Origin of the sequence: Kitasatospora sp. NPDC101235 (assembly GCF_044767505.1) — a bacterium.
Lineage (GTDB): Bacteria > Actinomycetota > Actinomycetes > Streptomycetales > Streptomycetaceae > Kitasatospora.
Genome location: NZ_JBIWNZ010000028.1, coordinates 1 through 110,685, shown reverse-complemented (window position 1 = coordinate 110,685; position 110,685 = coordinate 1). Strand labels below are relative to the sequence as shown.

The window sequence follows — 110,685 nt, the reverse complement described above, 5'->3', positions numbered from 1 at the left end:
AAAGTCGTCAAGGGGCTCGGCCTGCCGTTCACCGAACAGTTCCTCGCCCAGGAGTACCGGCACGTCGTCCTCGGACAGGACCTGCGCGACCTGGACTCCTACCTCGCGGCCCCCCGCAACGGACGCGGCACGCCGCTCGGTCCCGGTCGACGCAAGCTGCTCTGGGAGGCCGTCGAACTCTTCGAACAGACCCTGCGCGACCGCGGCGAGAGCACCCACCTGCGCATCTGCGCACGGGCGGCCGACCTGCTCGGCACACACGGCCCGACCCACCGGCACGTCGTCGTCGACGAGGCCCAGGACCTGCACCCGGCACAGTGGCGGGTGCTGCGCGCCGCCGTCGCACCGGGCCCCGACGACCTGTTCCTCACCGGCGATCCGCATCAGCGGATCTACGACTCGCGCGTCACCCTCGGCTCCCTTGGTATCCGGACGACCGGCCGCAGCTTCCGTCTCCGCGTCAACTACCGGTCCACCGAGGAGATCCTGGCCTGGTCGGCGCGGCTGCTGGCGCCGGTGAGCATCGAAGCGCTGGAGGGCGGGGGCAGTGATTCGCTGGTGGGGTACCGCTCGCTCCTGCACGGTTCCAAGCCGGAGACACACGGATTCGCGACCCGACAGGAGGAAGTGGCCGTACTCGTGGAACGGGTCCAGCAGTGGATCGCCGACGGCATCGCACCCGGAGAGATCGGCGTCTGCGCCCGGTTCAACCTGGCCCTGGACAAGGCGGAGGAGAAATTGACGGCGGCCCGGGTGCCGGTTGTGCGCACCAGGGGACAGGCTCCAGCTGGTACCTCCGGTGTGCGGTTGGCAACGATGCACGCGATGAAGGGCCTGGAGTTCAGGGCAGTCGCCGTTCTCGGCGCTTCGGCCGAGGCAGTGCCCTTCGCCAGGGAGGTCACCCCGGTGGACACCGACCCGCTGCAACACGAGTCCGACCTGCTGCGCGAGCGCTGCCTCCTGTTCGTCGCCTGCACCCGGGCACGAGAAGCACTGCGGGTGACGTGGAGCGGGTCGCCGAGCGAATTCCTCCGTTCGTCGCAGACGAATTGACGCCGGTCACAGGTCACAGCCACGTGCGTGCCCGAATCTTGTCGCCCCACCGCCTGTGGGATGGGGGCCGTATCCTCCATAGCCGATCAGCGCTCGCGCCCCCGGGCCTTCAGCGGCACGTCAGGCAGCTCCGGAGCGGGCAGCCGGTCGCCGGCGTAGCCGTGGACCTCGCCGAAGCGGTCGCCGGCCATCCAGTCGGCGCGGGCCCGGGCGATGTCCTCGGTGGTGCGGCCGATGAAGTTCCACCACAACATCACCCGGATTCGCCGGTCACGAGCACTCATGCATGACGTCGATCTCGACCGCTGGCCTGGAATACCTGACCTGCACTCGGCTCCGAGTCCTGAACTCACTCACCAGGGCACGAAGCCGCAGTTCGGCAGGACCACCATGATGCCGCAAATGGTCAACGAGTCCGCTCGCTTCTTCCGCGAAGTCCCACGACGACGTCGTCAGCCCAAACGCTCCAATGTGAGGCGCGGCAGCCAGGTGGACGACAAGCCGCGTGTTCGGCGAGGGGCCGAGTCCGGATCGCGCTGCAAGACGGCGATCTACCATAGCTGGAGGGCATCCACACATTCCGTCCATCCGATCGATCGGGGGCAGGGACGGCTGCCCGTCACAGACATGCGCGACCGCACGCCCCGCCCCTCGGACCATCCTCAGTGAGACTGCTCGCTCGTCCTCCACGAACACCCGCAGAACGTCCTGCCCGGTTCCTATACGCCTCCGGCCAAGCGCCTTGCCCTCCAACTCTGCACGGGTTCCGAAAAGATCAGCAAGACGCTCTGCTAGCCGTGGCGAGTCACACTCGATCTCCCACGCCGGGGGCTCCTGCGGCCCGCGGTCAGCAAGCGGCTCACGAATCACAAGTTGGCCTGCGAGATCTCGAAATGGATGCACCTGGTAAGCGGACATGCAGACCTCCCGTACGTCCCGTTGGGAGACCGATGGTCCGATCAATGCGTGATTTGGCCTGGCCGCCTTATCGAGGTGAGGACGGAGGCAGCCCACGCTGTGCGAGCCGTGGACCGCCTCCGAGCACAGACCGTCACGCGGCCGGCGCGAGGTCTTCGAGCTCCGTCTGCGGCACCCACGGATCCGGCGCGTCCAGCCAATGGATCTCCACGCGGTCATCCCCATTGAACGGGTGCACCCCGCGCTTGCCCTTCCGGACGACGACGCGCCTCACCGCCAGGCGGATCAGCTCCCTGCGAAGGCCCAGGTCCGCCTCGTCCCATGCCCGGCGGAGACGCTCATCCTCCAGCAGGAAGGAAACGTCCAGTTGCTTCGGGCTCGCTTCGGCCACCCTCGCCTTCGCACTGTCCAAGGCGACTCGGGCCTCATGCTGAAGCCGGGGAAGGTGCGTGTCGAAGGGCGGGTCAAAGAAGCCGGACGCCTGCTGCGCAACCAGACGCTGAACGCCAGCCTCCGCAGTCTTCAGCGCCGCCAGCGCATCCGCGAGCTCGGTCGCCATCTCCGGTGACTGCCGCAGGCCCGTCCACCGCTGCGCCGCGACGACGAGCAGCGGGTCCTCGGGCCGGGTGGCCTTCAGCCTCGTGAACCACGCCTCCGTGACGTAGTCCTCAAGGGCCGTGCGCAGCACGGACAGCGGCTCGGCGCAGGCGAGCGCGTCCTTGCCCCGCCAGCACACATGGCTCAGCCCCCTGACCGAGGCCGTGCGCCGGCAGCCGCAGCACATCACGCTGTCCGTAAGCAGGTGCGGCGTCTCCCGGGTCGAGACGCACACCGCGGGGTCCAGAAGGCGGTTCCCGTTCGCGTTCTGCCGCGCACGGACCAACAGCTCGTGGGGTATCGGCTCGGCTCCGTCCACGAACACCCGGACACGGTTGCCCTGCTGGTCGCGGTACGCCTCGAACCGCCCGCTGCCGTCCTTCCGGCACGGGGCGACCTGCCAACCCTCGTAGACCGGGTTGTGGATGATCCGGCCCACGACACTCGGGTACCAGAGGCCTCCTCCCGGGCCGGCGATCGGGGCTGGCCCGGAGTTCATGCCCTTCGCGATCGACCGGTGGCTGAACCCCAGCGCGGCGGACTCGACGACGTGCAGAACGTAGCGCCAGTCGGAGTTGTGGCGGAGCTTTTTGGAGGCGTCCACCTCCAGGCCGTACGGCGGGGCCTGCGTCCACTGGCCGCGCGACCGCATCGACGCCTTGGTCGTCTTGATGTTGTACGAGAGCCGGTTGGAGAACTCGCGGGCCTGCTCGGCCCGGTCGATGATCCATCGCCGGTCGCGCTCGTTCGAGCTGTCCAGACCGTCGTAGTCGAAGATCACCCGGGCCTTGCCGAGGATCGGCCCGATGTCATCGATGCCCTTGCGAGTGAATCGGTCCAGGTAGGCGCACCACAGCGCCGGCACCTCACCGTCGAGAACTGCCGCCAGGGCCTTGTCGAACTCCGGACGTTCGACATCGCTCCAGGCGGACAGGTTGTCGACCCAGACTTTGCGGACCCGGTAGCCCTCGCGGGCCGCCCAGGACCGTCCGGAGTCCTCCTGGGCCTGGATGGAGGTGAGGTCGCGGGGGTCCTCGTTGCGGACGATCCGGGACTTCCGGAGGTAGAGGTCGACGTAGGACAGTTCGGGCATTGGTGCTCTCCGAAGAAGGCGGACCATCCTGCCACGGATTTCCGGTTGGCAGGGTGTCCCGCCGCCCTTCGCCGGAGGTTTCATCAACTTCGGCTACTGGAAGGGGATCGACCTCGCCGCCCCGACGCCCGAGGACCGGGTGCGCAGCCAGGAGCAGATGTACCGGCGGGTGTTGCGGGCCTTCCCCGAGCCCCGGGAGCGGTTGCGGCTGGCCGAGGTCGGCTGCGGGCGGGGGCTGGGCGCGGCGCTGGCGCTGCGGGAGTTCCGCTTCGCGGCGGTGACGGGGGTGGACATCCACCCGGACCAGATCGAGCGGGCCCGTGCCGTCAACGCGAGAGCCCTGGCCACGTACCCCGATTGGCTGGCGTACACCCTCGGGTCGGCGGACGAACTCCCGTTCTCCGACGGCTACCTGGACGGCGTCTTCTCCGTCGAGGCGGCCCAGCACTTCCGCGAGCTGACGGGCTTCGCCCGCGAGTCCGCCCGCGTCCTGCGCCCAGGGGGCCGCCTGGTCGTGACCACCTTCTTCACCGCGCCCGGCTCCGACGCCGCCGAACGCCTCAAGATCATGCTCGCCAGCTTCGCCGACGGCCTCGACGTCGCCCACCCCCTCGACGACTTCACCGCCGGCCTCACCCGCTTCGGCTTCACCGACGTCGGCACCGAGTCCATCGGCGCCGACGTCTGGCCCGGCCTCGACCGCTACCTCGCCGACACCGTCCCACCCGCCCACTGGACCCGCCACTTCCTCACCGCCTGGCGCGACGGCCTGGTCGACTACCACGTCGTCACCGCCACCCGCATCTGACAGCGCCACACGCCCGAGCCTGCCCGCACCAGCGGCGGACAGGCCTCCGACTTCAACCGCCCACCGCGGGCCACCGCCGCCCCGCGCGAAATGTGACTGACCATCACATCACGTGCATGTCAAGGGCTTTGAGCAGACTTGCTTGCGATCAGTTGTGCGGGGCGGCCAGACTGCCAGCAGGACTGTCTGTCCGTCTCGGAGGGGGCCGAGTGAAGCAACTGATGCCGACCGATCCGATCGCGGTCGGTCCGTACCGACCGATCGCGGAACTGGGCCGGGGTGGGATGGGCCGGGTGCTCCTGAGTACCGCTCCGGACGGACGGCTGGTCGCACTGAAGCAGGTGCACCAGCGGTTCTTGGAGGACGACGGCTTCCGGGCCCGCTTCCGCCGTGAGGTGGAGGCCGCCCGGAGCGTCACCGGCGCCTATACCTCGACGGTCGTCGACGCCGACCCGGACGCACCCGAGCCCTGGCTGACCTCGGACTTCATCCCGGGGCTCTCCCTTCACGAAGCCGTGGAGACGGTCGGCGCCCTGCCCGCGCCGTCCGTGCTGTCACTGGCCACCGGACTCGCCACGGCGCTGGCCGACGTCCACCACGCCGGACTGGTGCACCGGGACATCAAACCGTCGAACGTCCTGCTCGCCGAGGACGGTCCCAGGCTCATCGACTTCGGCATCGCCCGCGCGGCCGACAGTGAGGACGGGACCACCCTCACCCACACGGGGCTGCTCGTCGGTTCCCCGGCCTTCATGTCCCCCGAACAGGCCCAGGGGCTTCCGGCCGGCCCGCCCAGTGACGTGTTCTCGCTGGGTACCGTCCTGCTGATGGCCTACACCGGCGCGTGCCCGTTCATCGGGCCGTCCATTCCGCAGACGCTGTACAACATCGTCTACACCGACCCGGATCTCGGGAGGCTTCCCGAGGAGATCCAGCGCATCGCCGCTCCTTGCCTGGCCAAGGATCCCGGGCTACGGCCGAGCGCCGACAGCCTGCTCGACTCCCTCGCCCGGCTCGCCGCTCCCGTCCACCGGCCCTGGCCAGCCGCGGTCCACGAGCTGATCGGACACCAGCGGACCGAGGTCGCCCGGTTGCGCGCGGAGGCGAAACGCGCGGAGGCGGCACGCACGGAGCCGAACCGTCCGGTCCCCAGTGTGCCTGCTGCCCGGAAGCCCGTCCCCCGGACGTGGTCGGGCACCGCCCGGTGGGGGCTCCTGGTGGCCGGCGCCGTCACCGCCGCCCTGGCGGTCACCGCCGGCGTGCTCGTTCCGCAACTGTTCGACCGTGGCACCCGCGAGGCCGGCAAGCCGGTCCCGGTCGTCACCCAGCCCCCGCTGCGGCAGACGACGCCCAGCCCGACCGTGTCCCTGCCCAGCCCGACTGTGGCGACGCCCAGGTCCACGCCCCCGCCCGTGGTCGTTCCCGCCCCCACGGTGGTCCCCGAGCGCACTCCCACCCCGACGGCGGACCCCGAACGCGCCACCAGGACACCGGCCCCGCCTGCCGACACGAAGCCGAGCACCCAGCCCGCCCTGATCGCCGCCTGCTACGAAGGGAACGTCGTCAAGCCGACGAAGCTGCTGCTCGCCTGCGGTGACGGCAAGCTCTCGCTGTTGGACCTGACCTGGTCCGGCTGGGGAACGCCCACCGCCACCGCGACCGGCACCAAGGAGGAGGTGCCGTGCGTCCCCAACTGCGCCCAGGGCCGACCGGTCCACGCCCCGGCCAAGGTCACCGTCACCGGTCTGGTGGGCGGCCGGTACACCTGGATGCAGATCGATTCCCCGCGTTCCCCGCACAGCTTCGCGTCCTACCGGCTGGGACCGAACGGACCCGTGTCACTGGACTGACCGAAGGGGCGGTCAGGCTCCCCAGGCCGTGAACCCGGCCCAGCGCCGCGGCGACGCGAACGGCTGCCCGTCGGCGGCCGGCGCGGCATAGCGGCGGGCCAGGCCGGCCAGCCCGGGGCGGCCGGTCGTGTACTGCGCGAGCTCCGCCCCGGTGAGGCCGCGCAGCCACGACCGCGCTTCGCGCAGCGCCCGCACCGGATCGCTCCCGTCGGCACCGGCGGGTGCGCACAACTCGTGGAATCGCGTCATCAGCACTGCCGTGGCGAGGTCGTCCACCTGCCACAGGCTGGTCACCGCACAGGCCGCCCCGGCCTGGAGAAACCCGGCCGGGAGCCCGACGAACTCGTCGGGCATCCGCACGATCTCGAAGTGGCCGGACTGGCAGGCACTGACCACCACGAGCCGGCAGCGGCGCAGTTGCCGGCGGGCCAGGACCTCCACGTCCAGCCGCCCGTCGGCCAGCGCCAGCGAGGCACCCCGGCTGCCGAGGTCCGCGCTGCCGTGGCAGCTCAGGTGCAGCACGGTCGCCTCCGCGACCTGGTCGAGCAGCCACCCCACGGTGGCGTCGGCCCCGATCGCCCGGCGGGTTTCTCCCAGCGGCTCGAAAACGCGGAGGACCTCGTCGAGTTCGGCCCGGCTGCCCGGCAGCGAGCCGTCCGGATCGCCGACCGCCACCAGCCGGCGAGCTGTCTCCGGAGGACGCGCGGCTCTGGCTCCGCAGGCCGCGTGGACGGCCGCCGACGGGGAGACGTAGAGGGTGCCGACGTCGTCCAGCACACCGGCCCGGCCGGGGCCGACCGGCACCGCGTGCAGCGGGACCATACCGAGCAGCCCGGTCGGGATCACCACGGCCTCGCGGCTCGGGTCCTCCGCCAGGAGCCGGGCGACCGGGAGCAGCAGCGGTTCCAGCAGGCCGAGGCGGTCCAGGGCGGCCGGCAGGTCCTTGCGCCGTCTGAGGGCTCCGGCGTGCTGGGTCAGGAGCACCCCGGGTGCGTGCCCGTCCTCCTGGCCCAGGATCAGGAGGCTGAGGACGGTGGCGCCGGAGACCTCGGGTACGACGGTGCCCAGCACCCGGGGCCGCGCGTCCGCCTGCGGCAGCTTCCCGCCCGCGCCCGGTGGGGGCGGCGGGGTGAGGTCCGGCCTCCGCGGGATCGTCAGGACGCAGCTGCCCCACGGCGCGTACACCAGGTAGGCCAGCGGTCTGCCGGCCGCGGCGCGGACGATGTCCTCCAGTCCGCTGGTGGACAGGAAGCGTTCCATACCGGGGATCCGCCGGATCTCCGCGATGACCGTGCGCAGCTCGCGTTCCGCATCGGCCTGTTCGGCCGTTCCCGGGTCGAGCCCGTGGGATGTCGCGGCGGCCGGTTCGGCGGCGGAGCGCCGGTAGCGGGACTGTGCCTGCCGGTACCGCCGGGCGAGCGCGGGATCGATCCGCTCCAGGGCCGCCAGCTCCACCGCGCCGCGTCCGGTCGAGACCGACAGCTCGCGGGCCAGTCCGCGCTCGATCGCTTCGACGGCCTGCTCCGGACGGCCCGCCCGGGTCAGCAGGTACGCCGCGAAGCGGGTGAGCGGTGGCCAGCGCGTGAGCACGTCCTGGCGGCCGGGGGCGGTGACCTGGGCGTCGTAGAGCGCGTCGAGCGCGGTGAGCAGGCCGGCCGCGAGGTCGGCCGCCTCCGTCCACCGCTCGGCGTCGGTGAGGGCGGTGAGCACCTCGGTGCCGATGCCGAGGTGCAGGCTCGGCGAGACCGTCGGCGGCGCGGCGAGCAGGGCCTCCCGGCGCAGCCGAAGACCTTCTGCGCTGCCCGGTTCGTCGAGCCGGTCATGGCAGCGCGCGAGCAGCCACTTGACGCGCGCGGAGTCGACCGGGCCGGGTCGCGCGGCCGACAGGTCGAGTGCCGCGGTCACCGCCGCCCGGGCGCCGAGGGCGTCGGCGGGTTCCCGCGACAGCAGAAGGTCCGCGAGGTTGCACTGCAGCTGCGCCCACAGCCGCGGGTGGTCGTCGGGGCGCAGGTGGGCGAGTGCGCTCCGGTAGCGCTGCTCCGCCTGGAGCAGGTCCTCCGGCCGTCCGCGGCGGAAGAGCAACATGCCGAGGTTGAGCATGGAGTAGGCCCAGTCGACCGCGTTGCGTTCCGGTGAGCGGGCTCGCAGGCCGAGAAGGAGGCGGTCGATTCCGAGGTCGAGGTCTTCCGGGCCGCCGCCGGGCCGCGAGGCGAGCAGCAAGCCGTAGTTGGTCTGGATCACCGCCCAGGTGTCCGGGTGCAGGTCGTGGTCCAGTTCGGCGGCGCGCGCCAGGAGGCCGCGGGCGGTGAGCCAGTTCTCCATGAGGTCGCCGTCCTGACGCCGCTCATGTCCGGAGGCGAGGTTGTTCGCCACCTGGGCCCAGGGCAGGCTGCCCTCGGGAAGCCGGCCGAGGGCGTGTTCCAGCAGGGCGATCGCCTCGGACGGGTCGGTGTCGAGCCCGTCGTGCACGACGTCCAGCAGCCGGGAGCCGAGCAGGGCGGCGAGTTCGGTCTCCAGTGCGGCATCGCCGGTCTGGCGGGCGAGGGCGAGCGCCTCCCGCGCGGCCGGCACGCCCTCGGCCCCTGTGGTCTCCCGCGCCCTGCGGTCCAGCACCGCCAGCCGTTCCCGCAGCCCGTGGCCGAGGCGTTCCAGTTCCCCGAAGTAGCGGCGGATCACCTCGTCCTGCGGCGGGTCGCTCCGGCACAGGCCGTCCAGCAGGCGCTGGCGCGCGCCGAGCAGGGTTTCCATGGGCGTGCCCGCCATCGAGTGCAGTTCCTCTCTCGCGGCGTCACGGACCTTCGTGGAGGTGGTCAACTCGGGGTTGTTCCTGACGAGTTCGGCGAACGCGTCAGGAAGGGTCGCCATCACGGCGTGCAGCAGGTACCGCGCCCGCGCCGCCTCGCGCTCCGCCCGGGCGAATTCGAGGAAGATCTCGTAGTTGGCGACCGTCGGCGGGCCCTCCGGGAGGAGTTCACGGCGTGCGGTCTCCGGGTCGTCGAGGTCCCGGTCGACATCGCGGGCCAGCACGACCGGAAGCGCCCTGCGTGGCAGGGGGATCGTCTGCCCGGTGATGGTTCCGCCCTCGAACGCCCCGGCCCGTCCGGCCTCCGCCAGGATGCGGGTGGCGGAGTCCCCGGCGCCGGTCTGGAGGTCCTCGACGGACGCCGCGAACAGCACCTGGACGATCGCGTCGGGGCGCAGCACCAGCACCGGCGCGTCGATGTGCGCTCGCGCCCCGCAGCCCGGGCAGGCCACCCAGGACACGCCTGGGCCGTCGGCCTCCAGCACGTCCGCCCGCTCGCGGGCGTCGATGATGTGCCAGACCGGCTCCTGACACCCCCGGCCGCACTCCGGGCAGTTCCACGCGTACGGGGCCCTCGCCGATACCGTCACAGCCGAACCTCCGTTTGCCGGCGGCTACTTTCCGCCGGTGATCTGGGACAGCAGCGCCGTCAGGACCTTCCCCAGGGTGGAATCCCGAAGCGCCCGCTTCCGGATGGTGAAGCTCCATCGGCCGCTCGACTCGCGCTTGACGAGCACATCGGTCTGCAACAGCGTGAGGGCCAGCACGGCAACCCCGAGCATGACGCCGTCGAAGCGCTCGGCCGGCTCCCGCGCGTACTCGACGGCCTCGCCGACCGTCCCGGCCAGCGCCTCGTCCCGATCCGCCGCGTACGCCAGCACAAGCCGCGCCAGTTCCCCGTCGGACGTGGGCGGCTCCTCCGGCCGCCCGTACACCGCCAGGTCCTCAGTCGACACGGCCTCCCGTAGTTCCTCACCTCGAGAGGGAAGCTCCCCGGCCGCGGCGAGAAGCCCGCGATCCTCAACCACAGCGGCCAGTGCTCTGACTGCTTCCTCCTCGGAGAGCAGCCGGATCTGCCATTGAAGGTCACGTTGAGTCGACATGTCCCAAGTCTTGCGCGCTCGCCAGACGTTCGCGGCACAAACAGCCGAAATCGGGTCGCCCGTCATCACGCCAGTTCCCTGTCGCAAGAGAACTTTCGAGTTCGGATCGCAGCGGATGCTGACCGACGCGGAGGTGTGGAAGACGCGTTGGAGCTGGCGATGGTAGCTGACTGGCCGGTGGAGGTTGCCACTGACCTTGCCGGACTCCCTCGCTTCATGTCATGCATGCCGCGAGCCCTTGGCATCAATCATCTAGCCGTGTTCGAAGGGCACTTGGGACCAGCCACCAGTCGAGCCCAGCGCCCGGCAGCGACACCGTGCGTGAGGATGACGACATCGGTCGGCGCTTCGGGGGAGCTGACGGGGTGAACTCCGCGAACCCGACTCGGCCGGAGCCTCGGGCACGAAGGTCCGCTCGACGTCCGGCCGGCACTCCACCACCGACCCCCGCCACCAGCCCGTTCGTCCTCGGCGACGGCTTCCACCCGGCGGGAGTGCGATGTCGTGTTTCCGCCAGCGCCGGTGGTCCCGTCGCGAGAAGGTCGGCGACGGCTCGTGTTCCCCATCACGGGTCCGTCCGCTCGGAACTCTGCGAAAGGCGCAGCGCATGCACATCGTCCCCGGGCTCAAGGTCCTGTACTTCGGAACTCCGGTGGTGCTGATCAGCTCGCTCAACGAGGACGGTACGGCGAATCTCGCGCCGATCTCCTCGGCGTGGTGGCTGGGCCAGTCGTGCATGCTCGGTCTCGGCAACAACGCCCACACCACCGCGAACCTGCTGCGGGAGGGCGAGTGCGTGCTCAACCTGCCCTCGTCGGCGATGGTCGGTGCCGTTGACCGGATCGCGCTCACCACCGGGAAGCCGGCCGTGCCGGACTACAAGGTGGAGCAGGGCTACCGGTACGAGCCGGACAAGTTCTCGACCGCGCAGCTGACCGAGCAGGCATCGGACCTGGTCCGAGCCCCACGGGTCGCGGAATGTCCGGTCCAGCTGGAGTGCCGCGTCGTCTCGGCCCATCCCTTCGGTGGCTCACACGCCACCGCCTTCGAGGTCGAGGTTCTTCGCGCCCATGTCGAGGAGGGGCTGGTCATCCCGGGGACCCACTACGTGGACCCGCTCGGCTGGGACCCGCTGATCATGAAGTTCTGCGAGTTCTTCGGCGGTGGGCACAACGTTCACCCGTCGAGGCTCGCCGAGGGTTGGAACATGCCGCACCCGCGCCCGTCGGCGGCCGTCTGAGCGTTGTCCGCCCGTAGAATGCGAAGCTTGAACGGCCGTGGGCCCGGCCGGGCCCGCGCGGCCCGGCGATGATGTGAGGGAGCACCCGTGCCCAGCCAGCGGTCCATCAACGAGGCGGAAAGGCTCGTGCAGGCGAAGCTCGGCGGCATCCCCGTCCGCCGGGAGCGGATGGCTGCGGTGGCCAACATCTACCGGGCCGCCTCCGCCGTGCGGCAGCACCTGGAGAACTCCGTACTGCGCGGCTCGGACCTGACCTGGACCGCCTTCGTGGTGCTGTGGGTGGTGTGGGTCTGGGGCGAGTCCGAGACGCGGCACGTCGCCGAGGAGGCGGGGATCTCCAAGGGCACGCTGACCGGGGTGTCCCGCACGCTGGAGTCACGCGGCCTGCTGCGGCGCGCCGATCACCCCACCGACGGGCGGCTGGTGCTGCTCGCACTCACGGAGGACGGCGAGGAGTTCATGCGCCGGGTGTTCCCCGCGTTCAACGACGAGGAGTCCTTCGTCACCGCGCAGCTGAGCGACGCGGAGTGCGTCAGCCTCGCCGACGGGCTGCGGCGCGTGGTGCTCCAGGTCGAGGAGGCGGGTGAGGACCGGCGCCGGTCGCTCCTGAACGGCGAGGAGCCCGCCCCGCGCCGCAGCGGCCGGCGCGCCCGCCGCTGACGCGGCGAGGCCGGGCCGGCCGGCGCGCGGCACGTCCGCTCAGACCGCGCCGCGGGCGGCCCGCACCAGTGCGTCGAAGAGGCGCTGCTGGGCCGGGTCCTCGTGGGCGGTGTCCTCCGGGTGCCACTGCACGGCCGCGAACCAGCCGTCGTGCCCGGTGAGTTCGACGGCCTCGACCGCCCCGTCGGCGGCCCGGGCGGTGACGGCCAGGCCCTCCCCCAGCCGGTCCACGTGCTGGTGGTGGTAGCAGGACGCCTGGACCTCCTCGGCACCGGTGATCCGGGCCAGGGGGGAGCCCGGCGTGAGCGAGACGCGGTGCCGACGGTGGCGGTGCTCGCGCCCGGGGCCGCCCATGTCCTGGTGCAGGGTGCCGCCCAGGACGGTGTTGACCACCTGGAGTCCGCGGCAGACGGCCAGCAGCGGCACCCCGCCCGCGAGGGCCTGCCGGGCGAGTTCCAGGTCGAACGCGTCCTGCTCGTCGTCCACGTCGTAGACGGCCTCATGGGCGTCGGACGCTCCGTAGCGGTGGGGCGCGAGGTCGCCGCCGCCGGGGAGCAGCAGCGCGTCGAACCGGGAGAGCCGGGCGGCGACCTCGGCGGGATCGGCGGCGCCGCCGGGAGCGTGCGGGTGCAGGGTGATGGGCTCGCCGCCGGCCCACCAGACGGCCTCGATCAGGGCCCGGGCGTTGACCTCCGCGGCGTAGCGCAGTGCGGAGGTGGTGGCGGCGAAGCGGGCGGGGATCGCGATGAGCGGTCGGTGGGTCACAGCTGGATCCAGGTGGTCTTCAGTTCGGTGTACTTCTCCAGGGCGTGGGCGGACTTGTCGCGTCCGTTGCCGGACTGCTTCATACCGCCGAAGGGCACGGTGAGGTCGCCCTCCTCGTAGCAGTTGACCCAGACCGTACCGGCCCTGAGGGCGCGGGAGACCTTGTGGGCGGTGGACAGGTCGGACGTCCACAGTCCGGCCGCGAGGCCGTACTCGGTGGCGTTGGCGAGGGCGACGGCCTGGTCGAGGTCGTCGAAGGTGAGGACGGACAGCACCGGGCCGAAGACCTCCTCGCGGGCCAGCCGGCTGTCCGGGGCGACCTGGTCGAAGACGGTCGGTTCGAGGTAGGCGCCGCCGGTGCCGGCCAGGGTGCGCGCGCCGCCGGCGCGCAGGCGGGCGCCGTCGTCGAGGGCGGTGCGGACGTGGCCGAGGACCCGGTCGAGGTGGTTCTCGCCGACCAGGGCGCCCATCTCGGTGGCGGGGTCGAGGGGATCGCCCACGCGCAGGGCGCGGGCGCGCGCCACGACGACCTCGGTGACCCGTTCGGCGACGGAGGTGTGGACCAGGAGCCGGGAGGGCGCGGTACACATCTCGCCCTGGTTGAAGAAGATGCCCCAGGCGGCGGTGGCCGCGGCCTGCTCCAGGTCGGGGGCGTCGGGCAGGATGATGTTGGGCGACTTGCCGCCCAGCTCCAGCCAGACCCGCTTGAGGTTGGAGTCGGCGGAGTAGCGCAGGAAGTGGCGGCCGACGGCGGTGGAGCCGGTGAAGGCGAGGACGTCCACGTCGGGGTGGAGGCCGAGGGCCCGGCCGGCGACCGGTCCGTCGCCGGCCACGACGTTGAGCACGCCCGGCGGCAGTCCGGCCGCCAGACCGATCCGCCCGAGCAGCAGCGCCGACAGCGGTGAGTTCTCCGAGGGCTTGAGCACGACGGTGCAGCCGGCGGCCAGCGCCGGGGCGATCTTCCAGCCGGCCAGGGTGAGGGGGAAGTTCCAGGGGACGACCGCGCCGACGACGCCGGCGGGCTCCCGGGTGACGAGGGCAAGGGCGTCGGGCGCGGTGTGCGGGGACTCGTCGGTGAGCTTGTCGGCGAGCCCGCCGTACCAGCGGAAGGTGTTGACGACGGCCCGCAGTTCGATGTCGTGGGCCTCGGCGACCGGTTTGCCCATCTCCAGGCTGACGGTGAGCGCCAGCTCCGTCCGCCGCTCCTCCAGGAGGTCGGCGAACCGCAGCAGGACGCGGCCCCGCTCGGCGGGGGACAGCCGCGGCCAGGGCCCGTGGTCGAAGGCGCGGCGCGCGGCGGCGACGGCCGCGTCGACCTCGGCCGCGCCGGCGTCGGCGACCTGGGCCAGCACCCGGCCGTCGCGGGGCGACACCACGGAGAACGTGCCGCCGCCACCGGCCTCGTCGGTGCCGTCGATCAGGTGGGTGCCGACCGGCTTCAGCGTCTCGGCCCGGCGGAGCCAGTCGTCGTGGGTGGCGAGGGTCAAGGGGTCCTCCAGACCACGTGGGTGAAGTGGAAGCGGGTGACGCGCGCCCGGTCTCCGGGCGCGCGCCGGACGAGTCAGCCGGTGCGTCGGCGCCGGATGCGGTGGTTGGCCACCCCTAGCGCCATGACGACGGGCACCGACAGGACGAGCCACAGGGCCGTGCTCGCCTCGCCGCCGATCAGGGTGGTGAAGTTGGCCAGGATGAGCCAGATGGCGCCCGCGATGCCGAGCGCACCCATCACGGGGGCGATCACCGTGTTCCACATCCGGGTGTCCACCCGCCGGCGGCGGAAGAACACCACGACCGACACCGAGGTCAGCAGGTAGAGCAGCATCATCGCCAGGACGGCGAGCCCGCTGAACCAGGAGAACAGGGTGAGTACCGGGTCCTTGCCGGCCAGGGCGAAGGGCACGACCAGGAGCGCGGCGATGACGGTCTGCGCGCGGCCGGCGATCGCCGGGGCGTGCCGGCCGTTCAACCGGCACAGCCGCGCGGGCAGTTGGCCGTCACGGGAGAGGCAGAACAGATAACGGCTGGCGGAGTTGTGGAAGGTCAGGACGCCGGCGAACAGCGAGGTGGCCAGGAGGATCGGCAGGACACTGCCCAGCCAGCCGCCGAACAGGTCGGTGACGGGGGCGAAGACGAACCCGGCGGAGTCGCCGCTCTCCAGGGCCTTGCCCGCCGCCGCCGGTGCCTTCGAGGCGCCGTAGGCCGAGATCAGCATCCACGAGGTGAGGGCGAAGAAGCCGGTGACCACGGTCACCGAGAGGTACGTGGCCCTCGGCACGGTCTTCTTGGGGTCCTTGGCCTCCTCGCCGTAGATGGCGGTGGCCTCGAAGCCGAACATCGACGCCAGGGCGAACATCACGGCGACGCCCGGTGCGCCTTGCAGGGCCGCCGACGGGGAGAAGCTGTCGGCGACGCCGAGCCCTTCGGGCCCGCCGCCCTTGAAGAGGGTGACCAGGCCGAAGAGCAGCAGGATGCTGAACTCGGCGATCACGAAGGCGGCCAGGACCCGGGCGCCCATCTCGATCCCCAGGGCGCCGAGGGCCTGCACCACGGCCATGGTGACCAGGGTGTAGACCCACCACGGGAGGTGGAGCGGCGTGTGGTCGGCGACGAGTCCGCTGACGATCGAGCCGTACAGGCCGTACATCCCGGCCTGGATGACGCAGTAGGCGAACAGGGCGACGGCCGCGCTGCCCGCCCCGAGGGCCCGGCCGAGGCCGGTGCCGATGTACGTGTAGAAGGCGCCGGCGTCCACGACGTGCCGGCCCATGACGATGAACCCGACGGAGAAGAGCAGGATCACGGCCCCGGCCACCACGTAGGCCGCGGGGGTGCCGGAGCCGTTGCCGATGGCGACCGATATCGGGGCGGCGCCCGCGATGCCGGTCAGCGGGGCCTGGCCGGAGAGTACGAAGAAGAGGATGCCCAGGACGCCCAGGGCGTTGGGCTTGAGTGTGGCTGCAGTGGGGGCGTTCCGTCCGGTTTGTTCGGAGGGAGCCGTCTTGCTGTCCACTCGGATCACCTGCCAGAAGATGTGGGGGGTCGTTTCAGGTCAAACGAGTTGCCTCATCGTGGGGTGCAACTATCCGTTTGACAAGGGGTTGGGAGGCAGGAATCCCGGGCAGCGCCCTGGTCAGTGCCCGTCCCGCTCCTCGGCCAGCCCTGCCAGGAGGCCCCTGAGCTCCGTCAGCGCCTCGTCGGTGGTCGCACGCTCGCCGAACACCAGCTGGTGCAGCACCAGGCCCTCCAGCGCGGCGAAGACCAGCCGGGACATGCCGGGGCTCACCGGCCCGGGCAGGATGCGGTCCAGCTCGCGTCGGCTGGCCTCGAAGTACTCCTCGTAGAGGCCGCGCAGCTGCGCCAGCAGCTCGGGCCTGCGGCGGGCCTCCAGCAGCAACTCGTACTGGAACGCCTGCAGTTCGGGGCCGGCCTCGACCATCTCCGCGAGACCGGTGGCGAAGTCGGCCGGGCCGCCCGTACCGGCGCCGAGGGTGCTGGTGCTCAGGGAGGAGCGGATGGCGTGGGTGACGGCCTCCTCGATCAGCGCGTCACGCGAACCGAAGTGGTGCACCACGAGCCCGTGGGTGACTCCGGCCTCCTCGGCGACGGCCCGGTAGGTGAGCTTGCGCAGACCGCCCCGGGCCACCACGCGCACGGCGGCGTCCAGCAGGGCCGTCCGGCCCGTCCCGTAGTTCGTCACGCGCTTGCGGGGGCGGCGAGCGGGGGCGGGCTTGACGGGGTCGGTCATGTGATCGACCCTACCGGGGCCCACCGGTCAGCGCTTCGGCGGCCTGATGCCGCGGAACTCCCAGTCGCCGCCCAGGGCGGTGGACAGCACCTCCTCCGACTCCGTGGGCTGCGCCCCCACGTCGGTGCGCACCGGGGTCGGCCCGGTGACGACGTGGTTGGTGAGCCGGCCGAGGCCCTCCACCTCCACCTCCACGACGTCCCCGGGCCGGACGGGCCGGGAGTTGGCCGGGGTGCCGGACAGCAGCACGTCGCCGGGGTACAGGGTGATGGTGCGGGCGATGTCCGCGACGAGGTAGTGCATGTCCCAGGTCATCTCGTCGGTGGAGCCGTCCTGGACGACCTCTCCGTTGACGTAGGTCCGCAGCCGCTTGCCGTGGAAGTCCCAGTCGGTGACCAGTCCGGGGCCGAGCGGGCACAGGGTGTCGGAGCCCTTGACCCGGAGCATGGAGCCGGCGTCGGTGTCCCGGAAGTCGTGGAGGCCGTAGTCGTTGGCCACGGTGTAGCCGGCGATGTACTCCCCCGCCTCGGCCGGGGAGACGTTGCGCGCGGTCCGGCCGATGACGATGGCGACCTCGCCCTCGTAGTTGAGCCACTTGCAGCCCTCGGGGCGGACGATCGCGCCCTTGTGGGAGTTGAGCGCCGAGGTCGGCTTGTGGAAGTACGTGGGGGTGTCGGGCAGACCGATTTGGAACTCCTCCACCCGGCTGCGGTGGTTGAGGTGGACGGCGATCACCTTCGAGGGGACGACGGGCGGCAGGTGGTGGGCGTCCTCGATCGCGACGCGCCGGCCGTCTCCGGCGACCAGTTCGTCGCCGTCGCGCACGGTCTGGACGGCGGCGCCGTCGAGGAGGATGCGGCGGTACTCGGGCATGGCGGGGCCTTTCTAGACCAGGCTGTGGGGGTTGCGGGGACCGGCGGGGGCGGGCAGGCCTGCGCCCGTCCAGCCGTTCTCGGGGCGGTCGAACCAGAGGTGGACCTGGCCGGTGCCGATCGAGTTCTCGTACTCGCCGTACTGGCGCGCCTTCGCGGTGCACGCCTGCTCACCGAGGGCGCCGGCCATCATCAGGTAGTGGAAGAACCGGGCTTCGGGCTTGTGACGCCAGAACTCGTCCATGGTGTCGAGGACCCGGTCGTGGCGGCCCTCCTTGAACCAGGCTATCCGCTCCTCGTCGGCCGCCCGCGCCTCGGGGGTGAAGATGTGCGCCGGGTCGCCGGACTCGTGGTCGCGCAGCTCGCGCAGCGGCCAGAAGGTGTGGGACAGGGCTCCGGAGGCGATCAGCAGCACCCGTCGGCCCGGGGTGGCGGCGATGCCGTCGGCCAGGGCGCGGCCCAGGCGCAGGTGGTCCTCCATGTCGCCGGTCTGGCAGACGCCGATGGTCACCCAGCGCTTGTCCGGCAGGCCCTCGCCGAGGAACTTCCACAGGTTGATCGTGGCGTAGTAGATCGGCAGGTACGCGTCGTCGATCGCGGTGATCCAGGTGCCGTGCCGGTCGGCGAACGAGGCGATGTTGCGGGCGAGTTCGGGATCACCGGGGAAGTCGTAGGGCATCCGGCACATGCCGCGCGGCAGTTCCTCGGAGGTGAACAGGCCGGCCCGGCGCTGCTGGGCGGTGACCACGAACTCGACGGTGGTCGCCCAGTGGGAGTCCAGGACGACGACGGTGTCGTAGTCGTCGCGCCGGAAGACGTCCTCGCGCAGCTGCCGCAGGCCGGTGACGAGGGTGATCTCCCGGCCCTCGTTCAGCTGGAGCCTGGTCTCCTCGGGCAGCACGATGGTGGGGACGTGGGCGAGCAGGCCGGCTCCGACGATCTCACCCATGGTCCTTCCATCCCTTCGGCGAGGTGACGGTGTTCTTGAGGTCGCAGTAGAAGTCGAAGCTCCAGGTGCCGCCCTCGCGGCCGACGCCCGAGTGGCGGGAACCGCCGAACGGGGCCTGGAGGTCCCGGACGAAGAAGCAGTTGACCCAGACGGTGCCCGCCACCAGCTGCCCGGTGACGCGCCGGGCGCGCTCCGGGTCACCGGTGGCCACGGTGGCCGCCAGGCCGAAGCGGGTGTCGTTGGCCAGCCGTACGGCCTCGTCCTCGTCGCCGAAGGTCTGCAGGGTCAGGACGGGCCCGAAGACCTCCTCCTGGACGATCTCCGAGTCCTGGGCGACGCCGGTGAGCAGGGTCGGCGCGTAGTACTGGCCGTCCCGGCGGTGGCCGCCGATCACGGCGCGGGCACCGGCCGCGACGGCCCGCTGCACGAAGCCGTCGATCTTCTCCAGCTGGCGGGGGTGGATGTTCGGGCCGAGGTCGGTCGCCTCGTCGCGCGGGTCACCCTGCTTCAGGAGCGCGGCCTTCTCGACGAAGCGGCGGGTGAACTCCTCGGCGACGCTCTCCTCGACCAGCAGCCGGGTGGCGGCCAGGCAGACCTGCCCGGCGTTGTCGTACTGCTCCACCGCGAGGTCGACGGCGAGGTCGAGGTCGGCGTCGGCGAACACCAGCAGCGGGGACTTGCCGCCGAGTTCGAGGCTGAGCGGGGTGAGGTTGGCGGCGGCCGACGCGGCGATGTGCTTGGCGGTCGGCACCGACCCGGTGAAGCTGATCCGGCGCACGTCGGGGTGCGAGGTCAGCGCGTCGCCGATCTCCGAGCCGAGGCCCTGCACCACGTTGAGGACGCCGGCGGGCAGCCCGGCCTCGGCGGCGATCTCGGCGAGCAACGAGGCCGTCAGCGGCGACCACTCGGCGGGCTTGAGGACGACGGTGTTGCCGGCCGCCAGCGCCGGGGCGACCTTCCAGGTGGCCAGCATCAGCGGCGCGTTCCACGGGGTGATCAGCACGCACGGGCCGGCCGGGTCCCAGCTGACGTGGTTGCTGTGGCCTCGGGTGTCGAAGTCCGCGTGGTCGAGCTTGAGCAGCCAGTCGGCGAAGAACCGGAAGTTGTGCGCGACCCGGGGCATGACGCCGCGCCGGTGCGAGCGCAGCAGGGCGCCGTTGTCGGCGGTCTCCACGACGGCCAGGTCCTCCAGCCGCCGCTCGACGCCGTCGGCGACGGCGTGCAGCAGGCGGGCGCGCTCCTCGCGGGAGGTGGCGGCCCAGGCGGGGAAGGCGGCCTTGGCGGCGGCGACCGCCGCCTCGGCCTCCGCGGCGGTGCCCCGGGCGATCTCGCCGAGGACGCTGCCGTCGATCGGCGAGTGGTCGGTGAAGGTCGCGGCGGAGGCGACGCGCTCGCCGCCGATCCAGTGCCGGGTGTCGACCGCGACGCCGGCGACGGTGGTGAGGTGTTCGCTCATGTCGTCAGATTCCTTGCTCGCAACGGACGTTCACTCGGCGACGGTGGTGTTGGAGGCCAGCAGCCGGCCGCCGTCCCACACCACGCCGACCTGCCGGTAGTAGGCGGCGATCGGCTCGCGGACCTCCAGCCGGGCCAGCTCCTCGGTGGGCGCCTCGAACAGCTCCAGTTCGGCGTCGCCCACCCACGGCTGTCCGGCCTCGAAGGAGGCGGCACCGGACTCGACCAGCTCGTCCAGGGCGAGGCCCTTGCCCTTCTCGATGGAGGGCAGCCAGCGGTGGTGGGCCATCGGGTGGCCGTTGACGAAGCCGTTGGTCTCGGACGGCTCGCGCAGGGTGACGACGGCCTGGGCCAGGCGCCGGTCCGCGGCGGCGAGGGTCGCGCCGAACCGGGCACCGGGCTCGATGCGCGGGGCGGGTCCGTACGGGTGCGGCCGGGTCTGGTGGATGGAGCCGAGCTTCTTCGGGTAGCCCTGGTGCAGTCCCCGGGCGATGGCGAAGTCCTTGTCGACCCAGATGTGGACGCAGCGCGAGTAGGTCTGTCCCCGGTACTTGCAGCGGACGACGGCGAACGCCTCCTTGTACTGGGCGAGCACCGGGTCGAGCAGTTCCCGCCCGGAGGCGGAGCAGGACTGCCAGTCGGCCCAGATCAGCGCGACGGCGCCCGGGTCCTCGTCGGCGAGTTCCAGCGGCTCGGGCAGCAGCTCGCGCACCCGGGCGGGGTCGGTGCGGTACTCGATGGTGAGCAGGTCGCCGGAGTAGCGCCACGGCGGCGAGGGGATCAGCGACGACGCGCCTGTCGCCGTCTTGGGGTGGAAGTATCCACGGACACTGGCCACTTGGGATTCCTTACGCGGTGGGAGCGGGTTGCTGGAGCAGTTCGGCGCGGTAGCGGGCGGCGGCGGCCGCGGCGCGCTGGCCGCCGAGGGCGACGACGCCGACCAGGCGGCCGTCCCGGTGGTAGCCGACCAGGACGTCCCCGTCGAGGCCGCCGTCCAGGACGCGAACGTCGTCCTTGCCGAGGGCGGGTGCGCCGAAGGAATGGAGCCGGAAGTCGTGCTGGTCGCTCCAGAAGGTCGGCAGCGGCGCGAACGGCGCGAGAGCGTGGTCGGCGCCGGTGAGGTGCGCGGTGAGCACCTTGGCGGCGTGCTTGGCCGTGTCGGTGGGGATGGACCAGTGCTCGACGCGGCGCGGGACACCGTCGTACCGGGCGTTGGGGAAGCGGGCGACGTCGCCGACGGCGATCACGTCCGGACGTCCACCGGCCCGCAGGTGCTCGTCCGTGAGCACGCCGTCGGAGAGGTCCAGTCCGTTGCCTTCGAGCCACTCGGTGTTGGCCACGGAGCCGACCGACTCCACCACCACGTCCGCGGCCAGCACCCGGCCGTCGGCCAGGGCCACCCCGGTGACCCGGTCCTCGCCCCGGAAGGCGGTCACCCCGGCGCCGAGGGCGAAGCGGACGCCCCGGTCCCGATGGCGGGCGAGCAGCGCCCCGGCGAGCAGTTCGCCCAGCGGGCCGACCATGGGCAGCGGCAGCGGGTCGACCACGGTGACCTCGGCGGCGCCGAGGGCCACGGCGGTGGCGGCCACCTCGCAGCCGATGAAGCCGGCTCCCACCACGACCACGCGCGCACCCGGCCGGGTCAGCACCTCGCGCAGCCCCCGGGCGTCGGCCAGCGTACGGACGGTGTGCCGTCCGGCGACGGGACCGGGGCAGCGCAGTCGCCGGGGGCGCATGCCGGTGGCCACCACGAGACCGCGGTAGGGCAGGGTCTCGCCGTCGTCGAGTTCGACGACCTGCCGGTCGAGAGCGGCACGGACGATCGTGGCGCCCAGGCGCCACCGCACGTCGGCGACACTGGCCCGGGGCCGGAAGGCGAGCGAATCGAAGGTCGCCTTGCCCGCCAGGACCTCCTTGGACAGCGGAGGCCGGTTGTAGGGCATGTGGGGCTCGTCCCCGACGAGGGTGATCGGCCCGTCCCAGCCCGCGGCGCGCAGCTGTTCGGCGGCGCGCAGCCCGGCCATGGAGGCGCCGGCCACGACGATGGGTGCGGTCACGGCTCAGTCCTCGATCCGGATGGCCTGGAGCGGGCAGACGTCGGCGGCCTCCTCGACGTCGCCGCGCAGGGCCTCGTCGGGGTGCGCGACGTACGCCAGGCGTCCGTCGTCGTCGAAGCGGAAGACGTCGGGGGCGGCGAAGACGCACTGGCCGTGGTCCTGGCACTTGTTCATGTCGACGACGACCTTCATGGCCGGTCCTCCTGATGGTGGGGGAGCGTCGGGGAAAGGGAGGGAGAGGGGGCGTGGGGCCGCGGGGGCCGGATCACGGCCGAGGGGACGGTGGACGCCGCAGAAGGGCGACGGCCTCCGCTAGGGGGGCGGTGGGCATCGACCGCCAAAACGTTTGATGCCAAATAACATAGGAAGCAGCCCGGCCCCTGGTCAATAGCTATCCGGATGGATAAATTTCTGGGACAGACCCCTTGCGGGAGAGGGACCGGCGTCCCTACCGTTTGCCACCAGCGAGCGAGCGGTGTCCTGCCCCACCCCGCAGTCCGAAGCCGCCGCGCCCCCTCCCCACGCCCCACTCCCCCACTGCCGCGCGCCCTGGCCCCCCTGTGCCGCGAGCACGGGGAGGCGCCCCACTTCCCCCAGAGGAGACACCGGTGAGCGCATCCGACATCCCGCCCGTCCGCCACCACATGGAGCGACTGGCCGCCCAGGGCATCGACGTGGTCCGGGTGACCTATCCCGACCTCATCGGCACCGAACGGGCCCGGGACGTCCTGCTGGACCACCTGCCCTCGGCCTGCGGCCACGGGCTCGCCTTCTGCCGCGCCGTCTACCACACCAGCCCCCAGGGCGACGTGGTCCCCGTCTCCGGCGGCCTGGACGCCGGCCTGCCCGACATCTGCGTGCGCCCCGACCTCGACACCCTGACCGCCCTGCCCTGGGAACCCGGAGTCGCCACCTGCCTCGGCGACGTCACCGACCCGGCCACCGGACGGCCCGCCCCGGAATCCCCGCGCGACCTGCTGCGCACGGTCGTCGACCGGTGCCGACAGTACGGCCTGCACCCGGTCGTGGGGCCGGAGTTGGAGTACTTCCTGTGCGACGCGGCCCCCGAGACCCCCCGGGGCTGGCGCCGCTACAGCGAGGCCGCGGGCGTGGTCTACACGGCGGGGCTGCGCGCGGACGGCGACAACCACCTGCTGCGCAGCCTGCGCCTGCTGCGCGACCTCGGCATCGGCGTCACCAACGGCAACCACGAGTTCGACGGCTCTCAGTTCGAGATCAACCTGAACCACTCCGGCGCCATGGAGGCCGCGGACCGCGCCTTCCGCTTCAAGTCCGCGGTCAAGGAACTCGCCCGCAAGGAAGGCCGGTTGGCCACCTTCATGGCCAAGCCCTTCCAAGGCGCCGGCGGATCCGGCTTCCACCTCCACCTGTCCTGCGTGGACGACGAGGGCGGCAACGTCTTCGCGGACCCGGCCGCGCCGTACGGGCTGAGCGCCGTCGCGCGCCACGCGGTGGCCGGCGTCCTCGCCCACGCCCCGGCACTCGCCGCGCTGGCCAACCCGACGATCAACTCCTACAAGCGCTTCGGCCCCGACACCCTCGCCCCCTGGCTGATCGACTGGGGGCTGGACAACCGCAGCGCCATGGTCCGCATCCCGCCGGAGCGCGGCTCCGGCAGCCGCTTCGAACTGCGACTGGGGGACGCGAGCGCCAACCCCTACCTGCTGATCGCGGGAACCATCGCGGCGGCGCTCCTGGGCGTCATCGCCGGCGAAGAACCCGCCGCGCCGCTGGAGGGCTACGGCTACGACCGCACCAAGTCCGCGGTCCTGCCGATGTCCCTGCCCGAAGCCCTCGACGCGCTGGAAGCGGACACGGCCCTGACCGACGTCCTCGGCCCGGACTTCACCGCCGCCTACCTCTCGTACAAGCGCGACGAGGTCGACCGCTTCCAACGGCACGTCACCGACTGGGAGTTCACCGAGTACGCGTACCACCTGTAAGACCGAGGAGACCAACCATGACCACCGTGCCGTCCGCGCCGACCGTTTCCGGCGCCATCGACGAACCGATGCCCCTCGACCAGGTGAACCTGGCCGATCTCGACAACTTCACCGACGGCGTCACACCGTGGCGCATGTTCCACACCCTCCGCCACGAGGACCCGGTCCACTGGCAGCCGGAGGAGGCGCCCAACTCCGGCTTCTGGGCGGTCACCCGGCACGCCGACATCGCCCGCGTCGACCGGGACGCAGAGACCTTCACCTCGGCGAGGTTCGTGAACCTGGAGGAGGTCGACGACGACCAGATCAAGAAGCGCGCCTCCATCCTGGAGCTGGACGGAGTCCGCCACCGCGCCCTGCGCAGCCTCCTCCAGCGCCAGTTCGGCGCGAACGTCATCAACAGCTACGCCGACTTCCTGCGCGGCCTGACCGCCACCACGCTGGACGCCGCCCTGGCCAAGGGCCGCTTCGACTTCGTCAGCGAGGTCTCCGCCGACTTCCCGATCAACGTGCTCGCCCGCCTCCTGGACGTGCCCCCGGAGGACAACCAGCAGCTCATCGACTGGGGCAACCGGATCATCGGCAACACCGACCCCGACTACGCCGACGTCCTGCTGCACAGCGAGGAGAGCGAGAAGTACCGCGACCTGCCCTTCCGCTCGCCCGCCTCGCTGGAGGTCTTCGCGTACGGCCGCGAGCTCGCCCGGCAGCGGCGCGGCGGCGCCGGCACCGACCTGATCTCCAAGCTGGTCAACGAGACCCCACGCGACGGGGTGCCGCTCTCGCCGCAGGACTTCGACAACTACTTCCTGCTCCTGGTCGTCGCCGGCAACGAGACCACCCGCCACACCATCAGCCACTCCATGCTGGCGCTCCTCCAGCACCCCGAGCAGCTCGCCCGCCTCCAGGAGGACCCCTCCCTCATCCCCGCCGCAGTGGAGGAGTTCCTGCGCTGGGCGTCTCCCGTCTACCACTTCCGCCGCACGGCCACGCGCGACGTCGAACTCGGCGGAAAGCGGATCAGGGAGGGCGACAAGGTCGTCATGTGGTTCGCCTCCGGCAACCGTGACGAGGAGGTCTTCGGCAATCCCTACGACTTCGACGTGACCCGCCGGGACAACGACCACGTCACCTTCGGCAAGGGCAGCCCCCACCTGTGCCTGGGCAACCTGCTCGCGCGCACCGAGATCCGCATCATGTTCGAGGAGCTCATCCCGCGGCTGGCGGGCATCAGGCTCGTCGGAGACGTCCCGCGGGTGCGCTCCAACTTCGTGAACGGCATCAAGAAGCTCCCCGTCGAGGTCACCCTCGCCTGACGCCCACTCCCCCGGTACGGCCCGGCGCCCCGCCCCGGGCCGTACCCGACCGCGGGCGCCCTCAGGCCCGGAGGAACTCCAGCACCGCCAGCACCCGCCGGTGGGTCTCCTCGGCCAGCGGCAGGTCCAGCTTCATCAGGATGTTGCCGATGTGCTTGCTCACCGCCGCCTCCGACACCACCAGCTCGCGGCAGATCGCCGCGTTCGACCGCCCCTGCGCCATCAGCGCCAGCACCTCCCGCTCGCGCGGGGTGAGTCTGTCCAGCGGGCTGCGGCGGCGGCGCAGCAGTTGCCGCACCACCTCCGGGTCCACCACCGTGCCCCCGGCGGCCACCGCGCCGAGCGCCGCCACGAACTCCTCGATCTGTCCGATCCGGTCCTTCAGCAGGTAGCCGACCCCGGAGCCGTCCCCCGCCTCCAGCAGCCGGGCCGCGTACGAGTGCTGCACGTACTGGCTGAGCACCAGGACGGGCAGTCCGGGGAAGCGTTCACGCAGCGCGAGGGCCGCCCGCAGCCCCTCGTCGCTCTGGCCCGGCGGCATCCGGACGTCCGTGACCACGAGGTCCGGCCGGTGTTCCCCGACCGCCGTCCGCAGCGCCTCGGCGTCCCCGACGGCCGCCACCACCTGATGCCCGAACCGGGCCAGCAGGCCGACCAGACCCTCGCGCAGCAGGACACCGTCCTCGGCCACCACCACCCGCAGGCCGTCCGGCGTCGGTCCCATCGTCGTCACGCTGCTCCTCGGTCGATCGGGGCGCAGGGGATCTCCACCCGCACCAGGGTCGGTCCGCCGGGCGGACTGCTGACGGTCAGTGTGCCGTGCACCACCGCGACCCGGTCGGCCAGTCCGGTCAGTCCGGTGCCGCGCGCCGGGTCGGCGCCACCGCAGCCGTCGTCCGCCACCTCGATCGTCAACCGGCCGTCCGCGTACCGCCCTTCGACCGTCGCGCTGCTCGCGCCGCTGTGTTTGGCGAGGTTGGCGAGCGCCTCGGTGACGGCGAAGTAGCCGGCCGACTCGACCGGGGCCGGCAGCCGGCCGGGCAGCTCGAAGCGGGTGGCGACCGGGACCGGCGAGCGGTCGGCGGCGTCCGCGCAGGCCTCCGGCAGACCGTGGTCGGTGAGCACCTGCGGATGGATGCCGTTGATCAACTCCCGGAGTTCGGCCAGGACTTCGCCTGCCTCCCGGTGCGCCTCGGCCAGCCGGGCGGCCAGCGGCCCGTGCACCGGAGCGTCCAGCCGGGCCAGCCCGAGCGCCATGGTCAGCGCCACCAGCCGCTGCTGGGCACCGTCGTGCAGATCACGCTCGATCCGGCGCCGCTCCGCCTCGAAGGCATCCACCAACCGGGCCCGGGAGCGCACCAGTTCGCCGATCCGCTGCTCCTGCCCGCCGGGCGCCAGCACCAGCCGGACCAGCGCCGCCCGGGCGGCGGCCAGGAGGGCCAGCGGGTAGGCCAGCAGCGGGAGCAGCAGCAGTCCGGCCAACCCGAGCAGGGCGGCCAGCGGCGGCGAGTGCACCACGAGCACCTTGAGCACGTTCACCTGCTCGCCGTCCCGCAGCAGCAGCGGCAGCGCCGCGATCAGGTAGCCGGGCACGGCGAGGGCGCAGCCCGCCACCGCCAGGTCGATCGGCCAGAGCACGAAGGCGGCCAGCAGCGCGAAGCCCAGCTCCCGCCAGGTCGCCTGCTCGCGGTAGCGCAGCCGCAACCAGGCGGCCAGACCCGGGTTCGAGGGGACGAGGTGCGGGTCCGGCACCCGTCCGCCGTCCAGGAAGCGGACCAGCCGCCGCTCCCAGGCCGCGACCGGCACCCCGGCCAGGGCCAGCGCGGCCGCCAGTGGCAGCCCGACCAGCACCACCGCCAGGACCCCGGCGACCAGCCCCGACAGCAGCAGCCCGAAACAGAGCAGCAGCCCGCTCAGGCCGGTGGCCAGCAGGTACCCGGCCGCCCGCCAGGGGGCGTCCGAGCGCAGGAACCCGGCCCGGGCCGGCGGGGCCCAGAGGCTCCTCGCGCCCGGTCCGTCCGCTCCGGCCGTCCCGGCCTTCCCGCCCCCGCTCACCGCGCCCCCTCCGTCACAGCCATGCGCCCTCCGTCAGAGGAATGCCCCGTCAGAGGAATCCCGTCCGCACACCCTAGGCACCGGGCGGACGCCCCGGCGGTAGGGCCTGGCCTACCTTTGCCCCGCCCCCGCCCCCGGACCGGGAGCCCGCACCGGGGATCTCCCCTACGGGTAGGGCCGCCCCTACCCACCGGAGTAGGCCCCGGTCTGCTGACCGTCCCCGCCCCCGGCCGGTTCGCTGGGCGTCATGAGAATGCTCCGGATCGCCCTCACCTCGCTGACCACGCGCTGGCCCTCCCTGCTCGGCGCCTTCCTCGCCCTCGCGCTCGGCGTCGCGATGACCGCCGTGATGCTGCTCGGCCTGGCCGCCGCGCTCGACGCGCCGCCCGGCGGAGGGGAGTTGGTCTCGCTGGTCGCCGCGCTCGGCACCGCCGGCGGGGTGAGCGCGTTCGTGTCGGCGTTCGTCGTGGCCTCCACGTACTCCTACGCCGTCGTCCGGCGCCGCCGCGAGTTCGGCCTGCTCAGGCTGGCCGGGGCGACCCGGGCGCAGGTCCGGCGCACGGTGCTCGCCGAGGCGCTGCTGCTCGGCGCGGCCGCCTCCGCCGCCGGCTGTCTGCTCGGCCGGCTCGGGGCGCCCGCGCTCGTCCGGTGGCTGTCCGGGGTCGGCATGGCCCCGCCCGGCTTCGCACCGAGCGACTCGGCCTGGCCGCTGCACGCCGCGTTCTGGACCGGTCTGCTGGTCGCCCTGGGCGGGGTCGCGGTGGCCGCCCGCCGGGCGGGCAGGGTCGGCCCGCTGGACGCCCTGCGCGCGGCCGACCTCGACACCGGGGTGCTGACCCGCGGCCGGCTGCTGCTGGGGCTCGGCCTGTTCCTCACCGCCATCGCGCTGGCCGGCGCCGCGCTCGTCACGGGCCCCGCCGACCTGCTGCACCGCAAGACCTACACCACCCAGCCGATGCGGCTGATCTGCGCGGCCGGCCTGCTCTCCCCGCTCCTCGCGCCGCCGCTGGTCCGGGTGCTCGGCCTGCTGCTGCCCGCCCGGCTCACCGGGTACGCGGGCCGGCTGGTGCCCGCCGGCGCCGCCGCCGCGCTGCGCCGCACGGGCGCGGTGGCCGCGCCGGTGCTGGTGGCGGTGGCGCTGACCGGCTCCCTGGCCGGCGCGCTGGACACGGTGAGCGCCGCCCGGACCGCCGAGGCCCGCGCCCGGACCGCCGCCGACCTGGTCGTCCGCCCCGCCGGACCGGCGGAGCCGCTGGTCACCGCCCTGCGGACCGTCCCCGGCGTGACCGCCGTCTCGGCGACCGCGCCCACGCCGCTGGCCCTCGTCGAGCCGGACGGCGTCACCGTCCGGTCCGAGGCCCGCGCCGCCGACCCGGCCGGCCTGGCCGCCCTCGCCCGGCTCCCCCTGCTCGCCGGCTCCCCGGCCGACCTCGACGACAACTCCCTGGTCCTGCCCGCCGAGTGGCACCGCACGGTCGGCGAGCCCGTCCCGGTGGTCCGGGCCGACGGCAGCCGAACCGTCCTGCGGACCGTCGCCGTGCTGCGCGACGGCCTCGGCGACAACGGGCTGTACGTCACCGCCGCCAACGCCCCGGGCGCCCGGGTGGACCGGATCGAGGTCCGGCTCGCCCCGGGCACCGACGGCACGGCCGCCCTCGACCGCGCCCGCGCCGCCCTCCGCCCGTACGGCGCGACGGTGCTCGACCGGGCCGGCTGGCTCGCCGCCGCCTCCCCCTCGACCGGCCGGATCGCCTGGCTCCGGACCGTCCTGGTGCTCGCCCTGGCACTCGTCTACACCGCGATCGCGCTCGCCAACACGCTGCTCACCACCACCGGGGACCGCCGCCGCGAACTCGCCCTGCTCCGGCTGGCCGGCGCCACCCGGGGCCAGGTGGTCCGTCTGGTGACGGCCGAGGCGGTGCTGGTGACGGCGGTCGGCGTGGTGCTCGGCTGCGCCGTGTCCGCCGTTCAACTCGGCGCCATGCACGCCGCGCTGGGCGTCATCGGCGCGCCCGGGCCGTGGGCGCTGCCATGGCGCCCGGTCGGGCTGGTGGCGGCCGGGGCGCTGGTCCTGGCGGCCCTGTGCGCCGCCCCGGCCGCCGCCTGGGTGCTCCGCCACCGCCCGGTCACGGCCGCCGCCCGCTGAGCGGGCCGGCTCTCCGGCCGGTTCGACCCGCCGAGGCCTCGACCGTTCGCACCGGCTCGGCCCCCGCGCCACCGGCCGCCCCGGCCAGCGCCTCCAGCCGCCGCAGGCTGGCCCGGCGCTGGAGCGCACCGAGGCCGACCGTCGCCGCTCCGAGCCCCAGCCAGCCGAGCGGGCCGGCCGCCATCACGACCCCCGTGAGCAGCAGTGGGCCCACCGACTTCTGCACCGACTGGGACATCCCGGCGACCCCCAGGTACGAGGCCCGGGCGCCCGGCGGGGCCAGCACGACCGCCAGTTCCCAGGAGCTCACCGAGCGCAGCAGCTCCGCCAGGGTGACCAGCATGGCCGCGGCCAGCAGTGCGACCGAGGCCACGACCGGCCCGGCGCCGGTGGCGAGCGCGATCAGCAGGCAGCCGCCCAGCACCGTCACCCCGTACCAGCGCACCGCTGCGGCCGCCCCGAGCGCCCCCTCCGCCCGGGCCGAGACCCGCAGTTGCAGCAGCACCACGAGCACCGTGTTGAGCACCAGGAAGACCGGGACGACCGCGTGCGGCGCGCCGGTGTGGTGGACCAGCCAGAGCGGCAGCCCGACGTTGAGGATCGAGTCGTCCAGGTTCAGCGGCATGTCCAGCAGGACGAACCGCAGGTAGCCGCGGTCCCGCCAGGGACTCGGCACGGCGGATGGCGGCGCGGCGGGCTCCTCCCCGGCCTTCGCCGCGACCAGGCCGCGCCCGGACGGCTCCCGGGTGCGCCAGACCAGCACGGCGGCGAGCACGTAGGACAGCCCGTTGGCGAGGATCAGCGCCCGGTAGGCGGCCGTGGTCCCCACCGCGAGCCCGATCGCCGCAACGCCCGCACCGAGCGCGTACCCGGCGTTGGCCACACTGCGGAACAGCGCCTGGTAGGTCGCCCGCCGCTCGCCCGCCACCCGGGTCGCGAACAGCATCTCCAGTGTCTTGGCGGCCCGCTCGGCCAGGCAGATCAGGGCCACCACGGGCAGCAGCGCGGCGAAGTCGTCGACCATCAGCAGCAGCACCATCGCGCCCAGCCGCAGCAGGTGGCAGCCGATCAGCAGCCACCGCACCGGCACCCGCTCGGCCGCCCGCCCGGCCAGCGGGGACCCGGCGATCCCCGCCACCGCCCCCACCCCGAGCAGCAGCCCCAGCCGGCGCGCGTCCATCCCACACACGTAGGTGAAGTAGAGCACAGAGGCCGCCGCCCACACCCCGGTGCCGGTCCGGTCGACGCACTGTGCCAGCAGCATGATCCGCGCGTCCCGCCCGCCCGGCGGCCGCCGCAGCTGCGCCATCAGTCCGTTCCCCCGCATGGCAGGCCCCCGTCGCATGAGTGGTGTGAGTCGGTCGAGTCGCATGATCGCAATCAATCTCGACATCAAGATACTTCATGTCAAGAGACTCACGGAACCCCCGAAACGCCGGTAGCGCCCGGCCCCACGAAGGGCCGGGCGCTACCGGTGCGACGACGAGCGGGAGTCCCCGCCCGGCTCACCTCGGCGGAACGGCGGACTCGATCAGCGCCACCGTCGCCGCGTCCACCAGCTCCGGCGTGAACACCTCGGTCAACGCGCCCAGCCTCAGCCGGCGGACCGGCCCCCCTCGAAGATCCACGCCTGGGCAACGGGTTCGGCGGGCCGGAGGCAACGGCACCGCCCCTTGCCCGACCGCCTCGGACGGCGGGACGCTGGTGGCGTGACCCGAAGGGTTCGGCGCTGCCCGTGGTGCCGGACGGCACTGCCGAAGGACGCGCCCGCCCGGCAGACGTTCTGCGGGCCGGTCTGCCGCAAGCGGGCCTGGCGCCGCCGCCAGCGCCGGGGCCTGCTGATCAGCAGGGGCACCGCGGTCATCTTCAGCGACACCGTGTTCGGCGCGGGCCGGTGCGAGAGGCCGCCTCGCGGGTTTGAGCCCGGTGCCGCGACTGACGAACCTGGCGAAAAGTCGTGTCCTACCGCCCCCGCTACGTCCTACTTCTCCTCCGGCTCCCAGGCGCGGAGCAGGTCGAGCAGCCCCGCGTCCCCGTCAACGCGCAGGGATTCGGCCTGGATGCGGTCGTACAGGTAGAGGACCAACTCGCTGGCCGTGCCGTGGACGGCGGCGCCGGCCGCGTCCGCGTCCTCGCCGGTCGCGGCGGTGGGCGCGGGGATGCGGGTGATGCGTGCGCCGTCGCCGTCGACCGTCAGGCGCCAGGAGCGGCCCTCGGTGGCGTGGAAGTCGAAGGCCGTGGGCTTGTGCGGCCAGGCACTGGGCGTCGCGCAGACGGTGAACAGGAACTCCTCCACACCGTCGAGTGCCACCTCGACCGGCAGCGGCTGTGGGGCGCCCCCGGCGAGCTGGGCGTCGTACGTGTGCACCGCGCTCTCCTGGACCCGGTGCCGGGCGGTACCGCCGGCGGTCTGCGGTGACTGCGACGCAGGCCACCACGTCCAGCAACCGCTGTCCGGTCCCGCCTCGCGCAGGGCGCTCAGCAGAAGCTGCGTCGACGCGGCCAGCCAGGCCAGCAGGGCCTCACGTTCCCCCGACACTTCCAGCGCGGCGCGCGCGGCGGCGGCCTCGGCCGGGGGAGCGTCGGCGGGCCCCGCGCCGACGATGGCGGCCCAGAAACGGTCTCCCCCACCCAGGTGCTTCACCAGATCGAACAGCGTCCACCCGGGGCAGGTCGGCACCTGCGCGTCGAGACTGGGCGCGGCGGCGACCGCGGCGCGGAAGGCGGTCGACCGTTCGTCGATCAGTCGCAGCAGGTCAGGGAACTCAAGATTCTTTTCCACGCCGGATGTCTACCACCGTGCTCCGGTGATCGGACAGCGATTTTCACAGTCGCCGCCGGTTGGCCATTGCGGACGTCCTCGCCTCCCACCGCTCGGGTGACAAGCTGCGCTGCCGTCGTAGGCCCGCGCGGCGAACAGGTCGGCGGCCCGGCGGACCACCTCGGTCTCGTCGAAGTTCCTCGGACGTCCCATGCCCCCGGACGGTACGCCGTTGGGGAACGACCAGTAGAACACTCATTCCCGAATTCCCCGCGACCCGCGGCCGGGACGGCGGCACAGCCCTCGACGCACGGCGGGCGGTGCGCCACACTCTCCCCAGCAGCACCCGCGCTCCCAACGCACCGGCACGACACGACGACCACCGCACTACGGAGAGCCGATCGGTGACCACTCACCAACTGCTGGAGATCGCCTTCTCGTCCGGACGGGCCGGGTCCGGACCGGCCACCTGGGGCCAACGGGCCATCTGGGACGCCGTACGACAGCTTCCGCCGGCCGACGCGCCGCGCTACAACATCGCCACCGCGGCGCCGCTGGACCCGGGGCTGCCACTGCCCGTCCTGCTCACCGCAGTGGGGCAGCTGCTGCACCTGCACGACTCGCTGCACACCCGGCTGCTGCCGGACGGCAACGGCGGCCTCCGCCAAGTCGTCGACGGCGAAGGCACCTTGGGCATCCACCTCCAGCCCGCGGGGGAGCACGAGGACCCGGCCGAGCTCGGCGCCCGGCAGCACGAGGAGCTGGCCGCGCAGGCCTTCGACACCGCTGCCCAGTGGCCGGTCCGGATCGGCGCCGTGACGGCGGGCGGTCTGGTCCGGCACATCAGCCTGGTGCTCTCGCACACCGCGGTGGACGGCTCCGGGATGAGCCGACTGGTCGCCGACCTGTCCGCACTGTGCCTCGGCAGCTCCCCCGAGGAGCTGGCCGAGCTGCGCGTGCCAGCCCAACAGCCCCTGGAGGAAGCGGAGTTCCAGGCCTCCGAACGGGGTCTGCGGCGCGACGAGGGGGCCCGCAAGCAGTTCGTGCGCAAGCTCCGGCTGGGCCCGCCCCGGCTCTTCCCACCGGCCGCCGGGCAGCCCGCCGCCCGGTTCCCGAACGCGGTGCTGCGCTCCCCCGCCCTGCCCCGGGCCGTCGAACGGGTGGCGGCCAGGCGCCGGGTCAGCACGGGATCGGTGCTGCTCGCCGCGACGGCCACGATGACCGCCCGGCTCGCCGGCTCGACCGAGGCCGTGCTGAACGTCGTGGTCAACAATCGCTTCCTGCCCGGACCGGCCACCGCGGTGAGCGTGGTCGCGGGCGACGGGTTGTTCCATCTCCCGGATGCCACGGCCGAGTTCGGCGAGGTCGTGCGCCGCACCCACGCCGCGGCGATCGGCACCTACCGCCACGCGTACTACGACAAGGCCGCCCTGGCCGCCGAGATCGTCCGGCTGACCGCCGAGGGGGTCCGACTCGCCGACCGCTCCTGTGTGTTCAACGACACCCGGGAGCTGCTCCCGGCCACGGCCGACCCTGGCGCCGACCGGACCACCCTCAGCTGGCCGGTGGAGTTCGAGCCGCGCCCCGGCCTGACCTACGCCCTGGACGTCCTGCGGTCCGCCGAGGCGCTGAGCCTGGCCATGACGGCGGACCCGGCCGTGCTTCCGCGCCCCGCGATGGGCCGGTTCCTCTACGGCATCGAGGAGTTGATCCTCACCGAGGCCGAAACGGACACCGACACGGGAACGACCACCGACTCGACCACCGACGCGAAGGCCGACACGAGGACGGACGCCGCGACCGCCGCCAGAACCGGGCCCGGGACCGCCGAGCACGCTTGAACCTGACACCGGTGTCAAGTTCTACCGTACCGGCATGACCACGACCACCACCGCATCCCTGCTCACCCCGTACCGCCTCGGCCGGCTCGACCTGCCGAACCGCGTCGTCATGGCCCCGATGACGCGGTACCGGGCCGCCGAGGACGGTACGCCACTGCCCGTCGTCGCCGAGTACTACGCCCAGCGCGCGAGTGCCGGCCTGATCGTCACCGAGGGCATCTGGCCCAGCCGCCAGGGCCAGTCCGGCTGGCGCCTGCCCGGCCTGGAGACGCCCGCACACGTGGCCGGCTGGCGTGCGGTGACCGAGGCCGTGCACGCCGCCGGCGGGCGGATCGCCGCCCAGCTGATGCACGGCGGGCGCCAGGGCCACCCGCTCAACCGGCTGCTCGGCGACGTCCCGGCCGGCCCGTCCGCCGTCCCTGCCCCGGGCCCGGTGCACGTCAGGGACGGCGGCAAGGCGGAGGCCGTCACCCCGCGCGCCATGACCCGCGAGGAGATCCGCCGCACCATCGCCGACCACGTCGACTCCGCCCGTCTGGCCCTCGCCGCCGGCTTCGACGCCGTCGAACTGCACGGCGCCAACTCGTACCTGATCCACCAGTTCCTGGCCGACAACACCAACCTGCGCACCGACGAGTACGGCCCCCGCACCCTCGCCGGCCGCCTGCGCTTCCCGATCGAACTGGTCACCGCCGTCGCCGAGGCCATCGGCCCCGACCGCCTCGGCCTGCGCCTGTCTCCCGGCAACCCGCAGTTCGGCATGTACGAGGCCGACCCCGCCCCGGTCTACCGCGCGCTGCTCGCCGAACTCGACGGCCTCGGCCTGGCCTATCTCCACCTCACCGACAACGACGACTACCCGGCCCTGGCCGACCTGCGCCCGCGCTGGTCCGGGCCGCTGATCGGCAACGTCGGCGAGAACCGCGCCGCCACCGACCGCGAGCGCGGCGAGGCGGTGCTGACCGCCGGCCTGGCCGACCTGGTCTCCTACGGCCGCGCCTTCATCGCCAACCCCGACCTGCCCGAGCGGCTCGCCGCGAACGCCCCGCTCGCCCCCGTCGACCCCACCCACCTCTACGGCCAGGAGGCCACCGGCTACACCGACTACCCGCGACTGCGGCCGGCCGCCCGGCCGTGAGCCGGCCGGCGAGTCGGCGCAGGGGACCCCCGTCCTGACCGACTGTCAGTACCACCCGCTATGGTCGGCCCCGAACGATCCCAGCACGAACAGCACCGCCGTCACCAGGGGGCACCATGACCACACCGGGCACCGGCCCGCTCACCACCGCCGACCTCGTGGAGGGCTGGCGCCGGGTGGGCGTCCGGGAGGGCATGGCGCTGATCGTGCACTCCTCGCTCTCCGGCCTCGGCCGGGTCGAGGGCGGCGCGGCGGCCGTGGTGGCCAGCCTGCGCGAGGCGGTCGGGCCCGGCGGCACCGTCGCCGCTCCCACCTTCACCTCCGACACGGTCCGCGACCCGGCCCCCGGGCACAGCGGCCCGCCCGGCCCCGAGGTCGCCGAACTCCGGGCCGCCGTCCCGCTGTTCCACCCCGGGCTGCCATCCGCCACGGGCGCGGTGGCGGAGGCGCTGCGCGCCCTGCCGGAGAGCCTGCGCAGCGCCCACCCGCAGGTCTCGGTCGCCGCCGTCGGCGCGCACGCCCGGGAGGTCACCGCCCGGCGCTCGCTCGGCTTCGCCGTCGGCCGGGAGTCGCCGTTCGGCGCGCTGCACGACCTCGGCGGGCACGTGCTGCTGGTCGGCGTCGGCCACAACCGCAACACCTTCCTGCACTACGCCGAGACCTTCGCGCCCAACCGCCGGCTCAAGCTCCGCCGCTTCCCGATGGCGATCCAGGGCGAGCGGGTCTGGATCGAGGCGCCGGACGTGGGGGACGACAACGACACCCACTTCCCGGTCGTGGGCCGGGAGTTCGAGGAGCAGGCAGGAATCCGCGAGGTCCTGGTCGGCGACGCTCCCTGCCGGCTGGTCCCGGTCCGCGAGCTCATACCCTTCGCCGTCCGCCGCCTCACCGAGCTGCTGGCGGCCGGCGGCCCCGGAGCGGCATAGGCCGGGCCGACGGTCCCCGCAGTGCGCGCGGAACCGCCGGCCCGTCCCCGCATGCCGTCAGTTACGGGCTTCGTGCACCGAGCTGGTCTCCTGGATCTTCTTCCAGGACTTCGGCTCGGCCGGCAGCTGCCCCTCGGCCCGGTCCGCGCCCAGCGCCGGCGAGGCCGCGGTACCGGCCGGCACCGGTCCGACGGCGGGCTTGCTCGGGGTGAACAGCCAGGTGTTCAGCAGGTCGCCGAGCTTCTGGCCGGAGACCTTCTCCGCGTACGCCTGGAACTCCGGGATGGTGGCGTTGCCGTAGCGACGCTCGGTGGGCCAGCCCTTGAGGATCTGGAAGAACTTCTCGTCCCCGACGGCGTTGCGCAGTGCCTGGATGGCCACCGCGCCGCGGTAGTACACCGCACCGGAGAACTGGTTCTCCTCTCCCGGGTCGCCCGGCTTGACGGTCCAGAACGGGGAGTCGGCCGGGTACAAGGCGTAGATGTAGTCGGCCAGTTCCTGCGCGGTGCCCTCGTTCTCGTGCTCGGACCAGAGGAACTGGGAGTACTCGGCGAAGCCCTCGTTCAGCCAGATGTCGCTCCAGCGGGACAGCGAGACGCTGTCCCCGTACCACTGGTGGGCCAGCTCGTGCACGACCACCGAGGTGTTGGAGCCCCGGGCGAACAGCCCGGGGCCGTAGGAGACCCGGGTCTGGGACTCCAGGGCGCCACTGGACTGGGTGTTGGCGACGTAGCCGCCGACGGAGCTGAACGGGTACTCGCCGAAGTAGCCGCTCAGCCAGTCCACCAACTCACCGGTGCGCTCGACGCTCGCCCGCGCAGCGGCCGCATTGTCGCCGAGGTCCTTGCTGTACGCGTTGTAGACCGGCAGCCCGCCCGCCGTGGTGTCCCGGGTGACGTCGAACTTGCCGATCGCCAGGGTCGCCAGGTACGTCGCCTGCGGCTTGTTCTCCCGCCAGCTGTAGCGGGTCCAGCCCGCCTGGGAGCTGGTGCCCGTCAGCACACCGTTGCTGATCACCTGGTTGCCGTCCGGCACCAGCACCGAGACGTCGTAGGTCGCCTTGTTGCTCGGGTGGTCGTTGCTCGGGAACCACCACCCGGCCGACACGGGCTCGCCGGCCACCACCGCACCGTCCGGGGTGCGGCGCCAGGCGGTGTAGCCGCCGTACTTCTTCACGGTGGACGGCACGTCCTTGTACCGCACGACCACGGTGGCCTGGCTGCCCTTGGCCAGCGGTCGGGCAGGGGTGATCTCCAGCTCCTGGTCGCCGCTGGTGGAGAAGGTCGCGATCCGGCCGTTGACCCGGACCTCCGAGACGTTCAGCGCGAAGTCGAGGTTGAACCGGGAGAGGTCCTGGGTCGCCGTGGCGAGGATGGTCGCGGTGCCCTCCAGCTCGTCGGTGGCGGGCTGGTACTTCAGCCGGATGTCGTAGTGCGAGACGCGGTACCCGCCGTTGCCGAGGGTCGGGTAGTACGGGTCCCCGAGCCCGTCCGCACCGGGTTGGAAGCCGGAAGCCGAGGCGGGAACGGCCAGGAACAGGCTCAGGGCACTGGCAGCAGAGACGATCAGTCTCTTGCGCACGTGGTCCTCCAGGGATCACAGGAACGATTGGGTTGAACCGATCCTTGTCCCGGCAACCCCTCGCCCACTCCCCGATCGTGAGTTCTTCATGAGAAGAAACGCGCCGAAATGACGGCTCCGCAGCGGTGCCGCGGAGCCGTCACGTCAAACAGTCCGACATGTCGTCAGTTATGCGCTTCGTGCACCGAGTTGGTCTCCTGGATCTTCTTCCAGGACTTCGGCTCGGCCGGCAGCTGCCCCTCGGCCCGGTCCGCGCCCAGCGCCGGCGAGGCCGCGGCCGCGGTGCCCGCCGGTACCGGCCCGACGGCCGGCTTGCCGGCGGTGAACAGCCAGGTGTTCAGCACGTCGCCGAGCTTCTTCCCGGACACCTTCTCCGCGTACGCCTGGAACTCCGGGATGGTGGCGTTGCCGTAACGGCGCTCGGTGGGCCAGCCCTTCAGGATCCGGAAGAACTTCTCGTCCCCGACGGCGTTGCGCAGTGCCTGGACGGCCACCGCGCCGCGCTCGTACACGGGGCTGGAGAACTGGTCGTCCGGCCCCGGGTCGCCCGGCTTGATGGTCCAGAACGGGTCGTCGGCCGGGTGCGAGGCGTAGACGTAGTCGGCCAGCTCCTGCGCGGTGCCCTCGTTCTCGTGCTCGGACCAGAGGAACTGCGCGTACCGGGCGAAGCCCTCGTTCAGCCAGATGTCACTCCAACGGGAGAGCGAGACGCTGTCGCCGTACCACTGGTGGGCCAGCTCGTGCACGACCACCGAGGTGTTGGAGCCCTTGGCGAACTGCCGGGGGCTGTAGAAGATCCGGGTCTGGGTCTCCAGGGCGTAGCCGGTCGGGACGTTGGGGACGTAGCCGCCGACGGAGCTGAACGGGTACTCGCCGAAGTAGCCGCTCAGCCAGTCCACCAGCTCACCGGTGCGCTCGACGCTCGCCCGGGCCGCGTCGGCGTTGTCGCCGAGGTCCTTGCTGTACGCGTTGTAGACCGGCAGCCCGCTCGCCGTGGTGTCCCGGGTGACGTCGAACTTGCCGATCGCGAGCGTGGCCAGGTACGTCGCCTGCGGCTTGTTCTCGCGCCAGCTGTAGCGGGTCCAGCCGGCCTGGGAGGTGGTGCCGGTCAGCACGCCGTTGCTGATCGCCTGGGTGCCGTCCGGCACGAGGACCGAGACGTCGTAGGTGGCCTTGTCGCTCGGGTGGTCGTTGCTGGGGAACCACCACCAGGCCGCCTCGGGCTCGTTCGCGGCGATCCCGCCGTCCGGCGTGCGGTGCCAGCTGGTGAAGCCGTACTTCTTCACGGTGGACGGCACACCCTTGTAGCGCACCACCACGGTGGCCTGGGCACCCTTGGCCAGCGGTCGGGCGGGGGTGATCTCCAGTTCCTGCTCCCCGCTGGTGGCGAACTTCGCGACCCGGCCGTTGACCCGGACCTCCGAGACGTTCAGCGCGAAGTCGAGGTTGAACCGGGAGAGGTCCTGGGTGGCCGTGGCGAGGATGGTCGCGGTGCCCTCCAGCTCGTCGGTGGCGGGCTGGTACTTCAGCCGGATGTCGTAGTGCGAGACGCGGTACCCGCCGTTGCCGTAGGTCGGGTAGTACGGGTCCCCGACCCCGGCCGCGCCGGGTTGGAAGTCGGAAGCCGAGGCGGGAACGGCCAGGAACAGGCTCAGGGCACTGGCAGCAGAGACGATCAGTCTCTTGCGCACATGGTCCTCCAGGGATCACAGGAACGATTGGGTCGAATCGATCCTTGTCCCGGCGACCCCTCATCCACTCCTCGATCGTGAGATGTTCATGAGAAGAGACGCGCCGAAATGGCGGCTTCGCAGCGGTGCCGCGAAACCGCCACACCGCCTCACCCGTCACTCACGTCCCGAGCGCCACAGGCGCCCGCACCAGCGAGCCGTACTCCGTCCACGAGCCGTCGTAGTTCTTCACGTGCGGGTAGCCGAGCAGTTCGGTGAGTGCGAACCAGGTGTGCGCGGACCGCTCGCCGATCCGGCAGTACGCGATCACCTCGCGCTCCGGCTCCACGCCCCGCCCCCCGTACAGCGCCCGCAGCTCCTCCGCCGAACGGAACGACCCGTCGTCGTTGGCGGTCTGCGACCAGGGGATGTTGACCGCGCCCGGAATGTGCCCGGGCACCTGCGCCTGCTCCTGCGGCAGGTGCGGGGGCGCGATCAGCTCGCCCCGGAACTCGGCGGGCGAGCGGACGTCCACCAGCACCGCGTCCACCCCGGGCTTGGCGAACACCTCGGCCTTGGCCAGGACCTCGTCCCGCAGCGCCCGCAGCTCCGGCCGCTCGGGCCCGCGGAGCCGGTAGCCGGTGTGCTGGTAGTCCATCACCTCGTGGGTGAGCTCCCGCTCCTCCAGCTCCCACTTCTTGCGCCCACCGTCCAGCAGCCGCACCGGCCCGAAGCCGCGCAGCCGCAACAGCCAGTAGGCGTAGGCGGCGAACCAGTTGTTGTTGCCGCCGTAGAGGACGACGGTGGTGTCGTCCTCGACCCCGGCCGCCCGCAGCAGGTGCTGGACGCCGTCGCGGTCGATGTAGTCCCGGCCGACCTGGCTGTGCAGATCGGTGGTCCAGTTCCAGCCGACCGCGCCGGGGATGTGGTCCCGGTCGTAGGCCTGTGTGTCCTCGTCCACCTCGACGACCCGGATCGTCCCGTCGTCCAGGTGGTGGGCCAGCCATTCGGTGCGGACCAACGTCTCGGGGTGCGCGTAGCCGTTGCCGGTCATCCCAGGCCCTCCTTCGCTCTGCCCAGACTGCGGCGCCCGACCACGGACACGGCGGGCCGCACGACGAGGGCAGGGCGTACGGGCACGGCGAAGAGCCGGCGACCGGGCCGGACAGTTCGAACCTACGCCGCCCGTCCGGCCCGGGCCACCCCGGGCGGCCCCCGCCCGCCCGGCTGACCGGCCGGGCCCGTCAGCCGGGCGGCGGCTCCCGACCCGTCGCCCGACCGTCCGGATCCGCGGTGACCGTCCGCTCAGGAGAAGACGACGGAGCGCAGCTTCAGCCGGTCGCCGAGCTTCTTGCCGGGGTTCATGACGTAGAACACGTCGCCCGAGCAGCCGAAGTCCAGGAAGACCGTGGCCGTGGACCGGGTGAGGTTCTCCGGCGCGAAGCCCGGCGCCTCCTCGGTCGTCCACGGCAGGTCGATGCACGTGCCGCTCTGCGGGTCGGCCAGGCCGGTGAGGACGCCGGGGCCGACCTTGTAGAGGAAGTCGCCCTCCGCGGCGTTGGCCGAGAACGGAACGGCGAGGACGAGGGCGATGGCGCTGGCGGCAGCGAGCACGGCGTTGCGGAGACGCATGAGTGAGGGCCTTTCAGGTGGTACTCGGCGGTACCGGTTTCAATGGTGCGAGATCACCCTAGAGGCCCAAAATCCGCAGAAACGGTACTTCCAATCCACCCTTTTGGGTGGTTTAAGCGCTAAAGTCGCGACCTACCACCCGGTGGAAACCCCTCAGTTCGGCGGAGCCGTGAAGAAGTACCCCGAGTCGACGAGCGCCGGCAGGTACGCCTTCAGCGCCGCCACCGTCTGCGACCGGTCCCCGCCGCCGTCGTGGTTGAGCACGATCGACCCGGGCCGGACGTTCTTGAGGACCCGGTCGATGATCGCCGGGGTCCCCGGCCTGGCCCAGTCCCGCGGGTCCACCGACCAGGCCATGTTCCGCATCCCGAGGTCGGCGGCCACCTTGAGCGAGGTCTCGGACCAGTCCCCGCCCGGCGCGCGGAACCAGGTGGGCTGCCGGCCGGTGGTCCGTTGCAGCAGGTCGGAGGTCCGCTCCAGCTCGTCCCGCACCTTGTCCTCGGACAGGTGCCGCAGGTCCGGGTGGGTCCAGGTGTGGTTGGCGATGTGATGGCCGCGGTCCGCGATCTCCCGCACCAGGGCGGGGTGCTCGGCCACGTTCTCGCCGATCAGGAAGAACGTCGCCCTGATCCCGTACGTTTCGAACAGCGCCAGCACGGTCGGTGTGTGACGGGGGTCCGGGCCGTCGTCGATGGTGAGCGCCACCACCCGCCGCCCCGAGCCCAGCTCGTACACCGGCTTGCTCTCCGCCTCGGTGAGCACCCGGTGCACGGGCTCCCCGCTCGGCACGACGGCCGACGGGGTGGCGGCCGACGAGGTGGCGGACGGGGAGACGGCAGGCGGGGAGACGGCGTCGGTCGCCCCCGCCACGGCGCTGCGCTCCCCGCCGCCCCAGGGGCTGCGGCATCCGGCAGTCATTCCCAGAAGGGACATTCCAGCCGCAGCCAGCAACAATCTGCGTGAAGTGATCTGATGATCTGACAGCATTGTGGATGCATCCCCTGGCCGTCGTCGCCGCTCCCGGGGGCAACTCCGACGGACCCGATCACCACTCCGACGGCCCAAGAGCCATCGGTCGCACGCTCCGCTTCCGGAGCTCTTCCACGGATCTTCCCCGACCGGACGCTCCACCTCCCCTCCGGACCGCTACGCTGTGCCTTCCCCAGTGTGATGATCTGCCATCAGAGGACGTGGCCATGACGACAAGTCAGGACTCCCCCGACCAGGGCCAGCAGGGCGACGGCTCCACCGAGCTCAGCCAGTGGGAACGCTTCGGCGTCGACACCACCGCCCCGCACTCTGCGCGCGTGTACGACTACTGGCTGGGAGGGAAGACCAACTTCCCGCCGGACCGCGCCATGGGGCAGGCCATCGAGCAGGCCGTGCCGAGCGTCAAGGAGATGGCCAAGGCCAACCGCGCCTTCCAGGGCCGGGCCGTGCGCTACCTGGCCCAGGAGCACGGCATCCGCCAGTTCCTCGACCTCGGCACCGGCATCCCGACCTCGCCGAACACCCACGAGATCGCCGAGGCCGTCAGCCCCGGGACCCGGGTGGTCTACGTCGACAACGACCCGATCGTGCTCGCCCACGCCCGCGCGCTGATGGTCTCCAGCCCGGCCAGCCGCACCACCTACATCCACGCCGACCTGCGCAAGCCCGAGGAGCTGTTCGCCGACCCGGCGCTCACCTCCACCCTCGACCTCACCCAGCCGGTCGGCCTGCTGATGATCGCCGTGCTGATGCTGATCGCCGACGCGGACGACCCGTGGGGCCGGGTCGCCGCACTGCGCGACGCCCTGCCGGCCGGCAGCTGCATCGCGCTGACCACCCCCACCCCGGACTTCGACCCGGAGGCCGTCGGCAAGGTCGCCGAGGCCGCCCGGGCCGGCGGGATGACCCTGGTGCCGCGCAGCTACGACGACGTGGTCCGGTTCTTCGACGGCTGGGAGCTGGTCGAGCCGGGCGTCGCCCCGGTGCTGGCCTGGCGCCCGGACGGCGAGCCGCCGGCCGACCCGAAGGCCGCGTACTACTGGGGCGGCGTCGCGATCAAGCGCTGACACCGTCGAGCGCCGGGTGGGGCGGCCGCGGGCCGTCCCACCCGGCGAAGGCGTCACTTCAGCAGCCGCGACAGCCGCCGGTCCGCCAGCGGCTTGCCAGCGGTCTGGCAGGTCGGGCAGTACTGGAGCGAGGAGTCCGCGAAGGACACCTCGCGGATGGTGTCCCCGCACACCGGGCAGGGCTGACCGGTCCGGCCGTGCACCCGCAGCCCGAGCTTCTTCTCCGCCTTCAGCTCCCCCGCCGCCAGCCCGCGCGCATGTTCCACCGCCTCGCGCAGCGTGCCGCCGAGCGCCTCGTACAGCCGGGCCGCCTCGTCCTCGGTCAGGCTCGCGGCCAACTTGTACGGCGACATCCGGGCCGCGTGCAGCACCTCGTCCGAGTAGGCGTTGCCCACCCCCGCCAGCACGCTCTGGTCCCGCAGCACGCCCTTGATCCGGCGCCGGTCGTCGCGCAGCAGGGCGGCGAGGTCCGCCAGGGTGAAGGCCGGGTCCAGCGGGTCCGGGCCGAGCCGGGCCACGCCCGGCACGTCCGCCGGGTCCCGCACCAGGTGGACCGCGAGCCCCTTCTTCGAGCCGGCCTCGGTGAGGTCGAATCCGTCCCCGGCCTCGCCCGCCAGCCGCAGCCGCAGCGCCAGCGGGTTGCGCGGGCTCGGCCGCGGCGGCTCGGCGGGCAGGCTGTCCTTCCAGCGCAGCCAGCCTGCCCGGGCCAGGTGGACCACCAGGTGCAGCCCCTCGGCCTCGATGTCCAGGAACTTGCCGCGCCTGGTCACCGGACCGACCGTCCGCCCCTCCAGTGCCGTCACCGGAGGGTCGTACGTCTTCAGCGCGCTGATCGCCACCGGCTGCACCCGGGCGATCACGCGCCCGGTCAGCCGCTCGGACAGGAAGACGCTCAGCGCCTCGACCTCGGGCAGCTCAGGCATGCGCCCAGTCTCCCCCGGCCCGCCGCCGACCGCGCGCGCTCGCCCCACCATTCCACCCTCACCCTCCGCTTTGCCCGTCCCCACCCCGAGGCGCAGTCTGGAACGGAGGGAGGTGCCGCGCACCATGAGCACCCTTGAGGAACAGATCGACATCGCCGTCCCCGTCCTCGCCGCCTGGGAGCAGCTGCACCGGGTGCACGAGTATCCGCAGTTCGTCGAGGGCGTCCGCAGCGCCCACCCGCACGGCCGGAACCTCGCGCACCTCGGGGTGGAGATCGACGGGGCCGAGCGCTCGGTCGACGCCGAGATCACCGACCGCGGCCGGGGCCGGGTGATGGCCTGGCGGACCCTGGACGTCCTCCGGCTGCACGGCGCCTTCGCGCTGATGCCGCTCGACGCCCGGCACACCCGGGTGCAGATCCGGGTGGAGTACGACCCGGAGGCGGTGCACCGGGAGTTCGGCGGGCCGCGCGGTTTCGCCCTGGCCGGGGCGATCGAGCGGGCGGTGCGCGAGGACCTGGACCACTTCCGGGAGCTGGTGGAGGCGCGGGTGAACGCCGCCGACGGCCACCCCGAGGCACCCGACGACGCCCCGCCGGCCTCCGGCGGCCGCCCGTAAGTTCCGCATAAGCCCAGCTCAGCGCGGGTGGTGAGGCTCTTCACAGCTCGCCGCCCGGCAGGCCGTCCCAGTTTCGACCTGTGGCAGACTCGGGTCCCATGGACATCGGCCCGGTCACCAGGACGCTCCGCGCGGCGGTCTTCGCCGCGCTGGTCGTCCTGCTCGCCGGGCTCGGCCAGGTGCTCGTCACCGGCCGCGCGCTGCCGGTCGGCCCGATGCTGCTGACCTCGGCCGCCGTCTTCGCGGTGGCCTTCGCGCCGGCCGGCCGCGAGCGCGGCTACCCGGCGATCGCGGCGGTGTTCCTGCCGCTGGAGCTGGGCGCCGGCGCGCTGTTCGACCTCGCACAGAGCACCTGTCCCTCGCTGCCGCCCGGCGCCGCGCACGGCCTCCGGCCGCTGCTGTGCGGCGGCGGCTCGCTCGGCGGCTTCCTGCTCGGCCACGGCGTCTCCCCGCAGACCGGCGTGCTGCTGCTCCTGCTGCTGCACACGGTGATCGCGCTGGCCGGCGCCTACTGGCTGCGCCGCGCGGACGCCGCGCTGTGCTGCCTGGCCCGGACCGTCCGGATGCTGGGCGAGTTCCTGCACCGCCACCTGCCCGCCGCCGCCCGCTGGCTGCGGCTGCTCGTCGCTCCGCTGCCGGCCCGTCCGCCGGCGCGGGTGCCGTTCCCCCGGGCCAGCCGGGCGCTGGTCCCCGCCGAGGACGTCGTCGTCCGCCCGGCCGTCCGGCGCGGGCCGCCGGTGTTCGCCCTGGCCGCCTGAGCCCGCAGGCCTCCCGCCCGCTCAGCCGGCCGTCTCTCCCCTCCCGCAGGCCCCGCCCGGCCGCGCGTCTCCCCGTACGCCCGAGAGCACAGGACGACACCCCGTGAGCAACACCCGCAAGGCCGACAAGAAGACCTCCGCCACCGAGCGCATGCGCGTCGCCCGCGCCCAGGCCGAGCGCTCCGACCGGATCCGCCGCCGGGTGGTGGTCGGCGGCGCCTCCGTCGCCGTGCTCGCCCTCGCGGCGGGCGTGGCGTTCGCCGTCGGCGGCTCCTCCGGCTCCGGTTCGAGCGCCGCGAACGGCCCGCTGGTCGTCCCGGCCAACGCGAGCGGCACCGACGGCACCGTGATCACCTACGGCAGGGCCGACGCCCCGCACACCCTGGAGGTCTACGAGGACTTCCGCTGCCCGTTCTGCGAGCAGCTGGAGACCACCACCGGCAAGGCCATCCAGCAGCTCGCCGACGACGGCACGTACAAGATCGAGTACCACCTGGCGACGTTCCTGGACAACAACCTCGGCGGCAAGGGCTCGCGCACCGCGCTGGCTGCCGCCGGCGCCGCGCTGAACGAGGGCGTGGACAAGTTCAAGGCGTTCCACGACGTGCTGTACGCCAACCAGCCGGACGAGCGCAGCGACGCCTTCGGCGACGTCAACCACATCCTGGACCTGGCCGGCCAGGTACCCGGCCTGAAGACCGACGGCTTCGTCAAGGCCGTCCAGGACGGCACCTACGCGCCGTGGGCGGCCAAGGTCAACGAGGAGTTCAACAAGAGCGACGTCACCGGCACCCCGACCGTCAAGCTGGACGGCAAGAAGCTGGACGTCCTGACCAACGGCAAGGCCGTCGCCCCCGAGCAGTTCACCGCGATGGTCAAGCAGGTGACCGGATGACGGCCGGCTCCCCCGCCGCACGGCCCACCTACGGCGCGAGCCGCCCGTTCGCCTGGCTGCTGCTGGTCGGCGGCGCGGTCGGCCTGTTCGCCTCGACGGTCCTCACCCTGGACAAGATCCGGCTGCTGCAGGACCCGTCCTACGTCCCCAACTGCAACATCAACCCGATCATCAGCTGCGGTTCGATCATGCGCAGCGAGCAGGCCGAGGCCTTCGGCTTCCCCAACTCCCTGATCGGGCTGGTCGCCTTCGGGGTCGTCGTCGCGGTCGGCGCCGGGCTGCTCTCCGGGGCTGCGTACCGGCGCTGGTTCTGGCTCGGCCTGCAGGCCGGGACGGTGTTCGGGGTCGGCTTCGTGACCTGGCTGATGTACCAGGCGCTGTACCGGATCGGCGCGCTCTGCCCGTACTGCATGGTGGTGTGGGCCGCGGTGATCCCGCTGTTCTGGTACACCACGCTGCACAACCTGCGCACGGGCGTGATCCCGGTGGGCCCCCGGCTGCGGGCGGTCGTCCGGGAGGCGGCCCGCTACCACTGGGTCGTCCCGGCCCTGTGGTACGCGGTGATCGCGCTGCTGGTCCTCAACCGCTTCTGGTACTACTGGAGCACCCTGATCTGACCCCCGTCCCGCCGCCCTCCCGTTTCGACGGGGAGGGCGGCGGGCCGCCACGGCAGGCGCGTCAGGGGCCGGTCAGAAGGTGAACTCCTCGACCTCCGCCAGGAGTTCGGCCCGCCGCCGGTCGTCGATGAACGAGGCGCGGAAGGAGTTCGCGGCCAGCCGGCGCAGGGTCTCCTGGTCGAGGGCGAGGGCCTCGCGCACGGCACGGAAGTTGTCCTCCACGTAACCGCCGAAGTAGGCCGGGTCGTCGGAGTTGACGGTGACCAGCAGGCCGGCCTCCAGCATCTCGCGCAGCGGGTGGTCGGCGAGCGTTTCGATGCAGCGCAACCGGACGTTGGAGAGCGGGCAGAGGGTCAGCGGGATCTGCTCGCGCACCAGGCGGGCGACCAGCTCGCCGTCCTCCAGGCAGCGCAGCCCGTGGTCGATCCGCTCGACGCCGAGGACGTCCAGCGCCTCGGTGATGTACGAGGCCGGGCCCTCCTCGCCCGCGTGGGCGACCCGGCGCAGCCCGGCCTCGGCGGCCCGGCGGTACACCTCGCGGAACTTCACCGGCGGGTGGCCGACCTCCGCGGAGTCCAGGCCGATGCCGGCGATCCGGTCGAAGTACGGGCGGGCGGCCTCGAAGGTCTCCAGCGCGGACTCGGCGGACTCGTCCCGCAGGAAGCACATGATCAGCTGGGTGCTGATGCCGTACCGCTCCTGGCTGCGCTCCAGCGCCCTGGTCAGCCCGTCGACCACCGCGGCCAGCGGCACTCCGCGCGCGGTGTGCGCCTGCGGGTCGAAGAAGATCTCCGCGTGCCGCACACCCTGCTCGGCGGCCCGGGCCAGGTAGGCGTCGGCGAGGTCGGCGAAGTCGTCCTCGGTGCGCAGCACGGCCATCAGCGCGTAGTAGAGGTCCAGGAAGGACTGGAGGTCGCTGAAGGAGTACGCCTCGCGCAGCGCCTCGGTGTCGGCGTACGGCAGCTCGACGCCGTTGCGGGCGGCGAGCTCGAAGGCGAGTTCGGGCTCCAGGGTGCCTTCGATGTGCAGGTGGAGTTCGGCCTTGGGAAGCGGCATGTGCGATCTGTCCAACGGTAGCGGGTGGACCCGGAGGTGACGGAATGATCCATCCTATGAGCTGCTGCCCACCGAGGGCCCGGTGGGCAGTTCCCGGAGGGTGCGCAGCGGGGAGAGCAGCGGCAGCGTTCCGGCCAGGGCGAGCAGGCCGGTCATCACCCACATGGTGGCACGCAGTCCGATCGCCGCGCCCAGCGCGCCGCCGGCCAGGGCACCGAGCGGCATGGTCGCGTAGACGGCGACCATCGAGCCGGCCGCGACCCGGGTGAGCAGCTCGGGCGGGGTGTACGACTGTCGGAAGCTGCCGAGCACCACGTTGACGAACACCACCCCGGCGATGACCGTGAACGAGCCGAGGAGGTAGAGCGCCGTCCCGGAGCCCGGCCCGGCCAGCGGCATCAGCAGCCCGAACGGCACGGCGGTGAGCAGCACGATCCGCACCGCGCGCGCCGTTCCGAGCCGGTGGCAGAGCGGGCGGGCCGCCAGCGCACCGAGCACGCCGCCGACCGCGCCGGCGGAGGCGAGCCCGCCGACCCAGCCGGGGGCGATCCCCGCTTCCCGGACCAGGAAGAGCGCCAGGATCGACTGGTAGCCCATGAGCGCGAAGTTCGCGGCCGCGCCGAAGCACAGGAAGGCCCGCAGGTACGGGTCGCGCAGCAGGAAGGACAGCCCTTCCCGGACCTGCCCGAGCAGGTCCGCCCGCTCGGGCACGGCCGGCTCCGGCCGGACGCGGATCCGCAGCAGGGTGCCGGCCGCGACCAGGAAGCTCACCGCGTCGACGAGCAACCCAGCGGCCGCACCCAGCAGTTGGACGGTCAGCCCGGCCAGTCCGCGCCCGAGGACCTCGGCGGCCGAGCCGCTGCCCTCCAGTTTGGCGTTGCCCTCGATCAGGTCCTCCGGCGCCACGAGCTCGGGCAGGTACGCCCGGTACGCGGCGCCGAAGAACACCGAGGTCACCCCGCTGAGGAAGGCCACGGCCAGCAGCTGTGCCAGGGTGAGCACCCCGAACCAGCCCGCCACCGGCACGCTCGCGAACAGCGCGGCCGAAACCAGGTTGCAGACGATCATCACGGCCCGCCGGGGCAGCCGGCCGACCCACACCCCGGCCGGCAGCCCGAGCACCAGCCAGGGCATCCAGACCGCGCCGGTCAGCAGACCGGAGGCGAGCGGCCCGGCGTCCAGCACGAGCACCGCGACCAGCGGCAGGGCGACGGAGGTGACGCTGCTGCCCAGCCGACTGGCGGTCTCCCCGGCCCACAGCAGCCGGAAGTCCCGATCGGCGAACAGGCCCCAGCGCGAACGGACTTCGGGCTCCCGGGCAACCGGAGCGGCGGCCGCGGCGGTCACGGCCGGGCCGGGACGCTGTGCGAGAAGGCGAGCACGGTCTCCCGCTCCCGCCCGTCCTGCGGCACCGGCCGGTCCGTCCACTTCTGGATCACCGCGTGCAGATCCGCGGCCAGTTCCCGGGCCTCCTCCGGGGTGAGCCGCAGCCAGGTCTGGGTGGCGATCGAGCAGCCGTCCCGCCATTCGGGGGCGTAGCCGCTGCGCCGCGCCCCCCACTCGCGGACCAGCTCGGCCTGGCGCTCCAGCAGCATCGAGCCGGCCGCGTCCGCGACGGCCTCGGTGACCGGGTCGCCGTCGAAGTCGGCCCTGGTCCAGCCGAGTTCCTTGTCGGCGAGCCGCCACCAGCGTTCGCGCCGGTCCCGGGCGAGTTCGGGCGCCTCGGCGATCAGCCCGCTCTCGGCCAGCACCTTCAGGTGGTGGCTGACGTTGCCGACCGCCTGTCCGGTGCGCTCCGCGAGCTGCCCGACCGTCGCCGGGCCGTCCACCTTGAGCAGGTCGAGCAGGCGGCGGCGCAGCGGGTGGGTGAGGGAGGCGAGCACCCGGGAGTCGGAGATCGCCCGGAAGCCGCGCGGTTCGTCCGTCGTCTCGGCCGTGTTCTCGGTCGTGTTCTCGGTCATGCCGGGAGAATATCCACAAGAGCTCTTGTACGACCATCCTTTTACAACTTCTCTTGTGAATTCACCGTGCGAGCGAACGGGTGCACCGGCGGCGGCCGACGGGCACCCTGTAGGAGGGGACTTCCGCCGAGGAGGCACCGAGATGCGGCACGCCGACGACCCGCACATCCGGCCCGCGGGCATCTCCCCGCACGCCCTGGGCAACGACACGCTCCTGCACGAGCTGGAGCAGCTGCACCGCACGCGCCACGAGACCTTCCTCTACGGCTCGGAGGACGCGCTGAAGCGGCACACGCTGCGCACCGGGGAGCTGGAGGCCGAGTACCTGCACCGCTTCCCCAACCGGCAGGTCACCGCCGCACGGACCAGGGCCGGGGCCCGGGCCCGGGAGGCGGCGGCCCGGGTGGAGTCGCTGCCGGAGTGACCGGAGCCGACCGCGCGCCCGCCGGGACACGCCGGGCGCGCGGTGACGTGCCCGGAGCCGGGTGGTCGGGGAGGGTGTGAGGGTAGACGCACCGGACCCTGACCCCACCTGGGAGCGCCCATGCCCATCGCCAGCGTCAACCCCGCGACCGGCGAGACCGTCAAGACCTTCGAACCGCTCGACGCGACCGGTATCGAGCGGCGGCTGGCCCGCGCCGAGGCCGCCTTCCACAGCTACCGCGACACCTCCTTCGCCGCCCGCGCCGAACTGATGCACCGCGCCGCCGACCTGCTGGACCAGGACCAGGAGGCGGTCGCCCGCACCATGACCGAGGAGATGGGCAAGCCGCTCGCCGCCGCCCGCGCCGAGGCCGCCAAGTGCGCGAAGGCGATGCGCTGGTACGCGGACAACGCCGAGGCGCTGCTCGCCGACGAGCACCCGGCCCCGGCCGACGTCACCGACTCCGGCGCCACCGGCGCCTACGTCCGGTACCGCCCGCTCGGCCCGGTGCTGGCCGTGATGCCGTGGAACTTCCCGTTCTGGCAGGTCATCCGGTTCGCCGCGCCTGCCCTGATGGCGGGCAACGTCGGCCTGCTCAAGCACGCGTCCAACGTGCCGCGCACCGCGCTGGCGATCGAGGAGCTGTTCCGGCGGGCCGGTTTCCCGGAGGGCTGTTTCCAGACCCTGCTGATCGGCTCGGGCGCGGTCGAGGGCGTGATCCGGGACCGCCGGGTCGCCGCCGTCACCCTCACCGGCAGCGAGCCGGCCGGTCGGGCGGTCGCGGCCACCGCGGCGGACGAGGTGAAGAAGGCCGTCCTGGAGCTGGGCGGCAGCGACCCGTTCGTCGTGCTGCCGAGCGCCGACCTGGACGCCGCGGTGCGCACCGCCGTCCGGGCCCGGGTGCAGAACAACGGCCAGTCCTGCATCGCCGCCAAGCGCTTCATCGTGCACGCCGACGTGTACGACCGCTTCACCGCGGCGTTCGCCGACGCGATGCGCGCGCTGAAGGTCGGCGACCCGATGGACGAGGGCACCGACGTCGGCCCGCTGGCCAGCCGGCAGGGCCGGGACGACCTGGAGGAACTGGTCGAGGACGCCCGCACCCGCGGTGCCCGGGTGGAGTGCGGCGGCGGGCGCCCGACCGGCTGGGACACCGGCTGGTTCTTCGAGCCGACGGTGCTGACCGGCATCACCCCGGCGATGCGGATCCACCAGGAGGAGACCTTCGGCCCGGTCGCCACCGTCTACCGGGTGGCCGACCTGGACGAGGCGGTGGCGGTCGCCAACGACACCCCGTTCGGGCTCAGCGCCAACGTCTGGACCACCGACGAGGCGGAGCGGGAGCGCTTCGTCCGGGACATCCAGGCCGGTGGGGTGTTCTTCAACGGGATGACGGCCTCCCACCCGGCGCTGCCGTTCGGCGGCGTCAAGCGCTCCGGGTTCGGGCGGGAGCTGTCCGGGCACGGGATCCGGGAGTTCTGCAACGTCACCACGGTGTGGATCGGCTGAGCCCTCCCGGACCCCGACTCATCCCGGCCGGGTCAGGACGCCATCCGGTGCCGGCCCGGCCCCGGCGTCATCCAGCGGGCGATCACGCCGAACATTGCGATGACCGTCAGGCCCCAGAAGATCGCCATCGGCACCAGCACCGGCAGCAGGCTCACCTGGGTGGCGACCATGCCGAGGCCGACCGAGAGCGCAATCATGAACGTCACCACGGTGGGGCTGAGGCTGAGCAGCCAGTGCCAGGCGCGGTGCCCGAAGCCCCGGTTCTGCTGGGCTTCGGGTTCGGCCTCGGTTCGGGCGTCGACTTCCTTGTAGGTCAGCAGGTCCATCGGGATCGCCTCCAATGCCGGACGGCTGGACGGGAGGAAGACCTGACCCAGGGGGTCAGGAGGCCTTGCGGGGAGCCGAGGACTTCCGGGTGGCGCTCCGATTCGCCGTCGGACTCTTCGCGGAGCCCTGCCCGGAGGTCTTCCCGGAGGTCTTCGAGCCTGCCTTCGCGGCGGTCCTCCCGGCCGCCGGGGCGCTCTTCTTCGCCGGGGCACGCTTGCGCGGTGCGGGCTCCTCCTGTGCGCCGGCCTCCCCGGCCCCGGCGTCCCGCCCGCCCTTGGCCTGCTTGAGGCTGCTGCGCAGCGCCTCCATCAGGTCGATCACGTTGTCCGGGGCCTCGCCCGGCTCCTCCTCGTGCGGGACCTCGACGCCCTCCAGCCGCGCGGTGATCACCTGCTGCAACGCCTGCTGGTAGTCGTCGTGCAGCTGGGCCAGGTCGAAGTCCTCGGAGAGGGTGTCCATCAGGGAGCGCGCCATCTTGAGCTCCTGCGGCCGGACGGTGACGTCCCCCTCGGGCGCGATGCCGGCCGCCGGGCGGACCTCGTCGGGCCAGATGCAGGTCTGGAGCACCAGGGTGTTGTCGTGCACCCGCAGCACCGCGGGCGACTCCCGGGTGCGCAGCGCGATCTTGGTGACGGCGATCTGCCCGGACTCGGTGAGCGCGTCGCGCAGCAGCGCGTACGGCTTGGCGGCGCCCTTGTCGGCGACGCCCACGTAGTAGGCCTTGGAGAACATCAGCGGGTCGATCGCGCCCTCGTCCACGAAGGCCAGCACGTCGATGATCTTCCTGCTGGGAAGCGGCAGGTCGGCGAGGTCCTCGTCGGAGAGCGTGACGGTCCGCCCGTCGGGGGACTCGTACCCCTTGGCGATCTCCGCGTACGGGACCTCCTTCTCCTCCCGCTCGCAGTACCGCTTCATCCGCACCCGCCCGCCGTCCTTCGCGTGCACCTGGTGCAGCGGGACGTCGTGCTCCTGGGTCGCGGAGTACAGGTGGACGGGGATGCTGACCAGCCCGAAGCTGATCGTCCCCTTCCAGGTGGTCTGCATGGGGTCGCTCCTGACCGGCGCCGGGAACCGGCCGGCACCGAGAACGCTCGGGATGCTCCTGCGGCATGCCCCGAGAGTCCCACTGTGCCTGGATTTGCGAGGATCGGCCACACCGCGCCGACAATGGGGCCGAGGAGGTCGATGCGCATGACCGCCCGGAGCCGGCAGGACCGGGGCCAGGCACCGCCGCCGGAGCGGTACGGCTACCTGGTGACGTACGCGGTACGGGGCGAGCCGGGCGTACGGCGCGCGGAAGTGGCCGTGCTGCCCGGATACTCGCAGGAGGAGGACATCCCCCGGATCCTCTCCGCCCGACTGACCGGGCGACCGGCGGACGAGGCGTCGATCACCATCCTCGACATCCGGCCGATCTGACCGCCACCGGCGGCCGATCCGAGGCCCAGCAGAGCTTGGCAACCTCCCAGAATTCTGATGACGCATCAGATTTGAGGTTTCCATGCCACCTTTCCACCCACCCTGACCAGGCTTTTTGCGTCCGTTGAGCGAACAGTTACCAAAGCATTGTTCCGATACTCGGGCGTAGAAGTTAGGTTGCAACGCAATGCGCGGGTACGTCCCCCACCCTCCGGCGCTACGAGCCGAGGGTCACACCGCGCTGGAAAGGCACAGGGCACCCTTGATGAGTGCGGACACCACCAAGCCCACCGCGGCCCCCACCAACCTCCCCCACCAACCGGGGCCGATCGGACACGGCGGCGACGGCCACCTGAAGGCCGGGCTCAAGAACCGCCACCTGTCGATGATCGCCATCGGCGGCGTGATCGGCGCCGGCCTCTTCGTCGGCTCCGGCGCGGGCATCGCGACCACCGGCCCCGGCATCCTGCTCTCCTACGCCCTGGCCGGCACGCTGGTCGTCCTGGTGATGCGGATGCTCGGCGAGATGGCCGCGGCCGACCCGCAGAGCGGCTCGTTCTCGGCGTACGCGGACCGGGCGCTCGGCCGCTGGGCCGGCTTCACCATCGGCTGGCTCTACTGGTTCTTCTGGGTCGTGGTGCTGGCCGTCGAGGCGACGGCCGGCGCGAAGATCCTGAACAACTGGGTGCCCGGCGTGCCCCAGTGGGGCTGGGCGCTGATAGTCATGGCGGTGCTGACCTCCACCAACCTCTTCTCGGTGGCCTCCTACGGCGAGTTCGAGTTCTGGTTCGCCGGGATCAAGGTGGTCGCGATCGCCGCGTTCCTGGTGATCGGCACCCTCGCCGCCTTCGGCCTGCTGCCGGGCACCCACGCGGTCGGCGCCAGCAACCTCACCGGCCACGGCGGCTTCCTGCCGCACGGGGTGGGCGCGGTGTTCACCGGCATGCTCACCGTGGTCTTCGCCTTCATGGGCAGCGAGATCGTCACCCTGGCCGCGGGCGAGTCGGAGGACCCGGAGAAGGCGGTCAGCAAGGCGACCAACAGCGTCATCTGGCGGATCGGGATCTTCTACCTGGGCTCGATCCTGCTGGTGGTCACCCTGCTGCCGTGGGACTCCGCCGACGTCAAGGCGAGCCCGTACGTGGCCGTACTGGACCACATCGGCATCAGCGGCGCCGGCCAGGTGATGGACGTGATCGTGCTGACGGCGGTGCTGTCCTGCCTCAACTCCGGGATGTACACGGCTTCCCGGATGGCCTTCTCGCTCGGTCAGCGCGGGGACGCGCCCAAGGCCTTCGCCACGGTGACCTCGCGCGGCGTGCCGCGGGTCGCGATCCTCTCCTCGGTGGTCTTCGGCTTCGTCGCGGTCTTCTTCAACTACACCTCGCCGGACACCGTGTTCGCCTTCCTGCTCAACTCCTCCGGCGCCGTCGCGCTCTTCGTCTGGCTGGTCATCTGCGCCACCCAGCTGCGGATGCGCAAGATCATCGAGCGTGAGATGCCCGAGCGGCACACCGTCCGGATGTGGCTGTACCCGTACCTGACCTGGACGGCCATGGGCATGATCGGGTTCGTCATGGCGTACATGTTCACCGACGCCGACGGGCGCAAGCAGATGTACCTGTCGCTGGTCGCCGCAGCCATCGTGCTGGCGGCCTCGGCCGTGGTGGGCCGACGGCGGCGGGCCGCGGTGGCGGCGGGATCCTGACCCGTCCGCCCCGCGCGGGAACGCCGGGCCCGGGAGCCGTTTCGCAGGCTCCCGGGCCCGGCGCCGTTCCCGGCCCGCTACCCGTCCCTCCGTTCCCGGCCCACCGGCCCTCCAGTTTGACCAAGGCACGTCAACGGGGATACCAGGGCATGACGCTCCCCCACGAGCACTCCCCCGCCCCCTCCGGGAGACCCCGTGCCGCCCTTGCCCACCCCCGCACCGCCCCCGCCGCCCCCACCCCGTACGGAACCCGGGTCCGCACGCCTGCGCTTCGGCCGCCGACTGCGCCACTGGCGCGAGGCCCGCGGCCTCAGCCAGGCCGAGTTCGGCCGGCTGCTCGGCTACCACGACTCGCTGATCAGCCGGGTGGAGAACGCCCGCCGCTGGCCGCCGCCGGGGATGCCCGCCCGGGCCGACGAGCTCCTGCTCGCCGACGGCGAACTGGCCGGGCTCTGGCAGACCGTCCGGCAGGAGCGCGAACACCTCGGCGAACGCGCCGCCGCCCGGACACCGCTCGCCGTCCGCACCGCCCCACCGGACGCCGCCACCGTCGAGGTGCTCGCCCACCTGCTCGCCGTCTACCGCGCCGCCGCGGGCCGGATCGGCGGCGAGGAGCTGGCCGCCGTCCTGGAGCACCACGCCCACACCCTGCTCGGCGGGCGGCACCCCGGCCCCCGCGAGGACCTCGCCGCCGACCGTTCGCTCGCCGCCCAGTACGCCGAACTCGCCGGCTGGGCCCACTTCGAGGGCGACCGCCCCGCCCGCGCGCTCAGCTGGTACGCCACCGGGCTGGAGTGGGCGCGCGCGACCGGCGACCGGGCCACCACGGCCGCGCTGCTGGTCCGGCAGAGCGCCCTCTACTGGTGGCTCGGCGACCAAGCCACCGCGCTCACCCTGGCCGAGGCCGCCCGGACCACCGCCCCTCCCCTGCCGGGGCTGCGGGCCTGGGCCGCCGTCGTCCAGGCCCACGCCCACGCGCTGGCCGGCCAGGCACCGCAGGTCCACCGGACCTTGGCGGACGCCCGGCGGCTGACCGACGCCGCCCTGCCCTCCGGGGCGCCGACGCCCTGGACGGTGCGCGCCGAGCTGGTCCTGGCGGTCGCCCACGGCACCTGCCACCGGGACCTCGCCCTCCACACCGGCCGCACCGCCCACGCCCGCACCGCGGCGGCCCGGCTGGAGGCGGCCCTGCGGCTCCTCGACCGGGCCGCCCACCCGCGCGACCACGCCCTGGTCTCCGCCCGCCTCGCCGGCGCCCATGCCCTCGCCGGTCACGCCGATGCCGCCGTCACTCTGCTCGCCCGTCTGCCTCCGGACACCACCGGCCGCATCGCCCGCGAGCAGCGGCAGGCCGGGGAGTGGCTGCACCGGTGAACGCCCGGGCTCCGCAACCCCTGCCGGGCACGGCGACGGCCGGCCCGCCGCGAAAGCAGCGGGGCCGGCCACCACCTGCGGGAGTGGTGGCCGGCCCCGCCGGACCGGTTCGGCCGGCCCTTCGGCCCCTGCGGGTCGGCTCAGAGGCCGGCCGCCGCCGAGGCGATGGCCGCCGCATACGTGCTCACCTGGGTGTAGACGCCCGGGTAGCCCGCGCGGGCGCAGCCGTTGCCCCAGCTGACGATGCCGACCTGGATCCAGCGGCCCGCCGCGTCCCGGCGGATCATCGGGCCGCCCGAGTCGCCCTGGCAGGTGTCGACGCCGCCCTGGGCGACGTAGCCCGCGCAGAGCGAGCCGGCGCTGTTCAGGCCCGGGTAGGCACCGGCGCAGGTGGCGTCGTCGACGAACGGCACGGTGGCCTTGAGCAGGTACCGCTGCTGCGCGCCGCCCTCGCTCGCGGCGCCCCAGCCCATGATGGTGAAGGTGCCGTTGTCGTAGGCGGTGGAGGTGGCGATCGGCAGGGTGCTGACCAGGCTGCTGTTCACCGGCGAGGCCAGCTTGATCAGCGCCCAGTCGTCGCCGTTCTCGGCGCCGGTGAAGGCCGGCGACTGGTAGACGTACGAGGAGCGGACCTTGATCGCGGCGCCGCTGCGCAGGTCGACCGCCCCGAAGGTGGCGGTGATGCTGCTGTCGGGGCCGGTGCCGTCGACGCAGTGGGCGGCGGTGAGCACGATCTGCGAGGTGTAGAGCGCGCCGCCGCAGCCCATCGAGAGCCGCGCCATGAACGGGAACTCGCCCTGCGCCGCCCGCGCGCCGCCGACCACACCGGGGGACGGTGCGGGCGATGCGGCGGCGGGCAGTACGAGCAGGCCGGCGCCGAGCACCAGGCCGGCCAACAGGCTCATCAGCCTGCCGAGTTGACGCTTCATCGGACTCCTCCTTGACAGGTGGGGACCACCGAGAGTGGCCCGGCGGGCGCCGCGACAGGAAGGACCGGGCCTTGCCGGTCGAAACTGGCAGGAACACGGCAATGCGAGGTTCCGGGCACGGAGGCCCTAGGGTGATCGCCCATGCGAGATCTTGTGGCGGGGACGAAGTACCTGATCGAGGGCCAGAAATGGGTGGGCCGGCACGGCCGCTGGTGGGGCTTCGGGATGCTGCCGGCCCTGCTCGCCCTGGTCGGCTACGTCGTCGCGCTCGCCTTCCTCGGCGCCTGGTCCCTGGATCTCGCGGACTGGGCCACCCCGTTCGCCGACCACTGGTCCTCCCCCTGGCGGGGCCTGCTGCGCGACACCCTCGCGGCGCTGTTCTTCGGCGGCGGCCTGCTGTTCTCCCTGCTCACCTTCACCGCCGTCACCCTGCTGGTCGGACAGCCCTTCTACGAGGCGCTCTGCGCCAAGGTCGACGAGACCGAGGGCGGCGCGCCCACCCCGCCGGACACCCCGCTCTGGCGGGAGCTGCTGATCGCGGTGCGCGACAGCGTGTACGTGCTGGTGCGGGTGGCCGCGTTCGGCGTGGCGCTGTTCGCCTGCGGATTCATCCCGGTGGTCGGGCAGACGGTGGTCCCGGTGCTCGGCTTCCTGGTGTCCGGCTTCTTCCTGACCGTCGAGCTGACGGCCGTCGCCCTGCAGCGGCGCCGGGTGCCGCAGCCGGAGCGGATCCGGCTGCTGCGCGCCCGGCTCGGGCTGGCGCTGGGCTTCGGCACGCCGCTGGTGCTGGCCTTCCTGGTGCCGCTGGTCACGGTGCTCGCCATGCCGGGGGCCGTCGCCGGCGCCACCCTGCTGGCCCGCGACCTCGTCCCGACCGCACCGGAGGAGGAGAAGGAGGAGGAGCAGGGCCCGGCCTCCGACTTCTCCGCCACCCCCGCGCGGCCCGTCCCGGGCAACCCGTACGCGACCCCCTGAGGCCGTCACCGTCCGGTCACGCTGCGCCGACCTCGCCCCCGCACGCGTGTGAGCCCGCCCACAGGGGGATCGCCATCCACGATCCCCGATAGTGGACGGGCACCCCCGAGCCCCCGCCCCGGCGCCGCCGAGGCACCCCGGCCGGACCCCCCGCGGCCTCGCCCCGCCTGAAGAACACAGGCCACCACGGTTGCCGCCCCTGCGATCCGTCGTAGCCGCCCCGACTTCGACCCTCGGCGCACAATTCGGACAAATACCACCAAACCGACCATCGAAGCCCGCCACGGACGCCCCGCAACCACGATCCCGCGTAGTAGTGGACGCCTTTGCCACCCGTCCCCGGCCCTGCAAAGAATGGCCCGTCGCCAGGCAGCGCGGCCGGCCACCTCCGTCGCGCAGCCCGTCCGCCCCGCCGCTTCCGCCGGGGCGCCACGGTCGCCCAGGGCGGCCGCACGGGCCCCGTTCCCCCGGAGCCCCACGATGCCCCGCCCCGGTGCCACCGGCCCGGCCCCCGACGGAGAAGGATCGTCCGCTTCATGCAGCTCAGCCATGCCCGCCGCAACTCCCTGATCACCGGCGTCACCACCCTCGTGGTCGCGAGCGCCGCCACCGCCGCCCTCGCGATCCCGCAGGCGGGGAACACCACCGACGCCGCCCCCGTGGCCGCCGTGTCGGTGGACGGCAAGCCGGTCGCCGGCCAGGGCCAGGCCGACACCGCTGCTGCTGCCGCTGCCGCCGAGCAGGCCGCCCAGGAGGCCCAGGCCAAGGCCGAGGCGGACGCCGCCGCCCAGGCTCAGGCCCAGGCGGACGCCAAGGCCAAGGCCGACGCCGAGGCCGCCGCCTCCCGCTCCCAGGAGCGCCAGAACCTCACCGTCGCGCCGGCCGGCTACTCCGGCACCCCGCAGCAGATCGCCGCGCAGATCGTGCCGGCCGGCCAGCTCCAGTGCTTCAGCAACATCGTGTTCCGCGAGAGCAGCTGGAACCCGCTCGCGGTCAACGCCTCCTCCGGCGCCTACGGCCTGGTCCAGGCCCTGCCCGGCTCCAAGATGGCCTCCGCGGGCGCCGACTGGCGCACCAACCCGGCCACCCAGATCAAGTGGGGCCTGAACTACATGAACACCCGCTATGGCAGCCCCTGCGCCGCCTGGTCGTTCTGGCAGGCCCACCACTGGTACTGAGCCGAACCCGTTCGGCCCCCGGGCCCGCGACGCACCCCGCGTCGCGGGCCCGGCGCGCATCACCCCAGGTCGGGGGCGTGGACACGTCCGGAAGGCGGCGTGAAGATATGGCGCACGCTCGTACGATTTGCCACTGATTGCTCGGAATGACGGGCCGTCACGGCTTTGCCACGGTTCGCAGGCCCTCTTACGCTCCGGCGTCATGCCCTCACCCCTGATCAGCGTCGTGCTCACCGCCTACGACCAGCACACCCAGCTCGCCGCCTGCCTGGACTCGCTGCTCGCGCAGTCCCTGGCCGACATCGAGGTGATCGTGGTCGCCGACCGTTCCCCGGAGACCGCGGGTGGGCTCGCCGACGCGTACGCGGCCCGGCACCCGCGGGTGTCCGTGCTGCACCTGAACGCGGCGGTCGGGGTCGGGGCTTGCCGGAACGCGGGGGCGGCGCGGGCGACCGGCGAGTACCTGCTGTTCCTGGACGCCGACCACCTGCTGCCCCGGGACGCGCTCCAGACGCTCGCCGACCGGCTCAGGCAGACCGGCCCGGTGGACGTGCTGCTGTTCGGCCACTCCCGCCGGCACCAGGACCGGGACTGGCCGGGCGGGGCCGAGGCGCTGCTCGCCGAGGCCGGCCCCGAACCGTTCGCGCCCTTCGACCGGCCCGCACTGTTCGGCGCACCGCCGCTGATCTGGGACCGGCTGGTCCGCCGCGGCCACTGGACCGAACTGGGCCTGACCTTCCCGCCCGGCCGCTACGAGGAGGTCCCGGTCGCGCACGCCGCGCTGCTCGGCGCCCGGAAGGCCGCCGTGCTGGCGCGCGAGTGCGTCCAGCTGCACCGCCGGGAGACCGTCCACCCGGCGAGCGGCCCGGGCAGCAGCGTCTTCGACCTGTTCGAGCAGTACGAGCGCAGCTTCGCCCTGCTGGAGGACCAGCCGCACCTGTACGCGGTGCGCGACGCGCTGTTCGTCCGGATGATCCGGCACTACCTGTTCGTCTTCGACCTGGCGGGCTGCGTCACCCGCGCCGAGCGGCCGCAGTTCTTCCACCGCGCCGCCGAGCACCACCGCCGTTTCCAGCCGCCCGGCCACCGCCGGCCGGGCGGCCGCGAGGGGGTCAAGTTCTCGCTGCTGGCGGGCGGCGCCTACCCGGCCTTCGAGGTGGCCAAGCTCTCCCACATCGCGCGAAGCACGCTCACCGGGCGGAAGTAGCGCAATCCGCCCGTCTCAGGCGGGCGAGGAAGGCGTCGGGGCCGGCCGGGTCCGCGGCCGCGGGTTCGCCGATCACGGCCGTTGAGGGTGTCACACGACACCGCCGGGCCGCGAGCCTGCGATCATCGGCGGAGCCGTCGCCGCACCGCCCGGGAGGTCCCTGGTGAGCCGTCCGTCCGCCGTCCCCGGAGCCGAGTTGGCCCGAGAGCTGGCCGCCGTGCTGCGCGGCGAGGTCCGCTTCGGCGCCGCCGAGCGCACCGTCTACAGCCAGGACGCCTCGAACTACCGGCAGTTGCCGCTCGGTGTGGTCAAGCCCGCCGACCTCGACGACGTGCGCACCGCGCTGGCGCTCTGCCGCGCCCACCGGGTGCCGGTGGTGGCGCGCGGGGCCGGAACCAGCATCGGCGGGCAGGCGATCGGCCCGGGCGCGGTGGTGCTGGACTTCCGCCGCCACCTGGGCGCGGTGCTGGAACTCGACCCGGAGGCCCGCACCGCGCGCGTCGAGCCCGGCACCGTGCTGGACGACCTCCAGCGCGCTGCCAAACCGTACGGGCTGCGCTTCGGCCCCGACCCGTCCACGCACAGCCGCTGCACCCTCGGCGGCATGATCGGCAACGACTCCTGCGGCTCGCACTCGCTCGCCTGGGGGCGCACCGCCGACAACGTCGAGCGGCTGGAGCTGCTGCTCGCGGACGGCACCGAGCTGACCGTCGGCGGGCGGCTCACCTCCCGGGAGCGCACCGCGCTCGCCGCACGGCCCGGGCGGGTCGGTCAACTCCACACCGAGCTCCAGGAGTTCACCGACCACAATCTCGCCGTCATCCGGCAGGGCATGCCGCAGCTGCCCCGCCGCACCTCCGGCTACCCGCTGGACGCGCTGCTGCCCGAGCACGGCCACGACCTGGCCCGGGCGCTCACCGGCACCGAGGGCACCTGCGCGCTGCTGCTCGGCGCCACCGTGCGCCTGGTCGAGGACCCGCCCGCCCGGGCCCTGGTGGTGGCCGGCTACCCCGACGAGGGCGCCGCCGCCGACGCCGTCCCGGCGCTGCTGCCGTACGGCCCGCTGACCGCCGAGGGCATGGCGGCCGACCTGATCGCCGCGCTGCTCGCCGCCGGGCCCCGCCCGCCGGCGCTGGACCGGCTGCCCGACGGCGAGTGCTGGCTGTTCCTGGAGACCGGCGGCGACACCCCGTTGGCCGCCTACCAGGCCGCCCGCCGGCTCGCCGACGCGGTGCGCCGCGAGCGCTCGGCCACCGTCGCGCTGGTCACCGACCCGGTCGAGCAGCGCCAGCTGTGGGCCGTCCGGGAGTCGGGCGCGGGGATCGTCACCCGGCTGCCCGGGGGCGGCCAGGCCTGGCCCGGCTGGGAGGACTCCGCCGTCCCGCCCGAGCGGCTCGGCGACTACCTGCGGGACCTGCGCGCCCTGCTGCGCCGGCACAGCCTGCACGGCGTCCCGTACGGGCACTTCGGCGACGGCTGCGTGCACCTGCGGATCGACTTCCCGCTGGACGAGCCCCAAGGGGTGCTGGTCTTCCGGGAGTTCCTGGAGCAGGCGGCCGATCTGGCGGTCTCGTACGGCGGTTCGCTCTCCGGCGAGCACGGCGACGGACAGGCCCGGGCCGAGCTGCTGCCGCGCATGTACCCGCCCGAAGTCATCGACCTCTTCGGCCGGTTCAAGCGGATCTGGGACCCGGAGAACCTGCTCAACCCGGGCGCCCTGGTCGATCCCCGCCCGCTCGACGCCGACCTGCGCTTCGTCACCGCCCCGCGCGGCACGCTGCCGCTGGCGCTCCCGTACGAGCGGGACGGCGGCAGCCTGGTCGAGGCGGTGCACCGCTGCGTGGGCGTCGCCAAGTGCGTCGCCCCGGGCAGCGGGGTGATGTGCCCGAGCTACCTGGCCACCGGCGAGGAGCGGCACTCCACCCGGGGGCGGGCCCGGCTGCTCGCCGAGATGCTGCGGGGGATGGGGACACCTGCCGGCCGCCGGGCCGGCGGCGCGATCCCGGACGGCTGGCGCTCGGAGGAGGTCCGGGAGGCGCTGGACCTCTGCCTGAGCTGCAAGGGCTGCGCGAGCGACTGCCCGGTCCACGTCGACATGGCGACCTACAAGTCCGAGTTCCTGTACCAGCACTACCGGCACCGGCCGCGCCCGCTCGCGCACTACTCGATGGGCTGGCTGCCGCTCTGGCTGCGTGCCGTCGCGCTCGCGCCCGGGGCCGCCAACACGCTCGCCCACTCCCGGGCCGGCGGGCTGCTCAAACGGCTCGGCGGGATCGACCGGCGCCGGGTGCTGCCGGTCTTCCCGCCGGAGACCTTCACCGCCTGGTACCGGCGGCACCGCGCCGCGCACCCTGCCCCGGCGGGCGCCCGGCCGGTGCTGCTGTGGCCGGACACCTTCTCCGACCGCCTCCAGCCGAACGTGCTGCGTTCGGCCGTCGAGGTGCTGGAGCACCTGGGCTTCGACGTCCGGCTGCCCTCGGGCCCGGTGTGCTGCGGCCTCACCTGGTACTCGACCGGCCAACTCGGCACCGCCCGAAGGGTGTTGCGGCGCAGCCTGCGGGTGCTCGGCGCGGACGGGCGGGCGGCCGACGGGCCGACGGCCGACACCCCCGTGGTCGGCCTGGACCCGAGCTGCACCGCGACCCTGCGCGAGGACCTGCCCCGGCTGCTCGGCGCCGAGGGCCGCCCGCTCGCCGACCGCATCCGCACCTTCGCCGAGTTCCTCGACGAGTACGCCCCGGACGCCCCGCTCCCCCGGATCCGGCTGGACGCCGTCACCCAGACCCACTGCCACCAGCACGCGGTGCTCGGCAGCGCCGCCGACCGCCGGGTGGAGGCGCGGCTCGGCCTGAACAGCCGGGTGCTGGACTCCGGCTGCTGCGGCCTGGCGGGCGACTTCGGCTTCGAGCGGGGACACTTCGAGGTGTCCGAGGCCATCGCGGAGCGGGTGCTGCTTCCCGCGGTCCGGGCCGCCGGGCCAAAGACGGTGGTTCTGGCGGACGGCTTCAGCTGCCGCACCCAGATCGCCCAACTCGCCGACGGGCGGCAGGCCCTGCACCTGGCGGAGCTGATCGCCCGGGAGCTGCGGGGCCGGCCCTAGCCGTGTGCGGCGAGGAAGGCCCCGGCGTGCGCCGCGGCCTCCTCGCGGGTCCGGTGGCCGGTGGCCGCCTCGCCGCGTTCCCCGTCCGCGCCGGTGGCCGTCCAGCGCCAGCCGCCGGAGGCCTCGTTCTCGGCCAACTCGGCGGTGCCGCCGAACAGTTCGAGCGATCCGGGCCGCGCCGTCGGGCGACTGACGGCCTCCGGCCACTTCTTCCGGGCACCCTGCCGGGTGATGCCCCAGGCGGCGCCGAGCTGCTCGTAGCTGGCGCCGTAGGAGCCCGCGGTGGCGGCCGCGACCGCGGCGAGCCGCTTGACCTCGGCGTCGACCAGCTTCCAGGTGGACAGTACGGAGAGGGCGACCTCGACCGGCTCGGCGTTCCACATCCGTTCCGCGGGCAGGCCGGTCGCGCGGGCGCGTACGGCGGCGGCGAGGGGGTCGAGCGCGTCGAGGAGGGCCTTGGCCAGCTCGGCCTGCTCCTCGTGGGGGATCTCCATGGTCGTCATGTCGACAACCATAGTTGCTGAACTCATTCTCGACAACCAAAGTTACCGCCGGAACCGGTCCAAGGGGTTCGAATCCCGCCGCTCCGGCGCGAACGGAGTCCCCGAGGAGACCGCCCGGAGGCCCACCACCAGCGCCTCCCCCAGGAAGCCCACGCCGATCGACAGCTGGACCGGCCGGGCGTCCGGGGCCAGGCCGAAGTGGGCGGCGAGCATGGCGAAGCCGGCCATCACGCCCAGCGACAGCGCCGCGACCAGGAAGGTCCGCCCCGTGTAGCGCTGCCACAGCACGCCCTCCCGCTCGTAGACCCGGATGGTGGCGCCGCGCACCGCCCCCAGCGCGACGCCGAGCGCGGCGCCCGCCGCGATCCAGCCGTAGTCGGCCGCGCCGAGGCCGTGCCGCTGCGCGAGCGCCCACACGCCGAGGCCGGTGAGCACCACCGGAGGCGCGAAGAGGTCCCGGGCGTTGAGCGGTTCGCCACGCAGCCGCCGGATCACCACCACCACGACCACGACGGCGATCAGTCCCACGTGCACCCAGCCGTTCACGTCCACTCCCCCAATTTTCGTAGCTCGACCGTGCTAAATCAGCAATTTAGCTCGTCCGTGCTATAACGGCAACATGCCGAAGATCGTCGACCCCGCCGAACGCCGCCAGGCCGTCGCCGACGCCGTCCTGCGCGTCGCGGCCCGGGAAGGGCTGGAGCACGCCTCACTGCGCAACGTCGCCGAGGAGGCCGGGCTGGCCATCGGCTCGGTGCGGCACTACTTCGCCGGCAGCTCGGAGCTGATGATCTTCGCGATGCGTGAGCTGGCCCACCGGATCGAGGCCCGCGTCCGCGTCCACGCCGCCGCCCTGCTCGACCCGGCCGCCGCCGGCACCGACCGCCGCGAGCGGACCGTCCGGCTGCTCGCCGAGACCCTCCCGCTGGACGCCGGGCGGCGGGAGGAGTCCGCGCTCTGGCTCTCCTTCGTCACCGCCGCCCGGACCCGGCCCGACCTGCGGCCCCGCGCCGCCGAGATGCAGGCCGGACTGGACGACCTGGTCCGACGCGTCCTCGCCGAGGCCGAACGCTCCGGCGCTCTGGCCCCCGGCCTCGACCTCGACGTCGAGACCCGCAGGCTCTCCGCCCTGCTGGACGGCCTCACCCTCCAGGCCGTCCAGCACCCCGACCTGGTCGGCCCGGACGAGCTGCGCGCGGTACTGCGCCGCCACCTCGACACCTTGGCCGCGCCGACCTCCTGACACCGCGTCGGCCCTCCGGCACAATGGCGCGGTGACCCTCACCACCACCGAGGCGGACAAGCTCCTGACCGACCACTTCGCCCCCTGGGTACAGGCCCTGGGCCTGTCGACCGCCGAGACCGGCGAGCGCCACGCCGTCCTGCGCCTGCCCTGGTCCGACCGGCTCGCCCGCGGGGGCGGCGGGCTGTCCGGCCAGGCGCTGATGGCCGCCGCCGACACGGCCTGCGTGATCGCCGTCGCGTCGGCCCGCGGCGGCTTCGGCCCGATGACCACCGTCCAGCAGTCCACCACCTTCCAGCGCGCGGTCCTCGCCCAGGACGTGCTGGTGCACGCCCGGATCACCAAACTCGGCCGCCGGATCGCCTTCCTCGACATCGCCCTCACCCCCGAGGGCGCCGAGGATCCCGCCGCCCACGCCACCGCCGTCTACGCCCTGGGGTGACCTGACCGCCCGCCCCCGGATTCCGCACCCGGGTGTCACACCAGCGCGCCCGCCGGTGTCTTGATGCCAGTACCAAGTCATCGGACACAGTGGAGCGGAAAACATGAGCAAGGTCTGGTTCGTCACCGGCTCGTCCCGCGGCCTCGGCCGCGCCTTCGTCGAGGCGGCACTGTCCCGTGGCGACCGGGTGGCCGCGACCGCCCGGAACGCCGAGAACCTCGCCGCCCTGGTCGCCGCCCACGGGGACGCGGTGCTCCCGCTCCCGCTGGACGTGACCGACCGGGCCGCCGTCGACCGCGGTGTGCGGCAGGCACACGCGCACTTCGGCCGGCTCGACGTGATCGTGAACAACGCCGGCTACGGCCTGTCCGGCGCCGTCGAGGAGCTCTCCGAGGAGCTGCTGCGCGACCAGCTGGACACCAACCTGTTCGGCCCGCTGCGGGTCGTCCAGGCCGCGCTGCCCCTGCTGCGCGCGCAGGGCTCCGGGCACATCGTCCAGATCTCCTCGGTCGCCGGCGTCGCCGCGTTCCCGCTCGGCGGCGGGTACTGCGCCTCCAAGTGGGCGCTGGAGGGCCTGAGCGAGGCACTCGCCCAGGAGGTCGCCGGGTTCGGCGTCAAGGTGACGGTGGTCGAGCCCGGCAGCTACGCCACCGACGCGACCGCCTCCGCCGTGCGCGCCGGGGCCGACCCGCACTACGACGCGCTGCGCGACGCCTTCGCCGCCTACGCGCAGTCGCTCGACCTCGGCGACCCGGCCGCGGCGGGCCGGGCCCTGCTCCGGCTCGTCGACGCCGAACAGCCGCCGCTGCGGGTGTTCTTCGGCACCCAGGGCCACCCGATGGTCCAGCAGGTCTACGCCGACCGCCTCACCACCTGGGCCGCATGGGCGGAGCTCTCGGTCGAGGCACACGGCCCCACCGTCCCGGCCTCCTGACCGGCACGCCTGCGGCCCCCGCCTGTCCTCGGTCGGGGGCCGCGGCCCGCGTGCGGTGCCGGCCCTGCCCGCGTGCGGTGTCAGCCCTGGGCGGACCCCGCCGGTGCCTCCTCCGCACAGACCGCCGAGACGAACTCGGCGACCCGCGCCTGCGGCAGACCGCGCGCGATGTCCGCCTCGCTGATCATGCCGACCAGCTTGTGCTCCGGGTGGTTGATCACCGGCAGCCGGCGCACCTGGTACTGCTCCATCACCCGCAGCACCTGCTCGCAGTCCTCGTCCGCCTCCACCGTCATCGGCCGCCCCTGCGCCAGCTCGCCCGCCGTCACCGACGCCGGGTCACGGCCCTCGGCGACGCAGCGCAGCACGATGTCGCGGTCGGTCACGATCCCCAAGAGCTTGTCGCCCGCCCCACAGATGGGCAGGGCACCCACGTCGCGTTCCCGCATGATCCGGGCGGCGGCCGCGAGCGTCTCGTGCTCGCGGATGCACTCCGCGCCCGGGTGCATGATGTCGCTGGCTCTGGTCATGGTCCGCCTCCTGCACCTGGTTCCCTCCCCTCGTCCATGGTGGTCCGCGCGGATGGCCGACGCCACCGGGGCCGGCGCGCCCGGGAGACCCAGCGGCGCGCTCAGGCGTCGTGGTCCGGCCCGGTGGGGCCGCCCCGCTCGACCCGGCCGTCCGGCGACTCCGGACGGTCCAGCGGCAACTTCTCCAACACCTCCTTCAGGGGCTGGAGTTCGTGCCTGGGCTGGTCCGGTTCGAGCTCCTCCTCCGGCACCTCGCCGCTCTCCACCGCCTCCTCCACGGCCTTCGCCCCGGCCGCGGCCGCCGCGGCCGTCAGCAGGTTCCGCTGCTGCACCTCCGTCGCGCTGTCCAGGAAGCGCAGCAGCTCCACCGGGAACGGCAGCACCAGTGTCGAGTTCTTCTCCGCCGCCACCTCCACCACGGTCTGCAACAGCCGCAGCTGGAGCGCGGTCGGGGTCGCACTCATCACCGCAGCGGCCTCCGACAGCCGCTCCGAGGCCTGGTACTCACCGTCCGCCGTGATGATCCGGGCCCGCCGCTCGCGCTCGGCCTCCGCCTGCCGGGCGATCGAGCGCTTCATCGACTCCGGCAGCGCGACGTCCTTGATCTCCACCCGGTCGATCTCGATGCCCCAGCCCAGCGCCGGGCTGTCGATCATCAACTCCAGCCCCTGGTTGATCGGTTCGCGGTTGGCCAGCAGGTCGTCCAGCTCGCTCTTGCCGATGATCGAGCGCAGCGAGGTCTGCGCGACCTGGGAGATCGCGAAGTTGTAGTCCTGCACGTTGACGGTGGCCTTCACCGCGTCCACCACCCGGAAGTAGACCACCGCGTCCACCCGTACGGTCACGTTGTCCCGGGTGATGCCCTCCTGCGCCGGGATCGGCATCGTCACGATCTGCACGTTCACCTTGCGCAGCCGGTCCGCGATCGGCAGCAGCGCCACCAGCCCGGGTCCGCGCACCTCGTCGCGCACCCTCCCGAAGCGGAACACCACGCCCTTCTGGAACTGCTGGACGACCCGGATGCTCATGCTCGCCCAGATCGCCCCCAGCCCGGCGAGCGCTCCGAGGGAACCCAGCACCGCATCGACGATCATCGCGGCCTCCTCGCGGCCTGTGCGCACACCGGCGCGCCCGGCCGTCGCCGACCCGGACCGGCCGGCTACCGCCGGAGCAACTGATTCCGCAACTGGTTCCACGCTACGCCTGCCCGGACGACGCCGGAACGAACGTGCCGCAGCGCCTAGGATCTTGGCCATGCCGACCGTGGCCGTGCCTCCCTCCCCCGCCGACGACCCCGACGACCCCCGCCACCCCGCCGAGGCCGCCGCCCGGACCGTCGGACTCGCCGCGCTGGACCGTGTCGTCACCGGCTGCCGGGCCTGCCCGCGCCTGGTGCAGTGGCGCGAGGAGACCGCCCGGACCAAGCGCCGCGCCTACCAGGACTGGGACTACTGGGCCCGCCCCATCCCCGGCTTCGGCCCGCCGGACGCCCCGCTCGTCCTGGTCGGCCTCGCCCCCGCCGCCCACGGCGCCAACCGCACCGGCCGGATCTTCACCGGCGACCCCTCCGGCGACCTGCTCTACGCCGCCCTGTACGACCTCGGGCTCGCCAACCGCCCCGAGTCCGTCCGCCACGGCGACGGCCTGGAGCTGTCCGGCGTCCGGATCACCGACCCGGTCCGCTGCGCGCCGCCCGACAACAAGCCCAGCACCGCCGAACGCGACACCTGCCGGCCCTGGATCACCCGCGAACTCCAGCTGCTGCGGCCCACCGTACGCACCGTCGTCGCCCTCGGCGGCTTCGCCTGGCAGGCCATGCTGCCGGTCATCGCGGACGCCGGCTGGCAGGTCCCCCGCCCCCGCCCCGTCTTCGCCCACGCCGCCGTGGCCGTCTTCCCGGCCCGCGACGGCGGCCCGGACCTGCGGATGTACGGCTGCTACCACGTGAGCCCGCGCAACACGAACACCGGCCGGCTGACCACCGCGATGCTCCGGGACCTGCTGCGCGAAGCGGCCCGCTCGGCAGGGCTCGACCCCCGGTAGCGCGGCCCGACAGCCCCACCCGACACGTCTTCGCCGCAGCCGGCGGAGAGGCCCGGTCCCGGACCGCCACCGTGCCGCGGTAGCCCTCGCACGCACCGGGCTCGACCACGGTCCGACCGGTGGTGCGAGGGCGGCCGCAGGACAGGCCCTACCCGAACCGGGGCAGCTTCCGCTTGCCCGCCCGCCGCCACACGTCCGGCAGCCGTCGCCCCGTGGCCTCCTCCATGGCCAGCTGGCGGCCGTACAGGGCGCCGTAGCCGAAGGGCTCGCCACCGCTCCCCGCGTGGGCGACGAGAGTGCTCGCGGCGACCACGGCGTCCTGGTGGTCGCCCAGCACCTCCTGGACGGCCTTCATCCGCCGGGCGTAGCGCTCGGCACGGGCACCGGCCACCGGGACGGCGGTCTCACCGGCGTAGCGGGCGCGCTTGGCCGCCTTGCGGGCCTGGTGAAGCGCGGCGTTCCGCTCCCCGGGGGCGGCGGCGAGGGCGGTGCGGACGCGTTCGGCGGTACGGCTCTGCTCCCGGGCGGCGATCCGGGAGAGCTCCCGGACGGCGCCACGGCCGGCGCGCGGGCGCAGCGGCGGGTCCGCGAGGAGGATCGCGATGGCCTCGCCGAGGGCCCGGCGGCGAGGGCTGTCGAGGGCGGCGACCACCTCGGGCCAGACCTCGCGGTACTCGGCCTCGCCCCACTGCTCCAGCGCGGCGGCGACCCGCTGCGGCTCGCACTCGGCGGGCAGCTCGCGGGCCTGGGCGACCAGCCGTTCGGCCAGCACCTCGCGGTCCCGCGCCCCGCCGAGGGCGGCGGCGAGCCAGCGCAGCTCGGCGACCAGGTCGTCGGTGGCGCCGGGGGTGAACAGCCGCCGGAAGGTCTGCAGGGCGCTGCGCAGCCGCCGGCAGGCGACCCGCATCCGGTGCACGGCGTCCGGCTCGTCCGCCCGGACGGCGTCGTCCAGACCGGCCAGCACCACCGCCTGCGCCTCGATGCGGGCCAGCAGCACCTGCCCCACCGTGGTCTCGGGTTCCGTCATGCGCGCTCGCCCCCTCTTCGGGTCGGCGGGAACGCCTTCCAGGCTAATCCAGGTACGGCAGCTGTCGACCCCGCAGGCTACTGAGGGCACATCAGCCACACCAGGGACCTACGGGCCCTCGTGCCGGATGTGAGTGCCATGGCATACTCCGGAGCGTGACGACCTCCTCCCACGCGACCAGGGCCCTGCGGGCCGCGGTGTTCACCGCGCTCGCCGTGCCGATGGCCGCGTTGGGCCAGGTGGTCATCACGGGCCGCCCGCTGCCGCTGTCGCTGGTGGCCTCGGCCGGTGCCGTCGTCTTCCTGGTCGCGGCCATGCTGGCCGGCGGGGAGCGGCGGATGCTGCACATCTCCGGCGTGATGGTGCCGGTCGAACTGCTGCTCAACACCACGTTCAACCTGGGCCAGACCAGCTGTTCGCCGGTGCTGACCGGTCAGGTGCCCGCACGCGGGGTGAACCTGCTGGTCTGCGGCGGCGGTTCGGTGGACGGCTCGCTGCTGGACGGCCCGTTGGGCCACGTCGGACAGTTGGCGCCCGCCGCGACCCAGCTGCTGCTCCTGCTGGTGCACCTGGTGATCGCCCTGGCGGCCTCGGCCTGGCTGCGGATGGGCGATGCCGCCCTGTCCGGCCTGGCCCTGGCGCTGCGCGCCCTGCGCGAGTCGCTGGCCGGCCCGCTGCGTGCCCTGGTCGTCCTGCTGCTCCCGGCTCCGGTGCGTCCGGTGCTGCGGGTGCCGCTGCCGGTGTCGGACCGCGCCCGGCCGCGCCGCGAGGACGTCGTGCTGAGCCCGGCGCCCCGGCGTGGCCCGCCCGCCTTCGCGCCTGCCTGCTGATCGACCGTCCCGTCCGATCCCCCGTACCCGGCCGAACGGCCCCGGTACGCCCGCAGGCAGTGCGCACGACTCCCGCGTTCACCGACCCTGCCGCACCAGGTGCGGCTTCCCGCGCGCACCCGCGCGCCGCGTACAGGAGTTGACTTCCCCACCCATGTCTCAGGACAAGAACAAGAAGCGCGTCAGTGCCCGTGAGCGGATCCAGGAGGCGCAGCGCCGCGAGCAGCAGGCCGCCAGGCGCCGTCAGCGGATCGTGGTGACGGTCTCGGCCGTCGTCGTGCTGGCCCTCGCGGGCGGTGTCGCCGTCGCGATCAACTCGGCCTCGGACAAGAACGACAAGTCCTCCGGCGCCGCTGCGGCGCCGCTGGTCGTGCCCGCCAACACCTCCGGCCCCGACGGCACGGTGATCACCTACGGCAAGGCGGACGCCCCGCACACCCTGGAGGTCTACGAGGACTTCCGCTGCCCGGTCTGCAAGCACTTCGAGGCGGCGAACGGCGAGACCGTCAAGAAGCTCACCGAGGACGGCCGGATCAAGGTGGAGTTCCACCTGGCGTCCTTCCTGGACAAGAACCTCGGCGGCAAGGGCTCGCGCACCGCGCTGGCCGCGGCCGGCGCGGCGCTGAACGAGGGCGTGGACAAGTTCAAGGCGTTCCACGACGTGCTGTACGCCAACCAGCCGGACGAGCGCGAGGACGGTTTCGGCGACGTCAACCACATCCTGGACCTGGCCGGCCAGGTGCCCGGCCTGAAGACGGACGCCTTCGTGAAGGCGGTGACCGACAAGACCTACGCCCCGTGGGCGGCCAAGGTCTCCGACGCGTTCAACAACAGCGGCGTGACCGGCACCCCGACCGTCAAGGTGGACGGCAAGCAGATCACCCTGTTCGCCGGCAACGCCGTGGTCCCGCCCGAGCAGTTCACCGCCCAGGTGAAGCAGGCAGCCGGCCTCCAGTAGGCCGGACCACCACACCGCACGGCACCACCCGGCCCGGCCGAACTCCCGGCCGGGCCGGCTCCTCCCAGCCAGCCACCGGAGTGTGCTGCCATGACCGCCGCTACCACCGTGCACCCCTCCCGCTCCGACCCCGACGACGCGGGCCGGGCCCCGATCGGCGCGAGCCGGGCCTATGCCTTCCTGCTGTTCCTCGGTGGGCTGGTCGGGCTGGCCGCCTCGGCCGTCCTGACCTTCGACAAGCTCCGCATCCTGGAGAACCCCTCCTACGTCCCCAGCTGCAACATCAACCCGGTGATCAGCTGCGGCTCGGTGATGCGCACCGAGCAGGCGGAGGTCTTCGGCTTCCCGAACCCGCTGCTCGGGCTGGCCGCGTTCGGTGCGCTGGCGGCGATCGGCGCGGGGCTGCTCGCCGGTGCCGCGTACCGGCGCTGGTTCTGGCTGGGCCTGAACGCGGGCACCGCGCTGGGCGTGGTGTTCGCGCACTGGCTGATCTACCAGGCGCTGTACGACATCGGCGCGCTGTGCCCGTACTGCATGGTGGTGTGGGCGACGGTGGTGGTGCTGTTCTGGTACACCACGCTGCGCAACCTGCACGAGGGCGTGATCCCGGTGGGCCCGCGCGCACGGGTGGTCGTCCGGGAGGCGGCCCGCTACCACTGGGCGCTTCCGGTGCTGTGGGCGGCGGTGATCGCGCTGCTGGTCCTCAACCGGTTCTGGTACTACTGGAGCACCCTGATCTGACCGGCCGTCACCCCACGTACCCGTCGGAGTGCAGCAGCGCGGCGGCGCCGGTCCGCCGGGCCTCCAGGGCCCCGGTGAGCCGGCGCGCCGCGCCTGGCTGCAGCAGGACGGCCGCCCGGGCCGGGGTGAAGTACCCGTGGTCGGCGATCTCCTCGGCCTGCGCCCGGACCACCGCCCCGGCCGCGACCGTCCCGCCGTCGAACATGAACTGCACGGCGGGGTGGGCGTGTTCGCCCTGGTCGGGGATCGCGTCGCGCCACTCCACGACGAGCAGCCGCAGCGGCCCGGCCACCAGCCCCGTCTCCTCGTACAGCTCGCGGGCCGCGCACTCGGCGGGCCCCTCCCCCGGGTCCATCCCGCCGCCGGGGAACTGCCACTGGTCGCGGTAACTGGCCTTCAGCAGCAGGACCCTGCCCGCCTCGTCGGTGAGCAGCACGCTGCACCCGACGTAGGCGCGCACCATTGCGGCGAGCCACTCCTCCTCCGAGAGTGCCCAGGTGTCCGTCATCGCGCCTCCTCCGCCGGGTTCCCGTTGCCGCGGCCACTCTGCCGCGACTCCGGCGCCGGGAAAGGCGGTTCGCCCCTGATCCACCCGAATGAGTGCTACCCGAAGACCGCTTGCCGGAAGGCGTTGCGCAGCTCGGTGAGCCGCCGGATGTCCCGGTCGTAGTGCACCTTGTTGGTGAGCAGCACGGCCCAGCGTCCGAGCCGCCGGGAGACCCAGAAGCCGGTGCCGGTGAAGCCGTAGTGGACGAAGGTGCCCTCGGCCGGCCCGGTGCCGGGGGCGCACAGCCAGGACAGGCCGCGGGCGGGGGCGAGGCCGCCGGTCTGCTCGCGCAGCGACTCGTCGATCCACGCCCCGCCCCACGGCAGCCCGGGCGGCGGGGCGAGCAGCGCGGTCAGGAAGCGGGCGAGGTCGCGGGCGGTGGAGAAGGCCCCGGCGTTGCCGGAGACCCCGCCGAGCAGCCGGGCGGAGGGGTCGTGGACGACGCCGCACAGGTGGGCGCCGGCGCCCTGCTCGTACTCGGTGGGCGCGGTGCGGGCGGCGAGCGCGGCACCGAGCGGACCGTACCGGGTGTCGGCCATGCCGAGCGGCCCCCAGACCCAGCGCTCGGCGAGCTCGTCCAGCGGTGCGCCGCCGAGGTCCTCGACCAGGTAGGTGAGCAGTACGGCGGCGCGGTCGGTGTACTCGACGGCCGCGCCCGGCGGGCGGTGCAGCGGTGCGGCGACCACCCCGGCCCGGATCGCCGCGAGGTCGCGCCCGTAGAGCTGCTCGAAGCGGGTGTACGGGAGCATCCCGGCGGTGTGGGCGAGAAGTTGACGGACCGTCACCGTGGCGGTGGGGTGTCCGTTGGACGGTGGCCACCACTGGCCGAGCGGTTCGTCCAGCGGAAGCAGCCCGGACTGTCGCAGCGCCCCGGCGCAGGGCCAGAGCGCGACGACCTTGGTGAGGCTGGCGAGGTCGTACAGTGTGTCCGGCCCGGGCCGCAGCCGCGCGTACGGCCCCTGCCCGAGCAGGCCGTGGCTGCCGCCGCCGAGCGTGCCGGCGGCATCGCCGACGGCCCAGACGGCGCCCGCCCCGACGGTGCGCGCGCCGTCCCGGACCAGCCGGTCCAGCTCCCCGCCGGGCGCGGCCAGGCCGGGGAGCCGGTCGGCTCCGGGTGCATCGGGTGCTCGGTGGCTCATCCGTCCCCTCCTCGGGCCGACGGGAGCCTTCCCCGCGCGGCGGCCGCTCAGACCGCCGGAGCCAGCTGCTTGCCGAGGCAGATGCTCTGCGGGTGGTCCTTGTAGATGCCGAACTTCCGGATCGCGGCGTAGCCCTCGGACCGGTACAGCGCAACGGCCTCGGGCTGCTCGGTGCCGGTCTCCAGGATCACGCGGGCGCGCCCGGCCTCGACCGCGGTCTGCTCCAGGCGGCTCAGCACCGCGCGGGCCAGGCCGCGGCCGCGGGCCTCGGGGATCACGAACATCCGCTTCAGCTCGGCGTCACCGTCGCGCAGGTCGTCCGGGCCGGCCTGCTTGGCCCGCCAGCCTCCGCAGGCGACCGGACGGCCGTCCAGGTAGGCGATCATGAACAGGCCGGCCGGCGCCTCGAAGTCCTCGGAGTGCATGACGGTCTCGTCCGGGTCGCCGTAGCGGCGCACGTACTCCTGCTGCACCTCCGCCGAGAGGGCCTGGGCGTCGGGGTGGGCGTAGCCGGTGATGCGGAACTCGACGGTGCCGGCGTCCCGGGTGGCGGTGGTGTTCATGGTTGAAAAGCCTACGATCCCGGCTCAGCGGTCCTCGAACCGGGCGACCAGGTCGTCCTTGCCGAACATCCGGGCGGTGTCCACGGCGCTGGGGGTGCCGGCCTGCGGGTCGGCCCCACCGGCCAGCAGGACGTCGAGCACGTCCGCGGCGCCCTTGAAGACGGCACCCGCCAGCGGGGTCTGACCGCGATCGTTGGCGCGGTTCGGGTCGGCGCCGTACCGGAGCAGCTCCGCCACGGTGGCGGCGTGGCCGTGGTAGGCGGCGAGCATGACCAGGGTGTCGCCGCGGTCGTTGGTGAGGTCGGCCGGGGCGCCGGCGTCCAGGTAGGCGGACAGGGTGTCGGTCTCCCCGGCACGGGCGGCGTCGAAGAGCTTCCCGGCGAGCGCGATCACCTCGGCGTCGGGGGCGTCGGCGGGCTGCTGGCTGGCGGCGTCGGTCACGGTGGGCGGCCTTTCCGGTGGGGTCGTCGGGCGGTGGCGGGGCTGCGCCCACGGCACGGTAGCGGCCGGCGCCGGAGCGGGCCAGCGGGCGTCCGGAATCCGGATGACGGCCCGCACCCGCCACGACACTCGGCCACGCGCGCCGCGCAGCCATTCGAGCGAACTTCCCGGACCCCCCGGAAACTTCCCGCCCGCCGCCCGGGAATGCCTCGGCACATCGAATCCCCGCGACGCCCGGCCCGCACCCCGGCCGGTCCGCATACCGCCACCCGGCCGCCGGAACGGCATTGAACGGCAGAACCACCCATTTGCGCCGTTCCGTCATCTATTACTTTTTGTCATGATTAGTGCACCTTCCGTAACAACCCCCGCTTGTCCCCCCTTCCTGAGGAGCGGAACGTGATCCTCTCGATTTCCGGCATCGTCCTGTTCGGCACCATCGCCTTTCTCTTCTTCCGCCGGGACGGACTGAAGATCTCCCACGCCGTCGTCTGCGCCCTCCTGGGCTTCTACACCGCCGGCTCCTCGATCGCGCCGAGCATCACCGCGGGCGGCGCGAGCCTCGCCAGCCTGCTCAGCGGCATCAAGTTCTAGCCGACGCCCACTCTCCCCGTACCGGCCCGGGCGCGGATCCCACACCGCCCCGGGCCCCGTCGTACCCCACCTCCGCCACCCCAGCCCGTCCCACCGCCCGGGGAGTCAAGGAATGCCGCTCCACCGCCACCTCAGCAAGGGCCGCGCGATCGCCCGGACCACCGGGGACCACGCCTCCGACATGTTCGCCCCGCTCGCCGCCATCGGCCGCGGCCTGCGCCACCACGTCGGCTGGGCCGTGTCCCACTGGCAGGCCACCCCCAAGGAGCGCCGCGGCCCGACGCTGTTCCTGACCGCCGCCCTGGCGATCGGCGTCTACCTGCTGCCGCACGGCCTGCTGTTCGCCCTGATCGCCCTGATGGCCAGCGCGGGCTGGGCCGGCCGGAGCCCCAGGGCGGCGCCCGCACCGCCCGCCCCGGACGTCGCCGACGTCAAGCTCGGCGCCCTCTACGCGGCGCTCACCCCGTACCTGTGCGGCCCGGAGGACCCCAACCCGCTGTACCACTTCGAGGGCAGCCACAAGAACGCCTTCAGCGCGTGGGAGTTCGACCGCGAGGGCCGGCTCTCCCGGCTGGAACTGAGCTACCCCGCCTACTTCACCGACACCGAGCCGGCTGCCCGGGCCCGGATCGAGCAGGTGGTCCAGGGCAAGGCGGGCCGGGCCCGGGAGTACCGCTTCGACTGGGACGAGGAGTCCAACCGGCTGCGGATCACCGCGCTCGCCCCGCTGCCCACCGACATCGCCGCCCAGCGGTTCGTGGCCGCCCCCGGCGAGATCGTGCTGGGCTTCACCGACGAGGACGGCACCGCCCGGACCATCCCGGTCGTCCAGAGCGGCATGACCGTCCAGCAGCCCCCGGTGATCTGGCGCACCGGCCCGCGCTCCTCCGAGCCGCACCTGCTGGCGCTCGGCGTCACCGGCTACGGCACCTCCAGCCTGCTGCGCTCGATCGCGCTCCAGGCACTCCCGTACGCCGACCTGGTGGTGGTCGACGGCGCGGGCACCGGTGAGCACGCCTGTCTGGTGAACCGGCCCGGTGTGTACACCGTGGAGACCAGCCTGCACGGCACGCTGGCCGCCCTGGAGTGGGCCGCCGGCGAGACCGAGCGCCGGCTCGCCGCGCTCAACGCCGCCCGGCACGCCGGCACCGCCCCGCCCGAGGACGTCACCCGGCCGCTGTGGCTGCTGTTGGACCATCCGACCGAGCTGAGCGAGCTCGCCCAGGCCGAGGGCCGCACCGACCCGCAGGACCTGCTGGAGCTCCCGCTGCGGCACGGTCGGGCCGCCCGGGTCACCGTGGTGATCGCCGACGACCTCGACGCCCGGGACCGGATCACCGCCACCGTCCGCACCACCACCCGTGCCCGCGTGGTGCTCGGCCCGGCCGGGCCCGACGAGGGGCGCGCCGCGCTCGGCGCACCCCTGGACATCGCGCCCGCCGCCCACGCCCCGGTCGGCCGCGGCTACGCCCGGATCGGCAACGGCGCCCCGGTGCGCCTCCAGGTGCCCGCCACCGTCGACCCGCTGGACGACGAGGCTCCGGCCCCGCTGCGGGACGCGGTGATCGCCCTGCTGCCGCACCGGGACAGCCGCACCGAGGCGGCCGCCGCCGCGCCGCCCCGGCCGGAGCACCCGCCGGTGGTCCCCGCGGCCGATCCGGCCCATCTTGTCGACCTCGGCAAGAACGAGCCGATGATCCGTTCACGGCCGATCTCCTGACGGCCGGGCCGACCCGCCTCGCGGGCCGGCCGTCCGGCGCTCGACCGGGGGCGGCGCCCGCCGCCGAATCCCGTCCCGGTACGCTCGTCACGGAAAGTCCGCACGATCACCAGACGTGAAATAGGTGACACCTGGGGTGATATCACCGGCCAGATGTGACAAATCGGGCGCGGGTGGGTACAAACAGGGGCGGCACAACAGACGACGCATGTCCCGGGACGGGAATCTTCGTCGGAAGCCGAGCGTTGACCGAACGACGAAGAACAGCGACCACTAGTCCTGTGGGCCATAAGCCCGGGAGGCACGATTCATGAGCGAGCGAGCTCTCCGCGGCACGCGACTCGGGGCCACTAGCTACGAGACCGACCGTGGTATCGATCTGGCTCCCCGCCAGACCGTCGAGTACGCATGTCAGAACGGACACCGTTTCGAGGTTCCTTTCTCGGTCGAGGCGGAGATCCCCCCGACCTGGGAATGCCGCTTCTGTGGCCAGGAGGCGGCGCTTCTCGACGGCGACGAGCCGGAGGAGAAGAAGACCAAGCCGACGCGCACCCATTGGGACATGCTGATGGAGCGCCGGACGCGCGAGGAGCTGGAGGAGGTGCTGGCCGAGCGGCTGGCCGTGCTCCGCTCCGGTGGGATGAACCTCGCGGTGCACCCGCGGGACACCCGTAAGAGCGCCTGACACCTCGCTCCCGCCCCGAGCGGGAGGACGCGAAAAGGGACCCTGGTGACCAGGGTCCCTTTCGCGTTGCCCCGGTTCGCGTTGCCCGGGTTCGCGTTGCCCGGGGCACTGGGCGAGCCGCCCCGGCACGTCGGGCCGCCCGGGGCGCAATGCGCCCCGGGCGGCCGGTGGGAACGAACGGGTCAGCCGGCGATCGGCGGGCGGTAGGTGGTGTCCGGGCCCTGCGGGCCGCGCGGGCCGGACTCCGGGTCCACGACCTCGCCCTGGATCACCTTGCCGTCCGGGCGGTGGATGCGCAGCTGCTCCTGGAGCCGCATCGCGTCCGCGAACGCGTCGGCGCCGACGGCGGAGGTGCTGCGCAGCGCCTTGTCCGCGGCCCGGCGCCCGGCCGCCCGCCACAGCACCCGAGTGGGCGGGAAGAGCAGGGTCAGGGCCACCAGGTCCGACAGGAAGCCGGGGACGATCAGCAGCAGGCCGGCCAGCACGGTCATGCTGGTGCCGGTCTGCGGCTGCTGCGACTGCGGGTTCTTGCTCTGCTCGATCGCCGCCGACAGCGCCTTCAGCCCGGCCCGCTTGATCAGCGACCCCCCGATCAGGGCGCCCGCGATGAGCAGCAGCACGACGGTGAAGCCGCCCAGCCACGAGCCGACCTGGACCAGCAGCCAGATCTCCAGCACCAGCCAGGCGGTGATCAGCAGCGGCAGCACCCGCCGGAGCCTGCTGCGCGGGGCCGGACGGGTGGGGGTAGCTTGCTGGGTCACGGTACGAATCCACTCCAGGCGGTGCTCTGCGCGCCGCACGGAAGGTCCGGGCCGGCTACGGCACCACCCGATCCAACGATTCCCGCTCGGCCGGTGTTCCGGCCGAAGCCTTCTTGCGGCGGCCGACCAGCACCGCTGCGCCGCAGGCCAGCAGGCCGCCGACGGCGAGCGTCCACTCCGGGGCGGCGCCGACCTCGTCGGCCACCGTGGTGCCGTCGCGCAGGGGGACGGTGGCCGACAGCTCGGCCGGGGTCAGCTCCTCGGTGCGCTGCTGGACGCTGCCGTCCGGGGCGATCACCGCGCTGATGCCGCTGGTCGCGGCGATCAGCACCGCCCGGCCGTGCTCGACGGCCCGCAACCGGCTCATCGCCAGCTGCTGCTCGGGCTGGCCGGTCTTGGCGTAGGTCGCGTTGTTGGTCTGGACGACCAGGACCCGGGCGCCGCTGTCCACGGTGTCGCGGACGATCTCGTCGTACGCCACCTCGAAGCAGATCACGTCGCCGATCCGGGCCGGGCCGAGCTGCATCACGCCGTTGTGGTCGCCGGGGTAGAAGTCCCGGGCGACCCGCTGGAGGCGGGTGATCACCTTCATCAGCTGCGCCCGGAACGGCACGTACTCGCCGAACGGGACGGGGTGCTGCTTGGTGTAGGAGGCGCCGGGGCCGGTGACCGGGTCCCAGACGATGCCCTCGTTCTGGACGTGCTGCGCGTCCGGGCCGTCCACCAGGGTGCCGACCAGGGTGGGCACGCCGACCGCCCTGACCGCCTCGTCGATCCGTTGACGGGCCAGCGGATCGCTGAACGGGTCGAGGTCGGAGGAGTTCTCCGGCCAGATCACGATGTCGGGGCGCTCGACCTTGCCGGCCCGGATGTCGGCGGCGAGCCGCTCGGTGGCCGAGGCGTGGTTGTTGAGGACCATCATCGGGCGGCCCAGGAAGTCCATGCCCGGGTTGGGCACGTTGCCCTGGACGATGGCGACCTTGACGGTGTCGGCGGCGGCCGTGGGCACCGGCACGAGGTAGCCGGCCAGCAGCGCGGCCACCGCACCGAGCGCCGCCAGCGCGGCCGCCTTCGGGGCCCTGCCCGGCCCGCGCAGCCGCAGCGCGGCCCAGGCCAGCAGCGCACCGGACAGGGCGACCGCGAAGGTCACCAGCGGCGCGCCGCCGAGCGCGGCCAGCGGGGTGTACGGGGTGGCGGTGTTGGCGAAGGCGAGCCGGCCCCAGGGGAAGCCCCCGAGCGGCAGCCGGTCGCGGGCCCACTCCTGGGTGACCCACAGGCAGGCCGCCCAGAGCGGCCAGCCGGGCAGCCGGGAGGTGGCGGCCAGCCCGCCGCCGAGCAGGGCCAGGAACAGCGCCTCCACGACGGACAGGCCGATCGTGGCGTCCCAGCCGACCACCCGCAGCCAGCTGAGCAGCATCAGGAAGAACGGCAGGCCGAAGGCGAAGCCGGTCCACAGGCCCTGACGGACGGTGCGGCCCAGGGTGAGCAGCGAGAGCGCGGCGACGCCGAGCAGCGACAGCGGCCACAGGTCGTACGGCGGGAAGGCGAGGGCCAGCAGCAGGCCGGCCAGGGCGGCGAGGCCGGTGCGCGCAAGTCCGGCACGGACCTTGGCGAGCGCGCGGGCTCCGCGGCTCGCTCCGGGCGCCGGTTCCTGTGGCTCGGGTACGGCCTCGGACCGTTCCTGGGTGACGGGAATGGCCACCGGCGCACCATCTTCCTGGGGCTTGCTGTTCGGACGCTGTGCGAAGAAGGTACCCCGGAACGTCGGGGGGACGTGAGGGGAGGGTGGTGGCCGGGTCAGCGCGGGGCGTAGCGGAACTCCCGCAGCGGCCAGTGCCCGGTGAGCCAGCCGGAGACGGCGTGGTACAGCGGGGCGTCGAGGTGGGCGCGGTCGGCCCGGACCCAGGAGCTGACCGAGATCACGGACGGGTCCTCGCGGTCCGGGTAGATGTACACGCAGCCGATCACCTCGTCGCGGTCCGGCTCCAGGACGGTGTAGGTGAAGCCGGTGCGGGCCTCGAAGTCGGCGGCGTGCCGGCGCAGGTCGGCGAGGTTCTGCTCCGGGGGCATCCCGTCGGCGGGCGGCCAGCCGCGGCCGGCCCAGCCGGGGGTGGCGCGGATGTGGGCCACGCTGCTCGTCCAGGCGGCGTGGTCGGAGGCGTTGTGCTGCTCGCCCAGGGGCTCCAGGCGGAACTCGGGGGCGAGCAGCTCGCGCGGGACGGTGAAGTCGGCGGGTACCAGTTCGGTCATGGTGATCAACCTAGGACTCGGCGGCCCGCCGTTCCACGCGGTTTACCGCTGGAACACCGTGCGGCCGCGGACCACGGTGCGCAGGCAGGTCGGCAGCGGGTGGCCCGGGGTGAGGTCGGGCAGGCCGGGGGTGCCGGAGCGCGGGTCGGTGGACCAGCCGGCCACCCGGGAGTCGGGGGCCTGGACGACCAGCTCGCCGGCCGCCCAGATCGCGTAGCTGGCGACCGCGCCGGGGACCAGCACGCCGTCCTGGTCCCGGCCGACGGCGCGCCAGCCGCCGCGGGTGTGGGCGGTGAAGGCGGCTCGCACCGAGATCCGGTGGTCCGGGGTCCGGTGGAAGGCCGCCGCGCGGACGGTGCCCCAGGGGTCGAGCGGGGTGACCGGGGCGTCCGAGCCGAAGGCCAGCGGGACGCCGGCCCGCAGCAGTGCGGCGAAGGGGTTGAGGGCGGCCGCCCGCCCGGCGCCCAGGCGCTGGACGTACATGCCCTCGGGGCCGCCCCAGGCGGCGTCGAAGGCGGGCTGGACGGAGGCGGTCAGGCCGAGTTCGGCGAAGGCGGCGATGGTCTTGTCGTCCAGGGCCTCGGCGTGCTCGACGCGGTGGCGCAGGGCCTTGACCCGGTCGGCGCCGATCCGGGCGCCGGCCGCCCGGACGCCCTCGACGACCGCGGCGACGGCCGCGTCGCCGATGGCGTGGAATCCGGCCTGGATCCCGGCCTCGGTGCAGACGGCGACGTGGTCGGCGACCTGCTCGGCGGTCAGGTAGGCGGTGCCGGTGTGCTCGGCGTCGGCGTACGGGGCGTGCAGGCAGGCGGTGTGCGAGCCGAGCGCGCCGTCCACGAAGAGGTCGCCGCCGGCGCCCACCGCACCGAGCTTGCGGGCGGTCTCGATACCACCCAACTCGCCCCAGTAGCCGAAGACTTCGGGCCCCTCCCCCTCGGCGGCCAGGGCCAGCAGGGCGGCCAGGTCGACCTCCGAGGAGATCTCCGGGCCGGCGCACTCGTGCAGGGCGCCGATGCCGAGCTCGGCGGCGCGGGCCAGGGTGGCCCGCTGGGCGCTGCGGCGCTGCTCGGGGGTGAGGCGGGCCAGCGCGGTCTGCCGGACGGCGTGGTGGGCGTCCTTGGTGAGCGGGCCCTCGGGGTCGAAGCCGGGTGCCTCGGCCAGGCCCTCGGTGAGGCTGCGCAGTGCGGTGGTGGCGAGCGCGGAGTGCACGTCGGTGCGGGAGAGGTAGAGCGCGGCGCCGCGGGCGGCGGCGTCGAGTTCGGCGAGCGTGGGCGGGCGGCCCTCGGGCCAGCCGGTCTCGTCCCAGCCGTGGCCGATCAGCACCCCGCCGGGCTCGGTCTGCGCGGCGACGAAGGCGGTGACGGCGGCCAGGGTGGCGGCCAGCGAGGGGCTGCCGGTGAGGTCGAGGCCGGTGAGCGCCAGGCCGGTGGCGGTGGCGTGCACGTGGGCGTCCACGAAGGCGGGGGTGACCAGGGCGCCGTCCAGCTCGACGATCTCGTCGGCGGTCGCGGCGTACGCCTCGGCGGCGCCGTCACTGCCGACCCAGGCGACGTGCCCGCCTTCCACGAGCATCGCGGTGGCGAAGGGGTCGGCGGGGCTGTAGACGGCGCCGCCGCGCAGCAGGACGGTCCGAGAAGTGCGTTCGGTCATGCCGCCAAGTCTGCACGCCACCGGTTCCTCCGCGGAGACCGGCCCGCGGTTCAGAGCTTCGGGGGTCGCGCCTCGTACGGGGTGGACAGGACGACGGTGGTGCGGGTGGAGACGCCTGCGGCGCTGCGGATGCGGGCGAGCAGGTCCTCCAGGTCGCCGGGGGCGCCGACGCGGACCTTGAGGATGTAGTTCTCGTCGCCGGCGACGCTGTGGCAGGCCTCGATCTCGGGCAGGCCGGCCAGACGCTCGGGGGTGTCGTCGGGGGCGCTCGGGTCGAAGGGTTTGACCGAGATGAACGCGGTCAGCGCCAGGTCGACGGCGTCGGGGTCGATGATCGCGGTGTAGCCGCGGATCACCCCGCGCTGTTCAAGGCGGCGCACCCGCTGGTGCACCGCCGAGGTGGACAGGCCGGTGGCCTTGCCCAGGTCCGTGTAGCTCATCCGGCCGTCTTCGACGAGCAGCTGGACGATGCGTTGGTCGAGATCCTCCACAGTGCGCAAACCTACCCGGTCGGGAGCACGGGGGGCGCACGCGGTGGCACGGGGAGGGATTGCAGGTGTCAGGCGGGCACATGCCGGGTGAATGTGGCATCCGGTGTGGCCAAGGACACACCCGGTGCATCACGGTGCGCGTGACCGCAGGGTTATGAATCCGGATCACAGGGAAGTGCTGGTTGTGGCCCTGGACGACCACGCCGGGCCCGATCCTAGGGGGATCCTCATGCCTGCTACTGACCAGCGCGTGCTGGGCGCCGACGAGACCGACGATATGACCGACCGCGAGGACCTCGCGGTCGACCACATGCCGGGCACCGACCCCGGCGAGGCGGAGTCCTGGGACATCTTCCGGGTCAACTGCCCCGAGTGCCGCCGCCCGATCGCCCTGGTGGCGGACGAGGAGCGGCTGCCGCAGCACGCACTGCTGCCGACGGCCTGGAACCCCTTCGCCCCCGCGATCTGCCCGGGTTCGGGCGTGCCGACGGACGACCTGGCCGAGGTCGAGGCCCCGGAGGACGCCGAACCGGCCGGGCTCGCCGCGCTGTTCAAGCTCCCGAGCGGACTGGACTGGCGCACCCAGCCGTTCTCGCACGCCGTCGCGCACCGCCCGGTGCGGCTCGCCGCGGTCGCCCACGCCGCTCCGATGGCGCCCGCCGTCCCGAACGTCTCGGCGCTGCGGGCCGCCATCCCGGAGCAGCGCCGCCGTCGTCCGGCGCTGACGGCCCGTACCGCCAAGGCGAGCTGACGATCCGACAGGAACGCCTCCGGCCGTCACTCCGCACCCTGGAGTGACGGCCGGAGGCCGTGTGTGGGAGGCCGAGGCCTGCCCGGAGGACCACTGCCGGGTCCGACGGGACCCACCGGGCGGGCCCCGGGCGTCAGGCCTTCGTGAGGTGGCGGCCGATCACCAGGCGCTGGATCTGGTTGGTGCCCTCGACGATCTGCAGCACCTTGGCCTCGCGCATGTAGCGCTCGGCCGGGAAGTCCTGGGTGTAGCCGTAGCCGCCGAGCACCTGGACGGCGTCGGTGGTCACCCGCATCGCCGCGTCGGTGCAGAACAGCTTGGCCATCGCCGCCTCCTTGGAGAACGGCCGGCCGGCGTCCCGCAGCCGTGCGGCGGACAGGTAGAGCGAGCGGCCGGCCTCGATCTGGGTGGCCATGTCGGCGAGCATGAAGGACAGGCCCTGGAACTCGGCGATCGGGCGGCCGAACTGGCGCCGCGTGCGGGCGTAGTCGACCGCGAGGTCGAGCGCGGCCTGGGCGACGCCTATCGCGCACGCGGCGATGCCGAGGCGGCCGGAGTCCAGCGCGGCGAGCGCGATCTGGAAGCCCTGCCCCTCCTCACCGATCAGCCGCTCGCGGGGCACCCGGGCGCCGTCGAAGTGCAGCTGCGCGGTCGGCGAGGAGCGCATGCCCATCTTGTGCTCCGGCGGGGCCGCGGACAGGCCCTGCTGGGCGCCGGGGACCAGCAGGCAGCTGATGCCCTTGGGGCCGTCGACGCCGGTGCGCACCAGGGCGCTGTAGAAGTCGGCCTGACCGCCGTGGGTGATCCAGGCCTTGGTGCCGTTCACCACGTACGCCTCGCCGTCGAGGTCGGCGCGGGTGCGCAGCGCGGCCGCGTCGGAGCCGGACTGCGGCTCGGAGAGGCAGTAGGCGCCGAGCTGCTCGCCGGAGAGCATGGCGGGCAGCCAGGTGTCGCGCTGCTCGTCGGTGCCGAAGGTGGCGAGCGCGTGGCAGGACAGGGTGTGCACGCTGACGCCGAGGCCGACGGCCAGCCAGCCGCCCGCGAGCTCCTCCAGCACCTGGAGGTACACCTCGTAGGGCTGTTCGCCGCCGCCGTACTTCTCGTCGTACGGGAGGGAGAGCAGGCCGGCCTCGCCGAGGGTGCGGAAGGCCTCTCGCGGGAAGCGGCCGGCGGCCTCGTCCTCCGCCGCGCGCGGCCGGAGCTCGCGCTCGACCAGCTCCCGGGTGAGGCTCAGCAGCTCGCGGGCCTCCTCGCTGGGCAGCTGGCGCTCCACGGCTTTCACAGGGGAGGGGGTCATGGCGGCGGTCGCCTCCTCGATCGGGCGCCGGACCGGGGTGTCGGCTGGTCCGGCGTGGGTGTGGCAGTCGGACCGACCGGCACCGGGTTGCGGTGAACGGCCGTTCACAGTCGTGGCGAAGGCGAGTATGCCCGAAACCCGCGCTGCCGTCACGACCTGCACAGATGAACTGTCCGCAGTGGCGGGCTACGGCACCGTAGGGTTGACGTTGTGGCTGTATCCGAACCTCTCCCGCCCCGCCCCGGGCCCGCTCCGGACGACCGGTTGACCGTGCTCGCGGCGGAACTCCGCGCGCTGCCGCCCTCCTGCGGGCCGGTGCGGCTGGTCGCGGTGGACGGGCACGCGGGCTCCGGCAAGACCACCTTCGCCGGACGGCTGGCGGCGGCGCTCGGCGGGGCCCCGGTGGTCCACCTCGACGACCTGGCCACCCACCGCGAGCCCTTCGGGTGGACCGGGCGGCTGCGCGAGCAGGTGCTGGAGCCGCTGGCGGCCGGGCGGGACGCCGAGTACCGGGTGTACGACTGGACGCTGCGCCGCTTCGCGGGCACGGCCGCGGTGCCGGCCGCACCGGTGGTGCTGGTGGAGGGGGTGGGCGCGGGCCGGCGGGCGGTGCGGCCGCGGCTGGCCCGGGTGGTCTGGATGGAGTTGGACGCCGCCTCCGCCCGGCGGCGCGGGGAGGAGCGGGACGGTCCGGAACTGGCCGAGTTCTGGGCGGGCTGGGCCCGGGCCGAATCGGCGCATTTCGCCGCCGACCCGAGCCGTCCGTACGCCGCGACGCGGGTCGACGGGGTGACCGGGAGGATCGCCTCGGGCACCGTGGGTGAACCTTCAACAATCGCCTTGACCTGCGACATCGCCAGGATCTAGGTTCTCCTCAGCCGCCGGAACGAAAGCTTCCGGTCGCCTCGGACCCGGCGCCCCCGGCTTGTTCCCCCGTGAGCCGGGGACGCCGTCCGGTCCCATTCCGAAACTCGCTCCCCCACCGCCCGTTTCGTCACCCGTGCGCTCAACGGCCGCTCGCACGATCGCATTTGACCCTGTGCGGCACCCTTCCGGATCAGCCCCGCGCCGGTACGATTCCTGGCAGGCGCACATGCGCCGCAGGGGGTCGACGACCACCGGCCGGGCTAGGCGCAGGCGACCCGCCGGCCGAGCCCCGGGCCGCACCGCGGGGGGCGTGAGTGACGACGGTGGACAGTTCCGACAGCACGGCGGGCGGGCCCGACCGGCTCGCCGACCGCGCCTGGCTGCGCGCCATGGACGCCTACACGGCCGGCGCGTACACCCGGGCCGAGGAGGAGTTCCGGGCCGCCGTCCGGCTGGACCCGGGCATGGCCGACGCCTGGCTCGGGCTCCACGCGCTGCGCAGCGACACCTCGGCCGCGCTGCTGGCCATGTACCGCCACCAGAAGCGGTTCGGCGAGCAGCGGCGGCTGCACCGACGGCCGCTCAGCTCCTGGTACTGGCTCGGCTGGTGGGTGCAGCCGGTGCTGGAGGACGCCCGCGACCTCGCGCTGGCGCACGCCTCGCACTGGCTGGACGGCCGCCACCTGGCCGAGCTGGACCGGGCGTTGGAGCAGTGCCCGGCACCCGGCGAGGACCCGTCCGCCCGCTTCCTCTACGCCTGCCGGTCCTACCTGCTCAAGGACTGGGAGCAGCTGATCCGGGACACCGACCGCCTGCTGGACGACCCGCTGCTCGGCATCGAGGCCGGGCTGTTCGCCGGGATGGCGCGGGTGCGCCTCGACATGTGCGCCCAGGCGCAGGCGCCGCTGGCCGCCTCGCTGGCCCGCTGCCGCTCCGAGCAGCCGCAGCGCAAGGAGCTGCGGTACTGGCTGGCCCGGGCGTACGAGGGGGCCGGGCGCAGCACCGCGGCGCTGCCGCTCTACCGGGCGGTGCACCGGGCGGACCCGGCGTTCATGGACACCGCGGCACGGCTGACGGCCATCGCGGCCGAGGACGCGCTCGCGGACGAACTCGCGGACGGACTGCCGACGGGCGGGCGTCCGGGTGCGGCCGACGCCGCCGCACCGGGCGGGCCGGGTGTCGACGACGGGTACCCGGAGGAGGCCGGGTTCGCCGGGATGCCCGGATACGGCGAGGAGTTCGGGGACGCGGGCGGGCCGAGCGGCGTGACCGTCTCCCGCGACGGGGGGTCGAACAGCGGGGTGCCCGGTGGGCTGCCGTCGGGCGGCGGTCCCTCCGTGGACGCCGGACTGGTGGACGGACCCCCGGCGGACGGAACCCTGGCCGGCGGCGTGCCGACCGGCGGCGCCCTGCTGGACGGCGCCGCCGCCGACGGCGCGCCGCAGACTGCCGGGGAGCGCTCCGGCTCGGGCACGCCGCCCGGCCCCGCCGTACCGCCGCCGCTGCCCGCCCTCGGCAGGGCGCAGCCCCGGACCGCCGCCGCACCCCAGCCCCGGACCGGTGGCGACGAACGGGAGTTGGACGCGGCCCTGGCCGAACTCTCGCTGATGGTCGGCCTGGAGCCGGTCAAGCGCCAGGTGCGGGCGCTGTCCGCCCAGTTGAGAATGTCGCGGCTCCGGGCCGAGCAGGGTCTGCCCGTCCAGCCGCCGAAACGCCACTTCGTCTTCTCCGGCCCCTCGGGCACCGGCAAGACGACCGTGGCCCGCATCCTCGGCCGGGTCTTCCACGCCCTCGGCCTGCTCTCCGGCGACCACCTGGTGGAGGCCCAGCGCGCCGACCTGGTGGGTGAGTTCCTCGGCCAGACCGCCGTGAAGGCGAACGAGCTGATCGACTCCGCGCTGGACGGCGTGCTGTTCATCGACGAGGCGTACAGCCTCTCCAACTCCGGCTACACCAAGGGCGACGCGTACGGCGACGAGGCGCTCCAGGTGCTGCTCAAGCGCGCCGAGGACAACCGGGACCGGCTGGTGGTGATCCTGGCCGGCTACCCCGAGGGCATGAACCGGCTGCTCGCCACCAACCCCGGCCTCAACTCCCGCTTCACCACCCGGGTCGACTTCCCCAGCTACCGCCCCGGCGAGCTGACCGCGATCGGTGCGGCGCTGGCCGGCCGGGACGGCGACGGCTGGGACGAGGACGCCGCCGAGGAGCTGGCCAGCATCTGCGCCCACGTGGTCCGTGAGGGCTGGATCGACGAGCTGGGCAACGGCCGGTTCATCCGCACCCTGTACGAGAAGTCCTGCGCCTACCGGGACCTGCGGCTGTCGCTGCTGCGCGAGCCGCCGGGCCGGGAGGACCTGGCCACGCTGCGGCTGCCGGACCTGGTCCAGGCGTACGGGGAGCTGATCGACGGCCGGAGCTGATCCCCGGCTCCGGGGACCGGCTCCCCTCCGGACCGGCTGCACCCCGGTGCCCGTGCCTGGCGCCTGGGTGCGGCCCGGGTCCGGCCGTCGAGGACCTCGGTGTCGGCGGTGTCAGCCCTTGAGGAGCGCGGCCTCCCGCTCCCGGTCCAGCCCGACCCTGGCCCGGTCGGCCCGCTGCGGGGCGCTGCCGCCGATCGACCGCAGCCAGGCCCAGGTGTCCTCGACGGTCTCCGCGACCGGGCGGCAGCGCAGCCCGGCGCCGAGCGCGCGCTCGACGAGGCCGGTGTGCAGGAAGTCGTAGAGCTCGCCGGGCGGCAGCCAGACCGGCAGCTCGGTCCACGGCTCGATGCCCGCCGCGAGGATCCGCTCCGGGTCCGTCCAGCGCAGTTCGGCGTCCGAGCCGGTGGCCCGTACGCAGGCCTCCAGCAGTTCGCCCGTGGTGGCGTGGCCGGACGGGCTGACCAGGTTGTACGGGCCGCCGAGCCGGGCCACCACGGCGTCCAGGATCCAGGCCGCGAGGTCGCGCACGTCGATGTACTGGAGCGCCAGGTCACGCGGCCCCGGGGCGAGCACCGGGCCGCCCTCGGCGATCCGGTTGAGCCACCAGGGCAGCCGGCCGATGTTCTCGTGCGGGCCGATGATCAGCCCGGCCCGGGCCAGCAGCGCCCGCCCGCCGTACTCCGCCTCCAGCGCCAGTTCCGCACCGCGCTTGGCCTCGGCGTAGGGCACCTCGCCGGTGAGGTCCGGGGAGGAGGCGACCACGGGTGCGGCCTCGCCGGCCCCGGCCGCCAGCGGGTGGTCGTACACCGACCGGCTGGAGACGTACGCGTAGTGGCCGACCCGGCCGTTGAGGAGCCGGGCGCTGTCACGCACCGCCGCGGGGGCCCAGGACCAGGTGTCCACCACCGCGTCCCACTCCCCCGTACCGAGCGCCGCGAGGCCGTCCTCGGTGGTGCGGTCGCCCTTCAGCACCCGGACACCCTCGGGCGCGGGCTGCGTGCCGCGGTTGAGGGCCGTCACCTCCCATCCCCTGGCCGACGCCTCCTCGGCGACGACCCGTCCGACGAACCTGGTTCCACCCAGCAGGAGAAGTCTCATGCCGACCACCCTGCTGCCAGGGTGGTCGACATGGAACGGCTGAACGCTCTGGGCGGAATCGCCGGGAGCGGACACGCCGTCAGCGAAAGCCGGAACTTTCCGCAGGGGCGTCAGACCGTGGCGCGGTGGTCCGGGTCGTGCACCTCGCCGACCAGCTCCTCCAGCACGTCCTCCAGCATGACCACGCCGAGCGTGCGCCCGTCCTGGTCCAGCACGGCGGCCAGGTGGCAGGCGGCCCGGCGCATCGCGCCGAGGGCGTCGTCCAGCGGGAGGCTTCCGCGCAGAGCCGTGATCGGCCGCCGCAGACGGGCCGGGACGGGCATCGAGGGGTCGTCCACGTCGAGGATGTCCTTGAGGTGGACGTAGCCGAGGTAGCCGTGGCCGGCCGGATCGCCGTCGGTGACCGGGAAGCGCGAGAAGCCGGTGCGCAGCGCGAGCTCCTCGACCTCGGCGGCGGTCGCCCTGGTGTCCACGGTGACCAGCTGCTCGGGCTTGAGCAGCACCTCGGTGACCGGGCGGCGGCCCAGCTCCAGGGCGTCCTCCAGGCGCTCCTGGCGGCTCTCGTCGAGCAGGCCGGCGTCCCGGGAGTCCGCCAGCAGGTACATCAGCTGCTCGGTGGTGAAGACCGACTCCACCTCGTCCTTGGCGTCCACCCGGAACAGCCTCAGCACGCCGTTGGCGAAGGCGTTCAGCAGCCGGATCACCGGGGAGAGCCAGCGGGCCAGCCGGTCCAGCGGCGGGCCGAGCCAGAGCGCGGCCCGCTCCGGGCCGGCCATGGCCATGTTCTTCGGCACCATCTCGCCCATCACCATGTGCAGGAAGACCACGACGGCGAGCGAGATCCCGTACGAGAGCGGGTGCATCAGGGCGGACGGGACGCCGATCGCGTGGAACGGACCCTCCAGCAGGACGGCGATGGTCGGCTCGGCGAGGGCACCGAGGCCCAGCGAGCAGACGGTGATGCCGAGCTGGGCGGCGGCCAGCATTGCGGAGACGTTGGACAGCGCGTGCAGCACGGTGCGGGCACGCCTGTGCCCGGCCTCGGCGAGCGGCTCGATCTGGCTGCGGCGCACCGACACCACGGCGAACTCGGCGCCGACGAAGAAGGCGTTGCCGAGCAGGAGCAGCAGCGCGACGGCCAGTTGCAGGGCGGTCATCGGCTCTCCTCCCCGTCCTCGTCGAACTGCGCGGGCGCGCTGGTGCGCTCCACCCGGACCTCGGTGGTGCGGTGGCGGTCGACACCGGTCACGGTGAAGCGCCAGCCGGGCAGGTGGGCCTGCTCGCCCACCTCGGGGAGCTTGCCGAGCAGGTCGGCGACCAGACCGGCCAGGGTCTCGTACGGGCCGTCGGGGGCGTTCAGGCCGATCCGCTCCAGCTGGTCGATCCGGGCGCGGCCGTCGGCCTCCCAGACCGGCAGGCCGTTGACCGGCGGCAGCGGGAGCAGCTCGGGGTGGTCGTCGGGGTCGTGCTCGTCCTGCACCTCGCCGACGATCTCCTCGACGATGTCCTCGACGGTGACGACGCCGGCGGTGCCGCCGTACTCGTCGACCACGATGGCCATCGGCTGGAGGCGGCGCAGCTGGTCGAGCAGCCGCTCGGCGGGCAGCGTCTCGGGCACCAGCAGCGGTGGCGAGGCCAGCTCGCCGACCCGCACCAGGCCGCGCCGGGCGGCCGGGACGGCCAGGGCGTCCTTGAGCGTGACGGTGCCGGTGACCTCGTCCAGGCTGTCGGTGTAGACCGGGAAGCGGGACAGGCCGGTCGCCCGGGTGAGGTTGATGACGTCGGAGGCGGTGGCGTCGCGCTGAAGCGCGGCCACGTCCACCCGCGGGGTCATCACGGACTCGGCGGTCAGCTCGCCCAGGCCCAGGGTGCGGACGAACAGGGTCGCCGACTCCTCGTCTATCGCGCCGGCCTTGGCCGAGTGGCGGGCCAGCGAGACCAGCTCGTCCGGGGTGCGGGCGTGTCCCAGCTCCTCCTGCGGCTCGATGCCGAAGGCCCGGACGGTCCGGTCGGCGGTCCCGTTCAGGAAGCTGATCAGCGGACGGCAGGCGAAGGAGAACGCCATGTGCGGGGCGGCGACCGCGCGGGCCACCTGGAGCGGGCGGGAGATCGCCCAGTTCTTCGGCACCAGCTCGCCGATCACCATCTGGACGACGGTGGCCAGCGCCATGCCGACGATCACGGCGACACCGCGGGCGGCCGCATCGGGCACGCCGATGGCGGACATGACGGGCGCGAGCAGGGTGGACAGGGCCGGCTCGGCGAGCATGCCGACCACCAGCGAGGTGACGGTGATGCCGAGCTGGGCACCGGAGAGTTCGAAGGAGAGGTGCCGCAGGGCGCCGGCGACGCGGCGGGACTTGGCGTCACCCGCCTCGGCGGAGCGTTCCACCGCCCCGCGCTCGACGGTCACGAAGGCGAACTCGGCGGCCACGAACAGGCCGTTGGCGAGGATCAGGAGAACGGCCGCGAGCAACAGCAGCCAGGCGGTGATCACAGTGCCGCCTGCCTTCCGGGGGTCGGAAGCGAGGCGGCGCAGGTACTACCGGACGGATCGTCCATCGAGGGGGAGTGTCACTCCTCAGGTCGGTCGGGCACGCGATTTCGGGCAACGCGGACTTTGCCCCACTTTTACCAGCGTAGACCATACCCGGATGGGGGCAGGAAGCCCGTTCGGCCCACCGGGGGTCCGGGAACCCCAGGTGGGAGGAGGTCCGGGCTCAGACCTGGGCGTGGTGCTCGACCAGGTCGCGCAGCGCGCGGGCGTCCGCGATCGCCTGCGCCTGGCCGACCCCGGACTGGATGCCGACCGCGGCGAGCGAGGTGCCGTCGGCGAGGTCGAGGGTCGCCCACGGGTCGCCCTGGCGGAAGTTGACCCGGACGATCTCGGCCCAGGCGAGCCGACGGCGGCGGACGAAGTTGACCACCGTCACGCCCTCCGCGTCGGCGCTCACCCTGGGGCGGGCCAGCATCAGGCCGACGGCGGCGAACAGGACGCCGCTGGCCGTCATCATGATCCGGTCGTTGAGCTGCCAGTTCTCCGGGAGCAGCACGGCCATCGCGGAGAACAGCACCACCAGCAGCACGCAGACCGGCAGCAGCACGGCGCGGGTGCGGCGCGGCGCCCAGGTGACGGGGAACTCGACGGGCGGCGTGGACACGGGGGATCTCCGGGGGTGGTTCTGGTGACGGCAGCACGTGGGGCGGGGACGCGGTCGGCGTCCCCGCCCCATTGAACCGTTCTTTACCCGTGGACCGGTGAGCAGGTCACCCGGGCGAGCGGGTCAGAGGCGGCAGGCGTGGATGTTGGTGACCAGGATGGCCCGGGCGCCGATGCTCCACAGGTCGTCCATGATCTGCTGGGCCTCCTTGCGGAGCACCATCGAACGCACCGCGACCCAGCCCTCGGTGTGCAGCGGCGAGACGGTCGGCGACTCCAGGCCCGGGGTGAGCGCGACGGCGGCGCTGACCTTCTCGGCGCGGATGTCGTAGTCCATCAGCACGTAGCGGCGGGCCACCAGCACGCCCTGGAGGCGGCGCAGGAACTGCTCCACCCGCGCGTCCTCGCCCGCGCCCTTGGGCCGGATCACCACGGCGTCGGAGACCAGGATCGGCTCGCCGAACACCTCCAGGCCCGCGTTGCGCAGGCTGGTACCGGTCTCCACCACGTCGGCGATCACGTCGGCGACACCCAGCTGCACCGCGGTCTCGACCGCGCCGTCCAGCTTGGTGACCGTCGCCTTCACGCCGTGGTCGGCCAGGTGCTGCTCGACCAGGCCGGTGTAGGAGGTGGCGATCCGCAGGCCCTCCAGGCCCTTGACGTCCTCGACCGTCACGCCCTCGGGACGGGCGAAGCGGAAGGTCGACCCGGAGAAGCCGAGGGCGAGCACCTCCTCGGCGTTGGAGTGCGAGTCCAGCAGGAGGTCGCGGCCGGTGATGCCGACGTCGAGGCGGCCGGAGCCGACGTAGACGGCGATGTCACGCGGGCGGAGGAAGAAGAACTCCACCTCGTTGTTCGGGTCGACGAGGACGAGCTCCTTGGGGTCCTTCCGCTGGCGGTAGCCGGCCTCATGGAGCATCTCCGCCGCGGGACCCGAGAGAGAACCCTTGTTGGGGACGGCGATGCGCAGCATGGGAGGTTGCTTCCTTACCTGTAGGGAGGATGGGCGTGCTCGGGAGAGCGGGGTGTCTAGAGGTACTTGTAGACGTCGTCGAGCGTCAGCCCGCGGGCGATCATCATCACCTGAAGGTGGTACAGGAGCTGGGAGATCTCCTCCGCCGTCTGCTCGTCCGACTGGAACTCGGCGGCCATCCAGACCTCGGCGGCCTCCTCGACGACCTTCTTGCCGATCGCATGGACGCCCTGCTGGACGAGCTGCGCGGTACGGGAGGACGAGGGGTCGCCGGTGGCGGCCTTCTGCTGGAGCTCGGCGAAGAGCTCCTCGAATGTCTTCGAAGCCATGATGGGGCCACCTTACGGCGTGCGGACGGACAGACGGTAAACGGTCCCGGAGCGTGGACGGTCCGGTGGACTTCCGCGCTCCGGGACCGTACGGGCGTCGTCAGAGCGCGGCGCGCAGCACCACGGCGGTGGCGACGGCGGCGGTGACGGCCTCGTGGCCCTTGTCCTCGGCGGAGCCCGGCAGGCCCGCCCGGTCGATCGCCTGCTCCTCGTTGTCGCAGGTCAGCACACCGAAGCCGACCGGGACGCCGGTGTCGACGCTGACCTGGGTGAGGCCGGCGGTGGCCGCCTGGCAGACGTAGTCGAAGTGCGGGGTGCCGCCGCGGATCACCACGCCGAGGGCCACCACGGCGTCGTAGCCGCGCTCGGCGAGACGCTTGGCGGCGACCGGCAGCTCGAAGGTGCCGGGTACCCGCAGCACGGTCGACTCGGTGACGCCCAGCTCCTTGAGCGCGCGGTGGGCGCCGTCCAGCAGTCCGTTCATCACCTTGTCGTGCCACTGGGCGGCGACGACGGCGACCTTGAGGTCGGCGGCGCCGTCGATGGTCAGCTCAGGGGCTCCGTGGCCGCTCATGCGCTTTTCCTACTTCCCGTTTGTCTCTGATGGGGGTGCTTCAGGTACTTCAGGTGCTTCAGCAGCTTCAGGAGCCGAGGCCGGGCAGGTCGTGGCCCATCCGGTCGCGCTTGGTGCGCAGGTAGCGCAGGTTGTGCTCGCCAGGAGCGATCTCGACCGCTTCGCGCCCCGTGACCTTGAGCCCGTGCTCGGTGAGCGCGGTCAGCTTCTGCGGGTTGTTGGTGAGCAGGGTGAGCGAGCGGACGCCGAGGTCCACCAGCATCTGGGCCGCGATGCTGTAGTCGCGGGCGTCGGCGGGCAGGCCGAGGTCCAGGTTGGCGTCGACGGTGTCCCGCCCCTGCTCCTGGAGCTCGTACGCGCGCAGCTTGTGGGCCAGGCCGATCCCCCGCCCCTCGTGGCCGCGCAGGTACAGCACCACGCCGCGCCCGGCCTCGGCGACCCGCTGCAGCGAGGCCTCCAGCTGCGGGCCGCAGTCGCAGCGCAGCGAGCCGAAGACGTCACCGGTCAGGCACTCGGAGTGGACCCGCACCAGGACGTCCTCGCCGTCCGGCAGCCGGCCCTCCGCGTCCAGGCCGCCGGCCACCAGCGCGAGGTGCTCGACGCCGTCGATGGTGCCCCGGTAGCCGACGGCGGTGAACTCCCCGTGCGCGGTGGGCAGGGCGGTGGCGGCGGCCCGGTCGACGTGCAGCTCGGTGCGGCGGCGGTAGGCGATCAGGTCCTCGATGGAGATGATCGCGAGGCCGTGCTCGCGGGCGAAGGCGACCAGCTCGGGCAGCCGGGCCATGGTGCCGTCGTCGTTGACCACCTCGGCGATCGCGCCGGCCGGCGGCAGCCCGGCGAGCCGGGCCAGGTCGACGGCGGCCTCGGTGTGGCCGGGGCGGACCAGCACGCCGCCCTCGACGGCGCGCAGCGGGAAGACGTGCCCGGGGCGGGTGAGGTCGCCGGGCTCGGTGCCGGGCGAGGACAGCAGCCGTACGGTGCGGGCGCGGTCGGCGGCGGAGATGCCGGTGTCGACCCCCTCCCGGGCGTCCACCGAGACGGTGTACGCGGTGCCCTTGCGGTCCTCGTTGACCTGGGTCATCGGTGGGAGCTTGAGGCGGTCCAGCTCCTCGCCGGTCATCGGGGCGCAGATCACGCCGGAGCTGTAGCGGATGGTGAAGGCCATCAGCTCGGGGGTCGCGGCGGACGCGGCGAAGACGATGTCGCCCTCGTTCTCGCGGTCCTCGTCGTCGACCACGACCACGGCCCGGCCGAGCGCGATGTCGGCGATCGCCCGCTCGACCGGGTCGAGGACGAGCTCGGGTTCGGTGGCGCCGCTGCTGGGCTGGTTCTCGGTCATACCGTGGCTCCCTGCGGGACGGTGGCGGACTTGGCGCGCGGCTCACGGGTGCTCAGCCACCAGGAACGCAGGCCGAGCAGCACCAGGACGAAGTAGACGGAGTACGTGAGGCCGGAGAAGGTGTAGCCGCTGTTGAAGGCGAACGGCACGCCGACCGCGTCGACCGCGATCCAGGCGAACCAGAACTCCACCCAGCCGCGGGCCTGGGCGACCATCGCGGCCAGCGTGCCGACGAAGATGTAGGCGTCCGACCAGGGGCTCCAGGAGAGGCTGGGGAAGGACGTGAAGAGCAGGGCGAGCGCCACCGTGCCGGCCGCGGTGCCCGCCGCCAGCACGATCCGCTCGGGCCAACGAGCGAACCGTACGGCGATCGTGCCGCCGTCGCGGCGGCCCCGCCGCCACTGCGCCCAGCCCCAGGAGGCGGTGGCGATCACGATCAGCTGCTTGCCGATCAGGCCGGGGACGTGGCCGCCGAGGTAGGCGGTGATCAGCACCGCGCCGGACAGCAGCTGGACGGGCCAGCTCCAGACCGAACGGCGCCAGCCGAGCGCGAGCCCGCCGAAGCCGAGGATGTTGCCGAACATGTCGGCCCACTTGACGTGTTCGCCGAGGACGGTGAACGCCTCGCCGCTGAGCCAGCTCACTCGGACTCCCCCGGGGTCGCGTCGATCGACAGGTCGGGCAGGTTCGGCAGGGTGCGGGACTCCAGCAGGCGCTCGACGTACTTCGCGAGCACGTCCACCTCCAGGTTGACGCCCTCCCCGACGGCCTTGGCGCCGAGCGTGGTCAGCGCGAGGGTGGTCGGGATGAGGCTGACGGTGAAGCTGTCCCTGGCGGCCTCCACCACGGTGAGGCTGACGCCGTCGACCGTGATCGAGCCCTTCTCCACCAGGTAGCGGGAGATCGTGTCGGGCAGCGAGAACCGCAGCACCTCCCAGCGCAGGTTGCCCTCCGCGTCGCGCTCCCCGGGCTCACGGCTCAACAGCCGCCCGGTGCCGTCGACATGACCCTGGACCAGGTGACCGCCCAGCCGGGCGCCGAGCGCCATCGCGCGCTCCAGATTGACCCGGGAGCCGGATGCCAGCTCGCCGAGGCTGGAGCGGTGCAGCGTCTCCGCCATCACGTCGGCGCTGAACTCGCCGGTTCCGGCGGCCAGTTCCTCCGGGCTGTCGACAACGGTCAGGCACACGCCGTTGACCGCGATGGAGTCGCCGTGACGGGCACCCGTACAGACCACCGGGCCGCGCAGACGGATGCGCGAGGAGTCGCCGATCTCCTCGATCGACACGACCTCGCCGAGCTCTTCGATGATGCCGGTGAACACCCGGGTTCTCCTCGCGCTTGGGGCGCGGACTCCGGGGCGGCAGGGGAGATGACACGGACGGGCACCGGCACGCGGACCCGCGGCACGACCCGTCGCCGGGGATGCCGAGGCCACCGGGAGATCGCTCGCCCGGCACGGGAGACACCGCTCCCACCACACACCTGACCGAGGTCCGGGAGGCAGTCGCCTGCCACTGGACCACGGGTACTGCTCTTCGTCCGCCCGCGCACGCCTCCCATCCGGACTTTAACCGTCGGTCCAGGAATTTCACCTGGTCAACCGGCCGCTGGCTGCGGACGGGTCGCGGACTGTAACCGCCGGTTCGGATTTTCACCGACCCCGGAGTGCGCTGAACGTCACTGCTTGATGCCGTCATTGTGCCACGGTCCGCGCAAGGCCGGGGAGAGCCTCCGGCTGTGGTCTGTTTCACGGACTTGCGGGGAATGCGCGGCCGTGTGCCACCCGCGCCGCCGCCCGGGGCGGGGGGTGGTGGCCATGGGCTTCAGGGCACGGTGGGGGCGGTCATCGACGTGAAGTGGGTGACCTCCGGGGGGTGGGCGAGGTAGCTCAGCTCGCCCTCCGACCAGACCGGCCGGATCCGCCACATCGGCCCCGCGTACCCGCGCAGGGCCTCCTCGTCGCGCCAGCGGCTCACCACCAGCACCCGGCGCCCGTCCTCGGACACCGAGCGCAGCAGCTCGCCGCCGAAGCAGCCCTCGGTCCGCCCGAGCTGCGGGATCACCTGGGCGGCCAGGTGCGCACAGAACTCCTCGATGCGATCGGCCGTGACCTGCCCGGCCCAGATTCTGACGATCACGACCACCACCTCCGGCTGCGGCTGCCGTCCCGGGTCCCGCCGGCTCCTGGCCCCAGTCGTCCCCGGCCGGTGGTCCCTGGCCCCATTATGAGCGGAAAACCGCTGGTGGGGAGGGGTGTGGCCGGGATTTCACAGAGGGGCTCCGGGGGTGCCGGGACAGGGTCCGCCGAGCGGCCTCGGCTACATTCCCGGTATGACGACCACACCGGAATCTGTCGCTTTGTCAACCACCGCGCCGGACCGGCCGGGCAGCCTGTTCGACGCCCTCCACGCGGGCGCGCTCAGCGATCCCGCCCAGTTGCGCGAGATCTACGAGCAGCCCGGCGACCATGCGCGCCGCAAGCAGGTCGACCGCCTGCACGAGGTCGCCCAGCGCCTGATCGCCTGCTCCTCGCTGGTGTTCGTGGCCAGCTCGGACGCCGCCGGGCGCTGCGACGTCTCTCCGCGCGGCGGACCGGCCGGGCTGGTCTCGGTGCTCGACGAGTACACCCTGGCCATTCCGGACGCCACCGGCAACAAGCGGTTGGACACCCTGCACAACATCCTGGAGACCGGCCGGGTCGGACTGCTCTTCGTCGTCCCGGGCCGGGACGCCACGCTGCGGGTCAACGGGCGGGCCTGCGTCTCCACCGACCCCGAGCTGCTGCGGCAGCTGACCGCCGTCGGCAAACCGCCGCGCAGCGCGATCGTGGTCGCCGTCGAGGAGGTGTACGGGCACTGCCCGAAGGCCTTCCTGCGCTCCTCGGCGTGGAAGCCGGAGAACTGGCTCGCCGAGGACGCGCAGCCGAGCTCGGCGGAGGTCACGCTCTCGCACCTGCGGGACGAGTCGCTGACCGTGGAGATGATCGAGCAGAACGAGCGGGAGGCGCTGCTGTACCGGTACGAGTGAGGTCGGCGGCACGGTGGCGCCGCGCTCCCGCTTCGCGGGGCCCGGCGGGCGGGGGGTCGGCCATGCGCCGGCCGGCCACCCGTGGGGATCGGCCACCCGCCGGGCCCGCGCGTTCAGGCGGCCTTGGAAGCGTCCACCACGGTCGAGCCGTCGGCGGCCCGCTGGACGGCGTCAACGCCCTTGTGCGCGGCCTCCTTGCTGGCGTAGCCCTGGCCGGTGGCGACGATGCCGCCGTTGCCCGCCTTGAGCCGGAACCGGTACTTGCCACCGGAGTCCTGGTAGACCTCGAACTTGCCCGGCATCCGGGCCACCTCCTCGTGGGGCGCGCGGTACGCCCGCTGATCGGCCCCCGGCAGCACCGTGTGCCCGACGCCGGGCGGCCGCACCCGGGCGGCGCCCGGACGGGTGAAGCCGGGTTCACCGGCGTTCGCGGGGGTGCCGGGACGGCCGCCGGTGGTTTGAATGGGCGGATGGACTGCGTCTTCTGTGCGGTGGTGGCGGGCGAGGAGCCGGCGCACCAGGTGCTGGACGACGAGGTGGCGGTGGCCTTCCTGGACCGTCGGCCGCTGTTCCCCGGGCACGTCCTGGTCGTACCGCGCGCCCACCACGTGACGCTGGCCGACCTGCCGGCCGCCGAGGTCGGACCGTTCTTCCTGCGGGTGCAGCGGGTGGCGACGGCCGTCGAGCACGGGCTGGGCGCGGCGGGCAGCTTCGTGGCGGCGAACAACCGGATCAGCCAGTCGGTGCCGCACCTGCACGTCCACGTGGTGCCGCGCAATCCGCAGGACGGGCTGCGCGGGTTCTTCTGGCCGCGGCGGCGGTATCCGGACGAGGCGGGGGCGGCGGAGGTCGCGGCCCGGCTGCGGGCGGCGCTGGCGGACTGAAGGGGGTGCTGGGCACACCGGGGCGTACCTCTGCGGTCGCATCGGCGGGGGTCGATATCGTTTTCCGGGCGGACGATCCGGTCCGTAGGGGGCACCTAGGCTCACCGGCATGAACGAACTCGCCTGCCTCGTGCAGCAGACGGCCGACCGGCTCGCGGGCCGGCACGTCGGTGTGGTGGTCGCCGGACTGGCCGGCGGCGACGTGGAGATCCGCGGTGCCGGGCGGACCGGTCCCGGCGGTGGGGTGCCCGGACCGCACACGCTGTTCGAAATAGGTTCCGTCACCAAGGTGTTCACCTCGCTCGTGCTCGCGCGACTGGCCCTCGACGGTGCGGTCCGGCTGGACGATCCGCTCGCCGAGGTGCTCACCGGGGCGGCCGGCGGGCGCGCCGTCGTACCGGCCAAGGGCCCGCAGCCGATCACCCTGCGGCACCTCGCCACCCACACCTCGGGGCTCCCCCGGCTGCCCCGGGGCATGGTGGTGCAGTCGCTGATGTCACCCAACAGGCCCGATCCGTACGCCGATTGCACTGCCGAGCGGGTGCTCGACGGGCTCGCCCGGACCCGGCTGCGGGCCGTGCCCGGGCGCGGCTTCCGCTACTCCAACCTCGGCGCGGGGCTGCTCGGCCTGGCCCTCGCGCAGCGGTCCGGCATCGGGTACGAGGAGCTGGTGGCGCGCGAGGTCTGCGCGCCGCTCGGCCTGGTGGACACCTGCGTGCGATCGGACCCGGAGCAGTCCGCGCGGCTGGCACACGGGCACACGCCGGGCGGCCGGCCGGTGCCGTACTGGAACCTCGCGGCCGTGCCCGGCATGGGCGGGCTCCGGTCGACCGCCGCCGACCTGGTGGTGTTCCTGCGGGCCCAACTGGCCACCGGACGCGAGCCGGACGCGCCGCTGTCGCCCGCGATCGCCCTCACCCGGGAGACCCGCCACCGGGTCAACCCGTTCGCCTGGACGCACCTGGGCTGGCTCGGCCACCGGCTGCACACCCAGCAGGGCGGACACCTCCAGATCTGGCACAACGGGGGGACGGGCGGGTTCAGTTCGTTCACGGCCTTCGACCCGGAGAAGCAGGTCGGCGTGGTGGTGCTGGCCAATACCCGCCGGTCGGCCGATCCGGCGGGCACGGCGCTGCTGCGCAGGCTGCAGAACGGGTTCGCGGCGTCGGGGTGAGGGGCCGCCGTTCCCCTGCGGCCGGTGGTTTCGGCCCGAATGCGGCGAATATGCCGATCGGCACTGTTGGCGGGCGCGGCAAGGAGTCGATCCTGGGCATCCGACGATGGCGGCTCCCCCGGGGGCCGCGGAGCGGAAGGAGCTCGGCATGACGGTTGTGCTGCTGCCCGGGCGGGCGTTGCCGCCCGGCCCGGGAGGCGTCCGCCCCGTTCGTACTCACCCCCGTGGCGGGCGGTCCCGGCCGGGGCGCGATGATGAAGGGGTCGTTTCGGGCCAAAAAGTGCCGATTGGCACTGTCGCCAAGGGCGACGGGCGGTCGATGCTGGGGGTCCGGCAGTCGCGGTTCCGCAGGGGAAGTCCGCCGAGTGAAAGGGGGCCGACGTGGCGGTGACATGGTCGCCGACGCGGGCGCGGTCGGCGGGTTCGACCGGGGCGGTCGACCCGGCCGGTGCGGCCGGTGGGCTCGGCCCGGTGGTGCGGGTGCACCGGCGCTTCCGGCCGCTGTCCTGGCCGGCGCGGGTCTGGTTGCACTCCTGCGGGGTGTCCGTCTCCGTGGCGGTCTGTCTGGCGCTCGGTGAGTGGTGGCCCGCGCCCGTGCTGGCCGCCGCGGCGGTGGTGGCGGTGAGCGGGTACGAGCGGCTGCGGCCGGCACCCGGGCTGCGGTCCGTGCGGGTCCACGAAGGCGGGCTGGTGCTGGTCGCGGCGGACGGCGGCGAGGAGCCGCTGCCCTGGCGTGCGATCGAGGCCACCGAGTACTCCCCCGGGGGGCCGCGCGGGGTGCACGAGCACGGGCGAATATGGCCGGCGGGCGCGGGCGAGCCGCTGGTGCTGGCACACCTGCGCGGGCTGGACAGGCTGTTCCGGGAGCTGGAGGAGCGCCTCTCCCCCGGGCTCCGGGCCGCACTGCACGAGACGCTGCGCACCGAGGGGAGCGTCCGCTTCGTACGGGGGCGGCTGACGGTGACGGTCGGCGGGCTGGCGCACCGGCCGACGCACCCGCTCGCCGCGACGGAGGCCTACCGGTGGACGGAGCTGCGCTCGGCCCGGGCGTCCGGCCTCGGCGAGTTGGAGATCCGGACGCACTCGGCCGGTCTCCCGCTCACCTTCCCGGTGCCCAACGCCCGTGCGGCCGCGGGCTTCCTGGAGGACCTCCGGACGGCTTCCGTCGGGTGACCGCCCTCGGCGGCCGCCCGCCCGAGCCGGCCCGAACCCCTCAAAAAAAAGCCGACCCCTAGGGGGTATCACGCACCCTTCCCGGAAGGGATCAGTACGCCGCTGAGTGGACGTCAGCTCCCTTTCCCCCGACCTACTGTCGCCGCTATGAGCCGACTCCGCACGACCGCCGCCGCGGCAGCCCTGCTGCTCGCTCTGCCGCTGTCCGTCGCCGCTGCCGCGCCCGCCCTGGCCGCGCCGCCCATCGCCACTGACTCCGCCACCACCGCTCCGGCCGACTCGACCACCCCGGCCGCCGCCCAGGTCGAACTCCCGCGTCCGACCGGGCCGTACGCGGTCGGGCAGGAGGTCCTGCACCTGGTGGACCAGAACCGTCCGGACCCGTGGGTGCCCTCCGCCGGCCCGCGCCGGCTGATGGTCTCGATGTACTACCCCGCGCACGCCGGGACGGGCACCCCCGCCCCGTACATGACGCCCGCCGCCGCCCGGGCCATGCTGGACTGGAAAATGCCGCACAACACCATCCCGACCGAGGCGGTGTCCGGCACCCGGACCTGGGCGGAGTCCGGGGCGCGACCGCAGGGCGGCCACTACCCGCTGGTGGTCCTGTCGCCCGGCTTCACCATGCCGCGCGCCACGCTCAGCAGCCTCGCCGAGGACCTGACCAGCCACGGCTACGTCGTCGCGGTGATCGACCACACCTACGAGAACACCGGGACCACCTTCCCCGACGGGCAGACGCTCCCCTGTGAGGCGTGCGGGAAGGTCATCGGCGACGACGGCGCGGCGCGCCTGGAGGCGGGCCGGGCGAAGGACGTCTCCTTCGTCATCGACCAGCTGACCGACCGCCCGCACCCGGCCTGGCGCTACGCCCGGCTGATCGACCGCGACCGGATCGGCATGGCCGGGCACTCCGCCGGCGGCGCCTCCACCGTCCCGGCCCTGCTCACCGACGACCGGATCCGGGCCGGGGTGAACATGGACGGCACCATGCACTACCTGGTGCCCGAGTCCGGCCTCAACGGCAAGCCGTTCATGATGATCGGCCACCCGTTGCCCGGCGGAGGCGAGGACGCGACCTGGCTCACGAGCTGGGCCCGGCTGGACGGCTGGAAGCGTTTCCTGACCGTCGACGGCAGCGACCACAGCAGCTTCACCGACTACCCGGTCTTCTACGACGGGCTCGGCATCCCCAAGGGCCCGTACACCACCATCGGGGGCCAGCGGGCCGTCGCCCTCACCCGGCAGTACGTCGGGGCGTTCTTCGACCTCCAGTTGAAGGGCATCCCGCAGCCGCTGCTCGACGGGCCGAGCGCCGCCAACCCGGAGGTGCGGTTCACCCCCTGACGGCCGGCCCCGAACGACAGCGGTCCCCGGGGCGGGGCCGTCGGCAGAGCGCCGACGGCCCCGTCGGCGTGCGGGCCGACGGCCAACCGGGCAGCGCCGTCGAAGCCCGGCCCCCAGCGAGACGCCGAAGGTCGAACCAGCCGACTTTCCGCGCACGGCCGGGTGAGGAGCCTCGGAGCAGCGCTGCCGAGGACAACCGGCGGTCCGGGAGCGGAGGAGGGAACCCGCCGACGCTTCGCACGGCACCTGTCCGCAGCCGCGCCACCGCCGCCCGCCCGGAGAGGCGGCAGGGTGCGACGTGGGACGTCGGCTCGGGCGGCTGGTGGTGGGTGGGCGGGTGGGGGTTGCGGGACAGCTGCACCGGCTGGGGCCGCGTGCGAAGATGGCAGGGCTGGTGGGAACGATCTCCGGACGGTTTCTGGGACGGTTCTCTGGCCATGGTGAACGACTACGCGCAGCGCGCGGGGCAGCCGCGGCAGGACGCCTTGCTGATGGTGCCGATCGCCACGGCGCTGATCGACGCCGACGGGCGGATCCTGCACTGGAGCAGTGACGCGGAGGCGTTGCTCGGGCACCGTGCGCAGGAGGCGGTGGGGGCGCGGGCGGCGACGCTGCTGACCTCCGACGAGCACCGGCCGGAGGTGCTCCAGCTGTTCCGGCAGATCCTGGCGGGCCGGCCCTGGTCCGGGGTGTTCCCGGTGCGCCACCGGGACGGGCACCTGGTGAATCTGGAGTTCCGCACCCATCCGATCCGCGGCCCCGGCGGCGCCCCGATGGTGCTGGCGGTCGCCTCCGAGGTGACCACGCTGCGCGGGCTCCAGGCGGACCTGGCGGTCCTCGACGGGTTCTTCACCCAGTCCCCGGTCGGTCTGGCGGTCTTCGACACCGACCTGCGCTTCGTCCGGCTGAACGAGGCGCTGGCCCGGACGAACGGGCTGACCGCCGAGCAGCACCTGGGCCACCGGCTCACCGAGGTGCTGCCGGGGATCAACGGCGCCGAGTCCGAGGAGGTGATGCGCCAGGTGTTGGCGAGCGGCGAGCCGGTGGTGGACACCCGCTCGCACGGCCGCACTCCCGGGGACCCGCACGAGGACCGGGCCTGGTCGGCGTCGTACTTCCGGCTGGAGGACCGCAGCGGCCGGGTGCTCGGGGTGAGCGCCACGGTCGTCGACATCACCGAGCGGTCCCGCGCCGACGCGCGGGCGGCCCGCGCCCAGGAGCGGCTGTCCCTGCTGGTCGACGCGACCGCCTCGATCGGCACCACGCTGGACCTGCGGCAGACCGCCCGGGAGCTGACCGACGCGATGGTGCCCAGGGTCGCCGACATCAGCGCGGTGTTCGGGCTGGAGGTGCTGGTGGCCGGCCGGAGCGTCGAGCCGCCCGCGCCGGACGCCCCGCTGCTGGTGCGCCGCCTCGCGATCGCCAGCGCCGACCCGCTCTACCCGGCCGAGTCAGTGCCGGTGGACGCCGTGTACGAGCTGCCGCCGGACTCCCCGTACGCCCGGGCGCTGACCGGCGGGCGGACGGTGGTGGTGCCGCCCTGGGAGCTGCCGATGCCGGGCGAGAGCCTCGACGAGGGGCACCGCCAGGCCTACCTCGGCGACCGGCCGCGCTCGGTGCGGATCACCCCACTGGTGGCGCGCGGCACGACGCTCGGCATGGTGGTGTACTCGCGGCGCGGCGCGCGGGAGTCCTTCGCGGCGGCCGACATCACGCTCGGCGACGAGTTGTCCTCGCGCGCCGCCGTCGCGATCGACAACGCCCGGCTGTACCTGCGCCAGCACCAGACCGTGCTGGCCCGGCAGCACGCGCTGCGTGAGGCGAAGGCCGCCCAGGAGCGCCTGGCGCTGGTCAACGTGGCCTCCGCCCGGATCGGCACCACACTCGATCTCGCCCAGACCGCCCAGGAGTTGGCCGAGGTGGCGACGCCCCGGCTGGCCGACACGGTGGTGGTGGAGGTGCTGGAGGAGTTGGTCCGCGGCGAGCGCGAGGCGACCGCCCCGGCGGACGGCTCGGCGTTGCTGCGGCGGATGGCCTTCCACTCGGTGCCCGGCTCGACGATGTCGCCGATCGCCCGCACCGGCAACCTGCACCGCTTCCTGCCCGGTTCGCCGTACGCGTGGTGCCTGGCGCACCGCAAGCCCGTGCTGGTGCCGCGGATGGACGAGGAGGGAATGGCCTGGTTCGCCGACGACCCGGTGCGCAGGGCCGCCGCGCGGGAGCAGAACGTGCTGTCGTTCATGGTGGTCCCGCTGATCGCGCGCGGCACCCCGGTCGGCGTGGCGGGCTTCTACCGCACCCTGGTCGAGCGCCCGTACGAGGACGACGACGTGGCGCTGGCCGGGGAGTTGGCGGTGCGGGCGGCCGTCTCGATCGACAACGCGCTGCTGTTCACCCGCGAACGCGACGCGGCCGCCGCCCGGCAGCGGGCGCTGGACGAGGCCTGTGCCGCCCAGCAGCGGCTGTCGCTGCTGAACGAGGCCAGCAACCGGATCGGCACCACGCTCGATCTGCACCGCACCGCCCGGGAGTTGGTGGAGGTGGTGATCCCGCGTTTCGCCGACTTCGTCACCGTGGACCTGCGCGAGGCGGTGCTCAGCGGCGAGGAGCCCGGGCCGGTCCCGGCGAAGGGCCCGGTGCTGATGCGGGCGGTGGCGGTCGGCGACACCGATTCGGACGGCGGCATGCACGAGGCGGCCGACCAGGTGGGCGAGACCTCGCAGTCGGCCGAGCTGTACGCGCAGAGCCTGCACACCCGGCACTCGATGCTGGTCGCCGAGGTGACCGAGGAGGAGCTGAGCCGGATCGTCGCCTCCCCCGACCGGGTGCAGCCGAGCCTGGACGCCGGGGTGCACTCGTACCTGATGGTGCCGCTGGTGGCGCGCGGGCAGGTGCTGGGCGGCGCGGAGTTCGTCCGCACCCGCAACCCGGCGCCGTTCGGGCCGGCGGACCGGTCACTGGCCGAGGAGCTGGCCGCCCGCACCGCGCTGGCGATCGACAACGGCCGGCTCTACCGCCGCGAGCGGGACACCGCGCTCACCCTCCAGCGCAGTCTGCTGCCGCAGGAGGTGCACCGCACGCTCGGGCTGGACCTGGCCTACCGCTATCTGCCCAGCAGCGTGGTCAGCGAGGTCGGCGGCGACTGGTTCGACGTGGTGCCGCTGTCCTCCGGGCGGGTCGCGCTGATCGTCGGCGACGTGATGGGCCATGGCATCAGGGCTGCCGCGACCATGGGGCAACTCCGCACAGTGGCAAGGACACTGATCACCCTGGACCTGGACCCGGCACGGGTGCTCTACCGGCTGGACGAGGCGACCGCAACGGTCGGCGAGGGCCAGTTCGCCACCTGTGTCTGCGTGGTGTACGACCCGGTGGACCGCCGCTGCACCGCGGCCGGCGCCGGGCACCTGCCGCCCGTGGTCGCCGACACCGAGGGGCGGGCGCACCTGGTCGAGCTGCCGTCCGGCACGCCGCTGGGAGTCGGCGGATTCGCCTTCGAGAGCACCGAGTTCACCCTCCCCGAGGAGGGCATCCTGACGCTCTACACGGACGGACTGGTCGAGCGCCGGGGCCAGGACCTCGACGAGGGGCTGCGGTTGCTGTGCCGGACCGTCGCCGACCGGCGCGGCTCGCTGGAGCAGACCTGCGACGCCGTCCTGAGCCGGCTCACCGAGCGCACCAGCGAGGACGACATCGCCGTCATCATGGCCCAGGCCCACCCCCGGGGCACGGACCGGATCGCCACCCTGCCGCTCACCGGCGACCACGCGATGGTCGCCCACTCGCGCCGCTTCACCCGCGAGACGCTGGCCGCCTGGGGGCTCGACGCGCTCGCCGACTGGGCCGAGCTGCTCACCAGCGAGCTGATCACCAACGCCCTGGTGCACGCCGGATCGCCCACCCAGCTGCGGCTGTACTGCAACCGGGTGCTCACCGTCGAGGTCGCCGACCAGGAGTACGAGGTACCGCGGATCCGCCACGCCCACAGCGAGGACGAGGGCGGGCGCGGCATCCACCTGGTCAACGAGCTCGCGCACCGCTGGGGCAGCCGCCGGACCAAGGACGGCAAGGTGGTCTGGTTCGAGCTGGAACTGCCCCCGGGGACCGCACCGGCTGCATGAACAACGGACGGTTGTCGGACTGCCGCCGCGGCTGTTGGCCCGGCGGCCCACCCCGGCGGTTACCTGGTGCCACGGCGGGACGGCCCCGCCCGAACGGACCGAAGGAGCCACCGTGCAGCACCCCGACGCCCGCACCGTCGTCACCGACTACGTCACCCTCCTCGCGGCGGGCGAGCGCGAGGCCGCGATCGCCCTGTTCGCCGAGGACGCCACCTGGAGCTACCCGGGCGACCTCGCGCTCTCCCGCACCTGGCGGGGCAAGCAGGAGATCTTCGGCGACTTCCTCGGCCGGATCGGCGCCCTCTTCGCCGCCGACGGCCTGCCCGTCATCACCCTCACCCATGTCCTCGCCGACGGCCCGCAGGCGGTGGCCGAGTGGACCACCGTCGGCACGGCCGCCAACGGCGCCGCGTACGAGAACCACTGCCTGGGGGTGTTCACGGTGACGGACGGCCTGATCACCGCCGTCCGCGAGTACCTGGACACCGACCACGTCGCACGGACCCTGCTGGCCTGAGCCTCGCTCCGCCGGCCGGTGGCACGGGCGCCCGTCCGCAGCCCGACGAGGTCCGGGCCCACCCCGCCACCGGTTGATCCTTCGCGCCCGGTCCGGCGGCAGCAGGTCGACGTCGCCGAACTCGTGCCACAGGTAGCGGTGTCGCACCGCCTCGCGGTAGCAGACCGTCAGCAGTGCCTCCGTCCAGCCCCGGGCCTCCTGGACGGCGCCGTCCGCAGCGGCGGCCGACTCCCGGGCACGGACCACGGTGGTGCCGACGGCGATCCCCCGGCCGCCCTCGGCCCGGACGTGTCCCACCAGGCGGGCGGTGGCGGCCGGGACCTGGAAGCGTTCGGCGTACGGGCCTCGTGGACCTCCGGCGAGGCCACCCCGGTGTGCAGGGTGACCGGCGCGAGGAGCACGCCCCGACCGGCCGGGCCACCACCTCGGGGCTGAACGGGCGTGCGGCGCTGGGCATTTCGCTGCTTCCGGGGACGGCCCCGAAGACCGTCCGGCAGGCCTCGATCGGCCAGTCGCGGTCCGTGCAGCCGTACCGGATCGCCCGGCCGTTCAGCTCCAGGTAGCAGGCGGGGCGGCGGGCGTCGCGGCGGGCGAGACGGCCGGCGTCGCGGCCAGGTCCTCGGCGCGGTAGCGGCCGGAGGGGACGCGGTCGCGCAGCAGGCCGAGCAGCCGGGGCGCGATCTCCTCGGGCCGCGGCTCGCCGGAGATGTCCTCGTCGGGGCCGGCCTCCTGCAGCATCCGGGTGCGCATGCTGCCCGGGTCGACCGCCCAGACGCTCAACTCCGGCTCTTCCCGGGCGAGTACGGCGGTGGCGTAGTCGAGCGCCGCCTTGCTGGCGCCGTAGCCACCCCAGCCGAGGTAGGGCACCACGGCGGCTTCCGAGCTGATGTTCAGGACGGCGCCGGCGTGGGCGCGCAGCTGCGGGAGGACGAGCTGGGTGAGCGCGATCGGGGCGAGGGCGTTGACCTCGAAGGTCTCCAGCAGGGCGGGCAGCGGGATGTCGGCGATCCGGGGCAGCGGTTCGGCCGTGACGTCGTCGGTACCGTTGAGGGTGCCGGCGTTGTTCACGAGGAGACTCGCGCCGCCGAGCCCGGCGGCTGCCTCGACGAGGTGGGCGCGGTGGTCGTCGTCGGTGATCGTGCCGGGCAGTGCGACGACCTTGGTGACGGTGGCCAGCCGCGCCTCGGCGGCGGCGAGTTCGGCGGCGCCGCGGGCGGTGATCACCAGCTGCCAGCCCTCGGCGGCCAGGGCGTGCGCGAGGGCCAGACCGAGGCCGCGGGAGGAGCCGGTGACGACGGCGACGGGGGCGGTGGGCTGTGCTGCGTTCATACCCCCACGATCGCGCCGCGGAGTCGGGCGGCGGATCGGCCACCGGGCGGGGGACCCCGTCGTTCGTTGGGCCTAGGGCCAATACCAGTGACTTAAGGTTCTGAGCCTTGTAGAGCCTTGGTCGGTGGGTTGGTGGGAGCGGTGCGGTAGTGCGGGGCGATGCTGACGGCTTC

General features: G+C 73.4%; 104 protein-coding genes, 2 pseudogenes and 1 riboswitch (1 of these 107 only partly in view). Of the genes and pseudogenes, 46 read left to right on the top strand and 60 right to left on the bottom strand.

Annotated features, from left to right (window positions below):
- Positions 1 to 1,053, top strand: the end of a protein-coding gene (locus ACIRRH_RS34470; RefSeq protein ID WP_403075333.1) for a UvrD-helicase domain-containing protein. It extends 1,089 nt beyond the left edge of the window; 1,053 of the gene's 2,142 nt are visible here — the last part of the coding sequence; its start codon lies beyond the left edge, outside the window; it ends in the stop codon at positions 1,051 to 1,053.
- Positions 1,054 to 1,139: 86 nt separating this feature from the next.
- Here the strand turns inward: ACIRRH_RS34470 and ACIRRH_RS34465 are convergent.
- Positions 1,140 to 1,313, bottom strand: a pseudogene (locus ACIRRH_RS34465) (pirin family protein); the annotation flags it as partial.
- Positions 1,314 to 2,104: 791 nt separating this feature from the next.
- Complete coding sequence (locus tag ACIRRH_RS34460) at positions 2,105 to 3,661, bottom strand: recombinase family protein (protein ID WP_403075330.1); 1,557 nt, start codon at positions 3,659 to 3,661, stop codon at positions 2,105 to 2,107.
- 139 nt (positions 3,662 to 3,800) lie between these two features.
- Here ACIRRH_RS34460 and ACIRRH_RS34455 point away from each other — a divergent pair, with 139 nt between their 5' ends.
- Entirely contained in the window at positions 3,801 to 4,469 is a 669-nt protein-coding gene (locus tag ACIRRH_RS34455; RefSeq protein WP_403075328.1) for a class I SAM-dependent methyltransferase, read from the top strand.
- A gap of 116 nt (positions 4,470 to 4,585) precedes the next feature.
- Complete coding sequence (locus ACIRRH_RS34450; RefSeq protein ID WP_403075326.1) at positions 4,586 to 6,319, top strand: serine/threonine-protein kinase; 1,734 nt, start codon at positions 4,586 to 4,588, stop codon at positions 6,317 to 6,319.
- Between the two features lie 12 nt (positions 6,320 to 6,331).
- Here the strand turns inward: ACIRRH_RS34450 and ACIRRH_RS34445 are convergent, their stop codons facing one another.
- The gene (locus ACIRRH_RS34445; RefSeq protein WP_403075324.1) at positions 6,332 to 9,712 is read right to left on the bottom strand and encodes a CHAT domain-containing protein; all 3,381 of its coding nucleotides are present in this window, start codon (positions 9,710 to 9,712) and stop codon (positions 6,332 to 6,334) included.
- Between the two features lie 24 nt (positions 9,713 to 9,736).
- Entirely contained in the window at positions 9,737 to 10,291 is a 555-nt protein-coding gene (locus ACIRRH_RS34440) for a hypothetical protein (protein WP_403075321.1), read from the bottom strand.
- A 541-nt stretch (positions 10,292 to 10,832) separates the two neighbouring features.
- On the opposite strand from ACIRRH_RS34440, the gene ACIRRH_RS34435 reads away from it, so the two are divergent.
- Together ACIRRH_RS34435 and ACIRRH_RS34430 are read left to right on the top strand one after the other, a co-directional pair.
- Entirely contained in the window at positions 10,833 to 11,465 is a 633-nt protein-coding gene (locus ACIRRH_RS34435) for a flavin reductase family protein (protein WP_403075319.1), read from the top strand.
- Between the two features lie 87 nt (positions 11,466 to 11,552).
- On the top strand, positions 11,553 to 12,125 hold the full coding sequence (locus ACIRRH_RS34430; RefSeq protein ID WP_224279526.1) for a MarR family transcriptional regulator: 573 nt from the start codon (positions 11,553 to 11,555) through the stop codon (positions 12,123 to 12,125).
- A gap of 39 nt (positions 12,126 to 12,164) precedes the next feature.
- Here the strand turns inward: ACIRRH_RS34430 and ACIRRH_RS34425 are convergent, their stop codons facing one another.
- The 10 genes from ACIRRH_RS34425 to ACIRRH_RS34380 form a co-directional block, all read right to left on the bottom strand.
- Positions 12,165 to 12,890, bottom strand: coding sequence for a gamma-glutamyl-gamma-aminobutyrate hydrolase family protein (locus ACIRRH_RS34425; protein ID WP_403075316.1), 726 nt, complete (start codon positions 12,888 to 12,890; stop codon positions 12,165 to 12,167).
- On the bottom strand, positions 12,887 to 14,377 hold the full coding sequence (locus tag ACIRRH_RS34420; protein WP_403075313.1) for an aldehyde dehydrogenase: 1,491 nt from the start codon (positions 14,375 to 14,377) through the stop codon (positions 12,887 to 12,889). Before ACIRRH_RS34420 ends, ACIRRH_RS34425 begins: the two co-directional genes overlap by 4 nt.
- A gap of 74 nt (positions 14,378 to 14,451) precedes the next feature.
- Entirely contained in the window at positions 14,452 to 15,900 is a 1,449-nt protein-coding gene (locus ACIRRH_RS34415) for an APC family permease (RefSeq protein ID WP_403075311.1), read from the bottom strand.
- Between the two features lie 120 nt (positions 15,901 to 16,020).
- Positions 16,021 to 16,635: a TetR/AcrR family transcriptional regulator gene (locus ACIRRH_RS34410; RefSeq protein WP_403075309.1), complete on the bottom strand. Its 615-nt coding sequence runs from the start codon at positions 16,633 to 16,635 to the stop codon at positions 16,021 to 16,023.
- Between the two features lie 27 nt (positions 16,636 to 16,662).
- Positions 16,663 to 17,508 carry a fumarylacetoacetate hydrolase family protein gene (locus ACIRRH_RS34405; protein ID WP_403075307.1) on the bottom strand — a complete coding sequence of 282 codons (846 nt, stop codon included), beginning with the start codon at positions 17,506 to 17,508 and terminating at the stop codon, positions 16,663 to 16,665.
- A gap of 12 nt (positions 17,509 to 17,520) precedes the next feature.
- On the bottom strand, positions 17,521 to 18,456 hold the full coding sequence (locus ACIRRH_RS34400) for a 3,4-dihydroxyphenylacetate 2,3-dioxygenase (protein WP_403075305.1): 936 nt from the start codon (positions 18,454 to 18,456) through the stop codon (positions 17,521 to 17,523).
- A complete protein-coding gene (locus tag ACIRRH_RS34395) occupies positions 18,449 to 19,912 on the bottom strand; it encodes an aldehyde dehydrogenase (protein ID WP_403075303.1) in 1,464 nt (487 codons plus the stop codon). Before ACIRRH_RS34395 ends, ACIRRH_RS34400 begins: the two co-directional genes overlap by 8 nt.
- Positions 19,913 to 19,942: 30 nt before the next feature.
- Complete coding sequence (locus tag ACIRRH_RS34390) at positions 19,943 to 20,749, bottom strand: acetoacetate decarboxylase family protein (RefSeq protein ID WP_403075300.1); 807 nt, start codon at positions 20,747 to 20,749, stop codon at positions 19,943 to 19,945.
- A 10-nt stretch (positions 20,750 to 20,759) separates the two neighbouring features.
- The gene (locus ACIRRH_RS34385; RefSeq protein ID WP_403075298.1) at positions 20,760 to 21,968 is read right to left on the bottom strand and encodes an NAD(P)/FAD-dependent oxidoreductase; all 1,209 of its coding nucleotides are present in this window, start codon (positions 21,966 to 21,968) and stop codon (positions 20,760 to 20,762) included.
- A gap of 3 nt (positions 21,969 to 21,971) precedes the next feature.
- Positions 21,972 to 22,160: a ferredoxin gene (locus ACIRRH_RS34380; RefSeq protein ID WP_403075296.1), complete on the bottom strand. Its 189-nt coding sequence runs from the start codon at positions 22,158 to 22,160 to the stop codon at positions 21,972 to 21,974.
- A 416-nt stretch (positions 22,161 to 22,576) separates the two neighbouring features.
- Here ACIRRH_RS34380 and ACIRRH_RS34375 point away from each other — a divergent pair, with 416 nt between their 5' ends.
- Entirely contained in the window at positions 22,577 to 23,932 is a 1,356-nt protein-coding gene (locus ACIRRH_RS34375) for a glutamine synthetase family protein (protein ID WP_403075293.1), read from the top strand.
- A 17-nt stretch (positions 23,933 to 23,949) separates the two neighbouring features.
- Entirely contained in the window at positions 23,950 to 25,248 is a 1,299-nt protein-coding gene (locus tag ACIRRH_RS34370; RefSeq protein ID WP_403075290.1) for a cytochrome P450, read from the top strand.
- Positions 25,249 to 25,309: 61 nt separating this feature from the next.
- On the opposite strand, the gene ACIRRH_RS34365 is transcribed toward ACIRRH_RS34370, so the two are convergent.
- Together ACIRRH_RS34365 and ACIRRH_RS34360 are read right to left on the bottom strand one after the other, a co-directional pair.
- Positions 25,310 to 25,972: a response regulator gene (locus tag ACIRRH_RS34365; protein ID WP_403075348.1), complete on the bottom strand. Its 663-nt coding sequence runs from the start codon at positions 25,970 to 25,972 to the stop codon at positions 25,310 to 25,312.
- Positions 25,973 to 25,977: 5 nt separating this feature from the next.
- Entirely contained in the window at positions 25,978 to 27,303 is a 1,326-nt protein-coding gene (locus ACIRRH_RS34360) for a sensor domain-containing protein (protein ID WP_403075288.1), read from the bottom strand.
- A gap of 247 nt (positions 27,304 to 27,550) precedes the next feature.
- Here ACIRRH_RS34360 and ACIRRH_RS34355 point away from each other — a divergent pair, with 247 nt between their 5' ends.
- Positions 27,551 to 29,449: an FtsX-like permease family protein gene (locus ACIRRH_RS34355; RefSeq protein ID WP_403075285.1), complete on the top strand. Its 1,899-nt coding sequence runs from the start codon at positions 27,551 to 27,553 to the stop codon at positions 29,447 to 29,449.
- Here ACIRRH_RS34355 and ACIRRH_RS34350 read toward each other — a convergent pair.
- The 3 genes from ACIRRH_RS34350 to ACIRRH_RS34340 all read right to left on the bottom strand — a co-directional run bounded on the left by ACIRRH_RS34350 (position 29,430) and on the right by ACIRRH_RS34340 (position 32,231).
- Entirely contained in the window at positions 29,430 to 30,758 is a 1,329-nt protein-coding gene (locus ACIRRH_RS34350) for an MFS transporter (protein ID WP_403075282.1), read from the bottom strand. The genes ACIRRH_RS34355 and ACIRRH_RS34350 overlap by 20 nt on opposite strands.
- Before the next feature lie 196 nt (positions 30,759 to 30,954).
- A complete protein-coding gene (locus ACIRRH_RS34345; RefSeq protein WP_403075280.1) occupies positions 30,955 to 31,077 on the bottom strand; it encodes a hypothetical protein in 123 nt (40 codons plus the stop codon).
- A gap of 353 nt (positions 31,078 to 31,430) precedes the next feature.
- Positions 31,431 to 32,231 carry a maleylpyruvate isomerase family mycothiol-dependent enzyme gene (locus ACIRRH_RS34340; RefSeq protein WP_403075278.1) on the bottom strand — a complete coding sequence of 267 codons (801 nt, stop codon included), beginning with the start codon at positions 32,229 to 32,231 and terminating at the stop codon, positions 31,431 to 31,433.
- 383 nt (positions 32,232 to 32,614) lie between these two features.
- On the opposite strand from ACIRRH_RS34340, the gene ACIRRH_RS34335 reads away from it, so the two are divergent.
- The 3 genes from ACIRRH_RS34335 (at position 32,615) to ACIRRH_RS34325 (ending at position 36,115) form a co-directional block, all read left to right on the top strand.
- Positions 32,615 to 34,051 (top strand): condensation domain-containing protein, encoded by a 1,437-nt coding sequence (locus ACIRRH_RS34335; protein WP_403075276.1) that lies wholly within the window; start codon positions 32,615 to 32,617, stop codon positions 34,049 to 34,051.
- Positions 34,052 to 34,085: 34 nt separating this feature from the next.
- Positions 34,086 to 35,189, top strand: coding sequence for an alkene reductase (locus ACIRRH_RS34330; RefSeq protein ID WP_403075273.1), 1,104 nt, complete (start codon positions 34,086 to 34,088; stop codon positions 35,187 to 35,189).
- Positions 35,190 to 35,305: 116 nt separating this feature from the next.
- Positions 35,306 to 36,115, top strand: coding sequence for an aminoglycoside N(3)-acetyltransferase (locus tag ACIRRH_RS34325; protein WP_403075271.1), 810 nt, complete (start codon positions 35,306 to 35,308; stop codon positions 36,113 to 36,115).
- A gap of 57 nt (positions 36,116 to 36,172) precedes the next feature.
- Here ACIRRH_RS34325 and ACIRRH_RS34320 read toward each other — a convergent pair whose 3' ends face one another.
- From ACIRRH_RS34320 to ACIRRH_RS34300, 5 genes are all read right to left on the bottom strand, one after another.
- Positions 36,173 to 37,696, bottom strand: a complete 1,524-nt coding sequence (locus ACIRRH_RS34320) for a M1 family metallopeptidase (protein ID WP_403075268.1) — start codon at positions 37,694 to 37,696, stop codon at positions 36,173 to 36,175.
- 164 nt (positions 37,697 to 37,860) lie between these two features.
- Positions 37,861 to 39,387 (bottom strand): M1 family metallopeptidase, encoded by a 1,527-nt coding sequence (locus ACIRRH_RS34315; protein ID WP_403075265.1) that lies wholly within the window; start codon positions 39,385 to 39,387, stop codon positions 37,861 to 37,863.
- Between the two features lie 160 nt (positions 39,388 to 39,547).
- Positions 39,548 to 40,420, bottom strand: a complete 873-nt coding sequence (locus ACIRRH_RS34310) for a sulfurtransferase (protein ID WP_403075262.1) — start codon at positions 40,418 to 40,420, stop codon at positions 39,548 to 39,550.
- A gap of 251 nt (positions 40,421 to 40,671) precedes the next feature.
- Positions 40,672 to 40,998 (bottom strand): hypothetical protein, encoded by a 327-nt coding sequence (locus ACIRRH_RS34305; protein WP_403075261.1) that lies wholly within the window; start codon positions 40,996 to 40,998, stop codon positions 40,672 to 40,674.
- Positions 40,999 to 41,151: 153 nt separating this feature from the next.
- Positions 41,152 to 41,916 carry a polysaccharide deacetylase family protein gene (locus tag ACIRRH_RS34300; protein WP_403075258.1) on the bottom strand — a complete coding sequence of 255 codons (765 nt, stop codon included), beginning with the start codon at positions 41,914 to 41,916 and terminating at the stop codon, positions 41,152 to 41,154.
- Positions 41,917 to 42,194: 278 nt separating this feature from the next.
- Here ACIRRH_RS34300 and ACIRRH_RS34295 point away from each other — a divergent pair, with 278 nt between their 5' ends.
- Positions 42,195 to 43,055, top strand: coding sequence for an SAM-dependent methyltransferase (locus tag ACIRRH_RS34295; protein WP_403075257.1), 861 nt, complete (start codon positions 42,195 to 42,197; stop codon positions 43,053 to 43,055).
- Positions 43,056 to 43,108: 53 nt separating this feature from the next.
- On the opposite strand, the gene ACIRRH_RS34290 is transcribed toward ACIRRH_RS34295, so the two are convergent.
- Positions 43,109 to 43,978: an Fpg/Nei family DNA glycosylase gene (locus ACIRRH_RS34290; RefSeq protein WP_403075255.1), complete on the bottom strand. Its 870-nt coding sequence runs from the start codon at positions 43,976 to 43,978 to the stop codon at positions 43,109 to 43,111.
- A 124-nt stretch (positions 43,979 to 44,102) separates the two neighbouring features.
- Here ACIRRH_RS34290 and ACIRRH_RS34285 point away from each other — a divergent pair, with 124 nt between their 5' ends.
- The 4 genes from ACIRRH_RS34285 to ACIRRH_RS34270 all read left to right on the top strand — a co-directional run bounded on the left by ACIRRH_RS34285 (position 44,103) and on the right by ACIRRH_RS34270 (position 46,867).
- Entirely contained in the window at positions 44,103 to 44,597 is a 495-nt protein-coding gene (locus ACIRRH_RS34285; protein WP_403075254.1) for an SRPBCC family protein, read from the top strand.
- Positions 44,598 to 44,695: 98 nt separating this feature from the next.
- A complete protein-coding gene (locus ACIRRH_RS34280; protein ID WP_403075252.1) occupies positions 44,696 to 45,355 on the top strand; it encodes a hypothetical protein in 660 nt (219 codons plus the stop codon).
- Between the two features lie 103 nt (positions 45,356 to 45,458).
- Positions 45,459 to 46,250: a DsbA family protein gene (locus tag ACIRRH_RS34275; protein WP_403075251.1), complete on the top strand. Its 792-nt coding sequence runs from the start codon at positions 45,459 to 45,461 to the stop codon at positions 46,248 to 46,250.
- Positions 46,247 to 46,867 (top strand): vitamin K epoxide reductase family protein, encoded by a 621-nt coding sequence (locus ACIRRH_RS34270; RefSeq protein WP_403075249.1) that lies wholly within the window; start codon positions 46,247 to 46,249, stop codon positions 46,865 to 46,867. Before ACIRRH_RS34275 ends, ACIRRH_RS34270 begins: the two co-directional genes overlap by 4 nt.
- 72 nt (positions 46,868 to 46,939) lie before the next feature.
- Here ACIRRH_RS34270 and ACIRRH_RS34265 read toward each other — a convergent pair whose 3' ends face one another.
- The 3 genes from ACIRRH_RS34265 to ACIRRH_RS34255 are packed head-to-tail and all read right to left on the bottom strand — an operon-like array spanning position 46,940 to position 49,884.
- Complete coding sequence (locus ACIRRH_RS34265) at positions 46,940 to 47,923, bottom strand: adenosine deaminase (RefSeq protein ID WP_403075248.1); 984 nt, start codon at positions 47,921 to 47,923, stop codon at positions 46,940 to 46,942.
- A gap of 54 nt (positions 47,924 to 47,977) precedes the next feature.
- Positions 47,978 to 49,270 (bottom strand): MFS transporter, encoded by a 1,293-nt coding sequence (locus ACIRRH_RS34260; RefSeq protein WP_403075246.1) that lies wholly within the window; start codon positions 49,268 to 49,270, stop codon positions 47,978 to 47,980.
- Positions 49,267 to 49,884, bottom strand: a complete 618-nt coding sequence (locus ACIRRH_RS34255; RefSeq protein WP_403075244.1) for an ArsR/SmtB family transcription factor — start codon at positions 49,882 to 49,884, stop codon at positions 49,267 to 49,269. Before ACIRRH_RS34255 ends, ACIRRH_RS34260 begins: the two co-directional genes overlap by 4 nt.
- 142 nt (positions 49,885 to 50,026) lie before the next feature.
- On the opposite strand from ACIRRH_RS34255, the gene ACIRRH_RS34250 reads away from it, so the two are divergent.
- Both ACIRRH_RS34250 and ACIRRH_RS34245 read left to right on the top strand, forming a co-directional pair.
- Entirely contained in the window at positions 50,027 to 50,308 is a 282-nt protein-coding gene (locus ACIRRH_RS34250) for a DUF6158 family protein (RefSeq protein ID WP_051829638.1), read from the top strand.
- A gap of 120 nt (positions 50,309 to 50,428) precedes the next feature.
- Positions 50,429 to 51,817, top strand: coding sequence for an NADP-dependent succinic semialdehyde dehydrogenase (locus tag ACIRRH_RS34245; RefSeq protein ID WP_403075242.1), 1,389 nt, complete (start codon positions 50,429 to 50,431; stop codon positions 51,815 to 51,817).
- Between the two features lie 32 nt (positions 51,818 to 51,849).
- Here the strand turns inward: ACIRRH_RS34245 and ACIRRH_RS34240 are convergent, their stop codons facing one another.
- Complete coding sequence (locus ACIRRH_RS34240) at positions 51,850 to 52,143, bottom strand: hypothetical protein (RefSeq protein ID WP_403075240.1); 294 nt, start codon at positions 52,141 to 52,143, stop codon at positions 51,850 to 51,852.
- Between the two features lie 55 nt (positions 52,144 to 52,198).
- Positions 52,199 to 53,188 (bottom strand): Ku protein, encoded by a 990-nt coding sequence (locus tag ACIRRH_RS34235; protein ID WP_403075238.1) that lies wholly within the window; start codon positions 53,186 to 53,188, stop codon positions 52,199 to 52,201.
- A gap of 147 nt (positions 53,189 to 53,335) precedes the next feature.
- Here ACIRRH_RS34235 and ACIRRH_RS34230 point away from each other — a divergent pair, with 147 nt between their 5' ends.
- The 3 genes from ACIRRH_RS34230 (at position 53,336) to ACIRRH_RS34220 (ending at position 56,645) form a co-directional block, all read left to right on the top strand.
- Positions 53,336 to 53,563, top strand: a complete 228-nt coding sequence (locus ACIRRH_RS34230) for a hypothetical protein (protein ID WP_403075236.1) — start codon at positions 53,336 to 53,338, stop codon at positions 53,561 to 53,563.
- Between the two features lie 265 nt (positions 53,564 to 53,828).
- Positions 53,829 to 55,271, top strand: coding sequence for an amino acid permease (locus ACIRRH_RS34225; RefSeq protein WP_403075234.1), 1,443 nt, complete (start codon positions 53,829 to 53,831; stop codon positions 55,269 to 55,271).
- A 204-nt stretch (positions 55,272 to 55,475) separates the two neighbouring features.
- A complete protein-coding gene (locus tag ACIRRH_RS34220; RefSeq protein WP_403075232.1) occupies positions 55,476 to 56,645 on the top strand; it encodes a helix-turn-helix domain-containing protein in 1,170 nt (389 codons plus the stop codon).
- A gap of 140 nt (positions 56,646 to 56,785) precedes the next feature.
- Here ACIRRH_RS34220 and ACIRRH_RS34215 read toward each other — a convergent pair whose 3' ends face one another.
- Positions 56,786 to 57,574 (bottom strand): S1 family peptidase, encoded by a 789-nt coding sequence (locus ACIRRH_RS34215; RefSeq protein ID WP_403075231.1) that lies wholly within the window; start codon positions 57,572 to 57,574, stop codon positions 56,786 to 56,788.
- A 141-nt stretch (positions 57,575 to 57,715) separates the two neighbouring features.
- On the opposite strand from ACIRRH_RS34215, the gene ACIRRH_RS34210 reads away from it, so the two are divergent.
- The 4 genes from ACIRRH_RS34210 to ACIRRH_RS34195 all read left to right on the top strand — a co-directional run bounded on the left by ACIRRH_RS34210 (position 57,716) and on the right by ACIRRH_RS34195 (position 64,034).
- Positions 57,716 to 58,549, top strand: coding sequence for an EI24 domain-containing protein (locus tag ACIRRH_RS34210; RefSeq protein WP_403075230.1), 834 nt, complete (start codon positions 57,716 to 57,718; stop codon positions 58,547 to 58,549).
- 536 nt (positions 58,550 to 59,085) lie between these two features.
- Positions 59,086 to 59,727, top strand: a complete 642-nt coding sequence (locus ACIRRH_RS34205; RefSeq protein ID WP_403075228.1) for a transglycosylase SLT domain-containing protein — start codon at positions 59,086 to 59,088, stop codon at positions 59,725 to 59,727.
- A gap of 202 nt (positions 59,728 to 59,929) precedes the next feature.
- The gene (locus tag ACIRRH_RS34200; protein WP_403075225.1) at positions 59,930 to 60,934 is read left to right on the top strand and encodes a glycosyltransferase family 2 protein; all 1,005 of its coding nucleotides are present in this window, start codon (positions 59,930 to 59,932) and stop codon (positions 60,932 to 60,934) included.
- A gap of 163 nt (positions 60,935 to 61,097) precedes the next feature.
- Complete coding sequence (locus ACIRRH_RS34195; RefSeq protein ID WP_403075223.1) at positions 61,098 to 64,034, top strand: FAD-binding and (Fe-S)-binding domain-containing protein; 2,937 nt, start codon at positions 61,098 to 61,100, stop codon at positions 64,032 to 64,034.
- Here the strand turns inward: ACIRRH_RS34195 and ACIRRH_RS34190 are convergent.
- Together ACIRRH_RS34190 and ACIRRH_RS34185 are read right to left on the bottom strand one after the other, a co-directional pair.
- Positions 64,031 to 64,537 carry a hypothetical protein gene (locus tag ACIRRH_RS34190; RefSeq protein ID WP_403075220.1) on the bottom strand — a complete coding sequence of 169 codons (507 nt, stop codon included), beginning with the start codon at positions 64,535 to 64,537 and terminating at the stop codon, positions 64,031 to 64,033. The genes ACIRRH_RS34195 and ACIRRH_RS34190 overlap by 4 nt on opposite strands.
- A gap of 42 nt (positions 64,538 to 64,579) precedes the next feature.
- The gene (locus ACIRRH_RS34185) at positions 64,580 to 65,089 is read right to left on the bottom strand and encodes a DUF1453 domain-containing protein (protein ID WP_403075217.1); all 510 of its coding nucleotides are present in this window, start codon (positions 65,087 to 65,089) and stop codon (positions 64,580 to 64,582) included.
- A 67-nt stretch (positions 65,090 to 65,156) separates the two neighbouring features.
- On the opposite strand from ACIRRH_RS34185, the gene ACIRRH_RS34180 reads away from it, so the two are divergent.
- From ACIRRH_RS34180 to ACIRRH_RS34170, 3 genes are all read left to right on the top strand, one after another.
- Positions 65,157 to 65,780 (top strand): TetR/AcrR family transcriptional regulator, encoded by a 624-nt coding sequence (locus ACIRRH_RS34180; protein ID WP_403075214.1) that lies wholly within the window; start codon positions 65,157 to 65,159, stop codon positions 65,778 to 65,780.
- A 31-nt stretch (positions 65,781 to 65,811) separates the two neighbouring features.
- Entirely contained in the window at positions 65,812 to 66,222 is a 411-nt protein-coding gene (locus tag ACIRRH_RS34175) for a PaaI family thioesterase (protein WP_403075211.1), read from the top strand.
- Positions 66,223 to 66,325: 103 nt separating this feature from the next.
- Positions 66,326 to 67,156: an SDR family NAD(P)-dependent oxidoreductase gene (locus ACIRRH_RS34170; protein ID WP_403075208.1), complete on the top strand. Its 831-nt coding sequence runs from the start codon at positions 66,326 to 66,328 to the stop codon at positions 67,154 to 67,156.
- Between the two features lie 80 nt (positions 67,157 to 67,236).
- Here ACIRRH_RS34170 and ACIRRH_RS34165 read toward each other — a convergent pair whose 3' ends face one another.
- Positions 67,237 to 67,686, bottom strand: coding sequence for a CBS domain-containing protein (locus tag ACIRRH_RS34165; protein ID WP_403075205.1), 450 nt, complete (start codon positions 67,684 to 67,686; stop codon positions 67,237 to 67,239).
- Between the two features lie 101 nt (positions 67,687 to 67,787).
- Positions 67,788 to 68,780, bottom strand: a complete 993-nt coding sequence (locus tag ACIRRH_RS34160) for a slipin family protein (RefSeq protein WP_403075202.1) — start codon at positions 68,778 to 68,780, stop codon at positions 67,788 to 67,790.
- A gap of 160 nt (positions 68,781 to 68,940) precedes the next feature.
- Between ACIRRH_RS34160 and ACIRRH_RS34155 the strand changes: the two genes are divergently transcribed.
- Positions 68,941 to 69,729 (top strand): uracil-DNA glycosylase, encoded by a 789-nt coding sequence (locus ACIRRH_RS34155; RefSeq protein ID WP_403075200.1) that lies wholly within the window; start codon positions 68,941 to 68,943, stop codon positions 69,727 to 69,729.
- A gap of 148 nt (positions 69,730 to 69,877) precedes the next feature.
- On the opposite strand, the gene ACIRRH_RS34150 is transcribed toward ACIRRH_RS34155, so the two are convergent.
- A complete protein-coding gene (locus ACIRRH_RS34150; RefSeq protein ID WP_403075198.1) occupies positions 69,878 to 70,756 on the bottom strand; it encodes a CHAD domain-containing protein in 879 nt (292 codons plus the stop codon).
- 155 nt (positions 70,757 to 70,911) lie between these two features.
- Between ACIRRH_RS34150 and ACIRRH_RS34145 the strand changes: the two genes are divergently transcribed.
- The 3 genes from ACIRRH_RS34145 to ACIRRH_RS34135 all read left to right on the top strand — a co-directional run bounded on the left by ACIRRH_RS34145 (position 70,912) and on the right by ACIRRH_RS34135 (position 73,285).
- Positions 70,912 to 71,586, top strand: a complete 675-nt coding sequence (locus ACIRRH_RS34145; RefSeq protein ID WP_403075195.1) for a hypothetical protein — start codon at positions 70,912 to 70,914, stop codon at positions 71,584 to 71,586.
- A 154-nt stretch (positions 71,587 to 71,740) separates the two neighbouring features.
- Positions 71,741 to 72,544, top strand: coding sequence for a DsbA family protein (locus tag ACIRRH_RS34140; RefSeq protein WP_403075192.1), 804 nt, complete (start codon positions 71,741 to 71,743; stop codon positions 72,542 to 72,544).
- 90 nt (positions 72,545 to 72,634) lie between these two features.
- Positions 72,635 to 73,285, top strand: coding sequence for a vitamin K epoxide reductase family protein (locus tag ACIRRH_RS34135; RefSeq protein ID WP_403075191.1), 651 nt, complete (start codon positions 72,635 to 72,637; stop codon positions 73,283 to 73,285).
- Positions 73,286 to 73,292: 7 nt separating this feature from the next.
- On the opposite strand, the gene ACIRRH_RS34130 is transcribed toward ACIRRH_RS34135, so the two are convergent.
- From ACIRRH_RS34130 to ACIRRH_RS34115, 4 genes are all read right to left on the bottom strand, one after another.
- The gene (locus ACIRRH_RS34130) at positions 73,293 to 73,793 is read right to left on the bottom strand and encodes an NUDIX domain-containing protein (protein ID WP_403075189.1); all 501 of its coding nucleotides are present in this window, start codon (positions 73,791 to 73,793) and stop codon (positions 73,293 to 73,295) included.
- Positions 73,794 to 73,888: 95 nt separating this feature from the next.
- Positions 73,889 to 74,971 carry a serine hydrolase domain-containing protein gene (locus ACIRRH_RS34125; protein ID WP_403075187.1) on the bottom strand — a complete coding sequence of 361 codons (1,083 nt, stop codon included), beginning with the start codon at positions 74,969 to 74,971 and terminating at the stop codon, positions 73,889 to 73,891.
- Positions 74,972 to 75,018: 47 nt separating this feature from the next.
- Positions 75,019 to 75,534, bottom strand: coding sequence for a GNAT family N-acetyltransferase (locus tag ACIRRH_RS34120; protein ID WP_403075184.1), 516 nt, complete (start codon positions 75,532 to 75,534; stop codon positions 75,019 to 75,021).
- Positions 75,535 to 75,558: 24 nt separating this feature from the next.
- Positions 75,559 to 75,975, bottom strand: coding sequence for an ankyrin repeat domain-containing protein (locus ACIRRH_RS34115; protein WP_403075181.1), 417 nt, complete (start codon positions 75,973 to 75,975; stop codon positions 75,559 to 75,561).
- A 399-nt stretch (positions 75,976 to 76,374) separates the two neighbouring features.
- Between ACIRRH_RS34115 and ACIRRH_RS34110 the strand changes: the two genes are divergently transcribed.
- The 3 genes from ACIRRH_RS34110 to ACIRRH_RS34100 all read left to right on the top strand — a co-directional run bounded on the left by ACIRRH_RS34110 (position 76,375) and on the right by ACIRRH_RS34100 (position 78,974).
- The gene (locus ACIRRH_RS34110) at positions 76,375 to 76,569 is read left to right on the top strand and encodes a hypothetical protein (RefSeq protein ID WP_224283326.1); all 195 of its coding nucleotides are present in this window, start codon (positions 76,375 to 76,377) and stop codon (positions 76,567 to 76,569) included.
- 112 nt (positions 76,570 to 76,681) lie between these two features.
- A complete protein-coding gene (locus ACIRRH_RS34105; RefSeq protein ID WP_403075178.1) occupies positions 76,682 to 78,289 on the top strand; it encodes a hypothetical protein in 1,608 nt (535 codons plus the stop codon).
- A 310-nt stretch (positions 78,290 to 78,599) separates the two neighbouring features.
- Positions 78,600 to 78,974, top strand: coding sequence for an RNA polymerase-binding protein RbpA (locus tag ACIRRH_RS34100; RefSeq protein WP_196949106.1), 375 nt, complete (start codon positions 78,600 to 78,602; stop codon positions 78,972 to 78,974).
- Positions 78,975 to 79,156: 182 nt separating this feature from the next.
- Here the strand turns inward: ACIRRH_RS34100 and fxsA are convergent, their stop codons facing one another.
- From fxsA to ACIRRH_RS34075, 5 genes are all read right to left on the bottom strand, one after another.
- Complete coding sequence (gene fxsA, locus ACIRRH_RS34095) at positions 79,157 to 79,735, bottom strand: FxsA family membrane protein (protein WP_403075176.1); 579 nt, start codon at positions 79,733 to 79,735, stop codon at positions 79,157 to 79,159.
- A gap of 55 nt (positions 79,736 to 79,790) precedes the next feature.
- A complete protein-coding gene (lnt, locus tag ACIRRH_RS34090) occupies positions 79,791 to 81,437 on the bottom strand; it encodes an apolipoprotein N-acyltransferase (protein ID WP_403075174.1) in 1,647 nt (548 codons plus the stop codon).
- A 95-nt stretch (positions 81,438 to 81,532) separates the two neighbouring features.
- Positions 81,533 to 81,985: an N-acetyltransferase gene (locus ACIRRH_RS34085; protein WP_224283302.1), complete on the bottom strand. Its 453-nt coding sequence runs from the start codon at positions 81,983 to 81,985 to the stop codon at positions 81,533 to 81,535.
- 42 nt (positions 81,986 to 82,027) lie between these two features.
- Positions 82,028 to 83,635 carry an amidohydrolase gene (locus ACIRRH_RS34080; protein WP_403075171.1) on the bottom strand — a complete coding sequence of 536 codons (1,608 nt, stop codon included), beginning with the start codon at positions 83,633 to 83,635 and terminating at the stop codon, positions 82,028 to 82,030.
- A 50-nt stretch (positions 83,636 to 83,685) separates the two neighbouring features.
- Positions 83,686 to 84,126 carry an Lrp/AsnC family transcriptional regulator gene (locus tag ACIRRH_RS34075; protein WP_031071340.1) on the bottom strand — a complete coding sequence of 147 codons (441 nt, stop codon included), beginning with the start codon at positions 84,124 to 84,126 and terminating at the stop codon, positions 83,686 to 83,688.
- A gap of 229 nt (positions 84,127 to 84,355) precedes the next feature.
- Here ACIRRH_RS34075 and ACIRRH_RS34070 point away from each other — a divergent pair, with 229 nt between their 5' ends.
- Positions 84,356 to 84,877: a hypothetical protein gene (locus tag ACIRRH_RS34070; RefSeq protein ID WP_403075168.1), complete on the top strand. Its 522-nt coding sequence runs from the start codon at positions 84,356 to 84,358 to the stop codon at positions 84,875 to 84,877.
- A gap of 133 nt (positions 84,878 to 85,010) precedes the next feature.
- Here ACIRRH_RS34070 and ACIRRH_RS34065 read toward each other — a convergent pair whose 3' ends face one another.
- Entirely contained in the window at positions 85,011 to 86,174 is a 1,164-nt protein-coding gene (locus ACIRRH_RS34065) for an acyl-CoA dehydrogenase family protein (protein WP_403075165.1), read from the bottom strand.
- Between the two features lie 210 nt (positions 86,175 to 86,384).
- Here ACIRRH_RS34065 and ACIRRH_RS34060 point away from each other — a divergent pair, with 210 nt between their 5' ends.
- Both ACIRRH_RS34060 and ACIRRH_RS34055 read left to right on the top strand, forming a co-directional pair.
- Complete coding sequence (locus ACIRRH_RS34060; protein ID WP_403075162.1) at positions 86,385 to 87,041, top strand: uridine kinase; 657 nt, start codon at positions 86,385 to 86,387, stop codon at positions 87,039 to 87,041.
- 389 nt (positions 87,042 to 87,430) lie between these two features.
- Complete coding sequence (locus ACIRRH_RS34055; RefSeq protein ID WP_403075345.1) at positions 87,431 to 89,464, top strand: AAA family ATPase; 2,034 nt, start codon at positions 87,431 to 87,433, stop codon at positions 89,462 to 89,464.
- Positions 89,465 to 89,575: 111 nt separating this feature from the next.
- Here the strand turns inward: ACIRRH_RS34055 and ACIRRH_RS34050 are convergent, their stop codons facing one another.
- The 11 genes from ACIRRH_RS34050 to ACIRRH_RS34000 form a co-directional block, all read right to left on the bottom strand.
- Positions 89,576 to 90,562 carry an NAD-dependent epimerase/dehydratase family protein gene (locus tag ACIRRH_RS34050; protein ID WP_403075160.1) on the bottom strand — a complete coding sequence of 329 codons (987 nt, stop codon included), beginning with the start codon at positions 90,560 to 90,562 and terminating at the stop codon, positions 89,576 to 89,578.
- A gap of 110 nt (positions 90,563 to 90,672) precedes the next feature.
- The gene (locus ACIRRH_RS34045; RefSeq protein WP_403075158.1) at positions 90,673 to 91,719 is read right to left on the bottom strand and encodes a hemolysin family protein; all 1,047 of its coding nucleotides are present in this window, start codon (positions 91,717 to 91,719) and stop codon (positions 90,673 to 90,675) included.
- Positions 91,716 to 93,059 carry a hemolysin family protein gene (locus ACIRRH_RS34040; protein ID WP_403075155.1) on the bottom strand — a complete coding sequence of 448 codons (1,344 nt, stop codon included), beginning with the start codon at positions 93,057 to 93,059 and terminating at the stop codon, positions 91,716 to 91,718. Before ACIRRH_RS34040 ends, ACIRRH_RS34045 begins: the two co-directional genes overlap by 4 nt.
- A gap of 223 nt (positions 93,060 to 93,282) precedes the next feature.
- A complete protein-coding gene (locus ACIRRH_RS34035) occupies positions 93,283 to 93,723 on the bottom strand; it encodes a PH domain-containing protein (protein ID WP_403075153.1) in 441 nt (146 codons plus the stop codon).
- A gap of 123 nt (positions 93,724 to 93,846) precedes the next feature.
- Positions 93,847 to 94,695: an ATP phosphoribosyltransferase gene (gene hisG / locus ACIRRH_RS34030; protein WP_224274149.1), complete on the bottom strand. Its 849-nt coding sequence runs from the start codon at positions 94,693 to 94,695 to the stop codon at positions 93,847 to 93,849.
- A 56-nt stretch (positions 94,696 to 94,751) separates the two neighbouring features.
- The gene (locus tag ACIRRH_RS34025) at positions 94,752 to 95,024 is read right to left on the bottom strand and encodes a phosphoribosyl-ATP diphosphatase (protein ID WP_097238956.1); all 273 of its coding nucleotides are present in this window, start codon (positions 95,022 to 95,024) and stop codon (positions 94,752 to 94,754) included.
- Between the two features lie 100 nt (positions 95,025 to 95,124).
- Positions 95,125 to 95,598 (bottom strand): 6,7-dimethyl-8-ribityllumazine synthase, encoded by a 474-nt coding sequence (gene ribH / locus ACIRRH_RS34020; RefSeq protein WP_224274151.1) that lies wholly within the window; start codon positions 95,596 to 95,598, stop codon positions 95,125 to 95,127.
- A gap of 67 nt (positions 95,599 to 95,665) precedes the next feature.
- Positions 95,666 to 96,937 (bottom strand): bifunctional 3,4-dihydroxy-2-butanone-4-phosphate synthase/GTP cyclohydrolase II, encoded by a 1,272-nt coding sequence (locus ACIRRH_RS34015; RefSeq protein ID WP_403075150.1) that lies wholly within the window; start codon positions 96,935 to 96,937, stop codon positions 95,666 to 95,668.
- A complete protein-coding gene (locus ACIRRH_RS34010) occupies positions 96,934 to 97,521 on the bottom strand; it encodes a nicotinamide riboside transporter PnuC (protein ID WP_403075343.1) in 588 nt (195 codons plus the stop codon). Before ACIRRH_RS34010 ends, ACIRRH_RS34015 begins: the two co-directional genes overlap by 4 nt.
- A 56-nt stretch (positions 97,522 to 97,577) precedes the next feature.
- Positions 97,578 to 98,261, bottom strand: a complete 684-nt coding sequence (locus ACIRRH_RS34005; protein ID WP_403075148.1) for a riboflavin synthase — start codon at positions 98,259 to 98,261, stop codon at positions 97,578 to 97,580.
- 223 nt (positions 98,262 to 98,484) lie between these two features.
- A riboswitch (FMN riboswitch) is annotated at positions 98,485 to 98,612 on the bottom strand.
- A gap of 151 nt (positions 98,613 to 98,763) precedes the next feature.
- Positions 98,764 to 99,078, bottom strand: coding sequence for an antibiotic biosynthesis monooxygenase family protein (locus ACIRRH_RS34000; protein ID WP_403075145.1), 315 nt, complete (start codon positions 99,076 to 99,078; stop codon positions 98,764 to 98,766).
- Between the two features lie 193 nt (positions 99,079 to 99,271).
- Here ACIRRH_RS34000 and ACIRRH_RS33995 point away from each other — a divergent pair, with 193 nt between their 5' ends.
- Positions 99,272 to 99,967: an MSMEG_1061 family FMN-dependent PPOX-type flavoprotein gene (locus tag ACIRRH_RS33995; RefSeq protein ID WP_403075142.1), complete on the top strand. Its 696-nt coding sequence runs from the start codon at positions 99,272 to 99,274 to the stop codon at positions 99,965 to 99,967.
- 113 nt (positions 99,968 to 100,080) lie between these two features.
- Here ACIRRH_RS33995 and ACIRRH_RS33990 read toward each other — a convergent pair whose 3' ends face one another.
- Positions 100,081 to 100,269 (bottom strand): YegP family protein, encoded by a 189-nt coding sequence (locus tag ACIRRH_RS33990; protein ID WP_403075140.1) that lies wholly within the window; start codon positions 100,267 to 100,269, stop codon positions 100,081 to 100,083.
- A 168-nt stretch (positions 100,270 to 100,437) separates the two neighbouring features.
- On the opposite strand from ACIRRH_RS33990, the gene ACIRRH_RS33985 reads away from it, so the two are divergent.
- The 6 genes from ACIRRH_RS33985 to ACIRRH_RS33960 all read left to right on the top strand — a co-directional run bounded on the left by ACIRRH_RS33985 (position 100,438) and on the right by ACIRRH_RS33960 (position 109,183).
- Positions 100,438 to 100,851 carry an HIT family protein gene (locus ACIRRH_RS33985; protein WP_403075138.1) on the top strand — a complete coding sequence of 138 codons (414 nt, stop codon included), beginning with the start codon at positions 100,438 to 100,440 and terminating at the stop codon, positions 100,849 to 100,851.
- A 109-nt stretch (positions 100,852 to 100,960) separates the two neighbouring features.
- Positions 100,961 to 102,025, top strand: a complete 1,065-nt coding sequence (locus ACIRRH_RS33980) for a serine hydrolase domain-containing protein (RefSeq protein ID WP_403075136.1) — start codon at positions 100,961 to 100,963, stop codon at positions 102,023 to 102,025.
- Positions 102,026 to 102,406: 381 nt separating this feature from the next.
- Positions 102,407 to 103,198: a hypothetical protein gene (locus ACIRRH_RS33975; protein WP_403075133.1), complete on the top strand. Its 792-nt coding sequence runs from the start codon at positions 102,407 to 102,409 to the stop codon at positions 103,196 to 103,198.
- A 147-nt stretch (positions 103,199 to 103,345) separates the two neighbouring features.
- Complete coding sequence (locus ACIRRH_RS33970; RefSeq protein WP_403075131.1) at positions 103,346 to 104,545, top strand: alpha/beta hydrolase family protein; 1,200 nt, start codon at positions 103,346 to 103,348, stop codon at positions 104,543 to 104,545.
- A 437-nt stretch (positions 104,546 to 104,982) separates the two neighbouring features.
- Positions 104,983 to 108,666: a SpoIIE family protein phosphatase gene (locus tag ACIRRH_RS33965; RefSeq protein WP_403075130.1), complete on the top strand. Its 3,684-nt coding sequence runs from the start codon at positions 104,983 to 104,985 to the stop codon at positions 108,664 to 108,666.
- A 112-nt stretch (positions 108,667 to 108,778) separates the two neighbouring features.
- A complete protein-coding gene (locus tag ACIRRH_RS33960) occupies positions 108,779 to 109,183 on the top strand; it encodes a nuclear transport factor 2 family protein (protein ID WP_403075128.1) in 405 nt (134 codons plus the stop codon).
- A gap of 228 nt (positions 109,184 to 109,411) precedes the next feature.
- Here the strand turns inward: ACIRRH_RS33960 and ACIRRH_RS33955 are convergent.
- Positions 109,412 to 109,480: pseudogene (locus ACIRRH_RS33955) on the bottom strand (hypothetical protein); the annotation flags it as partial.
- A 77-nt stretch (positions 109,481 to 109,557) separates the two neighbouring features.
- Here ACIRRH_RS33955 and ACIRRH_RS33950 point away from each other — a divergent pair.
- Positions 109,558 to 109,746: a hypothetical protein gene (locus ACIRRH_RS33950; protein ID WP_403075125.1), complete on the top strand. Its 189-nt coding sequence runs from the start codon at positions 109,558 to 109,560 to the stop codon at positions 109,744 to 109,746.
- Here the strand turns inward: ACIRRH_RS33950 and ACIRRH_RS33945 are convergent.
- Entirely contained in the window at positions 109,733 to 110,512 is a 780-nt protein-coding gene (locus tag ACIRRH_RS33945) for an SDR family NAD(P)-dependent oxidoreductase (RefSeq protein ID WP_403075122.1), read from the bottom strand. The two genes, ACIRRH_RS33950 and ACIRRH_RS33945, sit on opposite strands and share 14 nt — an antisense overlap.
- Positions 110,513 to 110,685: the final 173 nt, after the last annotated feature.

What these genes read in the sequence shown, in the direction of transcription:
- ACIRRH_RS33945 (WP_403075122.1), bottom strand. Translation starts at nt 110,512, where the DNA reads ATGAACGCAGCACAGCCCACCGCCCCCGTCGCCGTCGTCACCGGCTCC.
- ACIRRH_RS33980 (WP_403075136.1), top strand. Translation starts at nt 100,961, where the DNA reads ATGAACGAACTCGCCTGCCTCGTGCAGCAGACGGCCGACCGGCTCGCG.
- ACIRRH_RS33990 (WP_403075140.1), bottom strand. Translation starts at nt 100,269, where the DNA reads ATGCCGGGCAAGTTCGAGGTCTACCAGGACTCCGGTGGCAAGTACCGG.
- ACIRRH_RS34065 (WP_403075165.1), bottom strand. Translation starts at nt 86,174, where the DNA reads ATGACCCCCTCCCCTGTGAAAGCCGTGGAGCGCCAGCTGCCCAGCGAG.
- ACIRRH_RS34010 (WP_403075343.1), bottom strand. Translation starts at nt 97,521, where the DNA reads ATGTTCGGCAACATCCTCGGCTTCGGCGGGCTCGCGCTCGGCTGGCGC.
- ACIRRH_RS34285 (WP_403075254.1), top strand. Translation starts at nt 44,103, where the DNA reads ATGAGCACCCTTGAGGAACAGATCGACATCGCCGTCCCCGTCCTCGCC.
- ACIRRH_RS34050 (WP_403075160.1), bottom strand. Translation starts at nt 90,562, where the DNA reads ATGAGACTTCTCCTGCTGGGTGGAACCAGGTTCGTCGGACGGGTCGTC.
- ACIRRH_RS34100 (WP_196949106.1), top strand. Translation starts at nt 78,600, where the DNA reads ATGAGCGAGCGAGCTCTCCGCGGCACGCGACTCGGGGCCACTAGCTAC.
- ACIRRH_RS34180 (WP_403075214.1), top strand. Translation starts at nt 65,157, where the DNA reads ATGCCGAAGATCGTCGACCCCGCCGAACGCCGCCAGGCCGTCGCCGAC.
- ACIRRH_RS34265 (WP_403075248.1), bottom strand. Translation starts at nt 47,923, where the DNA reads ATGCCGCTTCCCAAGGCCGAACTCCACCTGCACATCGAAGGCACCCTG.
- ACIRRH_RS33965 (WP_403075130.1), top strand. Translation starts at nt 104,983, where the DNA reads ATGGTGAACGACTACGCGCAGCGCGCGGGGCAGCCGCGGCAGGACGCC.
- ACIRRH_RS34460 (WP_403075330.1), bottom strand. Translation starts at nt 3,661, where the DNA reads ATGCCCGAACTGTCCTACGTCGACCTCTACCTCCGGAAGTCCCGGATC.
- ACIRRH_RS34170 (WP_403075208.1), top strand. Translation starts at nt 66,326, where the DNA reads ATGAGCAAGGTCTGGTTCGTCACCGGCTCGTCCCGCGGCCTCGGCCGC.
- ACIRRH_RS34190 (WP_403075220.1), bottom strand. Translation starts at nt 64,537, where the DNA reads ATGACGACCATGGAGATCCCCCACGAGGAGCAGGCCGAGCTGGCCAAG.
- ACIRRH_RS34435 (WP_403075319.1), top strand. Translation starts at nt 10,833, where the DNA reads ATGCACATCGTCCCCGGGCTCAAGGTCCTGTACTTCGGAACTCCGGTG.
- ACIRRH_RS34210 (WP_403075230.1), top strand. Translation starts at nt 57,716, where the DNA reads ATGCGAGATCTTGTGGCGGGGACGAAGTACCTGATCGAGGGCCAGAAA.
- ACIRRH_RS34080 (WP_403075171.1), bottom strand. Translation starts at nt 83,635, where the DNA reads ATGACCGAACGCACTTCTCGGACCGTCCTGCTGCGCGGCGGCGCCGTC.
- ACIRRH_RS34135 (WP_403075191.1), top strand. Translation starts at nt 72,635, where the DNA reads ATGACCGCCGCTACCACCGTGCACCCCTCCCGCTCCGACCCCGACGAC.
- ACIRRH_RS34045 (WP_403075158.1), bottom strand. Translation starts at nt 91,719, where the DNA reads ATGACCGCCCTGCAACTGGCCGTCGCGCTGCTGCTCCTGCTCGGCAAC.
- ACIRRH_RS34160 (WP_403075202.1), bottom strand. Translation starts at nt 68,780, where the DNA reads ATGATCGTCGATGCGGTGCTGGGTTCCCTCGGAGCGCTCGCCGGGCTG.
- ACIRRH_RS33970 (WP_403075131.1), top strand. Translation starts at nt 103,346, where the DNA reads ATGAGCCGACTCCGCACGACCGCCGCCGCGGCAGCCCTGCTGCTCGCT.
- ribH (WP_224274151.1), bottom strand. Translation starts at nt 95,598, where the DNA reads ATGAGCGGCCACGGAGCCCCTGAGCTGACCATCGACGGCGCCGCCGAC.
- ACIRRH_RS34410 (WP_403075309.1), bottom strand. Translation starts at nt 16,635, where the DNA reads ATGACCGACCCCGTCAAGCCCGCCCCCGCTCGCCGCCCCCGCAAGCGC.
- ACIRRH_RS34120 (WP_403075184.1), bottom strand. Translation starts at nt 75,534, where the DNA reads ATGAACACCACCGCCACCCGGGACGCCGGCACCGTCGAGTTCCGCATC.
- ACIRRH_RS34400 (WP_403075305.1), bottom strand. Translation starts at nt 18,456, where the DNA reads ATGGGTGAGATCGTCGGAGCCGGCCTGCTCGCCCACGTCCCCACCATC.
- ACIRRH_RS34225 (WP_403075234.1), top strand. Translation starts at nt 53,829, where the DNA reads ATGAGTGCGGACACCACCAAGCCCACCGCGGCCCCCACCAACCTCCCC.
- ACIRRH_RS33995 (WP_403075142.1), top strand. Translation starts at nt 99,272, where the DNA reads ATGACGACCACACCGGAATCTGTCGCTTTGTCAACCACCGCGCCGGAC.
- ACIRRH_RS34150 (WP_403075198.1), bottom strand. Translation starts at nt 70,756, where the DNA reads ATGACGGAACCCGAGACCACGGTGGGGCAGGTGCTGCTGGCCCGCATC.
- ACIRRH_RS34155 (WP_403075200.1), top strand. Translation starts at nt 68,941, where the DNA reads ATGCCGACCGTGGCCGTGCCTCCCTCCCCCGCCGACGACCCCGACGAC.
- ACIRRH_RS34025 (WP_097238956.1), bottom strand. Translation starts at nt 95,024, where the DNA reads ATGGCTTCGAAGACATTCGAGGAGCTCTTCGCCGAGCTCCAGCAGAAG.
- ACIRRH_RS34085 (WP_224283302.1), bottom strand. Translation starts at nt 81,985, where the DNA reads ATGACCGAACTGGTACCCGCCGACTTCACCGTCCCGCGCGAGCTGCTC.
- ACIRRH_RS34230 (WP_403075236.1), top strand. Translation starts at nt 53,336, where the DNA reads ATGACCGCCCGGAGCCGGCAGGACCGGGGCCAGGCACCGCCGCCGGAG.
- ACIRRH_RS34070 (WP_403075168.1), top strand. Translation starts at nt 84,356, where the DNA reads ATGCCTGCTACTGACCAGCGCGTGCTGGGCGCCGACGAGACCGACGAT.
- ACIRRH_RS34015 (WP_403075150.1), bottom strand. Translation starts at nt 96,937, where the DNA reads ATGACCGAGAACCAGCCCAGCAGCGGCGCCACCGAACCCGAGCTCGTC.
- ACIRRH_RS34245 (WP_403075242.1), top strand. Translation starts at nt 50,429, where the DNA reads ATGCCCATCGCCAGCGTCAACCCCGCGACCGGCGAGACCGTCAAGACC.
- ACIRRH_RS34365 (WP_403075348.1), bottom strand. Translation starts at nt 25,972, where the DNA reads ATGGGACCGACGCCGGACGGCCTGCGGGTGGTGGTGGCCGAGGACGGT.
- ACIRRH_RS34250 (WP_051829638.1), top strand. Translation starts at nt 50,027, where the DNA reads ATGCGGCACGCCGACGACCCGCACATCCGGCCCGCGGGCATCTCCCCG.
- ACIRRH_RS34105 (WP_403075178.1), top strand. Translation starts at nt 76,682, where the DNA reads ATGCCGCTCCACCGCCACCTCAGCAAGGGCCGCGCGATCGCCCGGACC.
- hisG (WP_224274149.1), bottom strand. Translation starts at nt 94,695, where the DNA reads ATGCTGCGCATCGCCGTCCCCAACAAGGGTTCTCTCTCGGGTCCCGCG.
- ACIRRH_RS34380 (WP_403075296.1), bottom strand. Translation starts at nt 22,160, where the DNA reads ATGAAGGTCGTCGTCGACATGAACAAGTGCCAGGACCACGGCCAGTGC.
- ACIRRH_RS34325 (WP_403075271.1), top strand. Translation starts at nt 35,306, where the DNA reads ATGACCACACCGGGCACCGGCCCGCTCACCACCGCCGACCTCGTGGAG.
- ACIRRH_RS34290 (WP_403075255.1), bottom strand. Translation starts at nt 43,978, where the DNA reads ATGCCTGAGCTGCCCGAGGTCGAGGCGCTGAGCGTCTTCCTGTCCGAG.
- ACIRRH_RS34205 (WP_403075228.1), top strand. Translation starts at nt 59,086, where the DNA reads ATGCAGCTCAGCCATGCCCGCCGCAACTCCCTGATCACCGGCGTCACC.
- ACIRRH_RS34370 (WP_403075290.1), top strand. Translation starts at nt 23,950, where the DNA reads ATGACCACCGTGCCGTCCGCGCCGACCGTTTCCGGCGCCATCGACGAA.
- ACIRRH_RS34330 (WP_403075273.1), top strand. Translation starts at nt 34,086, where the DNA reads ATGACCACGACCACCACCGCATCCCTGCTCACCCCGTACCGCCTCGGC.
- ACIRRH_RS34350 (WP_403075282.1), bottom strand. Translation starts at nt 30,758, where the DNA reads ATGGCGCAGCTGCGGCGGCCGCCGGGCGGGCGGGACGCGCGGATCATG.
- ACIRRH_RS34280 (WP_403075252.1), top strand. Translation starts at nt 44,696, where the DNA reads ATGGACATCGGCCCGGTCACCAGGACGCTCCGCGCGGCGGTCTTCGCC.
- ACIRRH_RS34300 (WP_403075258.1), bottom strand. Translation starts at nt 41,916, where the DNA reads ATGACTGCCGGATGCCGCAGCCCCTGGGGCGGCGGGGAGCGCAGCGCC.
- ACIRRH_RS34215 (WP_403075231.1), bottom strand. Translation starts at nt 57,574, where the DNA reads ATGAAGCGTCAACTCGGCAGGCTGATGAGCCTGTTGGCCGGCCTGGTG.
- ACIRRH_RS34240 (WP_403075240.1), bottom strand. Translation starts at nt 52,143, where the DNA reads ATGGACCTGCTGACCTACAAGGAAGTCGACGCCCGAACCGAGGCCGAA.
- ACIRRH_RS33985 (WP_403075138.1), top strand. Translation starts at nt 100,438, where the DNA reads ATGGACTGCGTCTTCTGTGCGGTGGTGGCGGGCGAGGAGCCGGCGCAC.
- ACIRRH_RS34255 (WP_403075244.1), bottom strand. Translation starts at nt 49,884, where the DNA reads ATGACCGAGAACACGACCGAGAACACGGCCGAGACGACGGACGAACCG.
- ACIRRH_RS34310 (WP_403075262.1), bottom strand. Translation starts at nt 40,420, where the DNA reads ATGACCGGCAACGGCTACGCGCACCCCGAGACGTTGGTCCGCACCGAA.
- ACIRRH_RS34395 (WP_403075303.1), bottom strand. Translation starts at nt 19,912, where the DNA reads ATGAGCGAACACCTCACCACCGTCGCCGGCGTCGCGGTCGACACCCGG.
- ACIRRH_RS34440 (WP_403075321.1), bottom strand. Translation starts at nt 10,291, where the DNA reads ATGACGGGCGACCCGATTTCGGCTGTTTGTGCCGCGAACGTCTGGCGA.
- ACIRRH_RS34450 (WP_403075326.1), top strand. Translation starts at nt 4,586, where the DNA reads ATGTCAAGGGCTTTGAGCAGACTTGCTTGCGATCAGTTGTGCGGGGCG.
- ACIRRH_RS34125 (WP_403075187.1), bottom strand. Translation starts at nt 74,971, where the DNA reads ATGAGCCACCGAGCACCCGATGCACCCGGAGCCGACCGGCTCCCCGGC.
- ACIRRH_RS34305 (WP_403075261.1), bottom strand. Translation starts at nt 40,998, where the DNA reads ATGCGTCTCCGCAACGCCGTGCTCGCTGCCGCCAGCGCCATCGCCCTC.
- ACIRRH_RS34405 (WP_403075307.1), bottom strand. Translation starts at nt 17,508, where the DNA reads ATGCCCGAGTACCGCCGCATCCTCCTCGACGGCGCCGCCGTCCAGACC.
- ACIRRH_RS34270 (WP_403075249.1), top strand. Translation starts at nt 46,247, where the DNA reads ATGACGGCCGGCTCCCCCGCCGCACGGCCCACCTACGGCGCGAGCCGC.
- ACIRRH_RS34235 (WP_403075238.1), bottom strand. Translation starts at nt 53,188, where the DNA reads ATGCAGACCACCTGGAAGGGGACGATCAGCTTCGGGCTGGTCAGCATC.
- ACIRRH_RS34200 (WP_403075225.1), top strand. Translation starts at nt 59,930, where the DNA reads ATGCCCTCACCCCTGATCAGCGTCGTGCTCACCGCCTACGACCAGCAC.
- ACIRRH_RS34355 (WP_403075285.1), top strand. Translation starts at nt 27,551, where the DNA reads ATGAGAATGCTCCGGATCGCCCTCACCTCGCTGACCACGCGCTGGCCC.
- ACIRRH_RS34140 (WP_403075192.1), top strand. Translation starts at nt 71,741, where the DNA reads ATGTCTCAGGACAAGAACAAGAAGCGCGTCAGTGCCCGTGAGCGGATC.
- ACIRRH_RS34055 (WP_403075345.1), top strand. Translation starts at nt 87,431, where the DNA reads ATGGACGCCTACACGGCCGGCGCGTACACCCGGGCCGAGGAGGAGTTC.
- ACIRRH_RS34295 (WP_403075257.1), top strand. Translation starts at nt 42,195, where the DNA reads ATGACGACAAGTCAGGACTCCCCCGACCAGGGCCAGCAGGGCGACGGC.
- ACIRRH_RS34165 (WP_403075205.1), bottom strand. Translation starts at nt 67,686, where the DNA reads ATGACCAGAGCCAGCGACATCATGCACCCGGGCGCGGAGTGCATCCGC.
- ACIRRH_RS34130 (WP_403075189.1), bottom strand. Translation starts at nt 73,793, where the DNA reads ATGACGGACACCTGGGCACTCTCGGAGGAGGAGTGGCTCGCCGCAATG.